Genomic DNA, 93,811 nt, shown 5'->3' on the forward strand with positions numbered 1-93,811 from the left:
GGGTCGATGCCCGCCACCCGGACCCGCCCGGCGCTGGGCGTCAGGATGCCGGTCAGCGTCTTGATCGTGGTGGACTTGCCGGCGCCGTTGGGTCCGATGTAGCCGACCATCTCACCGCTCTCCACCCGGAACGAGATCGAGTCGACCGCCCGCACCTGCCGCCGCTCCCGCTTCAGGAAACCGGTCTTCCGGCGCACCTCGAAGACCTTCTCGACCCCGTCGAGCTCGATGAACCCGCTGTCCGAACCGGTCAACTCAACTCCCTGTACTCCGGTACGAGCGAAGCCCCGTCCGCCACGCCAGCCCCGCCAGGACACCGCACGCCAGGGCGACCAGCGGCGAGGCGTACGCCGTCCACCCGGGCAGACCGATCGGGTACGGCCTGCCCAGCACGTGGGCCGCCGGCACCCAGTTGACGAAGGCGAGCGGCACCATGAAGGTCACCCCGCGCACCAGGTCCTTGCCGAACACGCCGGGCGGGTACTGCAGCAGCGTCGTCCCGCCGTAGGTGAAGGCGTTCTGCACCTCGGCGGCGTCCTGCGCGAAGATCTGGAAGGCCGCGCCCGCCACGAACACCGCCGAGAAGATCGCCGCGCCGCTGACCACCATCACCGGCACCAGCAGCACCTTCGCCACGGTCCAGTCGACGTCCACCGACACCAGCGCCCAGCCCAGCACCACCGCCCCCTGGGTGACCCGGCCCAGCCTGCGCAGCGCGAAACGGTCCGCGCCGACCTGGGCGAGCACCGGCGCGGGCCGCACCAGCAGCGTGTCGAAGGAACCGTCCCGCATCCGGGAGCCCACGGTCTCCGTCGAGCCGAGCAGCAGGTCGGCGATCCCGAACGCCGTCACCGACAGCCCGTACAACAGGGCCACCTCGGGCAGCGACCAGCCGCCCAGCGAGTCCACCTGCGAGAACATCAGCAGGATCGCCACGAAGTCCAGGCCGGTCACCGTCAGGTTGCCGATCACCGTGACGACGAAGGAGGTGCGGTAGGTCATGCTGGAGCGCACCCACATCCAGGCGATCAGCCGGTAGGCCCGCATCCCCTCGAACAGGGCACCACGCTCACCCACCCTGCACCACCACCCGCCGGGTCGCCGCCGACTGCGCCAGCCGCCCCGCCGCCAGCAGCGCCACCGCCCACGCCGCCTGGAACGCCAACGCCCGCAGCGGATCCGTCTCCCCCATCAGCACGTCGGCCGGCATCTGGATCTGCGCCGCCCACGGCAGCACCCGCACGACCTCGCCGAAGACGCCCGGGAAGGCGTTCAGCGGCAGCACCATGCCCGAGAAGAAGATCCCGGTGACCATCAGGGCCTGGTTGACGCCCATGCCGTCCATCAGCCAGAACACGCTCAGCGCCGCCAGGTAGCGGATCGCGAAACTGACCACCGCCGCCAGCAGCAGCGTCACCACGAACGCCGCCCACGGGACGACGTCCGCCGGCAGCGCCATCGGGAAGAACGCCGCGCCGAACAGGAAGGGGATCACGCCCCGCCCCAGCATCTGGAACAGCGCCCGCCCCAGGTCCCCGGCCAGCCACCACAGCTGCAGATCGACGGGCCGGTACAGGTCGACGGCGATCTCGCCGGTGCGGATGCGCTGCATCAGGTCCCTCTCCGCGCCGCCGCCCTGGATGGCGAGGGTCGCGTAGAGGCACTGCCCCAGCCACACGTAGGTCACGGCCTGCGTCTGGTCGTACCCGCCGAGGTGCGGCTTCTCGTCCCACAGCGCGAGATACGTGTAGACGAGGACGACGCCGAAGACCGTGTTGGTGAACACCCCGGCCGCCGTGGCCGCCCGATAGGTCGCGTACCGCCGGAAGCCCCCCGCCGCGACGGCCGCGTACAACCGCCCCGAGCCCACCTCCACCGCCCTCCTCGCCGACCGGCACCGAAGCGCAGGAGCCTAGTGCCCCCGGGGAGGGCCTGCCACGGAATATCCCGCGCCGACGGGGACGCCGCGGGGCGAGCCGGCACCGGCATTGACGGTACGATCCGTTGCGTCCGCGTGGGCCGAGGCGCCCGTGGCCAGGGCGAGCGGCGTGACGGCGGTGCCGGCCGGGGCGGAGCACCGAGCCGACGCGCATTCGGTCGGATCACCCTCGGGGATGCGTCCCTCGTGGGGCGGATCCCGCGCGAGCAGGATCTCGACGCGCACGGGCGGTCCAGGGTGCGGTCCGCCCACGGCCCGCCTGGGCGTTCGTCCGCGCGCCGCCCGCCTCGCCCCACGGCTCACGACACGGCCCTCGATCAGGGAACTGATCGCCGGATGGGACAGTCTTCATCACAGGGGCGCAAGAGCGAGCAGAGACATACGGGAACGACGTACGACGCGAAACAGGAGTCCGTGCACGACATGAGTGACGAGCCTCAGCCGCAGCAGCCGAACCAGGGCTGGGCACCGGGAGAGCCGCAACCGGACGGCGACTCCGGCACGCCCGGAGCGGCCGCGAAACCGAAGCGGACGGGCTGGCGCCGGATCATCCCGACCTGGCGCATGACGCTGGGCGCGTTCCTCGTCGCCGCGCTGCTGCTCGTCGGCGGCTTCTTCGTGGGCTACTCGCTGGTGAAGATCCCGCCGGCCAACGCGCTCGCCACCAAGCAGGCCAACGTGTACCTGTACGCCGACGGCTCCGTGATCGCCCGCGACGGCGAGGTCAACCGCGAGAACGTCACCCTCGCGCAGATCTCCAAGGACGCCCAGCACGCCATCCTGGCCGCCGAGGACCGCGACTTCTACACCGAGTCCGCCGTCGACCCCAAGGCCATGGTCCGCGCCGCCTGGAACACCGCCCTCGGCAAGGGCAAGCAGTCCGGCTCCACGATCACGCAGCAGTACGTGAAGAACTACTACCTGCGCCAGGAGCAGACCGTCACGCGCAAGGCCAAGGAGTTCTTCATCGCGATCAAGCTGGACCGCGAGGTGAGCAAGGACCACATCCTGGAGGGCTACCTCAACACCAGCTTCTTCGGCCGCAACGCCTACGGCATCCAGGCCGCCTCCCAGGCCTACTACGGCATGGACGCCAAGGACCTCGACGCCGGCCGCGCCGCCTACCTCGCCGCGCTGGTCAACGCGCCCAGCCAGTACGACGTCGTCGCCCACCCGGAGAACCGCGAGGCCGCCGAGTCCCGGTGGAACTACGTGCTGGACGGCATGGTCAAGAAGGGCTGGCTCAGCGAGTCGGAGCGGGCCGGCATGAAGTTCCCCATGCCGAAGGAGTCCACCCTCTCCACCGGCATGTCCGGGCAGCGCGGCTACATCGTCCGGATCGTGAGGGACTACCTCGTCCAGAACAAGATCGTCGACGAGGCCAGGCTCGACGCCGGCGGCTACCGCATCACCACCACCCTGCAGAAGCCCAAGCAGGACGCCTTCGTGAAGGCCGTCAACGACAAGCTGATGGACAAGCTCGACAAGAAGGACAACAAGGTCGACCGCTACGTCCGCGCGGGCGGCGCCGCCGTCGACCCGAAGACCGGCAAGGTCGTGGCGATGTACAACGGCATCGACTACGTCAAGCAGTACACCCCCAACGCCACCCGCAGGGACTTCCAGGTCGGCTCCACCTTCAAGCCCTTCGTCTTCACCGCGGCCGTCGAGAACCACAGCGAGACGCAGGACGGCCGCGTCATCACCCCGAACACGATCTACGACGGCACCAACCAGCGCCCCGTCCAGGGCTGGGCCGGCGACCCGTACGCCCCCGAGAACGAGGACCAGGTCTCCTACGGCGACATCACCGTCACCGAGGCCACCGACAAGTCCGTGAACTCGGTCTACGCGCAGATGGCCGCCGACGTCGGCCCGCAGAAGGTCAAGCAGACCGCCATCGACCTCGGCATCCCCGAAGCCACCCCCGACCTCGCCGACGGCCCCGCCATCGCGCTCGGCACGGCCACCGCCAGCGTCCTCGACATGGCCGAGGCCTACGCCACACTCGCCAACCACGGCCGCCACGGCGCCTACACCATGGTCGAGAAGGTCACCAGGGAAGGCACCCCGATCGACCTGCCCGAGAGGCGCACCCGGCAGGCCGTCAGCCGCGAGGCCGCCGACACCACCACCAAGGTCCTGCAGAGCGTCGTGCAGAACGGCACGGCCGCCGCCGCCCAGGCCGCCGGCCGCCCCGTCGCCGGCAAGACCGGCACCGCCGAGAAGGACAAGGCCGCCTGGTTCGCCGGCTACACGCCCGACCTCGCCGTGGTCGTCTCCGTCATGGGCCAGGACCCCGTCACCGCCGACCAGAAGCCGCTCTACGGCGCCCTCGGCCTGCCCCGCATCAACGGCGGTGGCCCGCCCGCCGAGATCTGGGCCCAGTTCACCCGCGACGCCCTCAAGGACAAGCCGGTCAAGGACTTCGACCTCAGGCTCCAGCCCGGCGCCGACGTCTCCCAGGCCCCCGGCACCGAGGCCCCGGCCGACCCCGCCACCGGCGCCACCGACGGCGGCTCCTCCACCGGCGGCCAGGACGACGGCACCGAGACGCCCAGCCAGACCCCGAGCGCGCCCGAGGGACAGAACCAGGGCCAGACCGACGGCGGCACCACCGACGGCGGCACGGGCGGCGAGTCCCCCACCGGCGGCGGCACGGCGGACGGCGGCACCACCGACGGCGGCGCCACCGGCGGTGACGGCGGCGAGGCCGACGGCGGCACCACAGGCGGCGACGGCGGGACGGCCGACGGCGGCACCACCGGCGGCACCACCGGCCCCGGCTGGGGCGTGGTCCCGCAGGGCGCGCGCCGAGAATGACTCAGTGACCGCTGGTCGCCTTCAGCCCCACCACGGCGACCAGCAGCAGGCACACGAAGAAGATCCGGGCGGCGGTCGCCGGCTCCCCCAGCACCGCCATGCCGAACACCGCCGCCCCGGCCGCGCCGATCCCCACCCACACGCCGTAGGCGGTACCGATGGGCAGGGTCCTCGCGGCCTGCGACAGCAGCAGCATGCTGGCGACGATGCCGGCGCCGGTGAGCACACTCGGGACCGGGCGCGTGAAGCCGTCGGTGTACTTCATGCCCACGGACCACCCCACCTCGAGCAGACCGGCGACGACGAGCAGAACCCAGGCCATGACGGGCACCTCCGGGAAACGGGCTGACGGTGTCGGTGCGTCGTCTTCGCCTTGATCCCGGTACGGCGCGTCTCGTCGGGGGTCCCTCCAACGTAGCAAAGCCGGACGGCACGCCGAAGGGGCCGGTGACGAGCGTCACCGGCCCCTTTCCCGCTGCTCCGCGGACCTACAGGTACAGGCCCGTCGAGTCCTCCGAACCCTCGAACCGGTCCGCGGCCACGGCGTGCAGGTCGCGCTCGCGCATGAGCACGTACGCGATGCCCCGCACCTCCACCTCGGCACGGTCCTCCGGGTCGAACAGAACCCGGTCGCCCGGCTCCACGGTCCGCACGTTCTGCCCCACCGCGACGACCTCGGCCCAGGCCAGCCGCCGGCCGACCGCCGCCGTGGCGGGGATCAGGATGCCGCCGCCGGAACGCCGCTCGCCCTCGCTGGTGTCCTGCCGCACGAGTACGCGGTCGTGCAGCATCCGGATGGGCAGCTTGTCGGGATGGGTGCTGTGCTCGTTTCTGTTGGCGCTCACGCCCTGAAACCTACCTGTCTTCCCGGGGAACGTCCGCAGTCGGGTCAGCCCTTGCGGCGCCGCGCGCTCACCGCGAGCAGCCCGACCACGCCCACCACGACGAGCGCGACGGGCACGACCCGCTCCAGCCGGGGCGCCCCGTCCTCGTCCACGAAGCGCGCGCGCACATCCGTGACGGCCTTGTTGACCCCCACGTAGGCCCGCCCCAGGGTGTGGTCGATGTTCGACGCGACCTTGGCCTTGGCATCCCCGGCGATCGTCTTCGGGTGCACCCGCACCCCGATCTCGTCGAGGGTCTCGGCCAGGGTCGCGCGGCGGCGCCTGATGTCCGCCTCGATCTGCGCCGGGGTCCTGGTGTCCGCCGTGTCCGCCACCGTGTCGCCTCCGAAGTCGGTGTGAGCCTGTGCCGGACAGTCTGTCAGCTCCACGGCTCACCGCATCGCGTCGACCCCCGGTTAGGCTGGCCGGATGAGCGAGCGACTCCAGCCGGGGGACGTGGCCCCCGCCTTCACCCTGCCCGACGCCGACGGAACCGAGGTGTCCCTGGCGGACCACAAGGGCCGCAAGGTCATCGTGTACTTCTACCCGGCCGCCCTCACGCCGGGCTGCACGAAGCAGGCCTGCGACTTCACGGACAACCTCCAGCTGCTGGCGGGCGCCGGCTACGACGTCATCGGCATCTCCCCCGACAAGCCAGAGAAGCTCGCGAAGTTCCGCGACAAGGAGTCCCTGAAGATCACCCTGCTCGCGGACCCGGACAAGAAGGTCCTGGAGTCCTACGGCGCCTTCGGCGAGAAGAAGCTGTACGGCAAGACGGTCGTCGGCGTCATCCGCTCCACGGTGATCGTGGACGAGGAGGGCAAGGTCGAACGGGCCCTGTACAACGTCAAGGCCACGGGCCATGTCGCCAAGATCTTCAAGGACCTGGGCATCTGAGACCCCTGCCCCTTCCGGGAGCGGCTCGCACCGGCGCACTCCGGTACGAGCCGCTCCGCTTTTCGGGCGTGACCGTCCGATAGTCGGTTCGTTACTCCGTACGAGATCGCGAACGCGTGGTCGAGGACGGAGTGAGCGGGAGGGGCTCGATGGGGGCGAGTGCGTACACCAGGGAGCGGCTGGAAGAGGCGGCCCGGGGGGCGCGGACGCTGTCGGAGGCGTTGGGGAGGCTGGGGGTTGATCCGGGGAGTTCGACGCGGCGGTACGTGTTCGAGCGGATGAAGAAGCTCGGTGTGGACGTGTCGCACTTCGAGCGGGAGGGCGTGAAGTGGACGAGGGAGGTCCTTGAGCAGGCGGTCGCCGCGTCGACGAACATGTGCGAGGTGCTGCGCCGGCTCGGGCTCGATGTCGTCGGCGGACATCACACGCACATCAGCCGCCGGATCAGGGCCTACGGCATCGACACCTCGCACTTCCGGGTGCCGACCCGGCGTGGGGAACCGCGGCGTCGGAGAACTCCCGAGGCCCTCCTCGTCGAGCAGCCGCCCGAGCGCGCCCGACGCGTGCCGGGCGACCGCCTCAAGTGGGCGATGACGACCCGGGGAGTGGAGGAGCGGTGCGCGCTGTGCGGCACTGAAGCGGTCTGGCGGGGCCGCCCGCTCCCCCTGGAGGTCGACCACATCAACGGCCGCTGGCAGGACAACCGGATCGACAACCTTCGCCTTCTGTGCCCCAACTGCCACGCCACCACGGACCAATACCGGGGACGCGGCAAGGGGCGCGCCTCGTGAGCGGCAGGCGGGCGCGGCCCGACCGTGAGGAGCTGCGTGCCGCGGTCGCCGAATCCGTTTCCATCGCCGAGGTACTGCGCCGCCTGGGCCGATCGGGCAGCGGCACCCAGCGCGCGCATCTGCGCCGCTGGATCGCCGAGGAGCAGCTGAGCACGGAGCACTTCCTGGGCCAGGCACACCAGCGCGGCAAGTCCCGTCCGGCCCTGGCGAGGCCACCCGAGGAGATCCTGGTCAAGCACGAAGGCGAGCGCCGGACCCGCACGGCCGTACTGCGCCGGGCGCTGCGGGAGGTGGGCGTACCGGAAGTCTGCGCGGAATGCGGCGTCGGTCCGGAGTGGCTGGGCAGGCCCATGACGCTGGAAGTGGATCACATCAACGGCGACTGGAGCGACGACCGGCCGGAGAATCTGCGCCTGCTCTGCCCCAACTGCCACGCAGTCACGAGTACCTGGTGCCGAGGAGGGCAGCGACGACATAATCTCGCCCAGTAGAGTAGGGATCTGTTGGGCGCCCGTACGCCAACGGCTGAGCGGCGATCTTTAGGTGGTCGTGTCTGTCGGTTCGAATCCGACCGGGCGTACCGAGACGCAGCCCCGCACCTCGTCCGGAGGTGCGGGGCTGTGTCGTTTCAGCCCACCAGCTCCCGCACCACCGGTACCAGCGCCCGGAACGCCTTCCCCCGGTGGCTGATCGCGTTCTTCTCCTGGGGGGTCAGTTCCGCGCAGGTGCAGGTCTCGCCCTCCGGCTGGAGGATCGGGTCGTAGCCGAAGCCGCCCGTGCCGGTGGGTTCGTGGCGCAGGACGCCGCGCAGTCGGCCCTCGACGACCCGTTCCGTGCCGTCCGGCAGGGCCAGGGCGGCCGCGCAGGCGAAGTGGGCCTGGCGGTGTTCGTCGGCGATGTCGGACAGCTGGGCGAGGAGCAGGTCCAGGTTGGCCTTGTCGTCGCCGTGGCGGCCGGACCAGCGGGCGGAGAAGATGCCGGGGGCGCCGTTGAGGACGTCGACGCAGAGGCCGGAGTCGTCGGCGACGGCCGGCAGGCCGGTGGCCTGGGCGAGGGCGTGGGCCTTGAGCAGGGCGTTCTCGGCGAAGGTGACGCCCGTTTCCTTGACGTCGGGGATGTCCGGGTAGGCGTCGGCGCCGACGAGTTCGTGGGGCAGTCCGGCTTCGGCGAGGATCGCGCGAAGTTCGGTGATCTTTCCGGCGTTGCGGGTGGCGAGGATCAGGCGACTCATGGGCCCCACAGTATTGCGCGCCCCGAAGGGGGCGCGGGGAACTGCGCGAGCACCACCGGCGGACCCGCGGCCGACACGTGCGGTCGGCCCGTGGCGTTACGGCGTGCAGACCTTGGTCAGTTCGCCCGCCGCGTCCGTGACGGGGCTGATGTCGGGTGTCTCGTCACCGTTCTTGATGGACGTGCGGACGTTGTCGACGGCCTTGTCGAGGTCGTTCACGGCCTTGTCGACGTCCGCGTTGTCCGTCTTGTCGCCGATCTCGCCGAGGTTCTTGTCGATGGAGTCGAGGGACTCGTCGAGCTGCGTGGGGTCGTTCGCGGCGTTGTCCACGGCCTGCTGGAGGTCCGTGACGCTGTCGGCGATGGCGTCGGCGGTCTGGACGCAGTCCAGCGCCTTGTCGACGGCGGCGCAGCCGGTGGTGAGTCCGGCGGTCAGCGCGACGGCCGCCAGGGTGGCGGCGACGGCTGCGGTGCGGCGTCGGCGGCTCGCGGCCATGGAGCGGTCCCTCTCGTTCGGGCGGGCCGGTCGGGCCCGTGTGGCTGGCCGGGCGCACAGGGATGAGCCGTGCGCCCGTACTCCTTCAGACGCGCCGGTGCTCGGCGCGGTTGCCCGTGCCGAGCACTTGCCTTGGTGGGGATTTTACTTTTCGAGGGTCGCGGCGAGGGCGGTGCGCTGGTGGGCGGCGAGTTCGGTGCAGCCGGCGACGGCGAGGTCGAGGAGGGCGTCGAGTTCGTCGCGGGCGAAGGGTTCGGCCTCGGCGGTGCCCTGGACTTCGACGAAGCGGCCGTCGCCGGTGCAGACGACGTTCATGTCGGTGTCGGCCTTGACGTCCTCCTCGTAGCAGAGGTCGAGGAGGGGGACGCCGCCGACGATGCCGACGGAGACGGCGGAGACGGTGCCGGTCAGGGGCTTGCGGCCGGCCTTGATCAGCTTCTTGCCCTGGGCCCAGGCGACGGCGTCGGCCAGGGCGACGTAGGCGCCGGTGATGGCGGCGGTGCGGGTGCCGCCGTCGGCCTGGAGGACGTCGCAGTCGAGGACGATGGTGTTCTCGCCGAGGGCCTTGTAGTCGATGACGGCGCGCAGGGAGCGGCCGATGAGGCGGCTGATCTCGTGGGTGCGGCCGCCGATGCGGCCCTTGACGGACTCGCGGTCGCCGCGGGTGTTGGTGGAGCGGGGCAGCATGGAGTACTCGGCGGTGACCCAGCCTTCGCCGCTGCCCTTGCGCCAGCGCGGGACGCCTTCGGTGACGGAGGCGGTGCAGAAGACCTTGGTGTCGCCGAAGGAGACGAGGACGGAGCCCTCGGCGTGCTTGCTCCAGCCGCGCTCGATGGTGATGGGGCGGAGCTGCTGGGGGGTGCGGCCGTCGATTCGAGACATGGCGCCGAGCCTATCCGTACCTGCGCAGCGGGCCCCTCCCGTGGTGTGGAGGGGCCCGCTGCGGTGGTGTCAGGGTCCGTCAGGGGTGAAGCCCGGGACGATCCCCGCGCTTCACATCATGTCTTCGATCTCCGCCGCGATGGGGTCGGCGTCGGTGCCGATGACGACCTGGATGGCGCTGCCCATCTTGACGACGCCGTGGGCGCCGGCGGCCTTCAGGGCGGCTTCGTCGACCTTGGCGGGGTCCACGACCTCGGTGCGGAGGCGGGTGATGCAGCCTTCGACTTCTTCGATGTTGTCGATGCCGCCGAGCCCGGCAACGATCTTCTCAGCCTTGGTGGCCATGTTCGTTCTCCCTGATCCGAACCGCTTTGTCGCAGTAACCCACAGTTGGCCCATCTTCGCGAGCGGTCTCGTGGTGTGTGCCGAAGGATGGCGTCACGTTCGCGCGACCGTCCGAACGACTGGTCTACACCACGAGTCCGTCTCTCGACAAAAGTCCCTCGCTTTCGAGCCCGCCGACGTAGGGGAGCGGAATGAGTGCCGACAGCCCCGCCGGCGCCGAGGCCGCCGCCGGTCCCGCGCGTGCCCGCTGGAACCGGCTGTTCCGAGGGCTGCAGAAGATGGGTCGCAGTCTGCAGCTGCCGATCGCGGTGCTGCCGGCGGCGGGGATCCTCAACCGGCTGGGGCAGCCGGACGTGTTCGGGGCGGACGGGCTGGGCTGGACGGACGTCTCGAAGGTGATGGTGGGCGCGGGCGGGGCGTTGCTGGACGGTTCGCTGGGGCTGCCGCTGTTGTTCTGTGTGGGCGTCGCGATCGGGATGGCGAAGAAGGCGGACGGTTCGACGGCGCTGGCGGCGGTGGCCGGTTTCCTCGTGTACTGGACGGTGCTGCGGCAGTTTCCGGAGGACTGTCCCGAGGGGTCGGTGGCGGTGCCGAACGTGGGGTGCCAGGTGACCGACGGGGGCCGGGAGGTGACGGCGTTCGCGTTCCAGAATCCGGGGGTGTTCGGCGGGATCGTGATGGGGCTGCTGGCGGCGTTCTTCTGGGCGCGGTTCCACCGGACGCGGCTGGTGGACTGGCTGGGGTTCTTCAACGGGCGGCGGCTGGTGCCGATCCTGATGGCGTTCGTGGCGATCGCCTTCGCGGCGGTGTGCCTGTGGGTGTGGCCGCCGGTCGGTGACGCGCTGGAGAGTTTCAGCGACTGGATGGACGGGCTGGACGCGTGGGGCGCGGGTGTGTTCGGGGTGGCGAACCGGGCGTTGCTGGTGGTGGGGCTGCACCAGTTCCTGAACGTGCCCATCTGGTTCCAGTTCGGTTCGTACACCAAGCCGGACGGGACGGTGGTGCACGGTGACATCAACATGTTCCTGGCGGGTGACCCGGACGCGGGGCAGTTCACCTCGGGGTTCTTCCCGATCATGATGTTCGCGCTGCCGGCGGCGGCGCTGGCGATCACGCACTGTGCGCGGCCCGGCCGGCGCAAGGAGGTCGGCGGTCTGATGCTGTCGGTGGCGCTGACGTCGTTCGTCACGGGCATCACGGAGCCGATCGAGTACTCGTTCCTGTTCGTGGCGCCGGTGCTGTACGCGGTGCACGCGTTGCTGACGGGGGTGTCGATGGCGGTGACGTGGGGGCTGGGGGTGCGCGACGGGTTCAGCTTCTCGGCGGGGCTGATCGACTACGTCATCAACTGGAATCTGGCGACCCGGCCGTGGCTGATCATCCCGATCGGGCTGGGTTTCGCGCTCGTCTACTACGTGATCTTCCGGTTCGCGATCACGAAGTTCGACCTGAGGACTCCGGGGCGGGAGCCCGAGGAGGACGTGGAGGACAGCGCCAAGGCGTGATCGTCCGGGGCGGGCGGAATTGGCGGGTTCCACTCGTTCGGCCTACCGTGCTACAACTGGTCTACACCACTCACCGGTGGAGGTCGCGCGGTGGATACCGCGTTCCCCTTTCTTTGAGACGCCGCCGTCCCCCGTCGAATTCTTCCTGGGCGGCGCCGTGCCCCATGGAGGAAGTTCATGTCCACAGACACCGCCGCGCCCGCGAGCCCGAGCAGAGGCTCGACCGTGATGGCCGTCCTGCAGCGGATCGGCCGCAGCCTGATGCTGCCGGTCGCCGTGCTGCCCGCCGCCGCCCTGCTGGTGCGGCTCGGCAACACCGACATGCTGGGGCGCGAGTCGTTCCCCGCCTTCATCACCAAGATCGCGGGCTTCATGGCGGCCGGCGGCAACGCGATCCTCGACAACATGGCCCTACTGTTCGCCGTGGGCATCGCCATCGGCTTCGCCAAGAAGTCCGACGGCTCCACCGCCCTGGCGGCCGTGGTCGGTTACCTGGTCTTCAAGAACGTGCTGGCCACGTTCACCGACGGCAGCCTGCCCAAGAAGGAAGCCATCGTCGACGGCAAGATCGTCATGGTCGAGCAGGCGGTGGACGCCAAGGTGCTCGGCGGCGTGGTGATGGGCCTCGTCGTCGCCCTGCTCTACCAGCGCTTCTACCGCACCAAGCTGCCCGACTGGGCCGGCTTCTTCGGCGGCCGCCGCCTGGTGCCGATCCTGTCCGCCTTCGCGGGTCTGGTCATCGGCATCGTGTTCGGTTACATCTGGCCGGTCCTCGGCACGGGCCTGCACAACTTCGGTGAGTGGCTGGTCGGCTCCGGCGCGGTCGGCGCGGGCATCTTCGGTGTGGCCAACCGCGCGCTGATCCCGATCGGCATGCACCACCTGCTGAACTCCTTCCCGTGGTTCCAGGCCGGCACCTACGAGGGCAAGAGCGGTGACATCGCCCGGTTCCTCGCGGGCGACCCGACCGCCGGGCAGTTCATGACCGGCTTCTTCCCGATCATGATGTTCGCCCTGCCGGCCGCGTGCCTGGCGATCGTGCACTGCGCCCGCCCCGAGCGCCGCAAGGTCGTCGGCGGCATGATGTTCTCCCTCGCGCTGACCTCGTTCGTCACCGGCGTCACCGAGCCGATCGAGTTCACCTTCATGTTCATCGCGCCGGTGCTGTACGCGATCCACGCGGTGCTGACCGGTGTCTCGATGGCGCTGACCTGGGCCCTGGGGATGAAGGACGGCTTCGGCTTCTCGGCCGGCGCGGTGGACTTCTTCCTCAACCTGGGCATCGCGACCAACCCGTGGGGTCTGGCCCTGGTCGGCCTGTGCTTCGCTGCGGTCTACTACGCGGTCTTCCGCTTCGCGATCACCAGGTTCAACCTGCCGACGCCCGGCCGGGAGTCCGACGAGGAACTCGCCGAGCTGCAGAAGGCGGAGGCGAAGTAGCTCCGCTGACCGCCGAAGGCCCCGGAACCGCTCGGTTCCGGGGCCTTCGCGCGGATGGACCGCTCAGATCTCGTACGTGTGCCGGGGTACGGCGAGCTCCACGGGACCGTCGTAGACCTCGCGGGCGTCGACGAGGTTGACCTGCGGGTCGGTCCACGGCGGGATGTGCGTGAGGACCAGGCGCCGGGCACCGGCCCGGGTGGCCGTCTCGCCCGCCTCGCGGCCGTTGAGGTGCAGGTCGGGGATGCTCTCCTTGCCGTGCGTGAACGCCGCCTCGCACAGGAACAGGTCGGCGTCCCGGGCGAGTTCGTCCAGGGCGGGGCTCACACCGGTGTCACCGGAGTACGTCAGGACCTTGCCCTCGTGTTCGAGGCGGATGCCGTACGCCTCCACGGGGTGGGCCACCCGCTCGGTGTGCACCGTGAACGGGCCGATGTCGAAGGTGGACGGCTTGACCGTGTGGAAGTCGAAGACCTCGCTCATGGAGGAGGCGGTCGGGGTGTCCGCGTAGGCGGTGGTCAGCCGGTGTTCCGTGCCTTCGGGGCCGAAGACGGGGAGCGGATCGCAGCGGCCGCCGTCGTGGCGGTAGTAGCGCGCGACGAAGTACGCGCACATGTCGATGCAGTGGTCGGCGTGCAGGTGGCTGAGGAAGATCGCGTCGAGGTCGTAGAGACCGCAGTGGCGCTGCAGCTCGCCCAGGGCGCCGTTGCCCATGTCGAGGAGCAGCCGGAAGCCGTCGGCCTCGACGAGGTAGCTCGAGCAGGCCGATTCCGCGGACGGGAACGACCCCGAGCAGCCGACGACGGTGAGCTTCATGAAGCAGAAACCTCCGCTGGCGGGATAAGTCTGGTAGGGGCGTCGGGGGTCGTGCGGTCCGTCGAGCGTAAGGCGCGAAACCTCCGGTAGCTCCTCCGCCAAGGCCCGTTGTGGGCGAACTCACCTGTGGTGTCACCGGTTCGGCTGGCAGGGCCGGGCGCGATCCTCACGAGGACGGGCGCGGGCAGGGAGTACGCCGGTACCGTCTCAGTATGGACACGTCCTGGTGGCTTGCGCTCGCCGCGGTGGTACTGCTCGCGCTCGTCGCCACGCTCGTCGACGGGTGGGGGCGCGGGCCGCGCACGCGGGAGCGGCGGGCCCGGGCGGCGACGGGCGCGGCGGAGGCGGGCCGGCCGCAGCCTGCGGAGATCTGGTGGGCGGACGTGCCCTACGAGGACGCGGCGGGGACCAGGGACCGGCCGTGCCTGGTGCTGGCGGTGCGCGGGGAGCGGGCGACCGTCGCGAAGATCACCACCCGGTTCCGGCACGAGCGCACCGGCGTGATCCCCCTGCCGCCCGGCTCGGTCGGCGACGCCCGGGGCCGCGCGAGCTTCCTGGAGACGGACGAGCTGCGGGAGGTCCCCGTGTGGGGCTTCCGGCGCCGCGTCGGAGTGGTGGATCCGGCCCTGTGGGACCAGGTGCGGTACCTGGCGGGGTGACCGGGAGAAGCGAAGGGGCCGGAGTCGCGGCTCCAGCCCCTCGGTTGTGTCCGTGCCGTCGGCTTACGCCCAGAGCTGTCCCTGCAGCGTCTCGATGGCCTCCTCGGTCGTGGCGGCCGTGTAGACGCCGGTCGAGAGGTACTTCCAGCCGCCGTCGGCGACGACGAAGACGATGTCGGCGGACTCCCCCGCCTTGACGGCCTTCCGGCCCACGCCGATCGCGGCGTGCAGCGCGGCTCCCGTGGAGACGCCGGCGAAAATGCCCTCCTGCTGGAGCAGCTCGCGGGTGCGGGTCACCGCGTCCGCCGAGCCGACCGAGAAGCGCGTGGTCAGCACCGACGCGTCGTACAGCTCGGGCACGAACCCCTCGTCGAGGTTGCGCAGGCCGTAGACCAGGTCGTCGTAGCGCGGTTCGGCCGCGACGATCCGGACGCCGGGCTTGTGCTCGCGCAGGTAGCGGCCGACGCCCATGAGCGTGCCGGTGGTGCCGAGGCCGGCCACGAAGTGCGTGACGGACGGCAGGTCGGCGAGGATCTCGGGGCCGGTCGTGGCGTAGTGGGCGCCCGCGTTGTCCGGGTTGCCGTACTGGTAGAGCATCACCCAGTCGGGGTGCTCGGCCGAGAGCTCCTTGGCGACGCGCACGGCGGTGTTGGAGCCGCCCGCGGCCGGGGAGGAGATGATCTCGGCGCCCCACATGGCCAGCAGGTCACGGCGTTCCTGCGAGGTGTTCTCGGGCATCACGCACACGATGCGGTAGCCCTTGAGCTTCGCGGCCATGGCCAGGGAGATGCCGGTGTTGCCCGAGGTCGGCTCCAGGATCGTGCAGCCGGGGGTGAGCCGGCCGTCCTTCTCCGCCTGCTCGATCATGTGCAGGGCGGGGCGGTCCTTGACCGAGCCGGTGGGGTTGCGGTCCTCCAGCTTCGCCCAGATGCGGACGTCGGCGGACGGCGACAGCCGCGGCAGGCGCACCAGGGGGGTGTTGCCGACCGCGGCCAGGGGTGAGTCGTAGCGCATCGGTGATCAGACCATGCCGCCGGCCACGGCCGGCAGGATCGTGACGTTGTCGCCGTCCGACAGCTTGGTGTTGATGCCGTCGAGGAAGCGCACGTCCTCGTCGTTCAGGTACACGTTGACGAAGCGGCGCAGCTGGTCGCCGTCCACGATGCGGGCCTGGATGCCCGCATGCCGGGTCTCGAGGTCGTTGAACAGCTCGGCGAGGGTGTCCCCGGTGCCCTGCACCGCCTTCTGGCCGTCGGTGTAGGTGCGGAGGATGGTCGGGATGCGGACCTCGATGGCCATGGCTCAGGGCTCCTGTCGGAAGGTGTCGTCGGGTGGTGGCGCGCGGCGACGCGGGAGTGCGTGGTCGTACGCAGGTGGGGCGTTTCGCCGCGGCTCACGGCCGTACGGCGGCAGGGTGCTGCGTCAACAGATGGCGCTGGCGAGCCTGCACAGGTCGACGTGCAGCCGCGCCACGAGCAGATCGCCCGGCGTCTTTTCGCTCACGTCGTGGAAAACCATGGGCTCATCGTATCGATTCCCGGACCGGCTTCCGGAGTGTGATCCCACACTTCGGACGTTATTCATCCGCATGTCGAGATTTCCGCGCTGCGTCCGAGTTCAGACCCGGCTCAGTACGCCTCGACGATCCGGACCTCTTCCTCCGTGACCTCGCCCTCGACGATCCGGAAGGAGCGGAACTGGAACTCGCCGGCCCCGTCGGTGTCGGCGGTGGAGACCAGGACGTAGTGCGCGCCGGGCTCGTTGGCGTAGGAGATGTCGGTGCGCGAGGGGTAGGCCTCGGTGGCCGTGTGGGAGTGGTAGATGACCACGGGCTCCTCGTCGCGGTCGTCCATCTCGCGGTAGAGCCTGAGCAGGTCGCCGGAGTCGAACTCGTAGAACGTGGGCGACATGGCGGCGTTCAGCATGGGGATGAAGCGCTCGGGGCGGTCCGAGCCGGCCGGTCCGGCGACGACGCCGCACGCCTCGTCGGGGTGGTCCTTGCGCGCGTGGGCGACGATCTGGTCGACGAGGGCCTGGGTGATGGTCAGCATGCTCGTCAGGATAAGCAGAAGGGCCGTTCCGTACCGATGGCTGGTACGGAACGGCCCACATGCCGGACGCCCTGAGCGGCAGCCGCAGGGAGTGCCACGAGTACTCCGTGCGGCGGGCGTCCCGCGGGTTGGTCAGCCGACCTTCTCGAACTCCGCGTCGCCGCGGCGCTCGGTGATCTGCGGGTTGCGGCTCTTGAGGACCCGCCAGCCGACGCCGAGGGCGACCGCCCAGCCGGCCGCGACGTACAGGCAGATCCGGGCGTCCTTGTCGTAGGCGATCATGCAGGTCACGCCGACGAGGAAGAGGAGCGCGACCCAGCTGAACAGGGCTCCGCCCGGGGCGGGGAAGGACGAGGCGCGCAGCCGGCCCGCGACGACGGCGGCGCGGTAGCGGATGTGGCTGACGAGGATCATCATCCAGGTCCAGATGCCGGCCGCGGTGGCGACGGAGGTGACGTAGAGGAACGCCTTCTCCGGGACGACGTAGTTCAGGATCACGCCGATGCCCATGAGGGCCACGGAGACGGTGATGCCGACCGCGGGCGTCTTGCGGGCGTTGAGCTTGCCGAAGGCCTGCGGCGCCTCGCTGTTGGCGGCCAGGTCGCGCAGCATGCGGCCGGTGGAGTACATGCCCGAGTTGCAGGACGACAGGGCGGCGGTGAGCACCACGAAGTTCACGATGCCCGCGGCGAGCGGGATGCCGATCTTGCCGAAGGCGTGCACGAAGGGACTCTCGCCGGCGGAGAACTCGGTCCACTTGACGACGGAGAGGATCACCAGCAGGGCGCCGACGTAGAAGACGATGATGCGCCAGGGCAGGGTGTTGATGGCCTTGGGCAGGGTCTTCTCGGGGTTCTCGGACTCGCCCGCGGTGACGCCGACGAGCTCGACGGCGAGGTAGGCGAACATGACGCCCTGGAGCGTCATCAGGCTGGAGCCGATGCCGTTGGGGAAGAAGCCGTCGTGGGACCAGAGGTTGGAGACGGCGGCGGTGTCACCGGCGTCGGAGAAGCCGAGGGTGAGCACGCCGAGGCCGATGACGATCATGCCGATGATGGCCGTGACCTTGATCATCGAGAACCAGAACTCGACCTCGCCGAAGATCTTGACGGAGATCAGGTTGACGCCGAAGAGCACCACCAGGAACACCAGGGCGCTGACCCACTGCGGGATCTCCGGGAACCAGAAGTGGATGTAGATCGCGGCGGCCGTGAGCTCGGCCATGCCGGTGACCACCCACATGAGCCAGTACGTCCAGCCCGTGACGAACCCGAAGAACGGGCCGAGGAACTCACGGGCGTACTCGGCGAAGGAGCCGGAGACGGGCCGGTAGAGGAGCAGCTCGCCCAGGGCCCGCATGATGAAGAAGATCACGACACCCGCGAGGGCGTACATGAGGATGATGCTGGGTCCCGCCTTGGCGATGTTCGCTCCGGCACCCATGAACAGGCCGACGCCGATGGCGCCGCCGATCGCGATCATCTGGACCTGGCGACTGCCGAGTCCCCGCTCGTAGCCCTCTTCGGGCACGTTTTCCGTGTCGACCTGCGCAGAGGTCATGTGTGGTGCGCCTTTCTCCATGCCGACCCGGGCCTCGCGTCGGCCTCGGATCGGGTCTCGATCCCCCCGGAATGATGGAGCTGAGCGGAGTTCGAAACCCGCTCGTGCCTGGCCGGCGGTCGCCGGCTCGGTGGCGCACCCGGCCGAACATTCGGGTGGTGCTCGCCGGGCGGTCGTGAAGATTTATCACGGCCGCAACACTGATCACAGGGACGCGATGTGACACACCACACGAAAAGAACCGGACAAAGCGCACCCGTTTTGGCCATAAAAGGCGGGCTCGGTGACGGGATCGTTATCCGGATTTGAGTGTCCCCTGAGCGAACACGACGTGGTCATGCGGTGGCCACAGGTCCGCACGGATCAGGGCATAAGCGTTCCGACCAGCGTCTCCTGCAGTCCGCCGAGCCAGAGGTAGGCCATGACCATCGGCTTGCGCGGGTCGTCGTCCGGGAGGCGGTAGAGGAGGTCGGTGTCCTCCTCGGCGGAGATCTCCAGCCGCGAGCCGATCGCGAGCCGCAGGTCGTTCAGCGCGCCCAGCCACCGCTGGGACTCCTCCACCGACAGCTTCAGCACCGCTCCGCCCTCACCGGCCGAGGCCGAGGCGAGCGCGTCCAGGGAGCGGACCACCGCGAGGGCGTTGTCCCGCTTGCCGGCGCGCAGGTCGTTCTCGGTGTAGCGGCGGAACTCGGCGGAGTAGGCCCGTCGCTCCTCGGCGTCCCGGGGCGAGGCGGGCTGCTCGGGGTCGCTGTAGGCGTCCGGGAACAGGCGCCTGAGCACCGGGTCGGCGGGCGGCTCGCTCGGGCCCTCGGCGAAAAGCTCGGCGAGCGGGTCGCCGGAGGCGTCCTCGGCGGGGCCGGGGCCGATGAGCTCCAGGAGTTGGACGGCCAGCGACCGGATGATGGAGATCTCGACGTCGTCGAGGGCGACGGCGGCGCCGCCGCCGGGGAGCGGTTCGAAGGTTCCGGGCATGAACGCCTTTTCACTGCTGGGCGGGGGTGCTGGCTACTTGCGGTCCTGCTGGAGGGTGGCCCACAGGCCGTAGCCGTGCATGGCCTGCACGTCGCGCTCCATCTCCTCGCGGGTGCCGCTGGAGACGACCGCCCGGCCCTTGTGGTGGACGTCGAGCATGAGCTTGGTGGCCTTGTCCTTGGAGTAGCCGAAGTACGTCTGGAAGACGTACGTCACGTAGCTCATGAGGTTGACCGGGTCGTTGTGCACGATGGTGACCCAGGGGACGTCCGGCTCGGGTATGGCGAAGACCTCCTCCGCCGACTCGGTGCGTTCGATCTCCAGGGGCGCGGGTGACGTCACACTGCCCATGCTGCCACCCGAGGGGGGTAGTCGCACAAACGGGCCTGGCCGTACGGCGATCGCGTCCCACGGGACCACAATCGTCAGATTGACGAAATGGGGGTACGCTCCTCTCCATGAACACAGCGGACCTTGGGCTGCCGGTGGATGTTCCCTCGACGGCACTCTTCACGGACCAGTACGAGCTGACGATGCTGCGGGCCGCCCTGACGTCGGGCACGGCCGATCGGCGGAGCGTGTTCGAGGTCTTCACCCGGAGGCTGCCGGACGGGCGCCGCTACGGCGTCGTGGCCGGCACCGGACGGGTGCTGGACGCGGTGGAGAACTTCCGGTTCGACCCGGGCGTCCTGGGCTTCCTGCGGGAGCGGGAGATCGTCGACGAGCGGACGCTCGAGTGGCTCGCCGGCTACCGCTTCGGCGGGGACATCTGGGGCTATCCGGAGGGCGAGGTGTACTTCCCGGGCTCGCCCATCATGCGGGTGGAGGGCACCTTCGCCGAGTGCGTGCTGCTGGAGACGGTGATCCTGTCGATCCTCAACCACGACTCGGCGATCGCCGCGGCCGCCTCGCGGATGTCGGCGGCGGCGGGCGGCAGGCCGCTGATCGAGATGGGCGCCCGGCGCACCCACGAACTGGCGGCGGTGGCGGCCTCCCGGGCCGCGTACGTCGGCGGTTTCTCCACCACCTCCGACCTGGCGGCCGGCTTCCGCTACGGCATCCCCACCGTCGGCACCTCCGCACACGCCTTCACGCTCCTGCACGACAGCGAGCGGGACGCCTTCCGGGCCCAGGTGGAGACGCTGGGCCGGGGCACCACGCTGCTGGTGGACACCTACGACGTCGCCGAGGCGGTCCGCACCGCCGTCGAGGTCGCCGGGACCGGGCTCGGGGCCGTGCGGATCGACTCCGGCGACCTGCTGCTGGTCGCGCACCGGGTGCGGCAGCAGCTGGACGAGCTGGGCGCGACCGACACGAAGATCGTCGTCACCTCCGACCTGGACGAGTACGCCATCGCCTCGCTGGCCGCGGCGCCCGTGGACGCCTACGGCGTCGGCACGCAGCTGGTGACCGGCTCCGGCCACCCCACCTCCTCGATGGTCTACAAGCTGGTCGCGCGGGCCGCGTCCGCCGACCCCGAGGCGCCGCTGGTGCCGGTGGCGAAGAAGTCCAGCGGCGGCAAGACGTCGGTGGGCGGGCGCAAGTGGGCCGCGCGGCGGCTGGACTCCCACGGGATCGCCGAGGCCGAGGTGATCGGCACCGGACGGGTGCCGGCCCCGCTCGCGGACCGGCAGCTGCTGGTGGAGCTGGTCAAGGGCGGCGAGGTGGTGGCGCGTGAACCGCTGGACGCGGCGCGCGACCGGCACGCGGCGGCGCGCGCTGGGCTTCCGATGTCGGCCACCCAGCTCTCCCGCGGGGAGCCGGTCATTCCGACGGAGTACCTGCACGAGGGCTCGGGTAGCTAATTGCGGTGTGCCGCGATGCGCCGACCCGCGCCCCTCCCGGCCCCGCTCCCCCGTCAATAGGCTCGGCAGTGCACCGGCCGGGCTCGCCGACCCCATAGCCGAAGGACACCGACCATGCGCCGCGCCTTGATCGTCGTAGACGTGCAGAACGACTTCTGCGAGGGGGGCAGCCTCGCCGTGGCCGGCGGTGCCGACGTGGCCGCCGCCGTCACCGAGCTGATCGGGCAGGCCGCCGGCTCCGGCTACCAGCACGTGGTGGCCACCCGCGACCACCACATCGCGCCCGGCGGCCACTTCTCCGCCAACCCCGACTACGTCCGCTCCTGGCCCGCGCACTGCGTCGCCGGCACGGAGGGCGTCGGCTTCCACCCGAACTTCGCACCGGCCGTCGCCTCCGGGTCGGTCGACGCGGTGCTCGACAAGGGGGCGTACGCGGCGGCGTACAGCGGCTTCGAGGGGACCGACGAGAACGGCACCCGTCTGGCGGAGTGGCTCCGCTCCCGCGACGTCACCGAGGTCGACGTGGTCGGCATCGCCACGGACCACTGCGTGCGCGCCACGGCCCTGGACGCCGCCAAGGAGGGCTTCCGCACGCACGTCCTGCTCGACCTCACCGCCGGAGTGGCCCCGCAGACCACCGAGCGGGCCCTGGGAGAGCTGCGGGAAGCGGGCGTGGAGCTCACCGGCAAGCCGGTCGTCCAGTAGCCCGGCGGGCCGCCGGGGTCAGGTCTGGGCGGTGGGGCGCCGCAGCAGGGACCTGATCGGGCGCCACAGCTCCTGGACCAGGTCCGGGCCGCCCACGACACCGTTGTCGGGGGCCGTGCGCCATATCAGCCCGTCGGGATGGTGGAGGACCGCCGTGATCTCGTCGGGGGTGGGCGGTGCGGCGTTGCCGCGCAGGTAGACCGACCGCATGCCGAGGTTGCGGAGCCTGGTCAGGGCCCGCGCCCGGTTCGCGGAGTGGACGAGCACCCGGACGGCGCCGGGGCCGTCGGCGGCGGGGCTGGGCAGGTTCAGTGCCACCACCACCGTGCCGTTCGGCAGTTTGCAGAAGCCTCCTGCGGCCATGCGGTCATTCCCCCGTGTCGGTCGGTGTCAATAAGAGAGCCACAGGACGCACCTAAACACGGATCGGCGGTGACCCGCCAGTGGGTCACCGCCGATCATGTGCTGACCTGCAAGGATGCGGATTACCTACCCGCGGGGCCGACCTCCAGCTCGATCGTCGAGCCGTCCTTGGCCTCCTTGAGGATCTTGATCTTCGTGTTGGTGTCAGTGATCTTGACACCCGCCGTCGGGTTCGACTCGTCGTAGTAGTCGTTCGTCCGGTCGTTGAAGACCGAGACACCCTTCGAGCCCGGGATGTACTTCGCCACGTCCGCCTTGTGCAGCGTCATGCCGTCGGTGCGGTAGAGGCTGAACGGCGAGTCGTAGGACTGGATGCGGTTGCGCATCAGCGTGCCGTCGGCCCACTTCAGCGCGGTCGGGTGGGAGTCGACCGGCAGGACCAGACCGGTGCCCTTGTGCTCGCTGGTGTTGTTGTCCGCCTGGGAGGTGTCCCACTTCCAGATCAGCAGGCCGTTCTGGTACGCGTAGTGCTCGACCCAGTCCGGGCGCTCGGTGAAGCCGAAGTTGTACGGGCCGGTCTTCAGCGTCTTGTCGTACGACACGTACTGCCGGTTCTCGGCGATGTAGTACTGCGCGTAGTCCTGGGTGAAGGACGCGCCCATGCGGGAGAAGCCGTTCGCCGTCCAGGCGGCGTCCGCCGACTCGGCGTCGTCGGAGAAGACGGGGGTGCCGTCGGCGGTCACCGCGATCCGGTCGGCCGCGAAGCCCTTCATCGCCAGGCCGCCGTCGGTCTGGTAGCGGAAGCGCAGGTCGAACTTCTTGCCCGCGTAGGCGTCCAGGGAGTACGCCAGCTTCTTGTAGCCGTCGACCGTGCCGTGCAGGGCCGGCTTGTCGCTGCCGTCACGCGGGATCGGCTTGCCGTCCACCGTGCCGTCCAGCGCGGTCCAGTTGGCGCCGCCGTCGGTCGACACCTCGGTGTAGAGGTAGTCGTAGTTGGCCTCGATCTCGTACCAGCCGTCGAGGGTCAGCGACGCCGACGTCCTGCCGGTGAGGTCGACGGAACGGGTCAGCGTGTTCTTCAGGTTGTTGCCGCTGCCGCTCCACCACTGCGTCTTGCCCTCGGCGGGGGTGACGAGCTCGGTGGTGACCGCCTTCTTGGGGAGCTCGACGACCAGCGCCTGCTTGTGCTTGGTGTTGTACTCCGCGACGCCCAGCTTGTGCCACGAGTCGACGCCGGCCTTGGCGCGGTCGTAGTTCAGCCAGCCCAGCTGGAGCTTGTCCCAGGCGGTCATGTCGCCGGGCAGGTCACCGATCTCGTTCCTGCCGGCGCCCAGCCAGGAACCGGACGACATCAGCGTCCAGAAACCGGTGGAGTTCTCGCCGCCCGCGGTGTCGTAGTGGTCGGGCAGGCCGAGGTCGTGCCCGTACTCGTGGGCGTAGACGCCGAGTCCGCCGTTCTCCGGCTGGACGGTGTAGTCGCCGACCCAGATGCCGGTGTCGCCGATCTTCGCGCCGCCGAGCTTGTTGTTCTCGGGGCCGGTGGCGCCGGCGTCGGTGCCGAAGGCGTACCAGCGGTGCGCCCAGATCGCGTCGGTGCCCTGGGCGCCGCCGCCGGCGGACTCGTCCTCACCCGCGTGCACGATCTGGAAGTGGTCGATGTAGCCGTCGGGCTCGTTGAAGTCGCCGTCGCCGTCGAAGTCGTAGCGGTCCCACTCGTCGAAGCGCGCGACGTCCGCCTTGATCTGCGCGTCGGTCCTCCCCGCTGCCTTCTGCTGGGAGACCCATGCGTCCAGACCGTCGCTGACGACGTTCCACACGCTCGGGCAGTTGGTGTCACCGCAGGCGTTGTTGCCGTAACGGGCCTCGTTGTACGGGACCTTGACCCAGTCGGAGACCTCGCCCTCGACCGAGTAGCGGCCCGAGGACTGCTTCTCGTAGTACGTCTTGACCGAGTCGACGCCCTTGCCGGAGCCGAAGTACAGGTCCTGGAAGTAGTCCCGGTCGTAGTCGGCCCGCCAGGCGGTGGAGTTGTCCTTCTTGCGGTCGGGCTTGGGTATCTGGTTGTGCAGCGGGCCCGGGGTGCCGCCGTAGCGCGGGTCGGTCTTGTCGCCGAACTCGACCAGGATCGTGAAGATCTTGTCGGTCTTCTCGCGGCCGAGCTCGACGTACTTGCTGTCGCCCTTCTTGCTCTTGAGCTGGACGACCTTCGAGCCCTCGCGGTCCTTGACCTTGGTCTCGCCGGATATGACCTGCTTCAGGGCCTCCTGGCGCTGCGCCTCCCGGGTCTTGCTCAGGGGGCCTTCGAGGTCGTGCTCGTCGTGGTGACGGTCCGCCGGGTCGTTCCGGTCCACGGTGGTGGACCGGGGAGCGGAGGTGTCGTCGGCCACCGCGTACGTCGAGGCGGTGGCTGTGGCCGCCGCGAGCGCCACACCGATGGCGGCGGCTCTGAACGTCCAGGGTCTACTGGTCACTTGAGTTCCTCCCCCGCGTCCGTGCGCGCGGAAGGAAGGGGTCCCCGGTCAGGTGCGGTCCGCGCGCGCGTGATCAACGCGTGTAGTCAAGTGACGACATTTGACTAGAGGTTTAGCGGAAAAGACAGACCTTGACTTGGACAGGTCAAGTGCACTATGCGGAGCCGACGTTCGTTTTACGGACAGCCGGATGGTTGTTCCCTCGGGATAGGGCGCGTGCATATGTCCACTCCGTGGACGTCATGACTCCGTGCGCCCCCTGTGCACCGCCCTTGTTGATTAGGTCACGCTTACCGCTCGTTCCCGTCGGGCAGCCTGCCGGTTAGAGTCGCTTGGCGGAACGCCCGGAAGCCGGCGGAATGCCAGGCCGACGCCCCCGTGGACCCCCACTTCGAGGACATGATGGCCATGCCCCGCCCGACCGCCGCACAGCTCGCCTACGGTTCGTGCACCGTGATCCTCTCGACCCTCGCCATGCTGCTGCTGTCACAGACGCGTTCGGGTGCGGGGATCGCGCTCATCGCCGTCGCGGCGCTCGCCCTCGGGCTCCTGGTCGCCATGACGGTGCCGCTGCCCGGCAGGCGCTCCGCGGCGGTGGAACAGCCCGCGCCCCGGGAGCCGGTACGGACCCCGGTCGCTGCGGCGGCCCCGGAACCGGTGCGGGAGCGGACGGCTTCCTGACCGCCGCCCTTCGCTTCTTTGCGGCAGTTGGCTCCGCCTTGCCTCAATTGGTGCTGACCACGACCGTTTTGGCCGCCTTGTCGTGCAGGCCCTGCTTGTAGGGGCGGTCGAAGAAACTCCAGCCGCCGGAGATCGCCGTCCAGACGCAGGCGCAGCAGAAGGCGAACGGGATCCACAGCACGGCCGCGCGGGCCAGCGCCGTCTGCACCGAGGGCGTGGCGCCGTTGTCGAGGTTGGCCACGCGCAGGTGCAGCAGTTTCTTGCCGAGCGTCTGACCGGTCCTGGCGGTGAGGACGGTGTCGTAGGCGATGTAGAGGACGGCGGCGACCGCCGACTGCCAGAAGGACCTGCCGACCTCGACGCGGTCGCTGTCGAGGTCGTACTCGTTGACGCCGAAGCCCCAGGTGAGCAGCCAGACGACGACACCCACCAGGATCATGTCGATGATGCGGGCTAGCGTGCGCTTGCCGCTGTCGGCGAGCGGGGGCATGCCGGCGAGCGGGTCGGAGGGCGCGGAGCCTCCGCCGTAGGGGTCACCGCCGTAGGGGCCGCCACCGGGAGGGCCTCCGCCGTACGGTCCACCTCCGTACGGGCCGCCGCCGTAGGGGCCGCCACCGGGTGGGCCACCGTCGTACGGGCCGCCGCCGTAGGGGCCGCCTCCCGGGTGCGGCGGGGGCTCGTTGCCGTACGGGGAGCCCGCGCCCTCGCCGGGCGGCTCGCCCGGGGGCCGCTTCCGGAACGGGTCGTCTTCCGGTGGCTGCTGACCGGGGCCGGGGGGCGGTTCACTGCTCATGGCCCGAGTCGACCGCGAACCCACGGGCTCCGCATCCGGCAGACGGCCGTCCGGGGGAGCTCAGCCCGCCACGAAGGTGTGAGCCGCCTTGTCGTGCCAGCACTGCCGCCACGGCTTGTCGAACAGGCACCAGGCGACGCCGACCACACCGACGACGAGGAGACCGGGCACGCTGTAGACCAGCCAGCGGCGCAGGGCCGCGCCGAACTCCGGGGTGTCGTGGCCCTCGATGTCCCGTACTTCGAGGCCCATCAGCCTCTTGCCGAGGGTGCGTCCCCACTTGGTGGTGGGCAGCACCTCACAGAGGAGCCCGGCGAGCAGCAGCACGGCCAGGATGATGCCGAGGTAGACCGAGGTGGTGCCGTCGAGCAGCCACACCGTGACGGTCTCGCCGGAGAGCCGGGCCGCCTCGATCTTCGCGTTGACGTGGTCGACGGCCTTGATGCCGAGCGGGACGGCGGCAGTGGCGGTCAGGCCCAGGAGCACGACGGTGTCCACGACACGGGCCGCCAGCCGCTTGCCGAGCCCCGCGGGCCGGGCCGAGGCCTGGCGCCGGGCGGCCGCCTGGAACACGTCCTCGACGGGCGGCTTCCAGGGGGCGACGGGCTGTTCCTCTCCCCCGCCGGCGAGCCGGTGCACCTGCTGCGCCCAGGAGGACTGGCCGCCGCCGGGGCCGGGGCTGAGGGGGCCGGCCGCGGAGGCGGCCTGGCCCGACGAGCCGCCGGGCTGCGGGGGAACGGTGGGGGCCGCCTGGGGTCCGGACGGCGCCGTCGAACCGGCGGCGGGGGCTTGGGCGGATACCGGGGCGCCCACGGGCCCGGCCGCTGCCTGCGCGGCGGCGGCCCGAGCGGCGGCGGCCTTGCCGGCCCCGAAGCCGGGCCGGTCCGCCCCGTCGGCGGATCCGGCACCGCCCTGTGCGCTGAAGGCGGGCCCGGCCGGGGCCTGTACGGGACCGGCCGCACCGGCCGCACCGGCGGGATTGCCGAAGGCCGGGCCGCTGGCCGCCCCGGAGGGACCGGCCGAGCCACCGAAGCCGGACCCCACGGCGCCGCTGCCCGGCGCGTCCGCCGCACCGGCGAAGGCGGTCCCCGCCGAGTCCCTGCCCGAAGCCGATCCCGGCGAACCGGCCGGTCCGGAAGCGCCAGGAGTCCCAGGAGTCCCGGCGACGCCGGAAGCCCCGGAAGTACCAGATGCCCCGGCAGCTCCGAAAGCCCCGGATGCCCCGGGAGCTCCGAACGCCCCGGCAGCCCCGGGAGCCCCGGGAGCCCCAGATGCCCCGGCAGTACCAGGAGCCCCGGTAGCCCCCGCAGCGCCGGGAGTGTCGGCAGCCCCCGGAGCCCCCGGAGCGCCGGGAACGCCGGAAGCCCCGGCAGCCCCGAAAGTCCCGGCAGCCCCCACAGCCCCCGCAGCGCCGGGAGTGTCGGCAGCCCCCGAAGCGCCGGGAACGCCGGAAGCGCCGGGAACGCCGGAAGCCCCGGCAGCCCCGAAAGCCCCCACAGCCCCCGCAGCGCCGGAAGTGTCGGCAGCCCCAGGAGCCCCCGGAGCGCCGGGAGCGCCCTGAGACCCCGGGGCATGCGCGGAACCCTGAGACGCCCGGGACCCCGCAGAACCCACAGCACCCGCCGAACCTGCCGAGCCCGCAGAACTCACGGCACCCGCCGAACCCGCCGCACCCGCCGAACCCGCAGCACCCACGGCACCCACGGCACCCGCCGAACCCGCAGCACCCACGGCACCCACGGCACCCACGGCACCCACGGCACCCACCGAACCGAAGCCCGGCGCCCCGGTGTTCCCGCCGACACCCGCCGCGCCGCCCTGCACGCCCGGGCCGTCGACGCCCTGCGCCGGCCTGGCGCCGCCGTGGGAGCCACCCGAGCGGGGCGCCACCGCGCGGAACGTCATCGTGCCCTCGTCGAGGGCCTCGGCGGTCTCTCCCCCGCGCTTGCCCGACGGGCGGCGGAAGACGAACGTGCTGCCGGAGGCCGCCGCGTCGGCCTCCTGGCCGGCCGGCGGGATCGGCGCCGTGCCGTCGGTGCGCGGGGAGTCGCCGGCCGGCCGGCGGTCGGCGCGCGGCACCCTCGGGTCGGCACCCTGCCGCTCCCCGGCCCGGGCGGCGCCCGCCTGCTGAGCCGCCCCCTGTGCCCCCTGCGGCGCGCCCCACGAGACACGGCGGTCCTGGTCGCCGCCGAAGCCGGACTGGCGGGAGCGGTCCGCGCCCCAGGCGGAGGCCGGTTCGGGACGGCTGCCGTGCTGGGCGTCGGCCGGAGCGGGCTCGTCGACCGGGTCCTCGTCGAAGAAGTGCGGGCCGGTCTCCTCGACCGAGGCGGCGGGCGCCGCCCCCGCACCGGGCGGCGGCGCGAGCGACTCGCCTTCCTTGGGCGCCGGACGGCTGGTGCCCGGCACCCAGGAGGCACCGTTCCAGTACCGGACGTATCCAGGAATGGACGGGTCCGGGTAATACCCTTCGCGGGGCCTGTCGTCACCGGGTGCCGGGGTTGGGGCGCTCATGTCCGTCGTCCCGTATCTGCTCGGGGGCCAAATGGGGGCCTCCACATCTATCAGACGAGCGCAAGCCCCACGGCCGCTCCCACCGGACCCACCCCTTTCGGGCACCGATGTGCTACGCACGGCGCCGTCCCGCGGTGTCCCCTGCGAAAAAACTTCCGGCAACGCGCGTAATGCCGCCGCGCCCGCCCGCTCTCTCCCCCTGACCGGCCCTCCCGGGCAGCCGTCAGGAGAAGGGAACACCGCCATGCAGACCGTGGTGGAGAGGGAACTGGAGCTGAACCTCGTCCTGTCGCCGGAGCGCAGGATCCCGGTGCCGGCCCGGCTCGGGTACGTCACCGACGACCCGTACGCCGTCCACGTCACCTTCCACGTCGACTCCGCGCACCCGGTGTACTGGACGTTCGCCCGGGACCTGCTGGTGGAGGGCGTGTTCCGGCCCTGCGGGCAGGGGGACGTGCGGGTGTGGCCGACGAAGACGGAGGGGCGCAGCGTGGTGCTGATGGCGCTGAGCTCGCCCGACGGGGACGCCCTGCTGGAGGCCCCGGCGGCGCAGGTGTCGGCCTGGCTGGAGCGCACGCTGCGGGTGGTGCCGCCGGGGACGGAGGGCGAACAGCTGGGACTCGACGACGCGTTGGACCAGTTGCTCGCCCAGTGACGGCACCGGCGTCAGAACAGCTTGCCCGGGTTGAGGATGTTCAGCGGGTCGAAGGCCTGCTTCACGGCCCGCTGCATCTCCATCCCGACGGGTCCGATCTCGCGCGCCAGCCACTCCTTCTTCAGCACGCCGACGCCGTGTTCGCCGGTGATGGTGCCGCCGAGTTCCAGGCCGAGGGCCATGATCTCGTCGAAGGACTCGCGGGCGCGGCGGGACTCGTCGGGATCGGCCGGGTCGAAGCAGACCGTCGGGTGGGTGTTGCCGTCGCCCGCGTGGGCGACGACGCCGATGGTGAGCCGGTACTTCTCGGCGATCCGGTCGACGCCGTCGAGCATCTCGGCGAGCCGGGAGCGCGGCACGCACACGTCGTCGATCATCGTGACGCCCTTGACCGCCTCCAGTGCGGTGAGCGACAACCTACGCGCCTGAAGGAGCAGTTCGGACTCGGCGGCGTCGTCGGCGGGGACGACCTGGGTGGCCCCCGCGGCCTCGCACAGCGCGCCGACGGCGGCGAGGTCGGCGGCCGGGGCGGTGGTGTCGAAGGCGGCCAGGAGCAGGGCCTCGGTGGCCTCGGGCAGGCCCATCTGCGCCAGGTCGTTGACGGCCTTGACCGTCGTCCGGTCCATGAGTTCGAGGAGTGAGGGGACGTGGCCGCCCTCCATGATGCGGCACACGGCGTCGCAGGCGGCGGCAGCGGAGGTGAACTCGGCGGCCAGGACGAGCTGCTGGGGCGGCTTGGGCCGCAGCCCGAGCACGGCCCGTACGACGATGCCGAGCGAGCCCTCGGAGCCGACGAACAGCCGGGTCAGGTCGTAGCCGGCGACGCCCTTGGCGGTGCGGCGGCCGGTGGACATCAGCCGCCCGTCGGCGAGCACCACGTCGAGGCCGAGGACGTACTCGGCGGTGACGCCGTACTTGACGCAGCACAGGCCGCCGGAGGCCGTGCCGATGTTGCCGCCGATGGTGCACATCTCCCAGCTGGAGGGGTCCGGCGGGTAGTACAGGCCGTGTTCGCCGACGGCTCTCGACAGGGCGGCGTTGACCACGCCGGGCTCGACGACGGCGATGCGGTCGACCGGGTTGATCTCCAGGATCCGGTCCATCCTGGTCAGGGAGAGCACGATGCAGCCGTCGGAGGCGTTGGCGGCGCCGGACAGGCCGGTGCGGGCTCCCTGCGGGACGACCGGGACGCGCAGCGCGCTGGCGGTGCGCATCACGTGCTGGACCTGTTCGGTCGTGCGGGGCAGCACGACGACGGCCGGGGTGCCGGCCGGGCAGAAGCCGGCCATGTCGTGGGCGTAGGAGGCCGTGATGTCGGGGTCGGTGAGCACCGTCTCGGCGGGGAGGCCGCCGAGCAGCAGGTCGACGAGGTTGCCGGTCCTGTCGTCGCGAGGCGCTTCGATACGGCTCATGATCACAGGTTCGCATCCGGGGCCACCGGTGTGAACCCCGTCGGCGGCGGCCTTCGCCTGTCCGGGTGCGAAAGGGGTCGTGCGGGTGTCCCGTGACACCCGCACGGCCTGGAGCGCGCCGTCGGGCTACAGGTTGCCGCGGCGGGCCTGCTCGCGCTCGATCGCCTCGAACAGGGCCTTGAAGTTGCCCTTGCCGAAGCCCATGGAGCCGTGGCGTTCGATGATCTCGAAGAAGACCGTCGGGCGGTCCTGGACCGGCTTGGTGAAGATCTGCAGCAGGTAGCCGTCCTCGTCGCGGTCGGCGAGGATCTTCAGCTCGCGCAGGGTGTCGATCGGCACGCGTGTCTCGCCGACCCACTCGCCGAGCGTGTCGTAGTAGGAGTCGGGCGTGTTGAGGAACTCCACGCCGGCCGCGCGCATCGTGCGGACCGTCTGCACGATGTCGTTGGTGTTGAGCGCGATGTGCTGCACGCCCGCGCCGCCGTAGAACTCCAGGTACTCGTCGATCTGGGACTTCTTCTTGGCGATGGCCGGCTCGTTGATCGGGAACTTGACCTTGAGCGTGCCGTCGGCGACGACCTTGGACATCAGCGCGCTGTACTCGGTGGCGATGTCGTCGCCCACGAACTCCTTCATGTTCGTGAAGCCCATGACCTTGTTGTAGAAGCCGACCCACTCGTTCATCCGGCCGAGCTCGACGTTGCCGACGCAGTGGTCGATCGCCTGGAAGGTGCGCTGCGCGGGCGGCTCGACGATCGGCTTGGCCGCGACGTAGCCGGGCAGGTAGGGGCCGTCGTAGCCGGAGCGTTCGACGAGGGTGTGGCGGGTCTCGCCGTAGGTGGCGATCGCGGCCAGGACGACCGTGCCGTGCTCGTCCTTCATCTCGTACGGCTCGGCGACCGAGCGGGCGCCGTGCTCCAGGGCGTAGGCGTACGCGGCCCGCGCGTCCGGCACCTCGATGGCGAGGTCGACCACGCCGTCGCCGTGCTCGGCGACGTGCCGGGCGAGGAAGTGGCCCCAGTCGGTGGCGGGCTTGATGACCGAGGTGAGGACGAAGCGGGCGGAGCCGTTCTCCAGCACGTAGCTCGCGGTCTCGCGGCTGCCGTTCTCCGGTCCGGAGTAGGCGACCAGCTTCATGCCGAAGGCGGTGGAGTAGTAGTGCGCCGCCTGCTTGGCGTTGCCCACGGCGAAGACGACCGCGTCCATTCCCTTGACCGGGAAGGGGTCGGCCTGCCGTGCGGTGTCGGGAGTGTGGTGTGTGGTCTGCGTCATAGCCGCAGGGTCTCCCCGCCTCGCAAGGTGCGCAATAGTTTGCGTTTCTGCTGGGCAATCTGCTCAGCAACACGGCCGAACGATCGGCCTTTCTGTACAGGATGACCACCTCGGGAGGCTGCTGTGGCGATCGATCATCTGGACGGCCGGATCATCCTGCTGCTCGCCCGGGAGCCGCGGATCGGGGTGCTGGAGATGTCCCGGCGGCTGGGCGTGGCGCGGGGCACGGTGCAGGCCCGGCTGGACCGGCTTCAGTCGAACGGAGTCATCCGCGGATTCGGCCCCGAGGTGGATCCGGCCGCGCTCGGCTATCCGGTCACGGCGTTCGCCACACTGCAGATCCGGCAGGGGCAAGGGGCCGACGTGCGGGCGCACTTGGCGACCGTGCCGGAGGTGCTGGAGCTGCACACCACGACCGGCAGCGGGGACATGCTGTGCCGGCTCGTGGCCCGGTCCAACGCCGATCTCCAACGTGTGATCGACCGGGTCGTCGGGTTTGATGGCATCGTCCGGGCCTCCACGGCGATCGTCATGGAGAACCCCGTTCCGCTGCGGATCATCCCGCTCGTGGAGCAGGCCGCGGAGGAGACCTGACGTCATGGGGTGAGCGCGTGTGAACTTCTGGGAGTACCTGGCAGGCCGGCACCAGCAGCTGCTCACCGACGCCTACCAGCACGCCGGCGCCGTCTTCCAGTGCATGGTCGTGGCGACCCTGCTCGGGGTGCTGATCGGTGTCGCCACCTACCGCAGCGAGTGGGCCGGGAACCTCGCGACCACGACCACCGCCACCGTCCTGACCGTGCCCGCCCTCGCGCTGATCGGTCTGCTCGTCCCGGTGGTGGGCCTGGGGGTGGCGCCCACGGTGATCGCGCTGACGCTGTACGGGCTGCTTCCGGTGGTCCGCAACGCGATCGTCGGGCTGCGCGGGGTCGACCCGGCGCTGGTGGACGCGGCCACCGGCATCGGCATGTCCCGCCGGGCCCGGCTGCTGCGGGTCGAGCTGCCGCTGGCCTGGCCGCCGATCCTGACCGGCATCCGGGTCTCCACGCAGATGCTGATGGGCATCGCCGCGATCGCCGCGTACGCCTCCGGGCCTGGGCTCGGCAACGTCATCTTCCGCGGGCTCGCCTCGCTGGGCAGCGCCAACGCGCTCAACCAGGTCCTCGCGGGCACGCTCGGCATCATCGTCCTCGCGCTGCTGTTCGACGCCGCGTATGTCCTGATCGGACGGCTGACCATTCCCAGGGGGATCCGTGCCTGAGACCGGCGACCACGGTGCCTCCATCGAGCTGGAGGACCTGAGCAAGCGGTTCCCCGGCAGTGCGCAGCCGGCCGTGGACAACGTGAGCATGGAGATCAAGGCGGGCGAGGTCGTCGTCCTGGTCGGCCCGTCGGGCTGCGGGAAGTCGACCACGCTGAAGATGATCAACCGGCTGATCGAGCCGTCCGGCGGCCGGATCCGCATGGGCGGAGAGGACGTCACCGACATCGACCCGGTGGGGCTGCGCCGCAAGGTCGGCTACGCGATCCAGTCCGCCGGGCTGTTCCCGCACATGACGGTCGCGCAGAACATCGGCCTGGTCCCGAAGATGATCGGCTGGCCGAAGGCCCGGATCAGGGAGCGGACCGAGCAGCTGCTCGACCTCGTCGGGCTGGACCCCGGCGAGTTCCACGGCCGCTATCCGCGCCAGCTCTCCGGCGGCCAGCAGCAGCGCGTGGGCGTGGCCCGGGCGCTCGCGGCCGATCCGCCGGTGCTGCTGATGGACGAGCCGTTCGGGGCGGTGGACCCGATCACCCGGGACCACCTCCAGGACGAGCTGATCCGGCTGCAGCACGAGCTGCGCAAGACGATCGTGTTCGTCACCCACGACTTCGACGAGGCGATCAAGCTCGGCGACCGGATCGCCGTGCTGCGCGAGCGCTCGCACATCGCCCAGTTCGACACCCCCGAGGCGATCCTGACCAACCCGGCGGACGACTTCGTCTCCGGGTTCGTGGGCGCCGGGGCGGCGCTGAAGCGGCTGAACCTGACCCGCGTACGGGACGTGGAGATCACCGATTACCCGACCGTCACGGTCGACGACCCGCTGCAGCAGATCTTCAACCGGCTGCGGGCCGGCGGCACCAACGAGGTCCTGCTGCTCGACCGCCGGGGCCGCCCCTACAAGTGGCTGCGGCGGGGCGACCTGATGCGGGCCAGGGGGTCTCTGGCCCGGGCCGGGCAGCTGGTGCACGACACGGTCACCCGGGACGCGACCCTGCGCGACGCGCTGGAGGCGGTGCTCACCGACAACGCGGGGCGTGTGGCGGTGACCGGGCGGCGCGGCGAGTACACGGGCGTGGTCGACATGGAGACGCTCATGAACTCGGTGCACGAGATGCTGGAGGCCGACCGGCTCGACGCGATGGAGCACCAGCACGAGCTGGAGTCGCTGCGCGCCGCGCAGACCGAGGTGGAGCGGGAGCGGGCCGGGGGTGTGACGGGCGTGGGCCCGGGAGGGGAGCGGTGAGGGCCGCGGCGGCCGAGGAGATTTCCGGGCGGCCCGGGCCGGACTCCGGGCCCGCCGGTGAGATCTCCGCGTCCGTTGCGGGACCGTCCCGGCCGGAGCGCCGGCCCGCCCGGATCGGCTGGCGGAAGCTGACCGTCCTGCCCGTCGGCCTGATCGCCGTGCTCCTCGCCACCTGGCTCTGGTTCGAGCAGGCCGACCTGGACGCGCTCACCCGGAACGCCCTGGCGGGCGGCCAGGTGTCCAAGGCGCTGTGGCAGCACATCCAGCTGACCGCGATCTCCACGTTCTTCGTGCTGGTCATCGCGATCCCGCTGGGCATCCTGCTGACCCGCGGGGCGTTCCGCAGGGCCACGCCGGTGGTGATGGCCTGTGCCAACACGGGCCAGGCGACCCCGGCGATCGGCCTGCTCGCCCTGCTGGTGATCTGGCTCGGCATCGGCCGCAGGGCCGCCCTGATCGGCATGATCCTCTACGCGGTCCTGCCGGTGCTGTCCAACACGATCGCGGGCCTGAAGGCGAACGAGCCGACCCTGCTGGAGGCGGGCCGCGGCATCGGCATGTCCCCGATGGGCGTGCTGACCCGGGTCGAACTCCCCCTGGCCGTGCCGCTGATCCTGGCGGGTGTGCGCACGGCCCTCGTCCTCAACGTCGGGACGGCGACGCTGGCGGTCTTCGGCGGGGGCGGCGGGCTGGGCGTGCTGATCACGACCGGGATCACCAACCAGCGCATGCCGGTACTGGTGCTGGGGTCGGTCCTCACGGTCGTCCTGGCGCTGCTGGTGGACTGGCTGGCCTCGCTCGCGGAAGTGCTCCTGCGGCCGCGGGGGTTGCGGGCATGAGGGGCCGGACGCTGCCGGCCGCGCTGCTGCTGACGGCGGCCTCCGGATGCGGCCTGACCAGCGGCTCCCCCATGGCCGACGACGTCCGGCCCGGGTCGGTCGGGCGGGGCGGGCCACTGAAGGGCGCGAGCCTGACGGTGACGTCCAAGTCGTTCACCGAGGGCCTGATCCTGGGCGCGATCATGGGCATCGCCCTGGAGGCGGCCGGGGCGGAGGTCCTCGACCGGACGGGGATCCAGGGCTCCGTCGGCAGCCGCGAGGCGGTGCGCAAGGGCGACGCGGACGCCGGGTACGAGTACACGGGCACGGCCTGGATGACCTACCTCGGGCACAGCGAGCCGATCACGGATCCGCGGCGGCAGTGGGAGGCGGTGAAGAAGGAGGACGCGGCGAACGGACTGGCCTGGCTGCGGCCGTCGTCCCTCGACAACACCTACGCGCTGGCGATGAACCGGCAGAACGCGGAGAAGTACGGCACGAGGACCATGTCGGACGTGGCGAAGCTGGCGAAGTCCGACCCCGGCGCCGTGCGGCTGTGCGTGGAAGTCGAGTTCGCGAACCGGGCGGACGGGCTGCCGGGCATGCAGAAGCGGTACGGGATGAGACTGCCGGCGCGGAACGTCACGCAGATGGACACGGGGATCATCTACACGCAGACGGCCAAGGGGAGTTGCCCGTACGGCGAGGTGTTCACGACGGACGGGCGGATCGAGTCGATGAACCTGGTCGTGATGGAGGACGACCGGAAGTTCTTCCCCAACTACAACGCCGCGCCGGTGATCAACGCGAAGACGCTGAAGGAGTGGCCGGCGATCGCGGACGTGCTGGATCCGGTGACGGCGCGGCTGGACAACGCGGTGGCGCGGGAGCTGAACGCGAAGGTGGACGTGGAGGGGGAGGACCCGCACGAGGTGGCGCTGGACTGGATGGTGACGGAGGGGTTCGTCCGGGAGGGCTAGGAGGAGTTGCAAAGAAAACCTTGCAAGGATTCCTTTGCAAGGATAGCTTTGCATGGTGACCGAATCCCAGAACCCACAGGTACGGCAGCTCGACGCCCGGTCCCTGCGGGGACTCGCGCACCCCCTGCGGATCCAGCTGCTCGACGCCCTGCGCTTCGGCGGCCCGGCCACCGCCTCGCAACTGGCGGCGAAGCTCGGCGAGTCCAGCGGCGCCACCAGCTACCACCTGCGCCAGCTCGCCGAGTACGGCTTCGTCGAGGACGCCCCCGAGCGGGGCAAGGGGCGCGAGCGGTGGTGGAAGGCGGCCCAGCTCGGCCTTCGCTTCGACGACGCCCTGCTCACCGACGCGGACCCGGCCGTGCGCGGCGCGGCCGACCTGTACGTGCACGAGGTCGCCACAGCGCAGACCCGGGCCGTGTCGACCTGGCTGGGCAACCGTGACGCATGGCCCGAGGAGTGGACCCGCGTCTGGGACCTGAGCAGCTGGACTCTGCGCCTGACGCCCGAGACGACCCAGGAGCTCGTCGGGAAGATGCACGCGCTGCTCGACAGCTACCGCGACCGCGCGGCCGACGAGGACACCCCCGGCGCCGAGCAGGTCCGCTTCCACACCCACGCCTTCCCGATCAGGACGGACTGAGATGCACCCCGACATCCACCTCGCCCTGCACCACGCCCGCGCCGCCGAGCTGCGGGCCGAAACCCGTCCCCGCCCGGCGCGCCGTCACGACCTGCGGATGCGCCTCGGCTGGACCCTCGTCGAGGTCGGTCTGAAGCTCGCCACCCGGCCCCGGCCGGCCGCCGCCGCCCACTAACAGCTCGGCACGGACCCCTTGCCCGTCTCCAGGGCCAGCAGCGCACTCACCGTGCCCTTCAGCGTCGTGACCGGGATCAGCCTGAGGCCCTTCGGCAGCTCGGCGCGGGCGTCCGCGCACTCCGCCTTGGGCACCAGGAACACCGTCGCGCCGTCCCGCCTCGCGGCCTGCGTCTTGAGGGCGACGCCCCCCACCGCACCGACCGTGCCGTCCGCTTCGATCGTGCCCGTACCGGCGATGACACGGCCGCCCGTGAGGTCACCGCCCGTGCCGTCGCCGTCGAGCTTGTCGACGATCCCGAGGGAGAAGAGCAGCCCCGCGCTGGGCCCGCCCACGTCGGCGAGTTTCAGGCTGACCTTGACGTCCTTGGCGTCGAGGCCGAGGTACCCGAGCGCGGCCCGGGTCGCCGCGTCCTGGGACTCCTTCATCTGCTTCTCGTTGTGCCGCTCGATCTCCCTGACCGTGTCTCCGCGCGGGTAGAGGGCGTCGCGCGGCATGACGGCCTCGTCGGTGCGGAACCAGCTGTCGAGGACGTCGGGGAGGGACACGCGGGTGTCCGGTGAGGTCGCGACGATGGTGGTCATCCGCAGCTCGCCCCGGGCCTCCCGGGTCGGCGCACCCGCAATGGTGATCACCGGCTCGCCCTTGTGCTCGCCGAGCACGTTCGCCGTCTCGCCCGGCTGCGCCACCGAGAACGGCAGCGGCGCGAACACGGCCGTGGCGATCAGGGCCACGGCGGGCAGGGCGCAGACGGCGATGGCCTGGGGGCGCGTGAGACGAGAGAACACGGGATCAATCTAACGCGGGTGCGGTGGACCACCGGGGCCAGGTCACGCGCCCCCTTCCGCCGACCGGTCCGGCCGTCCGCCCCGGACACCCCGGCCGGCGTCAGCGCAGCGCCTCCGCCACCTCACGGGCCGCCTCGACGACCCGCTCTCCGACCCGTTCCGGTACGACGTCGGCCAGCATCACCACGCCCACACTGCCCTCGACGCCCGTCACGCCCAGCAGCGGGGCCGCCGCCCCGCACGCTCCCGCCTCCAGCTCGCCGCGGGTGAGCGTGTAACCCGGGTCCGCCCTCGGGTGCTGCCGGGCGGCGAGGATGGCCTTGCCGGCGGCGCCCCGGTCCAGGGGGTGCCGGAACCCGGCCCGGTACGCGACGTGGTAGTCCGTCCAGGTCGGCTCGACCACGGCCACGGCGAGCGCGTCCGCCCCGTCGACCAGGGTCAGGTGCGCCGTCGCGCCGATGTCCTCGGCCAGCGATCGCAGCGCCGGCATCGCGGCTTCCCGCACCAGCGGATGGACCTGCCGTCCCAGACGCAGCACCCCGAGCCCGACCCGGGCACGTCCGCCCAGGTCACGGCGTATGAGTGCGTGCTGCTCCAGGGTGGCGAGCAACCGGTACACCACGGTCCGGTTCACGCCCAGCCGGACGGAGAGCTCGGTCACGGTCAGCCCGTGGTCCGTGTCGGCGAGCAGCTTGAGGACCCGCAGTCCCCGGTCGAGCGTCTGGGAGGTCTCCGCGGTCACGACGCCCACTCCTTAGTGGTGAGGTCGGCGGCCCCCTGGTCGGCGGATGCGTCGCCGAGTCCCGTCGGCGACGCGCTTCAGAGGCCGCCGATCGGCCGGCGGCCCGGTCTGTCCGGGCCGCGTCGCTTCACGGCTGCGCTCCGCGGCGGCGCTGCCACGGGGCGTGTGCGTAGCGGGACAGTAGCGAAGGGGGTTCGCTGAGCGGAAGGCTCCGTCCAGAATCCGGGCACGGTCCGCGGTGCAGTGCTTCGGTTTGGGACGGTATGCGCGCCCCCCAGGTTGTGGAGCCCTCCCCGGGGCGTCACTTCATGCGGGTGGCCCACTCCTGCACCTTGGCGATGCGCTGCCGCAGCTGCCCGGCCGTCGCCTCGGCCGCCGGCGGTCCCCCGCACACGCGCCGCAGCTCGGTGTGGATCACGCCGTGCGGCTTGCCGCTCTGGTGGACGTACGCGCCGACCATGGTGTTGAGCTGCCGGCGCAGCTCCATCATCTCCTTGTGGGAGACCACCGGCCGCCGCTCGGCGGGCAGTTCGAGCAGGTCGGCCTCCTCGTCCGGCTTCTTGCGGCTGTGCGCGATCTGCCGGGCCTGCCGCTTCTGCAGCAGCAGCTGCACCTGGTCGGGCTCCAGCAGTCCCGGGATGCCGAGGTAGTCCTGCTCCTCCTCGCTGCCGGGGTGGGCCTGCATGCCGAACTCGGCGCCGTTGTACATGACCCGGTCGAAGACGGCGTCGGACTCCAGCGCCTCGAAGGGCAGCATGTCCTGCTCGCCGGTGTCCTCGTCCTGCTCCCGGTTCGCCTCCTCCATCTCCTTCTCGGACTCGGCGTAGGGGTCCTCCTCGCCCTCCTTCTTGGGCTTGTCGAGGACGTGGTCGCGCTCGCGCTCCATCTCGTTGGCGAAGGAGAGCAGGTCGGGCACGGTCGGCAGGAACACGGAGGCCGTCTCGCCGCGCCGCCGGGACCGTACGAAACGGCCGACGGCCTGCGCGAAGAACAGCGGCGTCGAGATCGTGGTGGCGTACACGCCGACCGCGAGCCGGGGCACGTCGACGCCCTCGGACACCATCCGCACCGCGACCATCCACCGGTCGGTGTTGTTGCTGAACTCGTCGATCCGCTCGGAGGCGCCGGAGTCGTCGGACAGCACGAGCGTGGCCTTGCTGCCGGTGATCTCCCGGAGCAGCTTGGCGTACGCGCGCGCCGAGTCCTGGTCGGAGGCGATGACGAGCGCGCCTGCGTCCGGGATGGCCTTCCTGACCTCGGTCAGCCGCTGGTCGGCGGCGCGCAGCACGGCCGGCATCCACTCCCCGCGCGGGTCGAGCGCGGTCCGCCAGGCCTGGCTGATAGCGTCCTTGGTCATGGGCTCGCCCAGCCGGGCGGCGACCTCGTCACCGGCCTTGGTGCGCCAGCGCATGTTGCCGCTGTAGGAGAGGAAGATGACCGGCCGGACGACGTTGTCGGCGAGGGCGTTGCCGTAGCCGTAGGTGTAGTCGGCCGCGGAGCGCCGGATGCCGTCGTCGCCCTCCTCGTACGTGACGAAGGGGATGGGGTTGGTGTCGGACCGGAAGGGCGTACCGGTCAGCGCCAGCCGCCGTGTCGCCGGTTCGAACGCCTCCAGGCAGGCCTCGCCCCAGGACTTGCTGTCACCGGCGTGGTGGATCTCGTCGAGGATGACGAGCGTCTTGCGCTGCTCCACGCGGTTGCGGTGGAGCATGGGCCGCACCCCGACACCGGCGTACGTCACGGCGACGCCGTGGTACTCACGGCCGAGCGGTCCGGCGCTGTACTCCGGGTCGAGCTTGATGCCTATCCGCGCGGCGGCCTCGGCCCACTGCTTCTTCAGGTGCTCGGTCGGGGCGACCACCGTGACCTGCTGCACGACGTGGTGGTGCAGCAGCCACGAGGCCAGCGTCAGGGCGAAGGTCGTCTTGCCGGCGCCGGGGGTGGCGACCGCCAGGAAGTCCCGCGGCTGCTCCTGGATGTACTTCTCCATCGCGCCCTGCTGCCAGGCGCGGAGCTTGCCGGCGGTGCCCCAGGGGGCGCGCCCGGGGAACGCCGGGGAGAGGTGGTGCGAGGCGGTGCTGGTGCCGGCGGTGGTAGTCACGGTCTCCGTTGGGGGTCGGGCGGCTCGTGCGAGGAGCCTGACGGCTCGGCTACGTATGACAACCGGGCCACCCTACCGGCGCGCTCCACCGGCCAACGCGCGGACCGGGCCGGGTCACGCGCGGGTGGGACCGACGTCACAGCTCCCCCAGCCGCCCCGCGATCCTCCCGGCCTCCGCCTCCGCCCCGGACGCCACGTCGACGACCGGCGTGCACGCCACGTCCCGGTCCGCCCCGGCCGTCGTTCGCCGAGCCTCCTGACGCGCAGGGCCCGCAGCACCTCCTACGGCCCGGGGCGAGCGGAGGACGGCCGCTTCACGGCCGGTGCTCCCGCAGCCGGGTCGACACCCAGACGCCCAGCAGGGCCACCGCCGCCATGGGCAGGAACACCGCGGCGAACGCGGCGGGGTGGGAGCCGGAGGTGTGGGTGGTGGTGTGGGAGACCGTGCCGCCGCCCAGGGCCGCGAAGGCGGCGCCGCCTGCGGACAGGAGGACGACGTTGGACAGGCCGTCGGAGATCTGCAGCGCGGCGGAGTTGCTGCCGGCCTCCTCCGGGGCGGAGAGCTTCAGCAGGAGCACGCTGGTGGAGGAGATGACCAGCCCCATGCCGAAGCAGCCGACGCCCCAGGCGGCGGCCAGGGTCCAGACGGGCACCGAGTCGACCAGCACGCTCGGCGCCGTGGCGATGGCCGCGGCGACCAGGAGCATGCCGACGGTCGTCAACCGCTCCCGGTACGGTTCGAACCGCGACCGCGACTGCACCCAGGAGCCCAGCGCCCACGTCCCACCGCCCGCCGCGAGCGAGAAGCCGGCCAGGGTCGGGCTGAGCCCGCGCTGGGTGACCAGCATCAGCGGCACGAAGGACTCCGCGCCGATGAACGACCCCGCGGCGACGCCGCGCAGCAGCACGACGGACGGCAGCCCGCGGGCGGCCCGGTAGGTGCCGCGGGGCAGCAGGCCGAGCACGGCGGGCACGAGCAGGGCCACGCCGAGCGCCCCCGGCAGGAGCGAGAGGGGACGCAGGTCCTGCGCGGCGTACTGGAGGAGGCCGGCGCCGAGGGAGATGGCCAGGGCGAGCCGGATGCGGCGACGGTCGAAGGAGGCCCCGGGGCCGGGCTCGACCGCGCTCCCCGGTGCCCCGGGCGCGTCCGGACCGCCCGCCGGTTTGGACGCGCGCCGCCGGATCTGCGGCAGGGCGAAGGCGAGCGAAAGCAGGACCAGGACGGGGATCCCCACGAACACCCAGCGCCAGCCGAGCCGCTCGGTCACCGTGCCGGCGGCGAGCGGGCCGACGATCGACGGCACGATCCAGGCCGCCGCGAAAGCCGCCATGATCGCCGGCCGCAGCCGTTCCGGATAGGCCCGTCCGACCACCACGTACAGCGCGACGATCACCATCCCGCCGCCGAGCCCCTGCACGGCCCGTCCCAGGATGAACACCCACATCGCCCCGGCGGTCCCCGACAGCAGCAGCCCGGCGCCGAAGGAGGCGATGCCCGTCGTCAGCGGCGCGAGGGGCCCGTGCCGGTCCGACCACTGCCCGGCGAGCACCATCCCGAACAGGCTGGTCGTGAAGTACCCGGAGAAGGCGAACGCGTACAGCGAGATCCCGTCCAGCTCACGGGCCGCGACGGGCATCGCCGTGCCGACGGCGGTCGCCTCGAAGGCGATGAGCAGCACGACGGAGACGATGCCGACGCTCAGTGCCCGGTACCCCTGCCCCAGTACGCCCTCTCCTCCCCCCGCGAGAGGGGTCGGCGCACCGGCACCCACGACATCGGCGTCACGCGGCTTGGAGTCAGGCATGCCCGCCAGCGTAAGGTCCACGCGGCGCTTTGACCCCTGTCGCGAGACGGTCCCCACCTGAGACCTTGGTCGTACGCCCTTCGTGAACGGCGTGTGGCAGTCGCGTTGCACCGCACCGCATGCCCTTGAGCCCGGCATTCCCGGGGCCGTACGGTCGATTCACCGAGTTCCAGGCCGTGTGCCCGAGTGGTTCAGGGGCTCGCCTGCGCTGCGTCCATCAGCGAGCTCCGCTCGCGGGGAGTCACGCGGGTCAGAATCCCGCCACGACGGCGAGGTCGACCTCGGTCCCGGCCGTGTGCCCGAGTGGTTCAGGGGCTCGCCTGCAAAGCGAGTTACGTGGGTTCGAATCCCGCCACGGCCTCTTCTCTTCGCCGTCTCGGGCGTCTGCCGCGGGAGCTCGTCCGGGGACTTCAGCCCGCGTTCGGGAGGGTGTCCGAGGGCGCTCCCCCGGCGGGCTGCCGGCGGGCGCGGCGTGCGTTCTCCAGACGCGCCGCGTCCAGCCGGCGCCACGGGCCGGCCTCCTCAAGGCGCAGGCCGGGGCAGGCGATGCGGTGGGGTACGCGGCACACCGCCCCCGGCGCGGGCTCGTCGTCGCGGCTGTTCCAGGCGGTGCCGTCGGCGTCGACGTACCAGCGGTGCCACGCGGGCACCAGGTGCGCCGGCACCCGCAGGTCCGGTTCGAGGAGGACGTGCCAGCCGTAGTACGTGACGCACCGGTCGCCCATGAGCCCGCAGGTGGGACAGAGCGGCGGAGCGGGCGGCTCAGGGCCGGTGGCGCCTTCCAGTGCCGCCTGGGCACGGTCGGTCTTCTCCCACGGCTGCGGCGCGTCCGGCGGCCGCTGCCGGTGTCCGTCCGGGTGGTGCAACGGGATGATGCCCGACTCTCCTGTGTCCCCCATGGCCCGAGCATCCGCCCGGGCACAGAAAGGGGGAAGGGCGCGTTCGGGGCGCAACAGGGGCAAGCCGCCGGGGCGTCCCCGGCCGCCGCGCGGCCCGGGAGGCGCACGGCCGGTCCGCCGTCGCCCGGAGCGGGCACGAGACGGTTGCCGGGCGCACAACCCCGAGGGGCTCTCAGGTGTCCAGAACATGACCGGTAGCCGACGCTCCGGTCCGTCATGTCCACCGTTTCCACGAGGAGAACCCCCGTGCATCTGCGCCCCCCGGCAGCCGTCCTGGCCGCTGCCGTGATCGCCGTCACCGGACCAGCTGTCGCCGCGCCCGCGGCGTATGCCGAGGAGGGCGGGCCGGACCTGGCCGTGTCGACACTGCCGGCCGCGTCCCTGAAGCCGGGCGAGGTGTACGACCGGTCCGTCACGCTCACCAACAAGGGCACGGCGGCGGCGGACGGCGTCACCTTCCGGGTGCGTCTGACGCGCGGTCTCGACTTCCCCGAGCAGGTGAAGGGCTGCACCTACTCCACCGTGCGGGACCAGGTCAGGCAGGCACTGTGCGAACTCGACACGGTGGTCGAGCCGGGCGCCTCCGTCACCACGCCCGTCCGGTTCAAGGCGCTCGGCAAGGCCCTGATGGAGGCCGTCGAGTACGGCACGAGCGCGAGCGGGGACGCGCCCGGCGAGGGTTACGACGACAGTCACCGGCGGATGACCCTGACCGCGGACAACACCGCCGACCTCGTCGCGGTCGGTGAGGACACCGAGGCCCTGGCCGGCGAGCAGCAGTCCGTCACGGCGACCTTGCGCAACGACGGCCCGGGCTGGGTGCAGAACCAGGAGAGCGACGACCTCCCCGGTCTGCTGGTGCAGATACCGCCGGGCACCACCGCCGTCGAGGTGCCCAAGGACTGCGCGCCGTTCGGGATCGACGGCCCGAGCGGACCGCAGGGGACCCCGGGCAAGCCGAAGTACGTCTGCTGGCCCGAGGACGGGACCCTCGACGTCGGCCAGTCCCTGGCCTACACCTTCCTGCTGGACGTCAAGGAGTCCGCGCAGGACACCCAGGGCAAGGTCACGGCGTCCTCCGTCTACGACATCGCGCCCGCGTACGACAGGAACCGCGCCAACAACACCGCCCTGATCCGCATCGACCTGCCGAGCGACTACGAGCCCGGGCCGAGCCCTTCGGACGGTGCCGACGGTGGCGGCGACGGCGGCACCGGCGGCAACAAGCCGGGGGGCCAGGCCGCCGGCGGCACCGGCGGTACGGCCTCCCCCTCGGCCACCGCCTCGGCCGGCACCTCGGCCGGCACCTCCGCCGGCACCTCCGCCGGCTCCGGCGGCACCACGGCCGGCGGCTCCACCGGTGGCAACCTCGCCGCCACCGGCTCCGACGGCACCCCGCTGCTCGCCGGTGCCGCTGCGGCCGCCGCGGTGATCGGCGGCGGCCTGGTGTTCGCCGTGCGCCGCCGCGGCGCCTCCCGGTCCGCCTGACGGCGGGCCCGTCAGAGCACTCCGCCCGCCTCGTCCTGGCACGTGGTCGTCCAGTAGTGCCGGGACGGGGCCGGCGTCGCGATCCCCGTGGGGTCGACCGTCGACAGGACCTGGAGCATCGTCATGGCCAGCTGGTCGTAGGTGTCGGTCGTCAGCTCGTGGTCGGACCGCTCGTCGATCGCCCGCTCGCGGTGCAGGAGCCAGAGCGTGAAGGCGAGGGTCGAGACGTCCGTGTTGAGGGGGTGGAGCGTCGCCTCGGGTTCGCTCCAGTTGAGGACCGCGCCCGTGGCTCCGTCGACGACCAGGCTGATGTCCTCGATCAGGTGGCCGAGGCGGATCAGCCGGTCGGCGCCGGCGGGGAGCCGCGCCGGGGTGTCCGCGTCGGCGTGGAACTCGGCCAGGGTCGCCAGCGGGACGTCCGTGTCCAGGGAGAAGACGGGGGCGTCCTCCGGGAGGCCCACCTCGCGCAGGAAGCGGCGGGTCGGCTCGTGCGTGAGGGTCGCCGGGAAGTCCACGTCCTCGAAGCGCGCCACCTTGCCGGGGCCGAACTCCTGGTCCAGGAGGCGGTGCGGGAGGTCAAGGGAGAGGCCGGAGGCGCCCGAGCGGCCCGCGACCAGGGACAGGGGGCGGATCAGGGCCGCCATCTTCCAGAACGGGGCCGGTTCGCCGTCCGTGCCGTCCCGGAAGACGGACAGCAGGTGCTGGGAGGCCTCCGCCACCGCCTTGGGTCCGTAGCGGCCGGCGTAGGAGGCGAACTGGCCGCGCAGCCCGGCCAGTTCGTCCGTGGCCCCGGCGAAGCGGACCAGCGTCCGCAGCGAGGGCGCCAGGGGGCGGCGGTCCATCAGGCCGGGGCGGTCGTGCAGGAGGTACGTCGTCGAGATCTCGCCCGTCGCGCCGTCCAGCAGGACCGACTCCGTCTCCAGGCCCGCGGGGCCCAGGAGTCCGCCTGTCACCAGCTGTTCGCGCAGCTCCGCCGCGAGCCGGTCGGCCGGATCGCCCGTGGAGTCCGCCACCGTGCGCAGGCCGTCCCCGCGCAGCCCGTCGAAGCTCAGCATGCCGCTGCCGGCCGGCAGACCCGGCCCCGTCAGCCAGTGCCGCGTCGGCGCGTGCGTCACCCACGGGTCCAGCTCGGACTCGGCCAGGGTGATCACCGCGGCACCGGCGTCGGTCGTACTCATGGGCTCCCCCGCATGCGTTCGCTCGCTCCCGTCCCCTGGTGGAGCACGGCGGATCATCCGGCCAGGCCCGGCAGCCGTCCCCCACTGACCGGAACACTACGCCCCACCACTGACAACGCCCCGGAACAGCGACGCGTGCCCAGCGATCACAACGCGTCCATCCCTCATGACGCTCAGACGACCCTGGCGCGTTCCCTTCCCGCGAGAATCGCCTCGACCGTCTGTCCCACCGTCAGCTCCGAGGTGTCCAGCCACAGTCCGATCCGCGGGGTCCGCGTGCGCAGCACCTCGTCCAGCGCGCCGACGGTCCAGCCTGCGCCGTACCCGGTCTTCGGGCGCGCCGCCTCCCGCGCGGCCACCGTCCCGGGGCGCGGCGCGAGGACGACCACGTACAGCGGGCGGGTGCGCACCAGGGCGGTGTACGTCCCCAGGTCGTCGCCCAGCACCACGTCCTGGACGACCGCCGTGAAACCGGCCTCGGCGTACGCGTCGGCCGTCGCCGCCGACAGCCGGTGACGCAGGAGCAGTTGGGCCCGCGCCTCGCCGTCCGCGCCGGGGACGTACTCCGCGCGGCCGGTCACGATCATGCGCCGGAACGCGTCCCCGCGGACGTGCGCGGCCCTCGGCAGGGATTCCGCGAGCGCCTGCGCGACCGTCGACTTGCCGACCGCCATGACGCCGGTGACGAGGACGACGCCCGCGAGGGACATCAGGACCGCTCCGTCACCACCGCCGCCTGCGGGCGGATCGGCAGCCGGTTCACGGGCCGGCCGGTCGCGGCCCGTACGGCGGAGGCGACGGCCGCCGGGGAGGCCACCACCGGCACCGCGCTGACCGCCTTGGCCCCGAAGGGCGCGACCACGTCCCGCTCCTCGACCAGCCGCACGATGCGGATGTCGGGCGCGTCGAGGGCGGTCGGGAGGGCGTATCCGGTCAGGTCGGGGTGGCGGATCAGGCCGCGGGGCGTGCGCAGGTTCTCGGTGAGCGCGATGCCCACGCCCTGTGTGACGCCCGCCTCGATCCGCGCGGCGAGCTGGGCGGGGTTGAGGACCCGGCCCACGTCCTGGGCGACGGCCAGTTCCACGACCCGTACGGAGCCGATCTCGATGTCGACGTCGACCACCGCGCGGATCGCGCAGAAGGCCATGCCGACGAAGGCGTCGCCCTGGCCGGCCTCGTTCAGCGGCTCGGTGGGGTGCGGGCGGCACTGGGCGGTGGCCCACAGTTCCTTGCCGTCCAGCGCCTCGGTGACGGTCGTGGAGAGGACCCCGTCGTACGAGGTGATCTTGCCGTCGGTGATCTGCAGCAGCTCCGTGGACATGCCGAACTTGTGGGCGAGCGGCTGGAGGAGCTGGGTGCGGACCATCTTGGCCGCGCGCTCCACCGCCCCGCCCGACACCCAGGTGTGCCGGCCGCGGCAGCCCGGGCCCGCGGGGGGCTGGTCGGTGTCGACGGGCGCCACGTGCACCTCGTCGATGCCGAGGGTCTCCTGGACGATCTGCCGGGCCAGCGTCGTGAAGCCCTGGCCGGTCTCGACGGCCGCGCACAGCACCGTCGCGACGCCGTCGTGGACCTTCACGGTCGCCGTGGAGACCTCGTCCGCGCCCTCGGCGCCGAGCATGTGCACCATGCCCACGCCGTAGCCCACGCCCCGGCGCACGGCGCCCGGTTCCCCCGCGCCCTCGGGGCCGCCGGGCAGCAGCCACTCGTCCTCGGGGGTGTCCTTGGGCAGCGGCGGCAGCGGGAAGTCCCGGACGGCCTGGAGGAGTTCGGCGACCGGGGCCGGGCAGGTCACACTCTGGCCGGTCGGCAGGACGTCACCGGTCGCCATGGCGTTGCGCAGCCGCACCTCCGCCGGGTCGAGGCCGAGCTTCTTGGCGATCTTGTCCATCTGCGCCTCGTAGGCGGCGCAGACCTGCATGGCGCCCTCGCCGCGCACATGGCCGGACGGGGGGTTGTTGGTGCGCACGGCCCAGCCCTCGATGAAGGCGTTGGGGACGACGTACGGACCGCAGGCGAAGGCGACGGCGGCGGCCAGCGCGTCGCCGGAGGTGTCGGCGTAGGCGCCCGCGTCGAGCAGGATCTGCGCCTCGACCTTGACGAGTCTGCCCTCGCCGTCGGCGTGGTGCCGGTAGCGCAGGAGGGTGGGGTGCCGGTGGGCGTGGCCGAGGAAGGACTCCTCGCGCGTGGCGGTGAGCTTCACCGGGCAGCCGGTGCGCAGCGCCAGCAGGCCGAGGGGGAGCTGGAAGCCCTGGTCCTCGCGGTCGGCGGTGGCGCCGGGGACGCCGGTGACGACGACCTTGACGCGCTCGGGTTCCAGGCCGAGGGCGGAGGCGGCCGCGTCACGGTCGGCGTGCGGGTCGGTGGAGGCGAGGTACAGCTCCACGCCGCCGTCCGGGCGCGGGACGGCCAGGCCGGCCTCGGCGCCGATGGGCGCGGGGTCCTGGCGGCCGATGCGGTACAGGCCCTCGACGACGATCTCGCCGGCCGCCTCCGGGTCGCCGTGGTGCAGCGGGATGTGCCGGATCAGGTTGCCGTCGGGGTGCAGCGGCTCGGCCTCGAAGGCCTGCTCCGGGTCGGTCACCGCGTCGAGCACCTCGTACTCGACGATGACGGCGGCGGCCGCCATGCGCGCGGTGTCCGGGTGGTCGGCGGCGACGGCGGCGATGGGCTCGCCGTGGTGGCGCACGACCTCGGAGGCGAAGACCGGACGGTCGGCCTTGCCACGGCCGTGCAACGGGCTGCCGGGAACGTCCTCGTGGGTGACGACGGCGCGCACGCCGGGCATCTCGCGCGCGTGCGTGGTGTCGATGGAGACGATGCGCGCGTGCGGGTGCGGGGAGCGCAGCACGGCCGCCCACAGCAGGCCCTCGGCCCACAGGTCGGCGGCGTACGGGAAGGTGCCCTCCGTCTTGGCGCGGGCGTCGGCGGCCGGGAGTGAGGCGCCGAGGCCGTGCGGCAGGGGCTCCGGTGCGGGGGCGGCCTCCGCGGCCTGCGCGGTGGCTGCTTCGTTACTCACGCCTGGCCTCCGTCCTGGCCGTAGGGCTGGTCGTGCGGTTCAGGGGAGCGCGGTTCGGGCGCGCGCGGTTCCGGGGCCACCCCGAAGGCCGACGCGTTCACGCCACCCGCGCCCGGGCCCGCCTGGTGCGGGATCCGGGGCTCGTCGCCGTCGCCGTCACCCGGGGCGCCGTGCGCCTCGCGTTCGGCGACGACCTCCTTGACGGCGTCGACCACGCCCCGGTAGCCGGAGCACCGGCACAGGTTGCCGCACAGCGCCTGACGGGTCTCCAGCTCGGTGGGGGCCGGGTTGCCCTCCAGCAGGTCGTGGACGGTCATCGCCATGCCGGGGATGCAGAAACCGCACTGCACGGCGCCGCAGCGCGCGAGCGCCCGCTGCACGTCCGACGGCTGCCCGTCCTCGGCCAGCCCCTCGACGGTGCGGACCTCGCTGCCGGCGGCGGTCACGGCCGGGACCAGGCAGGACGCGACGAGCCGCCCGTCGACCTGGACGTTGCACGCCCCGCACTCGCCCTGCGAGCAGCCGTCCTTGGCACCGGCGAGCCCGAGCCGCTCGCGCAGCACGTACAGCAGGGACTCGCCGATCCACGCGTCGGCGACCGGGCGTTCGGCGCCGTTCACGCGCAGGACGTAGGAGGCGAGGGGGTGTTCCTCCTGAGGTGCGGCGGGGGCGGCGGCAGGGTCGGCGGCCGCGTCCTGGGGGGTGGCGGAGGGGTCCTCGCCGGGCGTCTCGCCGTCGGCGGCCGGGGCGTCCGCCGCCTCCGGTCCGCCCTCCGGTCCGGCTTCCCGTCCGGCCTCCTCGTCCACCGGGAGCGGCCCGGCGCCGGTCTCGGCGGGACCGTCGGCGCCGTCCACGCCTTCTGCGGCCTCTGGGACGTCGTCGGTGCCCTCGGCGCCCTCGGGTGGCTCACCCGGGCCGCCGGCGGGCTGTGGAGCCTCCTGAGCGGCCTGCGCGGCCCCTACGGCGTCGGCCTCCCGTTCGGCCGCCGGCCCGGGCCCCTCGGGGGCCTCTCCGGGAGCCTCCCCGGGGTGCTCGGCGTAGGGCTGGGCGGACTCCGGGCCGACGGAGGACCGGCCCGGGCCGTGAGCGGGTACGCCCGGCTGGTCCGGTCCGTGGCCGGACAGGCCCGACCGCTCCGGCTCGTGACCGGGCACGCCCACCGGCTCCGGTCCGTGAGCGGGTACGCCCGGCTGGTCCGGTCCGTGGCCGGACGGGTCCGACCGCTCCGGCTCGTGACCGTGTTCGCCGGTCCGCTCCGGGGCGTGGCCGGGGAAGCCCGGCGATGCCTCGTGGTCGGCGTAGCCGGAAGGGCCGGGCGCGGGGTCGGTGAAGCCCGCGGACTCCCGCGCGTGGCCGGCGAAGTCGGCGGACTCCGGCCCGTGACCGGCGAAGCCCGAGGGCCCCTCCGCGTGGCCGGCGAAGCCCGGGGACTCCGGCCCGTGACCGGTGAAGCTGGCGGACTCCGGCCTCTGGTCGGCCAAGCCTGAGCGCTCCGGCTGCCCGGGACCGGCGGTCTCCGCCCGCTCCGGCCCGTCGGCGGCGCCCGAGGGCTCTGAAGCGGCGTCCGTGAAGCCCCGGGAATCCGCCCCGGGAGCCGCGAAGCCGGACTGCTCCGGCGCGTGGCCGGGCGTCGACGGTTCGGCGGCGTGATGCGGTGCCGTGTGCTCAGCCGGGCCCGCGCCGTGCGGCAGGTGGGTCGCGTGCCCCGGGTCCGTCTCGTGCGGCAGGGGTCCGGCGGGCGGTTGCTCCGGGGCGTGCGCGCCCCGCGTGCCCGGCTCCGCCGGGTATCCGGAGGCGGCGGGCCCGGCGTCCTCCGGCCGGCCGTGGCCGTGGCCCTGCCCGGGCAGGAACCCGTGCCCCTGCTCGGCCCCGTGCGCCTGCGTCTGCTCGGCCCCGTGCGCCGGGTCGTGCCCGTGGGGCGCGTTGTCCGGGTGGCCCGGGTCGTGGCCGGCGCCCTGGCCGTATCCGTGCCCCGGCTCGCTCCCCTGCGGGTACGCCCCGTCCTGCCCCGGCGTGTCCTGCGGAGCCTGCTGTCCCCACGGCCGTCCGGCCGCCTGGGTCGCCCACGGGGCGGGCGCGCCGCCCGGGAGCGTGGCCGGCGGCGTGCCGCCCCACTGCTCGACCAGCGACGACGTCGTGAACTCGCCCGACTCGTCCGGCAGGTCGCCCCCGGCGACGGGGATGGACCACTGCCCGGTCACGTCGTGTCCGGGCGCGGTCTCCGCCGCCGCGGGCTCCTCGAAGGTCCACTGCCCGGTGAGGCCCGGGTCGTACGGGGTGAAGCGGTCGTCACCGCCGTGCTGCCCGGCGCCGGAGCCGTACGGCGTGCCGTAGGGCACGTCGGAGGTGCCGTACGGCTGCTCCCCGGCGTCCTGGCCCTGCTGCTGGTGCGTCGCGTGCGGGTCGTGCCACTGGGCGCCGTCGACGGGCGCGCCGGGCACCGGCCACGCGCCCGTGGCCGCCGGGTCGGTGCCCGCGGTCGTGGCGGGGGCGACCGTTATCTGCGGCGGTACGTAGCCGTGGCCCGGCGCGGCGAGCGGGCTGTCGGCGGCCAGCAGGGCGTCGACGCCCCCCTCGGGCAGTTCCACGAAGGCGGTGGCGCCGTCGTCGTACTCGCCCTGGGGCAGCGGGTCCCAGCGGCTCCCGCTGCGGGGCGTGCCCTCTCCGTGCTGGTCGTCGGTCACGACAGCGCCCTCCCCAGTGCTCGTCGGGCCAGCGCGGCGACGGTGCGCCGCAAGTGCATTACGGCGGGCGGGAGCTGCGGTACGGAGCCGTCCTCGCCCGGGGCCGCGTCGGGGATGCAGGCCGCGGCGACGTACTCCCCGAAGGCGTTCAGGGCCTCGGGGACGAGCGTGCGGCTGTTGTCCCAGTCGATGAGCCGGCCGACCCACTGCTCGGCCTCCAGGGGCCGCAGCGGCATCGGCGCTATGGCGCCCACCGCGCAGCGCACGCCCCGGCGCGCGGGGTCCAGGACCAGCGCCACGGAGGCGACCGCGCGGCCCGGGCCGGTGCGGCCGGTCGCCTTGAGGAAGACCTGCGGGGCGTGCAGCAGCGGCACGCGCACGTAGCCGATGAGTTCACCGGCGCGCAGCATGTCCATCCCGGCCAGCAGGTGCGACACCGGGATCTCCCGGCGGGCTCCGCCCGGGCCCGCGATGATCAGGGTCGCCTCCAGGGCGGCCAGCACCGGCAGCGCGTCCCCGGTGGGGGCGGCCGAGGCGATGTTGCCGCCGAGGGTGCCCGCGTTGCGGATGTGCGGCGGGCCCGCGGCGCGCGCGGCGGCGGCGAGCGCCGGGATGAGCGCCGCGAAGTCGGGGCGTCCCATGCGCGCGTGCGTGAGGCCCGCCCCCAGCAGCGCGTGACCGTCCTGGTACTGCCAGCCGCGGATCTCGCTGATCCGGCCGAGACCCACCAGCGCGGCGGGCCTGAGCTGCCCGGAGTTGACGGCGGCCATCAGGTCGGTGCCGCCCGCGACGGGCACGGCGGCGGGCACGGCGGTGAGTGCCGCGACGGCCTCGTCCAGCGTCGTGGGCAGCGTGACGGCCTGCGCCGCCTGCGGTGCGTGCGTGGTCAAACCGGCTGCCCCTTCCCGCTGCCCCACCTGGTCCCACCTGTGCTGCCGTACGGTACGTGCTGACAGGGCGGACGTGGCAACTCTGGCACATCTTGGCGAGAGCCGAAGACACGGGTCCGCTAGGAGGCATTCGCCCACCTCATCGGGGAGATGGTCCGTTTTCGCACAGGTTCACCAGTGCATGCCGATTGGCACTTTCGGTGACCCTTGTGCGCTTTTTCCGTGGCCTGTTCGAGCTGTTCGGTCGTGGCGGCCGGTGTTACCGGCGGGGCGGCGGGCCGTCGATCGGGCGGCCCAGCACCCCGGGGCGCCGCTGCCAGGGCAACGGGCCGGCGGGTGGCCGGTAAGCGACGCCCAGGGCGTCGAGCCGCCGGTAGTGGGCGGCCATACGGCGCTCGAACCCGGCGAAGTCCCGTTCCGCCGGGGCGGGCAGGGCGCTCCAGGCGACCTCGGAGAAGGCGGCGAGCCGGGGGAACGCCTGGTAGTCCACGCGCGCGTGGTCCTCCATCACCTCCGTCCACAGGTTGGCCTGGGTGCCCAGCACATGCCGAGCCTCCTCGGGCGTCAGCTCCGGGGGAACGGGCTCGAACCGGTAGACATCCTCCAGGGTGCGCACCCACCCGATCGGTACCGGCTCGTCGGGGCCCGGCGCCTGACGGTGGTCCAGGTACACCTGCTGCTCGGGGCACATGACGACGTCGTGGCCGGCCCGGGCGGCGGCGATGCCCCCGGCGTAGCCACGCCAGGACGACACGGCCGCGCCCTCGGCCAGACCGCCCTCCAGGATCTCGTCCCAGCCGATCAGCCGGCGCCCGCGCGCGGCGAGCCAGGTGTCGAAGTGCCGGACGAACCAGGACTGGAGCCCGTCCTCGTCCGCGAGCCCGAGTTCCCGGATGCGCGCCTGGGCCGTCTCCGACCGCCGCCACTGCTCCTTGGGGCATTCGTCGCCGCCGATGTGGACGAACTCCGAGGGGAACAGCGCCAGGACCTCTTCGAGGACGCCCTCGTAGAAGCGCAGGGTGTTGTCAATGGGGGCGAGTACGTTCGGGTTGATTCCCCAGGTGTCCCAGACGGAGAGCGCGGAGGTGTCGATGACGTCGGTGTTGCCGAGTTCCGGGTACGCGGCGATGGCGGCCTGCGAGTGTCCGGGTACGTCGATTTCGGGGACGACGGTGATATACCGCTCGGCGGCGTAGGCGACGATCTCCCGGATGTCGTCCTGGGTGTAGTAGCCGCCGTGCGGCTTCTCCTCCCACAAGGGGGAGGCGCGGTGGCCTGTTTTGGTCCGGGCGCGCCAGGAGCCGACCTCGGTCAGCCGCGGGTGCCGCTCGATCTCGATGCGCCAGCCCTGGTCGTCCGTCAGGTGGAAGTGGAAGACGTTGAGTTTGTGCGCCGCCATCAGATCGAGGTAACGCAGGACGCCTTCCTTGGGCATGAAGTGCCGGGCGACGTCGAGCATCAGGCCGCGCCAGCGGAACCGCGGGGCGTCCTCGACGGTGACGGCGGGCAGGTCCCACGCCCGCTTCCCGGACACCGGCGCGCGGCGGAAGGCCTCGGGGCCGAGAAGCTGACGGAAGGTCTGGGCACCCCAGAACAGGCCGGTCCCACTGGCCCCTTCGATGAGGACCCGCCCGGCGCCCACCGTGAGGCGGTACGCCTCGGGCCCGCCGAGATCGGGCCGGACCCGCAGGTGGAGACCGCCCGCGCCGCCGGTGCCCGGGTCCAGCGGCAGGCCGGTCGCGGCGCCCACGGTCGCCCGCAGCCACCGCGCGGCCCGCTCGGCGCCGGGGCCCGCATCCACGCCGGTGTCCGCGTCGAGCACGAACCCCGGCCCGTTCCCGGTCTCGATGCGCAGGGGCGCCGGAATCAGGCCCGCCCCAGGAGGAGTCACGTCCCCAGTGGTCACGTCGGGAGGAGTCACGTCAGTCCTTCACCGCTCCGCCCAGTCCGGAGACCAGGCGCCGCTGTACGAGTACGAAGAAGACCAGGACCGGAATCGTCATCACCGTGGAAGCGGCCATGACACCGCCCCAGTCCGGGTCGTCGGGCTTGTAGAAGACCAGCAGGGCCATCGGCAGCGTCGACTGCGAGGTGTCGCTGATGATGAACGACTTGGCGAACAGGAAGTCGTTCCATGCGGAGATGAAGGAGAACACGCTGGTGGCCACGAGACCCGGCAGGACGAGGGGGAAAAGGATCTGCCACAGGAATCGCGCCCGGCTCGCCCCGTCGATGTACGCGGCCTCCTCCAGCGCCTCCGGAACGGCTTTCACGAACCCCCGCAGCATCCAGATCGCGAAGGGCAGCGAGAAGGCGATGTGGGGCAGGATCAGCGAACCCAGCGTGTTCAGCTGACCGGCGTCCCGCATGAGGAAGAACAGGGGGATCGTGAGGGCTTCCACGGGCACCATCTGGGCCACCAGAAACATGATCAGCAGGGTGGTCCTCATGCGGAAGCGGAATCGCGTCACGGCGGTCGCGGCGAGAAACGCGATCAGCGCGGAGGCGATGACGACACTGCCCGCGACGATGAGGCTGTTGAGGAAGTAACGGCCGAATTCCTGTTGCCCGAAGACGCGTTGGAAGGAATCCAGGGAGGGTGCGAGCGTCCACGGCCTGGGCTCGCTCGACTCGATCTCCCCGGCCGGTTTGAAGGCGCTGAGCACCATCCAGTAGAGGGGGAAGGCGACGACGACCGCGATCAGCAGGGCGGAGGCCTCGGCGGCCAGCCGGCCCGGGCGGCGCACACGGACGCGAAGAAGATTCACAGTTCCTCCCCCTGCCGGCGCAGCAGCCGCAGGTACACCAGGGTGACGGCGAGCAGGATCAGCAGCATCACGACGCCGATCGCGGAGCCGAGGCCGTACTGCGAGGACGCGAAGGCCTGTTGGTAGGCGTAGACGTTCAGGACCAGGTTCTGGCCGGCGATGCCGCCGCCGTTCGTCATGACGTAGATCTGCGTGAAGACCTTGAAGTCCCAGATGACCGACTGGATCGTGACGACGACCAGGATCGGCCGGAGCATCGGGGCGAGGACGGAGCGCCAGATCCGCCACTGGGAGGCGCCGTCGAGGGAGGCGGCCTCCAGCACCTCCGTGGGCACGGCGCGGATGCCGGCGTACACGGTCACCATGACGAACGGGAAGGAGCACCAGACCACTTCGAGCAGGACGAGGAAGAAGGCGCTGATCCGGCCGTACGTCCAGGAGTGGTCGCCGAGGCCCAGCATCCGGTTGACCGGGCCGAAGTCCGGGTCGAAGAGGAACAGCCACACCGTGGACCCGGTCACGGCCGGGGTCGCCCACGCGCCGAGCGCGGCGAGCATCAGCGCGAGGCGCGGTACGGCCCGCACGCGGGTGAGCAGCACGGCCAGGGCGCATCCGGCCGCGAGGGTGGAGACGACGCAGGCCGCCGCGAACAGCACGGTGGCGAGCAGCACCTGCCAGAACTGGGGGTCCCCGAACAGTTCGGCGTAGTTCCCGAACCCCTCGAAGGTGGCCGGCTCCCCGCCGCTCACCTGCGCCTGCGTGTACTGGAAGAACGAGATAAGCCCGAGCTGGTAGACCGGGTAGACGAGCAGCCCGCCGAGCACGACGAGGGCGGGCGCGAGGTACAGCCAGGGCGTCCACCCACCGGACACGAGCGGCGAGGCCCCGGCCACACCCCGGCGCGCCCGGCGGCCCCGACGGGCCTTTGCGCCCGACGCCCGCACCATGCGCGGCCCACCGGCGTCCGCGACGGTGGCGGGGGTGGGCCCCGAGGGCGGCCCGGCCGACGTCAAGAGCGGCTCGGCGACGGCCGCCGCAGGCGCGGCAGACCGACTGGACGCCGGGCCACGTTCGCCTCCCGGCTCCCCACCACCCACCGCGCCGCAACCGGCCGACCCAGCTGCCATGGCGGACGCGCTCCCGGCCGAACCGGCCTCCACGACGGGCGCGCTCCCAGCCGAGCCGTTTTCCACGACGGGCGCGCTCCCGGCCGAAGCCCCCGCGGCAGGCCCACCACCGGCCGAAGCCCCCGGGGCGGACCCACCACCGGCCGAGCCGACATCCACCGCGGACCCACTGGCGGACGAACCAGCCACCGCGGCGGGCCCGCCGCCTACCGAACCGGCTTCCACCGCGGGCCCGCTCTCAGACGAATAAGCCGCCTCGCTTCCAGCCGGCCCGCTCCCGTCCGGCCCACCGCCGCCCACGGCGGCTCCGGCCGTCTCGCTCGCGGTGGTGTCGGCCCCCGCCGGTTCGACCCCGGCCCCCGCCGGCCCCGCCCCAGGGGAGCCGCTCCGCGCCTGCTCCGTGCGGTCGTTCATGCCGTTCACCCCGCGGAGCCGAACGCGGTGTTCATCTTCTTCGCGGCGTCCTCGGAGGCCCGCGCGACGTCCTTCTTGCCGCTGATGACCTCCTGGAACATGGTCGGCAGGACGAGCTGGGAGTCGATCTGGGCCCAGGCCGGGGACGCGGGGACGAACCTGGTGCCGGCCGAGAGGGTCTGGACGAAGGGCTTCACGAAGGGCTCCTCCCGGGCGACCTGCTGGCGCACGTCCGTGAAGGTCGGCAGGAAGCCCATCGCGCCGAAGAGCTCGGTCTGGGTCTTCTTGGAGGCCAGCCGCCGCATCAGGTCGACGGCGAGCGTCCGGTGCGAGGTGCTCTTCAGGACGCCGATGTTGTTGCCGCCGGCGAAGGCGGGCGCGATCGAGCCGGGCTTCACCCCCGGCAGCGGGGCGACGGCGTACTTGCCCTTGACCTTCCCGGCCTCGACGGCGGTGTGGCTGAAGTCGCCGCCGATGGCCATGCCGGCCTTGCCCGCGGCGAACGCGGAGATCGTGTCGTTGCCGCCCATGCCCGCGCACTTGGCGGCCGGGCAGTTGTCGTCGCCGAAGAGGGAGGTGTACGCCTTGATGCCCTTGCGGGCCTGCGGGCTGTCGATGCCGGAGGCGTACGAGCCGCCCTCGCCGCTCGCGAGCTCACCGCCGTTGGCCCACACGAACGGCATCGCGCCGTAGGTGTAGGCGCCGCCGACGACCAGGCCGTACAGCTCCGGCTTGGCCGCGCGTATCTCGCGGGCGGTGGAGGCGAGTTCGGCCATCGTCCTCGGGACGGACAGGCCGAGTTCCTTGAAGACGTCCGTGCGGTAGTACAGGGCGCGTACACCGACGTAGAAAGGCGCGCCGTAGACCTTGCCGTCCACGGTGACCGACTGCTTCGCGGTCGGGTCGGTGTCCTTCGCCTCGCCCCAGTCGCCGAACTCCTCCGTGACGTCGAGGAGTCCGCCGTCCTTCACGTAGCCGGCCGTGTCGGTGTTGCCGTACTCCATGACGTCCGGAGCGGAGGCGGGGTCGTTGAAGGCGGCCTTGACACGCTGGGCGCGGGTGTCGATGGGGATGTACTCGACGTCGACCTCGGTGCCCTCGTGGGCCTTCTCGAAGTCGGCGACGACGGAGTCGACGACCTTCTCCTTGGGCGCGTTGCCGACCTCCTGGAAGAGCCACACGCGCAGCGTGCCGGTCTTCTCGTCCTTGTCGGAGGAGGTGTTGCCGGAGGTCTGGGGGGCGCAGGCGGTGGCCAGGAGGGCGGCGAGCGCACCGAGGCCGACGAGACGGGCGGACAGCTTCATGGAGTGCTCCTCCGAAGGAGTGTTGCAACATGCGCAATGAAGGTTTCGCTGTGCACAACACTTCGGAGGCTAGGGACTGCATGAACACGCCCACAAGAGGTCTCAACCACTCTGTGACCGGCAGACGCACCCCGTGCAACGCCCGGACAGCACAAAAGCCTCCAGGGCGCGCAAAACGCACCCTGGAGGCTTTACGCCGCGCGGACCGGGCCTACTTGTCGCCCTTGCCCTTGTCGTCGCCGCCGGAGCCCATGGACTCGTAGATCTCCTTGCACATGGGACACACGGGGTACTTCTTCGGGTCGCGGCCCGGAACCCAGACCTTGCCGCACAGCGCCACGACGGGGGTGCCGTCGAGGGCGCTCGCCATGATCTTGTCCTTCTGGACGTAATGGGCGAAGCGCTCGTGGTCACCGTCACCGTGAGAGGTCTGCGGCGTCGGCTCTACGAGGGTCCCCGTACCAGTCCCGCGCTCGGGCTCGAGAGTGCTCATAGGCCCAAGGGTACTGAAGCTCACACGCATCAGTTGAGCGAAGGGTCGTCGGGGTACGTCGCCACCATCGCCAGCTCGTTGCGCTGGCGGCGCAGCACCTCGCGCCAGAGCCGCTCCGGGGACGGGGAGGACACGTCGCCGGGCTCGGACTCGACGACGTACCAGGCGCCGTCGACCAGCTCGTCCTCCAGCTGGCCCGGGCCCCAGCCGGCGTACCCGGCGAAGATCCGCAAGGAGCCGAGGGCGGAGGCCAGCAGCTCGGGCGGCGCCTCCAGGTCGACCAGCCCGATCGCGCCGTGCACCCGGCGCCAGCCCAGCGGAGCGGCCTCCCCGGTCGCGCCGCCGGGGACGACGGCGACCCCGAGGGCCGAGTCCAGCGACACCGGGCCGCCCTGGAAGACCACGCCGGGCTCGACGGCGAGATCCCCCCAGCCCTCCAGGATGTCGGCCACGTCCACCGGGGTGGGGCGGTTGAGGACGACACCGAGGGAACCCTCCTCGTCGTGGTCGAGGAGCAGCACCACCGCGCGGTCGAAGTTCGGGTCCGCCAGGGCGGGCGTGGCCACGAGCAACCGCCCTGTGAGCGAGGACACCTCGGTCATGCCAGACATGATCCCGCATCTTCCCCTCCCGTGGGGAGCAATGCGGGCGTCCGGAGTGCGCGCAGCTCAGGGCGCGCCGATGAGTCCGCCGCGCACGAATGTGATCGTGACCCCACGTGCCCGGCACGGAACGGTTCGTGTTGTGACAGAGCTATGACGTGGCTGGGTCCGCCTCAGGCTTACAGAAGGGGGGTGGAGGGCGATTACCCTTTCCCTCCTGGCCCCTGCCCGACTCCACGGAACGCGAGATTCATGACCGTCAACGACGATGTCCTGCTTGTCCACGGCGGAACCCCGCTGGAGGGCGAGATCCGTGTCCGCGGTGCGAAGAACCTCGTACCGAAGGCCATGGTGGCGGCGCTGCTCGGCAGCGCTCCGAGCCGGCTGCGCAATGTTCCGGACATCCGCGACGTGCGAGTCGTACGGGGTCTGCTGCAGCTGCACGGTGTGACGGTCCGTCCGGGTGACGAGCCCGGCGAACTGGTGATGGACCCGACGCGCGTGGAGAGCGCGAACGTCGCCGACATCGACGCCCACGCCGGTTCCAGCCGTATCCCGATCCTGTTCTGCGGCCCGCTGCTGCACCGCCTGGGCCACGCCTTCATCCCCGGCCTCGGCGGCTGCGACATCGGCGGCCGGCCCATCGACTTCCACTTCGAGGTGCTGCGGCAGTTCGGCGCGAAGATCGAGAAGCGGGCGGACGGCCAGTACCTGGAGGCGCCGCGGCGGCTGCGCGGCACGAAGATCCGGCTGCCGTACCCGTCCGTGGGCGCGACCGAGCAGGTGCTGCTGACGGCCGTCCTCGCCGAGGGCGTCACGGAGTTGTCCAACGCGGCCGTCGAGCCGGAGATCGAGGACCTCATCTGCGTGCTGCAGAAGATGGGCGCGATCATCGCGATGGACACCGACCGGACGATCCGCATCACGGGTGTGGACCAGCTCGGCGGCTACAACCACCGCGCCCTGCCGGACCGCCTGGAGGCCGCGTCCTGGGCGTCGGCGGCGCTGGCCACCGAGGGCAACATCTACGTCCGCGGGGCGCAGCAGCGCTCGATGATGACGTTCCTGAACACCTACCGGAAGGTGGGCGGTGCCTTCGAGATCGACGACGAGGGCATCCGCTTCTGGCACCCCGGCGGTCAGCTGAAGTCCATCGCGCTGGAGACGGACGTCCACCCGGGCTTCCAGACCGACTGGCAGCAGCCGCTGGTGGTCGCCCTGACGCAGGCCACGGGTCTGTCCATCATCCACGAGACGGTCTACGAGTCCCGCCTGGGCTTCACGTCCGCGCTGAACCAGATGGGCGCCCACATCCAGCTCTACCGCGAGTGCCTGGGCGGCTCCCACTGCCGCTTCGGCCAGCGCAACTTCCTGCACTCCGCGGTCGTCTCCGGCCCCACCCGGCTCCAGGGCGCCGACCTGGTCATCCCGGACCTGCGCGGCGGCTTCTCGTACCTCATCGCGGCCCTGGCGGCCCAGGGCACGTCCCGGGTCCACGGCATCGGCCTGATCAACCGCGGCTACGAGAACTTCATGGAGAAGCTCGTGGAGCTGGGCGCGAAGGTGGAGCTGCCCGGCAAGGCGCTCGGGTAAGCGCCCGCAGTCACGCCAAAGGGGCGGCCACCCGGAACCGGGTGGCCGCCCCTTTGATGTCACTCACTGTGGCCCGTACACCGCCGGCGTACGGACGACAGGGTCACTTGCCCTTGGCGGCTTCCTTGAGCTTCGAGCCCGCGGAGACCTTCACGCTGTAGCCGGCCGGGATCTGGATGGGCTCGCCGGTCTGCGGGTTGCGGGCGGTGCGAGCGGCACGGTGGGTGCGCTCGAAGGTCAGGAAGCCGGGGATGGTGACCTTCTCGTCCCCCTTGGAGACGATGTCGCCGACGACGTCGGCGAACGCGGCCAGCACGGCGTCGGCGTCCTTGCGGGTCACCTCGGCGCGGTCGGCCAGCGCGGCCACCAGCTCACTGCGGTTCATGTTGTTACTCCCGTGTTCATCTTGCCGTTGAGGCGTCAGATCGAAGCCGATGCTGCCAGGGTCCTCGTTGAGTCCCCGGACCCGGGTCCGTCGTCAGACCCTCGCGCCCAGGGACGCATCCTGCCCCTACCTGCGGCGGGAAAGCCAATCCGGCACCCGCAGGAGTCGTGAGAACACCCTTGGGGAGTCACACGAAAAGAGGGCCTGAGCCTGGCCGCCACGATAGCTCCGCTGCTGACGGGGGTCGTGCGACGCGCCGGTCCCCCGGCTGCCGTGGGGTTGCTCACAGTCCGGGGACGGCCGTCCCGAAGGCCCTGGAACGCCTCGTCCTCAGACCGCGGACGGGCTGTTCGCCGTCGCGCCGGCCGCCTTGGCCGCCTCCCGCACCGCACCGGCCACCGCGCCCGCGACCTTGTCGTTGAAGACGCTCGGAATGATGTAGTTCGGGTTCAGCTCGTCCTCGGTCACCACGTTCGCCAGGGCGGTCGCGGCGGCCAGCATCATCTCCGTGTTGACCGTGCGGGACTGCGCGTCCAGCAGGCCGCGGAAGACGCCCGGGAAGACCAGCACGTTGTTGATCTGGTTCGGGAAGTCGGAGCGGCCCGTGGCCACAACGGCCGCGGTCTGACGGGCGATTGCCGGGTCGACCTCGGGGTCGGGGTTCGCGAGCGCGAACACGATGGCGTCCTCGGCCATGGCGGCCACGTCGTCGCCGTCCAGAACGTTCGGCGCGGAGACGCCGATGAAGACGTCCGCGCCGTGCACGGCCTCCTTGAGCGTGCCGGTGAGGCCCTCGGGGTTGGTGTTGTCGGCGATCCAGCGCAGCGCCGAGTCGGGGGCGGCGTCCACCAGGTCCTCGCGGCCGGCGTGCACCACGCCGTGGATGTCGGCGACGACGGCGTTCTTGACGCCCGCGGCGAGCAGCAGCTTGAGGATGGCCGTACCGGCGGCGCCGGCGCCGGACATCACGACGCGGATGTTCTCGATCGCCTTGCCCGCGACGCGCAGTGCGTTGGTGAGCGCGGCCAGGACGACGATCGCGGTGCCGTGCTGGTCGTCGTGGAAGACGGGGATGTCCAGCGCCTCGCGCAGCCGGGCCTCGATCTCGAAGCAGCGCGGGGCGGAGATGTCCTCCAGGTTGATGCCCGCGAAGCCCGGGGCGATCGCCTTGACGATCTCGACGATCGCGTCGGTGTCCTGGGTGTCGAGGCAGATCGGCCATGCGTCGATGCCCGCGAACCGCTTGAAGAGCGCGGCCTTGCCCTCCATGACGGGCAGCGCGGCCTTGGGGCCGATGTTGCCCAGGCCCAGCACGGCGGAGCCGTCCGTCACGACCGCAACGGAGTTGCGCTTGATGGTGAGGCGGCGGGCGTCCTCGGGGTTCTCGGCGATGGCCATGCAGACGCGGGCGACACCGGGCGTGTAGACCATGGAGAGGTCGTCGCGGTTGCGGATGGGGTGCTTCGACGCCATCTCGATCTTGCCGCCGAGGTGCATGAGGAAGGTACGGTCCGAGACCTTGCCCAGGGTGACGCCCTCGATGCCGCGGAGCTCCTCGACGATCTCGTCCGCGTGCGCGGTGGAGGTCGCCGCGATCGTGACGTCGATGCGGAGCTTCTCGTGACCGGACGCGGTGACGTCGAGGCCGGTCACCGAGCCTCCGGAGGACTCCACGGCGGTGGTGAGCTGCGAGACGGCGGTTCCGCTCGCGGGCACCTCCAGCCGGACCGTCATCGAGTAGGAGACGCTGGGCGCCGTTGCCATGGCCGACTTCCTCTGCTTTCACCTGACGCTGTTTTGTGCCGTCCGATCGTCGCACCTACCGCTCGGTAGCGGGTAGCCGCCCTCTATTGCGAACGTTTTGTTCGCGGAACCGGCAGACGAAAAGAGACCCACGTCACGCTGACGTGGGTCTCTTCCCCGATGAGGTGGCACCGACCCGCCATGCTCGCCTCGCGGCAAGTGGTCGCTCGTAGCGACGAAGGTTGGGCCCGGGGGCTTGGATCGGGCCGGTGCCACACCCAGGCTAACAAACGGATCCCGTAAGGCCATTCCCGTACCGGGAGTTCATTTCGCCGGCAAGTGGGTAACGGGCCGCCCGGGCCGGGATCCGCCGTCGCGTCAGTCCCTGAGCAGGTCGGGGACGCCCGCCGCGTCGGGCTCGTCCCGTTCGGCGGAGACGACCGTGAGCTGCTGGGTGGCCCGGGTCAGCGCGACGTAGAGCACCCGTAGTCCGGCCGGGGACTCGTCGGCGATCTCCGCCGGGGAGACCACCACCGTCGCGTCGTACTCCAGGCCCTTGGCCTCCAGGCTGCCGAGTGCCACGACCCGGTCGCCGAGCCCGGCGAGCCAGCGGCGGGCCTCCTCGCGGCGCTGCATGGCGACGACCACGCCGACCGTGCCGTCGACGCGCGCCAGCAGCCGGGCGGCCTCCTCGCGGACGGTGGTGCCCAGGGTGTCCTCGACGACCGTGAAACGCGGTTCGACACCGGTGGAGCGGACCGCCTTCGGGGAGACGGAGCCGGGCATCGCGAGGGCCAGGACCTTCGCGGCGAGCTCGGCGATCTCGGCCGGGTTGCGGTAGTTCACGGTGAGCTCGAAGCGGCGGCGCGGGCGGGTGCCGAGCGCCTCGTCGCGGGCCTCGGCGGCCTCGTCCGGGTCGGACCAGGAGGACTGCGCCGGGTCGCCGACGACCGTCCAGGTGGCGTGCCGGCCGCGGCGGCCGACCATGCGCCACTGCATCGGGGTGAGGTCCTGCGCCTCGTCGACGATGACGTGGGCGTACTCGACGCGCTCCTGGGCGAGCCGCTCGGCCCGCTCCCGCTGGGTCTCCTCACGCACCGGCATCAGCTCCTCCAGGCCGGTGAGCTGGTCCAGCGGGTCGAGCTCGCGCTTCCTGCGGGGGCGGGCCGGGGCGCCGAGGATCGCCTGGAGCTCGTCGAGCAGCGCGATGTCGTGCACGGAGTACCCGTCGCGCCTGAGGGAGCGGGCGACCTTGCGGACCTCGCCGGGGTTGAGCAGGCGCCGGGCCCAGCGGCCCAGGCGGCGCTCGTCGGCCATGGCGTCCAGGACGGCGGCCGGGGTCAGCTCCGGCCACCAGGCGTCGAGGAAGGCGAGGAAGTCGTCCTCGGAGGTGATGTCCTCGTCGAAGGAGGAGCGCAACTCGGCGGCGAGCTCCGGGTCGGTGTGCCGGCCGGCCGCGCCGGAGCGCTCCCACAGGGCGTCCAGCAGGAGCTTGCGGGCGCGCGGGCGCAGCAGGTTGACGGGGGCGGTGCCGCCGAGGGCGGCGCGGCGGATGGCCGCGAGCTCCTCGGCCTCCAGCTCCAGGCGGCGGCCGAAGGCGACCACGCGCAGCCGGGCCGGTGAGTCGTTCAGCTCCAGGGCGCCGCGTGCGGCCTTGCGCAGCACCTTCGGCATGCGCGAGGAGCCCTTGGCGCGGGCCACGGCCGGGGAGTCGTACAGGGTGGCCTCGGCGCCCTCGACCAGGGAGCCGATGGCGCGGATGGCGACCTGGCCCTCCTCGCCGAGGGAGGGCAGCACGCCCTCGGTGTAGGCGACGAGCAGCGGGGTCGGCGAGACGATCAGGATGCCGCCCGCGTACCGGCGCCGGTCCTGGTAGAGGAGGTAGGCCGCGCGGTGCAGGGCGACGGCGGTCTTGCCGGTGCCCGGGCCGCCCTCGACGTACGTCACGGAGGCGGCGGGGGCGCGGATGACCAGGTCCTGCTCGGCCTGGATGGAGGCGACGATGTCGCGCATGGTGTGGCTGCGGGCCTGGCCGAGCGCGGCCATCAGGGCGCCGTCGCCGATGGCGGGCAGTTCGCGGCCGTCGAGGAAGGCCGTGAGCTCGGGGCGCATCAGGTCGTCCTCGACGCCGAGGACCTTGCGGCCCTTGGAGCGGATGACCCGGCGGCGCACGACGCGGCCGGGGTCCACGGGCGTCGACCGGTAGAACGGCGCCGCGGCCGGGGCCCGCCAGTCGATGACCAGCGGGGCGTAGTCCTGGTCGAGCACGCCGATGCGGCCGATGTGCAGGGTCTCGGCGATGTCGGCGGTGTTGTCCGGGCGCACCGCGCCCTCGGCCGGCTCGACGGCGGTGTACGCGCCGTCCGGCCCCTTCTTGCCGTCCTTGCCGAGCAGCAGGTCGATCCGGCCGAAGAGGAAGTCCTCGAACTCGTTGTTGAGCCGGTTGAGGTGGATGCCCGCGCGGAAGACCTGGGCGTCCCGCTCGGCCAGGGCGCCGGGCGTGCCGACCTGGCCGCGCTGGGCCGCGTCGTTCATCAGGAACTCCGCCTCGTGGATCTTCTCCTCGAGGCGCCGGTACACCCGGTCCAGGTGTTCCTGTTCGACACCGATCTCGTGGGCTCTCAAGGAGTCTTCGAGCGCGGCTTCCTGTTGAGCCTGAGCGGCCACCGGGCCCCCTTCTGACGTGCTGGGCAGCCGTCCACCGTACGCGAAGGGGACCCGGTAAGGCTACGCGTCGACCTCGACCAGCCGCTTGCCGTCGAAGGTCACGACCTCGAAGTGGTCGATCTCGTTCGGCTCGAAGGCGGCGCCGCCCTGGACGTACAGCGGCTGCTTGGCCTTCTCCGTCGTGGCGTCGGGGAGGCCGTAGCCCCACTCCGGGACGGACCAGGAGGACAGGGTCTCCCGCTCGCCGTTCTTGCCGACCGCGACGAGGGCGCACTTGAGCGGGCCCTTGACGTTCTTGAGCTCGGTGACCACGCCCGTCCCCCAGTCCTTCTTCTGCAGGGCGACCGTCGCGGTGACCTTGGTGGCCGGGTCGGTGGCGGAGATCTTGTCGGAGATGCCGTCGAAGGCCTCCTTGGCGGGGCTCGCCGCGAGCGGGCGCTGCTGCGTGCCGCCGCTGTCACCGCCGCCGCCGTTCGTCGCGACCGCGACGAAGGGGCCGCCGATGATCAGCGCGCCGGCCGCGGCCACCATGTAGAAACTGCGGCGGCGCTTCTGGGCTCGGCGGTCGGCGACCTCGTCGACCAGCTTCTCCACCAGGCGCGGCCGGGGCTTCGCGGACAGCGACTCGCCGATCGCGGGCGTGCTGCCGGAGCCGGGCAGGTCGGCCAGAGCGGCGAGCATGGGCTCCATGCCGGCCAGCTCGTCGAGCTGCTGGGCGCACCATTCGCAGGTGGCGAGGTGGGCCTCGAAGGCGGTCGCTTCGGCGTCGTCGAGGATGCCGAGGGCGTAGGCGCCCACGGTCTCGTGCTCGTTCGGCACCGGAGATTCCTGCATGGGGCCAGACATACCCATGCCTCCCGTACCGAACCCTTGGTTACCCCCGTAAACACTCATCACGCCGTCACCCCCCGCTCCTCCAGTGCCAGCTTCATCGAACGCAGGGCGTAGAACACCCTGGAGCGGACCGTTCCGCTGGGTATGCCCAGGGTCTCGGCCGCCTCATTGACGGTACGCCCCTTGAAGTACGTCTCGACGAGCACCTCCCGGTGAGCGGGGGTCAGGTCGTCGAGTGCGTCCGAGAGGGTCATCAGCCACAGCGCCTTGTCGATCTCGTCCTCCGCGGGGATGACCTCCAGCGGCGACGGGTCGACCTCCTGCGGCCGGGCCTGCCGGCTGCGGTGGCCGTCGATGACGATGCGCCGGGCGACCGTCACCAGCCAGGGGCGTACCGATCCGGTCGCCCGATTGAGCTGACCGGCGTTCTTCCAGGCACGGATGAGCGTCTCCTGCACGACGTCCTCGGCGCGCTGCCGGTCTCCGGCGACCAGGCGCAGGACGTATGCCAGCAGGGGTCCGGCGTGTTCGCGGTAGAGCGCACGCATTAGCTCCTCGTCGGGTTCCGAGGGCTGGGACATGCGATGTCGGGCCCTCGGTGCTCGTTCATTGGCCACGACGGAATCCTTGCGCACGCCCACCTCCGATGTCCGGGGGTTCCCCCAGTCGGTCGCTCCACAAGCCGTACGGAAGCGAGCCGTTGGGTGTTCAAAGGAAGGCGACAGATTTCTTCGAACCGACGTGACGAGGGGGACATGGGGTCACATTCCCACCCCGCGTTCTTTACATTTCCGCCACACCGGCAAGATCAAGTCGGGTCTTCCCTACGGAGCCGTAGGCAAATGGCGTGTAATCGAAATCACTTCGGCTGCGGGGTCACAGAAGTCGCATTCAGGACACGGAATTTCAGTGCACGGACCACTCAATTCCGTTTCACGCGCGGGCGAGTGCGGCACGGCGGCGGTGCCGGGCGACGCGTTCGCGGTTCCCGCAGACCTCGCTGGAGCACCAGCGCCTGCGGCGTCCCCGGGAGGTGTCGAGATAGACGATGCGGCAGTTGTCGCCCTCGCACTGGCGCAGGGCCGCACGCGCGACGGGGTCGGTGAGCAGGTCGACGGCGTCCCGGGCCACACAGGCGAGCAGGGCGGCGCAGTCGGGCGGGCCGTCCAACTGCCGTACGAGCCGGCCGCCTTCGCCACGGACCGCGCGGGGCGCCGGGGGCGCGGTGCGGGCCAGGTCGTTGACGCGCGCGAGCGCGAAGTCGTACGTCGTCACGCCGGAGCCCGGCCGGCCGCGCACCAACCGGTCGATCTGGGTGCGAAGTTCGCGGAAGGCGGCCGGCCAGGTGGCGTCGGCGTGGGCCAGGGCGGTGTCCGCCGGGACCAGCCCGGAGCCGGTGATCCAGGCGCGCAGCACGGGCAGGGAGTCGAGCCGCTCCTGCGGGTGCGTGGTGGAGAGCAGATCCAGGCAGATCCGCCCGGCATCGAACCGCAGCTCGTGGGGGGCCGTGGCTGTACCCAGTGCCATGTGCCTGTCACCGCCTAGGTCGGTGAGACGCCGGAGGGGGGCTCCAGAACCGTTCCCCTCTTACAGTGCCTGCCCCGGGCTGCCCCGGAAAGACCTCACGCGGAGGCAGGCCGGAGGGCGGGCCCGGACGGAACCCCGGGCGGGGGCGGCCCGGCCGCTGCGGGTGAACTCCAAAGGGCTTGGGGAGCTCAGCAACTTCTGCGGCAGCGGGGCAGGACGCGGCGGTCCGGCGACGCCTCGGGGATACCTGGCGCCTGGTGAAACGGCCGCACGCCGAGGCCGCTCGGCAGCCCGGTCACACGCGACGGCGGCCAGACGAACCTGCCACATCCCGAGGCCGCCGCGGGGCCCGGACGTATGACGTGGCCGCCGGGCGAACCGGTCGCACTGCGCGATCGCCCGACAACCCGGCCGAAACCGCAAGGCCGCGCGACGGCCCGGCCGTGGCCTGCAGCCGCCAGACGAACCGATCGCACCCCCAAGGCCACCCATCAGCCCGGCCGTACCCCATGGCCGCCGCCAGCCCGGCCGAACCGCAAGGCCGTGCGCCAGCCCGGCCGAACCGCAAGGCCTCGCGACGGCCCGGCCGAACCGCAAAGCCTCGCGACGGCCCGGCCGAACCGCAAGGCCTCGCGACGGCCCGGCCAAACCGCAAGGCCTCGCGACGGCCCGGCCAAACCCCATATGGCCACCGCCAGCCCGGCCAAACCCCATGGCCGCCGCCAGCCCGGCCGAACCGCAAGGCCGCGCGACGGCCCGGCCGTATCACGTGACCACCGGGCGCACCGGTCACACTGCAAGATCGCCCGACAGCCCGGCCGCACTGCCATACCGCCGGACAGCCCGGCCGATCCGCAGCGCCGCGCGACGGCCCTGGCCCGCGCTCCCGTCCGTCCAGCCATGCGGCCACGCCACCGACCGCCCGACCACCCGACCACCCGTCGTGGCACCGGTCACTCACCTCGGCGGATTTTCGCTCAACCCCCGGCGCGCCTCACGCGTCCGCGTACTTCGTCTCCGTCGCCGGGTCCAGGGCCAGGCGGTAACCGCGTTTGACCACCGTCTGGATCAGCTTGGGCGTGCCCAGAGCCGTGCGCAGGCGGGCCATGGCCGTTTCGACGGCGTGTTCGTCGCGGCCGGAGCCGGGCAGGGCGCGCAGCAGCTCGGCGCGGGCGACGACCCAGCCGGGGCGCCGGGACAGGGCGCGCAGCAGGGACATGCCGGCCGGCGGCACGGGCTTGAGCTCGCCGTCGACCAGCACGGCGTGACCGCGGATCTCCACCCGGTGCCCGGCGACCGGCAGCGCACGCGCCCGCGCGGGCAGCTCCTGGCAGAGCAGCTGCACGAGCGGCCCGAGCCGGAAGCGCTCGGGCTGGATCGTGTCAATGCCGCGGGACTGCAGCGGCAGGGCCGTGACCGGGCCCACACAGGCCGGCAGCACGTCGTGGCTCAGGGCGCCCAGCACCTCGGGCAGCAGCCCGCGTTCCTCCGCCCGGGACAGCAGCGAGGCCGCCGCGGGTGCACTGGTGAAGGTGATCGCGTCCAGGCCCCGGGAGACCGTCGCGTCGAGGAGCCGGTCCACCGGGCCGAGATCCTCCGGCGGCATCCACCGGTACACCGGCACCCCGACCACCTCGGCCCCGCCCGCCCGCAGCGCCTCCACGAACCCCGGCAGCGGCTCGCCGTGCAGCTGGATCGCGACGCGCTGTCCCTCCACGCCCTCCTCCAGCAGCCGGTCGAGGACCTCCGCCATGGATTCCGAGGACGGCGACCAATCCTCCGTCAGCCCGGCGGCCCGGACCGCTCCCTTCACCTTCGGTCCGCGCGCCAGGATCCGTACGCCGCCCAGCCGGGAGAGCAGGTCCTCGCCCAGTCCCCAGCCGTCGGCGGCCTCGACCCAGCCCCGGAAGCCGATCGCGGTCGTGGCGACCACGATGTCGGGTGCCTGCTGGATGATGTCCTTCGTCGCGGCCAGCAGTTCGCTGTCGTCGGCGAGCGGCACGATCCGCAGGGCGGGGGCGTGCAGGACGGCGGCGCCGCGCCGCTGCAGCAGCGCCCCGAGCTCATCGGCCCGGCGCGCGGCCGTCACACCGACGGTGAAACCCGCCAGCGGTCCGTGGTCCGGTCGTCGTTCTTCCTCGTACATGGCTCTCGTCCCGCACTCGAGTCGTCGTACTGCGTGGTACGGCGTACCTGCATGCCGATCGAGCCTGTCAACGGCTCGTGACAGGCCCGGATCGGCGTGATGTCGCTGGTGTTACGTCACACCTCGGCGTAGCTGAGCTGCGGCTTCGCCTCCGAGGCCGCCGAGGTGGCGGGTACCCGGGGGGCCGTGCGCCGAAGGTATACGGCCCACGTGACCGCGAAGCACACCGCGTAGAAGGCGAGGAAGGCGACGAACGCGCCGGTGCCGGAGCCGTAGGAGAGGAAGGACTGGCGGAAGGCGAGGTTGATGCCGACACCGCCGAGCGCGCCCACCGCGCCGATCAGGCCCATCGAGGCACCCGACAGCCGCCTCCCGTACGCCGCTGCCGCCTCACCCTCCAGCCCCCTGGCGATCGCCTTGTTCTGGAAGATGCCCGGGATCATCTTGAACGTCGAGCCGTTGCCGAGCCCGCTGAGCACGAACAGCACCACGAACGCCCCGGTGAACAGGGCCAGCGACTTCTCCATGGAGGCACCGATCAGGACCGCCGTCGCGACGCCCATCGCCACGTAGTTCCACAGGCTGATCTTCGCGCCGCCGTAGCGGTCGGCGAGCCAGCCGCCGAGCGGACGGATCAGCGAGCCGAGCAGCGGGCCGATGAAGGTGACGTACGCGGCCTCCAGCGGCGTGCGGCCGAACTGGTTCTGCAGCACCTGGCCGAAGGCGAAGCTGTAGCCGATGAACGAACCGAAGGTGCCGATGTAGAGGACGGACATGATCCACGTGTGGGCGTCCCGGGCGGCGTCCTTGGCGGCACCGGTGTCGTTCTTGACGTTCTCCAGGTTGTCCATGAACAGCGCGGCCAGCACGGCGGCCACGACGATCAGCGGGATGTAGACGCCGAGCAGCACGCGCGGGCCGCCGCCGGCGCCGATGATCGCGAGCGCGGCCAGCTGGATGACGGGGACGCCGATGTTGCCGCCGCCCGCGTTGAGGCCGAGCGCCCAGCCCTTCTTCCGCAGCGGGAAGAAGGCGTTGATGTTGGTCATGGAGGAGGCGAAGTTGCCGCCGCCGACGCCGGCGAGCAGGCCGACCAGCAGGAAGGTGGAGAAGGAGGTGCCCGGCTCCATCACGGTGAACGCGGCGACCGTCGGGATCAGCAGCATGCCGGCCGAGATGATCGTCCAGTTGCGTCCGCCGAAGACGGCGACGGCGAAGGTGTAGGGGACGCGCACGGCGGCGCCGACCAGCGTGACCATCGAGGTCAGCAGGAACTTGTCGGCGGGGGTCAGCCCGTACTCGGGGCCCATGAACAGCACCAGCACGGACCACATCGTCCAGACGGAGAAGCCGATGTGCTCGGACAGCACGGAGAAGTAGAGGTTCCGGCGGGCCACCTTCTCGCCGGTCTCCTTCCAGAACGTCTCGTCCTCGGGATCCCAGTGCTGGATCCAGCGGCCGCCCCTGCTCGGGGGTGCGGGTGCCGTGCCGGGGCCTGTCATGACGCCTCCACTGTGCTCCGGGACTCGGTGGTACTTCGAGTGACTGGTCCCGAAGGTAGGGAGGGCGCGTTTCCTGCCTGTGCCGGTGAGTGACCGCGAGGGAACTTTGCTCTCACCCCGCGCCCGGGCGGGATGAGAGGTTCCGCCGCTTTTCCGGGATCAGCGCCGCGGAGGCTGCCCGTACGGATTCGGCCTCGCCTGCCCCGGCGGCCGCGCGCCCGGGGACACATACCGCGTCCGCCCGTTCTCGCCCGCCACGGGCGCGAAACCGGCCGCCCGCAGCCGGGCGGCGAACTTGGCGTTGCGCTTACGGGTGCCCGGGAGGCCGACGCCGAGGACCGCCATGAATCTCCGCTCGGGTCGGGCAGGAGCCGTATGGATTTCCGCTCGGGTCGGGCAGGAGCCGTCGTGACCGGCGTGGCGGGCTCCGCGTCCTTGATCCGGTTCAGCCGCCGGTCGCCGTTCTCCTCCGCTCCCCGTGCCGCCCCCCTCGCCGTCCCTCGCCCCGAGGCTCACCACTCGGCCACAACCGGGGCTTCTGCTTCGCCGCCAGGTCCTCCGCCCAGCCGAAGGCCAGGATGCAGGCGCCGATGAGGAGCCAGGTCAGGGCCAGGACCGGCCAGGGGCTTTCCAGGAGGCCGGGGACGTTCTGTTCCAGGAGGGGGAAGGCCCACAGGTGGTCCCAGAGGGTCGCCGCGATCAGGATGCAGACGTTGTGCCAGAGGTAGATCGTGACGGCCCGGGAGTTGAGCAGGGTGATCGTGCCGGCGAACGGGCGCAGCCGGCGCGGCCAGTCGGACCAGGACGGGCTGACGTGCAGCAGCAGCGCCACCGTGGCGAAGGACCACAGGGCCTGGGCCAGCGGCATGCTGTCCAGGTCGTTGCCGGTGCCGAAGTCGTGGTGCAGGGCGTACCAGAGGCCGGCCAGGGCGATGACAGGTGCCACGGACGGGACGATGTAGCGCGGCAGGCGCCGCAGGATGCCCTCCTGGTGGGCCATGCCGAGGATCCAGCAGGCGCCGAACGTGGAGAAGTCGGTGAGCGCCGAGGGGATCCGCTCGCCGGGCAGCGTGAGCCAGCCCTGCTCGAAGGCGACGGCCAGGACGATCGGCGCGGACAGGGTGAGGACCGGCAGGGCGCGCAGGGCCTTCAGCAGCAGCGGGGACAGCAGGACGTACCAGAGGTAGGCCCGGATGTACCACAGCGGGCCCGCGAGGTCCGCCGCCCAGTTCTCGCCGATGACGCCGGGCACGCCGGGCAGGCCCTCGGCGTACGGCGGGTCGCTGAACGGCACGATCCAGAAGGCGAGGTGGAGCCACCACCAGCCGGGGTGCCCGTCCGCGTCCGGCCCCCAGCCCTGCAGGACCATGCCGGTGACGCCGACGACGCCCAGCAGCCACAGCGGGGGCAGCAGCCGCCGCATGCGGCCGCGGATCACCTGGACCGGCGGGCGCTTCAGCGAACGGGCCATGAGGTTGCCGGCGAGCGCGAACATCACGCCCATGGACGGGAACACCAGCGGCAGCCAGGCCCAGCCGGTCAGGTGGTAGAGCACGACACGGAACAGCGCGAGGGCGCGCAGCAGGTCGAAGTAGCGGTCACGTCCGGGCTTCGGCGAAGGGGCCTGTCCCTTCGGCGTGTTGGGCGGTGCCTCGGCGGCGGGAGCCGTGGTCATGCGACCGGCCTCCCGTCCATCTGCTGCTGGGATGTGGCGCTCGTGCCCCCGGGCAGCCCCACCGCACCCGTGCGTCGCAGCTTCTGCCAGCGCAGCCGGCCGCCGGTGAGGGCGGTGATCCAGGACTGCAGCAGGACGACGTACATGAGCTGCCGGTACAGGAGCTGCTGCAGCGGCAGGGAGATGAGGTGGGTCATGCGTTCCTTGTCGAGGTGGAACGCGTAGGCCGCGCACACCCCTTGTACGGCGAGGACGCCCAGCCAGGCGCCGATGGTCTTCTCGGTCGGGCCGAACACCAGCCCGTACAGCAGGAACACGTCGATCAGCGGGGCGAGCAGCGGTGCCAAGACCATGAACATCGACACCAGCGGCAGGCCGACCCGGCCGAAGCGGCCCGAGGGTCCGCGGTCGACCAGGGCCCGGCGGTGCTTCCAGATCGCCTGCATCGTGCCGTAGGACCAGCGGTAGCGCTGGGACCACAGCTGCTGCACGGACTCGGGGGCCTCGGTCCAGGCGATGGCCTTCTCCGCGTAGACGACGTGCCAGCCGTCGCGGTGCAGGGCCATGGTGATGTCGGTGTCCTCGGCGAGCGTGTCGTCGCTCATGCCGCCGACCCGTTCCAGTGCGCTGCGCCGGAACGCGCCGACCGCGCCGGGGATGGTGGGCATGCAGCGCAGCACGTCGTACATGCGGCGGTCGAGGTTGAAGCCCATCACGTACTCGATGTGCTGCCAGGCGCCGATGAGCGAGTCGCGGTTGCCGACCTTGGCGTTGCCGGCGACGGCGCCGACGCGCGGGTCGCCGAAGGGCTGCACGAGTTCGCGCACGGTGGTCGGCTCGAAGACGGTGTCGCCGTCCATCATCACGATGATGTCGTGGCGGGCGTTGGCGATGCCCCGGTTGAGGGCGGCCGGCTTGCCCGCGTTGAGCTGGCGGACGACCCGTACGCCGGGCAGGCCGAGGTTCTCGACGATGCGGGCGGTGCCGTCGGTGGAACCGTCGTCGATGACCAGCACCTCGATGGGGTGGTCGCTGGCCACCAGGGAACGGACCGTCTGCTCGATGCACTTGGCCTCGTTGTAGGCGGGCACGAGCACGGACACCGGTTCGGTGACGGGCTCTCCCCAGCGGAAGCCCGTGCGCCGGACCCGGCGGGCGTGCGCGACGGAGAGGATCAGCATCAGCCCGAGACGCCCGAAGACCAGTACGCCGACGACGGCCAGGCCGGCGACGAGCACCCCGGTCGTCTTCTCCGAGGCCTGCACCAGGAAGACCCAGGCGTCGCCCTTCAGCGCCTCCAGACCGGCGACCGGACTGTGCGCGCTCGGGGCGTCCAGGGCACCGGTGAGCGTGTGGAAGCGGTAGCCCTTGTCCTGCAGTCCGGAGATGTACCGGTCGAGCGCGGCCACGGTCTGGGAGCGGTCGCCGCCGGAGTCGTGCATCAGCACGATGGCGCCCTTGCCGCCCTTCGGCATGGCGTTGCTGATGATCTTCTCGACCCCGGGCCGGCGCCAGTCCTCGCTGTCGGTGTCGTTGACGATGGTGATGTAGCCCTTGCTGCCGATGTACTCGGTGACCGGCCAGGAGTTGTTGTCCATGTTCCGGGCGTACGACGAGTAGGGCGGGCGGAACAGCGAGGTGCGGATTCCGGCCGCCCCGGCGAGGGCGAGCTGGTTCTGGGACAGTTCCCAGTCGACGCGGCTCCTGCTCTGCAGGGACAGGTCGGGGTGGTTGAAGGTGTGCAGGCCGATCTCGTGGCCCTCGTCGACCATGCGCTGGACGAGGTCCGGGTAGCGGGAGGCCATGGTGCCGGTGATGAAGAAGACGGCCCGGGCGTCGTGCTTCTTCAGCACGTCGAGCACCCTGGGCGTCCATTCGGGGTCGGGACCGTCGTCGAAGGTCAGGACCAGCTCGCGGTCCGGCAGTTTCAGGCTGGTGGGCTTCCCGTCCCGGGTGTCGATGACGGGACCGCCCTTGAGGATGTCCTTCGGGACACGGTCGTTGGCGGCGGGCGGGCCGACGCGGTGGTCGGCGAGGATCTCGCTGTGCACGTAGCCGCGCAGCATGAGCATCGCCATCAGCGCGACGAGCACGAGCAGGGGCAACAGCAGGCGCATGGGCAGGCGACGGCGCCTGGAGCCCCCACGGGCTCGTGACGCTGGCCCGGAACGGCGGACAGGGGATGCCATGGGTGGTGGTACCTCGGGTGGTGCGAGTCGGGTACTGCGGGGACGGGTGATGCGGGGACGGGTGATGCGGGGACGGGTGATGCGGCGGGGGTCCGGTCGGGGCCGGGGTGACGGCCCTTGGGTACGGGCCTCAACGGCGGCGGCCCTCGGGTGACGGACCTCGGGTGACGGCCCCGGGGTGATGGGTCGTTGTCACCGAACGGGTGTGACGGAACGGAACGACGGGACGACACCGGCGGAGCGGGGCGGCGCCTCCCCGCAGGGGCGTCCGGCCGGGGCGATGCACCGGAACAGTCCCGCCGCAGCCGCCACGCCCGCCGCCACAGCCGGCACCGCGGCCGGCGGCCGGGCTAGACCGCCGGTGTCCCGGCGACAGGCTGCGGCTCCGCCGGGCCCTCGGCCACCGTGCCGGTGTCGCCGCCGTCACCGGTGCCCGTGGTCGTGGTCGGCTCCGGCGTGGAACCGCCCGTGGGTGTCGGGTCGGTGGCCGGCGTGGTCGGCGGGTCCGCGGGTTCGCTCGGGGCCGGTTCGCTCGCGCCGGTGCCCGGGGCCGGTGCGGTCCGGGTCGCCTTCGGCGTGGGCTCGGCCGACGTGTCGGGACGGCCGGTGCCGGCGGTGGCCTCCGGCCGGAACGCGCTGGGGCCGGACGAGGGCACCGTCGTCCCGCCGGCGGTCGGCGTGCCGCTCGGGGCGGTGGCGCCGGGGTGCGAGGCCGGGGCCGACTCCGCCGGCAGCGGCGGGCTGTCGACCTGCCCGGCCGGCGGGTTCTCCTTCTGGCCCGGCACGGGGAGCCAGGGCGCGTTGGAGTTGCCCGACATCAGCGTGGCGACGATGACGACGGCGTAGATACCGCAGGCCAGGGCGACGGCCATGCCTATGCGCCGGAAGCGGCGGCTGCGGCGGCCGGACTCGTCGACGAAGACGGGCCGGTCGGCGGCGGGGGCGACGCCGGGACCTTCCTTCACCTGCCGGACGAAGCCGTCCCCGAGCTGTACGGCGTCGAGCTGGACCGTGACCTCGTGCGGGTCGTGGGTGTGCTCGGCGGACTCGGGAGCAGAACCGGCGGAACCGGGTTCGGACCCGTCCGGGTCGGCCTCCTCCGGCTCCTGCCAGGGATCACGGACCGCCGGCCGGGACCCCTGGAGCGTCGAGGACGCCTGGGCCTTCGGGGACGCCTGGGCCTTCGGGGACGCCGGGGCCGAGGAGAGCGAGTCGGCCTCGCCCTCGCTCTGCCGGGGAATGCCGCGCAGTATCTCCGTCCCGGCGGGCAGGCGCGCGCCGGTCACCCGGACGTCGCCCGCGGAGAAGACCTGCGTGGCTCTGCCGTCCCGGGCTCTGCTGTCCGCGGTGAGTTCACCGGTCGTGGTAGCGGCCTCGGGCCATTCGGGTTGGGCGTCTTCTCGCCACTTTGTCACGCGCACGCACTTCCCCCCACGGGATGGTTCAGGTGCGCTTCCGACCTGAGCACCCGTCGTCGGACCGGGCCCCCACCCGTCCGAGCGCCCCCTCTTACCACACCGTGCTCAGGCGTCGAATGTAGCGCACGCGCAGGTTTCGTGTGAGCGCCGTGTCGAATCGTGTCAATCGTGAGACGCCATGAGGACATGATCGGCGGCCGGAATCCATCCCCCCGGAGGCCGTCGCAACCACCCTTCCTCCGCGGCCAGCCGGGCCGCCGCCACGCGCAGCGCGTCGAACGCGGGGTGGGTCAGGCCCCTGCGCCACACCAGCGACACGGGCGACAGCGGCACGGGATCGACCAGCGGCCGCAGCACGGTCGACGGCAGGGCCGGGAACCCCACGACGGCCAGGATCGGGTGGCGCGTCCTGGCCATGATCCGCTGGAACTCCTCCTCCCCGACGGCCAGCGGCGCGGGTGGCGCGAGCTCGATCCCCCGCCCCTCGAAGAGCAGCCGCGCGAGGCCCGTCCACTCGGGCGTGCGCGGATTTCCGGCACCGGCGTAGACGGTCTCGCCGGCCAGCTCGGCGAGCGGTACCCGCTCCGCCCCGGCGAGCCGGTGGTCCTCGCGCAGCACCACCGCCATCGGCTCGTAGCGCACCGGCTGGTGGTCGAGCCCGCTGCGCAGTGCCGGGTCCAGTCCGGCGAACCGTCCGAACGACGCGTCGAGCCGGCCCGCGAGCAGCTCTCCGGCGGCCCAGGTCAGGCCGCTCTCGTAGCGGGCCATCAGCTCGTGCCCGGGGGCGAGTTCACGCGCGCGGTGCAGCACGCGGCGCGGTGTGACCAGGCCCGGGGAGTTGAGGTCGACGAGCAGGGGCCGGGCCTGGTCGAAGGCGGCGAGCAGGTCGTCCTGCGCCCGCAGCACGCGCCGGGCGTACGGCAGCAGCCGCTCCCCGTCGGGCGTGAGCGTCACCTGCCGGGTGGTCCGCACGAACAGCTCGGCGCCCAGTTCCCGCTCCAGCCGCCGCACGTCCCGGCTGAGCGCCTGCTGCGCCAGGTGGAGCCGGAGCGCGGCTCGGGTGAAGTGCAGCTCCTCGGCGACGGTGACGAAGGCGCGCAGCAGACGCGGGTCGAGGTGGGCGGGCATGCCGTGAACCTACAGCGGGCGGCGGCCCGGGGTTCAGGGGCCGGTGGGCTTGCCCGGGGCCTCGGTCTCGCCCTTCGGTGCGTCCGCGCCGACGGGCGACGGGACCTGGCCCACCCGGTGCCGGGGCGCCGACCGTACGGGCGGACGCGTCAGGGTGATCTGCCGGACGACCTGCTGGAAGCAGGCCAGCGCCGCGATTCCGGGCAGGGCCGCCGCCGCGGTGCCGAGCACCGTCCTGGGCGCCTGGGCGACACAGAGCAGCACGGCGACGCAGGAGAAGACCAGCACGACGCACCAGGAGTGCGCGGCACGACGCTGGTGCAGCGCGGCCCGCAGGACGGACAGCGACGCCACCAGCCACGGCCCGTACACCAGCAGGGGCCACCAGGTACGCAGGCCCCGTCCGGCGGGGGCCGCGCCGACCAGGCGCAGCGGGTCGTAGGCGACCATGCCGCTGAGCACGCTCACGCCGGTGGCGATCACGGCCGCCAGGGCGGCGACCAGGAAGCTGGTGGTGCGCAGCAGGCGCGGGGCCGTTCGAGTCCGGACCTTGCGGTGGCGCCGGGGGACGTCACGGACGGGCGGGAGTTCCTCGGTGATGTCCTGCAGCCGTCTCATCCGCTCGCCGCCGGGTGCGGGACCCGGTTCCGCCGCCGCGGCCGGTGGCTCGTCGCGGGGGGTGGGGATCCGCGTCGCCTCGTGCTGGAGGGCTTCCTGGAGGATGAACGCCAGTTCCTCGGCCGGGTCCCAGGTGGGGTCCGGCGGAGTCAGCGGGGTGACGAAGTCCCGGGTCGGGGCCCGGTGTCGTCCATTGCCTTCGATTCCGTTGTCGTACATGACGCGGCCCGCTATTCCGCGAGCGCGAGAGCAGGCCATTCCGTCGCACTGATCCACCGTCGGGCGAGATCCTTCTCCAGGTCGCTCATGGCGTCGATGAACGCGCGCAGCACCGGTTCGGTCACCTGCAGCGTGACCGGGCAACCGCCCCTGGTGAGCGTGCCGTTGACGGTGGCGGACGAGTGCGCCGGTGCCGGAATGTAGGTGTACGGGCCGAGCGTTACCGCCCAGCCGTCTTTCCTGGTCGCCTCGGTCATGTACCGACTAACCGTCGGTCCACTTCGGCGGATGCGCGGCAAACGAGTGAAGGATTTTCCCGAATGAGCATCTTTTCCACGCGCTACGAGAACCATTAGTAATCTCCATATCGCTGTATGAAGAACAAGGAGCGAATGTTTTTCGCCACGGCCTTTTCGGCCTGCCGGGGAGGCCCGCGGACCGGACGCCGGATCCACAACCCGGGTGCGTGAGTCCGCGCGGAACAGGTGTTGGACGGCTTGATCACCGCCGGGCGACGGTGGGCGCATGCCGCATCTCGCCCCCTACCGCCGCCTGTTCCGCCTGCCCGGCACCCGTGCCTTCACCGCCGGGAACCTGATCGCCCGGCTGCCGATGGGCATGTTCAGCGTCAGCGCGGTCGTCATGATCGCCGGGACGCGGGGCTCGTACGCCCTCGCCGGTGCCGTCACGGCGACGGGGCTCGCGGCGACCGCGGTGGTCGCGCCGTGGACCGCGCGGCTCGTGGACCGCCACGGCCAGGCCCGGGTTGCCCTGCCCGCCACGGCGATCGCCGTCCTCGGCTCCCTCGCCCTGCTCCTCTGCGTCCGCCACGACGCCCCGGACTGGACCCTGTTCGCCTCCTACGCCGCCACCGCCACCACCCCCAACACCGGCGGCATGTCCCGGGCCCGCTGGGCCCATCTGCTGGCCGGCGACACCAAGGGCCTGCACACCGCCAACTCCTTCGAGCAGGCCGCGGACGAACTGTGCTTCATGCTGGGCCCGGTGCTCGCGGCCTTCCTGTGCGGGGCGCTGTTCCCGGAGGCGGGCACGCTCGTCGGCGCGGTGCTGCTGCTGACCGGCATGCTGCTGTTCACGAGCCGGCGCGCGACGGAACCGCCGGTCCGGCGGCACATACCCGGCAAGGCCCCGCTGCGCGCCCCCGGCATGCCCCCGCTGATCGCGGTCTGCCTGGCGACGGGCGGGATCTTCGGCGCGACCGAGGTCGTCACGCTCGCCTTCGCCGACGCCGCGGGACATCGGACGGCGGCCGGTGCCGTGCTGGCCCTGCAGGCGGCGGGCTCCTGCGCGGCGGGCCTGCTCTACGGCGCCGTGCGACCGGCCGGGCCGGCCGCGAGGCGGCTCGCGTGGTGCGTGGCGGCGATGGCCGCGCTGCTGATCCTGCCCCTGCTCGCCGCCCTCACCGGGTCGCTCGCGCTCCTGGCGGCGGCCCTGCTGGTGGCCGGGATGGCGACTGCCCCGACGATGGTCACGACCATGACGCTGGTCCAGCGGCGCACCCCCGAGGGCCGGCTCAACGAGGGCATGACCCTCGCGGTGACCGGCCTGCTCGGCGGGATCGCCGGCGGCAGCGCGCTCGGCGGCTGGACCGTGGAGCACGTGTCCGCGACGGCCGGGTACGTGGTTCCGGTGGCGGCCGGCGCCCTGGCGCTCGCGCTTGCCCTGGTCGGCGTGTCGAATCGCTTCACCGATCACCGCCCACCCCATTGACGCTTCCCCGCACCCCGCATACGTTCGACCGTCGAAGCGCTTCGACGTCGGGCACCGGGACAGTGAGGGACCCCCATGAAGTTCACCGACGGCCGCTGGCCGCTGTGTGCGCCGGAGCAGGCCTGATGGTCAGGATCACGGACGTGGCGCGCCGGGCCGGGGTCTCCCCGAGCACCGTGAGCTACGCGCTGAGCGGCAAGCGCCCCATCTCGGCGGAGACCCGGCGGCGCGTCGAGGAGGCCGCCCGGGAGCTGGGCTACCGCCCGCAGCCGGGCCTGCCGGCGCACGGCGCGCCGAACGTCCTGGCCGTGGCGGCCCCGCTGCGCCGGGGCGTCCACCTCCCGGCGATGATGCGGCTGACGCAGTCGGTGGTGACGGCGGCCCGCGGGTACGACCACGACGTGCTGCTCCTCACCCACGAGGAGGGCCTGAACCGCCCCGGGGGGCCGGCCCCGGCGCACGCGGTACTGGTCGTGGACGTCGGCCTGCACGACCCGCGCCTGCCCGTACTGCGCTCCCTGCACCGCCCGGCCGTGCTGATCGGCCTGCCCGCCGAGCCGCCCGGTCTGCCCTGCGTCGACCTGGACTACCGCGCGGCGGGCGAGGCGTGCGTGCACCACCTGGCCCGTCTCGGCCACCGCGCCGTGGCCCTGGCCGGCCCGCCGCCGGAGGTCTACTTGCGCCAGACCGCCTCGGCCCGCCGCCTGGTCGAGGGGTTCACGGCCGCCGCCGACCGGCACCGGCTGGCGTCGTCGGTGCACCCGGCCGAGCAGTCCGGGGCCGAGGCCCTCGCGGACCGGCTGCTGCGCGCCCACCCCGCCCCGACGGCCGTGGTCGTCCAGAACGACGCCCTCCTGGTCCCGCTGCTCACCGCCTTCCGGCAACGTGGCCGGCGCATACCGCAGGACCTGTCGGTCCTGGCCGTCGGCACCGACGTCCCCGAGACGGTCTCGGCCGTCACCGTGCCGTCGGCGCAGCTGGGCGCCCTCGGGGTGGAGCTGCTGCTGCGCGAGCGCACCGGCCCGGCCGTACCGGGGACGACGCTGCTGCCGCCGCGGCTGACGGAGCGGGGCAGTACGGGCCACGCATGACGGCGGGGCATGACGAAGGCCCCGCCGCTCGGAAGCGACGGGGCCTTCGCCCACATGGGATGAGTGGAGATGGCGGGAATCGAACCCGCGTCCAACGGTGCAGAACCAGGGCTTCTCCGTGTGCAGTTCGCTGCGCTTTTCTCGGCCCCGGCGATCACGCGAACAAGTCGCCGACGGGCCCAGTCACTGTTTGATTTCCCACCGAACCCCGTGACCGGGCTCGATGGTTTAGTTCCCTAGCTTATGCCAGGATCCGGGTCGGGAACACTCCCGGGCTGACACCCATTTAGGGTCCTTCAGTCACTGCTTATCAGGCAGCGAGGGCGAAGGACTGGGAATCGCGCTTGGTGTTGGCGATTATTTTTTGCGACATATGGTTTACGAGATCATTGCCGCTTCCTCGACACGCTTCCCCTGCTTCGACAGCCGCTGTCGAAACCGATCATCCCCATGTTGTGTTGACAATGCCCTCCGGAGAGGGCGCGTACCCGCTGTGGGGTGCAGGCACCATCGTACGTGACCAACGCAGGTCCGTGCCAGCGTATTCCCTACGCCCCGCGCTGCCTCCGCTTCACCGCCGCGATCGCGCGGTCGGTCTCCCGGCGGTCCTGCTTCTCCCGCAGCGCCTGCCGCTTGTCGTATTCCTTCTTGCCCTTGGCCAGCGCGATCTCGACCTTGGCCCGGCCGTCCTTGAAGTACAGCGAGAGCGGCACGATCGTGTGGCCCGTCTCGCCCGACTTGGACTGAAGCTTGTCGATCTCGGCGCGGTGCAGCAGCAGCTTCCGCTTGCGGCGGGCGCTGTGGTTGGTCCACGTGCCCTGGGTGTACTCCGGCACGTGCACGTTGTACAGCCACGCCTCGTTCCCGTCGAGCTGCACGAAGCCGTCGACCAGCGACGCCCGGCCCTGGCGCAGGGACTTCACCTCGGTCCCGGTGAGGACCAGCCCGGCCTCGTAGGTGTCGATGACGAGGTAGTCGTGCCGCGCCTTCTTGTTCTGCGCGATCAGCTTGCGCCCTTTTTCCTTAGCCATAGTGCCGCCCATTTTCGCACTACGCAGGGGGGTCGCGGGAAGTCGATTACGAGGGGGGCGCCAGGCCGCGCAGTACGCTCTCGGCCCGCTGCAGGGCCCCCTCGTCTTCGGCCTCCAGGTCGGGCGTGATGCCCCGGCCGTCGACCCCGCGGCCCGAGGGGGTGCGGTAGTGCCCCACGGTCAGTTCCGCGACGGAGCCGTCGGGCAGCCGGCTCGGCATCTGGACCGAGCCCTTGCCGAAGGTGCGGGAGCCCACGACCAGCGCGCGTCCGCGGTCCTGCAGGGCGCCGGTGAGCAGCTCGGCCGCGCTCATCGTCCCGCCGTCGACGAGCACGACCAGGGGTCTGGTGGTGTCGCCGCCGGGTGCGGCGTGCAGGGCGCGCTGGGCGCCGTCGACGTCGTAGGTGGCGACCAGGCCGCCGTCGAGGAAGGCGGAGGCGGTGGTGACGGCCTCGCCGACCAGTCCGCCGGAGTTGCCGCGCAGGTCCAGGACGATGCCGCCGGGCGGGGCATGCCGGACGGCCGCGCGGACCTGCGCGCCGGAGTCCTTGGTGAAGGTGGCGACCTTGATGACGGTGACCGGTCCCGCGGTCTCCCGGACGGTGACCGAGTCGGTGGAGAGCTGGGCCCGGCGCAGCGTCTTCGTCCAGGCGCGCGTGCCGCGCTCCAGGCCGAGGCGGACGGTGGTGCCGGCGGGGGCGTCGGTGGCGTCCCCGCGCAGTAAGGAGACCACCTCGGTGACCGGCAGTCCGTCGGTCTCTCGGCCGTCGACGCTGCGCAGCAGATCGCCGGGGCGGATCCCGGCGGTGGCGGCGGGCGAGCCGGCGCGCACCTTCGTCACCTCGATGCGGCCGTCGCGTTCGCTGCGGGCCCACAGGCCCACGCCGGTGTACTGACCGTCGAGGGCCTCCTCGAACTCCTCGTACTCGCCCTCGGAGTAGACGGCGCCCCAGCGGTCGCCGCTGCGGCTGACGGCGCGCTGCGCGGCCTCCACGGGGGACTTGCCGTCGGCCATGGCTTCCTCGGCCGCCCTGGCGACCTCCGCGTGGTGCCCGGCCGGGCGGGCCGAACGGGCCTCGTCGGGGGCCGACTTCCGGTCGGCCTGCGGCAGCACGCCGGTGGCGGCACCGGCGGCGAGCACGCTCGCGAAGACCAATGTCAGGGCGGCCCCGCGGCGGATGCGACGGGGCTGACAGAACGGGTCACGACCTGACATGCCGGTGAGTCTAGGACAAGGGAAAGGGCCGTACGGTCCGTTGACCGCACGGCCCCTCTTGGCATGCGTCACACCTTCAAGTACTTGCGCAGCGCGAAGAACGCGGCCAGCGCGGGCATCAGCAGACTCGTGGCGAGGATGAGCGGCAGCTTGGTGAGCACTGCGTCCCAGCCGATGAAGTTGATCAGTGTGAGCTGATCGGCCAGGGCCAGTCCGTGGTCGATGATGAAGTACCGCGCGACGAGCAGGAAGGCGCACGCGAGGGTGCCGCCGATGAGTCCGGCGACCGCGGCCTCCATGATGAACGGCGCCTGGATGTAGAAGCCCGAGGCTCCGACCAGGCGCATGATGCCGGTCTCGCGCCGCCGGCTGAACGCCGAGACACGCACGGTGTTGACGATCAGCATCAGCGCGACGACCAGCATCAGCGCCATCACCGCGCGCGCGGCCCAGTTCATGCCCTCCAGCAGTTTGAAGAGGTTGTCCAGGGTCTCCTTCTGGTCCTGCACGGACTGCACGCCGTCCCGCCCGTTGAAGGCGGTGGCGACCACCTGGTACTTCTCCGGGTCCTTCAACTTGATGCGGTACGACTCCTGCATCTGGTCCGGCGTGAGGGAGGCGGCCAGCGGGGAGTCGCCGAACTGCTCCTTGTAGTGCTTGTACGCCTGGTCCTGCGACTCGTACGTGACCGTCTGGACGACGTCCATCTTGTCGAGGTCGCTCTTGATCTGCTTCTTCTGGTCCTCGGTCACCGCGCCCTTGGCGCAGTTGGGGTCGGACTCGGCGTCGGACTTGTTGCAGAGGAAGATCGAGACGTTGACCTTGTCGTACCAGTAGCCCTTCATGGTGTTGACCTGGTCGCTCATCAGGAGCGACCCGCCGAACAGGGCCAGCGACAGGGCGACGGAGACGATGACGGCGAAGGTCATCGTCAGGTTGCGGCGGAGACCGACGCCGATCTCCGACAGGACGAACTGGGCGCGCATGGCGGCTGGTTATGCCTTTCCGTGGATCTCGGGAAGCGGTCTCAGTGCTGGTAGCCGTAGACGCCGCGGGCCTGGTCGCGGACGAGGCGGCCCTTCTCCAGCTCGATGACGCGCTTGCGCATCTGGTCCACGATGTTCTGGTCGTGCGTGGCCATCACCACGGTCGTGCCCGTCCGGTTGATGCGGTCGAGCAGCTTCATGATGCCGACCGAGGTCTGCGGGTCGAGGTTGCCGGTGGGCTCGTCGGCGATGAGCAGCTTCGGGCGGTTGACGAACGCCCGCGCGATGGCGACGCGCTGCTGCTCACCACCGGACAGCTCGCCGGGCATCCGGTCCTCCTTGCCGCCGAGCCCGACGAGGTCCAGTACCTGCGGCACTGACTTGCGGATCTCGCCGCGCGACTTGCCGATGACCTCCTGCGCGAAGGCGACGTTCTCGCCGACCGTCTTGTTCGGCAGCAGCCGGAAGTCCTGGAAGACCGTCCCCAGCTGGCGCCGCATCTGCGGCACCTTCCAGTTGGAGAGGCGGGCGAGGTCCTTGCCCAGGACGTGCACCTGGCCGTGGCTGCACCGCTCCTCGCGGAGGATCAGCCGCAGGAAGGTGGACTTTCCGGAGCCGGAGGACCCCACGAGGAAGACGAACTCGCCCTTCTCGACCTCCAGGGAGACATCCCTGAGGGCGGGGCGGGTCTGCTTGGGGTAGACCTTGGAGACATTGTCGAATCGGATCACGGATGCACCACGGGTCGCCGGGGGTAGATGAGCGTGACCTTACGCGACCCGGGCACGGCACCGCAGTCACCGGTCGCCGTTGCGCATCGGATGTGCCGTTTTGTACGTCCCCCGGCGGGGCGGGGAACCGTGCGAGCGGCGCGCACCCTCCGGAGGAACCTGGCAGAGTGGAGGGGGAACATTCCCACCCCCACGAACGTTGGACACGTGGAACCGTCGCAAGGAGGGCAAGCGCATGACGTACGACCGGCTGGTGTGCGCGAACTGTGCGGCCCCCGTGAGCGAGGGCCGCTGCCCCGTGTGCCGCGCGAACCGTGAGCGCCTGCAGCAGGACAACTTCCTCGCGGGCCTGAGCCCGATGGCGCTGATCGCCCTGCTGACGGTGCTGATCGCGGCCGTGGCGCTGCTGGCGCACCAGACCGCGTGACGGCGTAGCTCTCCGAGCGAGCCCTCTGTCGGCGCGCATGGCGAAGGGCCCGGAGCATGCTCCGGGCCCTTCGCTGTGCGCACGGTCCGTGCGGACGCGGCTACCGTCAGGCGGCGGCGCCGCCCCGGCCGCCCATCAGGCGCGGCAGGACGCGGAAGCCGACACCGCCGGCGATCATCGTGGCGGCGCCGAGCACCAGGAAGGTGGTCTGCGCGGCACCCGTCTCGGCGAGCTCGGGGCCGCCGGCCTGGGCCTGCGGGGCCGGGGTGTTGTCCGAGCCGGTGTCGGTGAGGGCCGAGGAGCCCTGCTCCTGGGTGGAGGCGCCACCGTCGGGGTCGGCGTTGTTGCCGCCGCCGTTGCCGCCGCCGTTGGCGTTGCCGTTCCCGCCACCGTTGCCGTTGCCGTTCCCGCCACCGTTGCCCGGGTTGCTCGGCTCGTCCGTCGGGTCCTCGGTCGGCTCGGTGGGCTCCTCCGTGGGCTCGGCCGGGGGCTCCTCGGTCGACGGCGGGTCGGTCGGGAGGTTCGTGGGGATGCCGGTCGGCTCCTCCGTCGGCGTGGGCGTGGGCGTCGGCGTCGGGACCGGAGACTCCTCGGCGCACAGGATGCCGAGCAGGCAGTCCTCGGCCTCGGCGGCGGATGCGGCACCGGCGGCGGTCAGCGAGGCACCGGCGGCGATCACGGCGCCGGCCGCTATCCGCGCGACACGGATCCGCGTCTTCTTCGTCATGTGGTTGCTACCCCCAGTAGCTCATCGTCATTAGGCAGCGTTCGGGGCTGTGCTCGACGGGGACAGCCGCGGTGAAAGGCCCCCCGGTTCACATGCGCCCCAGAGACACGCATGCCGCGCTTCACCCTTCCCACTTTTCACAGACACGTCAAGGCCGTTTGCGGACGCCATGTCCAACTAAGGGGTCTATGCCGGGAGTCTGAGCCTGTGAGTGTGATGTAAAACCCAGACATGAGGGCACACAAAAGGCAACTGCCGCCCCGGGGGCGGCAGTTGCCTTGTCGACAAACTTACTTCTCCTGCTGCTTGCGCCAGCGAATTCCGGCTTCGAGGAAACCGTCGATCTCGCCGTTGAACACGGCCTCGGGGTTGCCGACCTCGAACTCGGTGCGCAAATCCTTCACCATCTGGTACGGGTGCAGGACGTAGGAACGCATCTGGTTCCCCCAGGAGTTGCCGCCGTCGCCCTTGAGGGCGTCCATCTTGGCCTGCTCCTCCTGACGGCGCCGCTCCAGCAGCTTGGCCTGGAGGACGTTCATCGCCGTGGCCTTGTTCTGGATCTGCGAGCGCTCGTTCTGGCAGGAGACGACGATGCCGGTGGGGAGGTGGGTGATGCGCACCGCGGAGTCCGTGGTGTTCACGCCCTGACCGCCGGGACCCGAGGAGCGGTACACGTCGATCCGCAGCTCGCTCTCGTCGATGTCGACGTGGTCGGACTGCTCGACCACGGGCAGGATCTCGACACCCGCGAAGGACGTCTGCCGCCGGCCCTGGTTGTCGAAGGGCGAGATGCGCACGAGCCGGTGCGTGCCCTGCTCGACGGAGAGGGTGCCGTAGGCGTAGGGCGCCTGGACGGCGAAGGTGGTCGACTTGATGCCGGCCTCTTCCGCGTACGAGGTCTCGATCAGCTCGGTCTTGTAGCCGCGCTGCTCGGCCCAGCGCAGGTACATCCGCTGGAGCTTCTCGGCGAAGTCGGCGGCGTCGACGCCACCGGCCTCGGCACGGATGTTGACCAGGGCCTCGCGGGAGTCGTACTCGCCGGACAGGAGCGTACGGACCTCCATCTCGTCCAGCGCCTTCTTCACGGCCACGAGCTCGGACTCGGCCTCGGCGCGGGTGTCCGGGTCGTCCTCCTCCTCGGCCATCTCGAAGAGGACGCTCAGGTCGTCGATGCGACCGCGCAGGGTCTCGGCCTTGCGCACCTCCGCCTGGAGGTGGGACAGCTTGCTGGTGATCTTCTGCGCCTCATCGGGGTTGTCCCACAGGGACGGCGCGGCCGCCTGCTCCTCGAGCACGGCGATGTCTGCCCTCATCTTCTCGAGGTCCAGAACGGCCTCGATCGACTCCATGGTCGAGGAGAGGGACTTGAGCTCTTCGGATACGTCGACGACTGCCACGCCCTCCAGCGTAACGGCTCCGCCCGCCGGCCATGCCCGGACGCCCACCGCGGGGGCCCAGGCCATGGGGCCCGGGGCTGGGCACGACCGACGCGGGCGGCACCCCGGTGGCGCGCGGCCCGGCCGTGGACGCCCGCGGCCGGAACCCCCGACGGTTCGCGTCCGACCGCGCGGACCTCGCCGGTCTGACCGGCCTGACCGGCCTGACCGGCGGAAGCCGAGCGGCTGAGCCGGCCTCTGCATCGGCAGGCGCGACGCGTCCGACGACGCCGGGCCCCGGGACGGAACACTCCGGCTCGCTGCGACGACCGCGCGGACCTCGCCGGCCCTGCCGACGGGTGTCGGGCGGCGCGGGCCAGGCCGCCGGATCGACCGGTACGAAGGGGCCGACCGCGCCGGGAGCGAGGCGTGGGCGGCACCGGCGCCTGCCGGAGAACCGGGCCAGGTCACCCGGCCCGGCCGGGGACCCGGGGTGCTTCCCCCGGATGGCCCGAGCGCCGTGCTTCCCCCCGCCCAGCCGGTCCGGTCCGACCGGTACGAAGGGGCCGACCGCGCCGGTACGAGGCGTGGGCGGCACCGGCGCCTGCCGGAGAACCGGGCCAGGTCACCCGGCCCGGCCGGGGACCCGGGGTGCTTCCCCCGGATGGCCCGAGCGCCGTGGTTCCCCCCGCCCAGCCGGTCCGGTCGCAGAGCCGCTGCCCGGCACCCGTCGGCAGGGGCGGGCGAGGTCCGCCGGACTGCCGCAGCGAGCCCGGGTGCGTCGGAGATCGCGGTCAGGGCGTCTGGGGGGCCGAGTTCTTCGTGTCCTGGGGCGGGGGGTCCGTGTCGTCGCCCGAGGAGGACAGCCAGGCGCCCACGCCGACCGCCGCCGCCAGGACCACCGCGCCCGCGCCCAGGGCCACCCTGCGGCGGCGGGCCACGGCGCGGTTGCGGGCCGAGCCCGGGCGGGGGGCGCCGGGGGCGCGGGGGGCCCGGGCCGTGCCGTGGGCGCCGCCGGCCAGCTCGTCGGGGGCCGGGACGCGCATGGAGGTGTGGGTGTCCCGGTTGGAGTCGGCCGGTTTCGCACCCGGCACCAGCGGGACGGCGCCCCGCCGCCGGACCTGCCGGCCGGCCGGGGCCGGTCCGGAAGCGGGCTGTTCCTCGCGGCCGGTCTCCTCGGTCTGCTCGGTGTCCGGCTCGTCCACCTCCAGCGGCGGCATGCCCGCCAGCATCGGCAGCAGCTCCCGCAGCCGCGCCCCGAGCTCGGAGGCGCGCAGCCGGGAGGCCGGGGCCTTGGCCAGGCACTGCACGAGCAGCTGCCACAGCTCGTCGGGGATGCCGGGCAGCGGGACGACCGTCTCCGTGACGTGCCGGCGCAGGACCGCGCCCGGGTGGCCGCCACCGAACGGGGTGAAGCCCGCGAGCAGCTCGTACAGGACGGTGGCGAGCGCGTAGATGTCGACGGACGCGCGCGGGGGCAGGCCCTCGACGATCTCCGGGGCGAGGTAGTCCGGCGTGCCGATGATCTTCGTGGCCTTGGTGCGGCGCGGGGTGTCGATGAGCTTCGCGACGCCGAAGTCGGTGAGCAGCGCCCGGTGGGAGCCGCCGGGGCCGAGCGGGCCCTGCATGTCCAGGAGGACGTTCTCCGGCTTGACGTCCCGGTGCACGACCCCGGCGGCGTGGGCGGCCGCGAGTCCGTCGGCGATGTCGGCGGCGATCGCGACGGCCGCCTCGGGGGCGAGGCGGCGGTCCCGGTCCAGGCGGGTGCGCAGGTCCGTGCCGCGGACGAGGTCCATGACGAGGGCCAGGTCGTTGCCGTCGACGACCAGGTCGCGCACGGACACCACGTGCGGGTGCTCCAGACCGAGCAGGGCCGTGCGCTCCTGCACGAAGCGCCCGACGAGTTCCTGGTCGGACGCGAGGTCCTCACGCAGCAGCTTGATGGCGACGGGGCCTTCCGGTCCCTCACCCAGCCACACCGTGCCGGCGCTGCCCCGCCCGAGGATCTGGTGGGCGGTGTACCGGCTGCCGATCTTCCGTGCCAAGGCTGCTCCTACCGACGCGTGTTGTCGCTAAAACTACGCGTCCGAGGAGCCAACCTTCACCGCGGAGGCCGAAATCACCCGCCAGGTGTCGACAAATCACCAACCCCGCAGGGTGGTTCGGGTCAGTTCGTGCCCGAACCGCTCCCGCCGAGCTTCTCGAGCCAGCCGGTCACCGTGGAGAACCAGTCGGTGAGCTGGTCCCAGTAGCCCTTGGTGGTGCCGATCCAGTCCTGGAGCGGGCTCAGCTCCCAGATCAGCCAGCCGGCGACGAACAGGATGACGATCGTGAACAGGCAGCCCTTGAGGCAGCCCAGGCCGGGGATGCGCATCCGGTTGGCGCTGCGCTGCCGAGGCTGCCGGGGCTCGCGCTGGGGTCGCTGCGGCTGCTGGGGCTGCTGCGGCTGGGCCGGGGGCGCCGGCGGGGCGTAGCGCTGCGGCGGCTGGGGCCGCTGGGGCCGCTGGGGCTGTGGGGCGTACTGCTGCGGCTGCTGCTGTTGCTGCGGGTGGCCGTAGCCGGGGCCGGGCGGGGGCGCCTGGCGGCGCGGGGGCTGCTGCTGCGGCCGGGCGACCTGGCGCTGCGGGCGGCGGCGCAGCGGGTCCTCGTTCGGGTCGAGGTACTGGACCTGAGTCTGCTCGTTGCGGTCGCGGGCCGCGCGCAGCTGGTTCTGCCAGGGGTGCGGGTCCTCGGGGCCGCCCTGCTGGTTCTGCTGCCCGGGGCTGCCGGGCGCGCCCGGCGGGACCGGCGGCATGACGGCCGTCGGGTCGGCCGCGCCCCGGTGGGGCAGGACGGCGGTGGGATCGGCGGCGCCAGCCGGGCCGCCGGTGTGCGGCAGGACGCTGGTCGCGGCGTTCGGGTCGTAGGCGCCCGCGCCGTGCGGCAGGACCTGCGTGGGGTCGGCCGCGCCGGGCGTGTCCGGCACCGGAGCGGGGGCCGGGTCGGGCACCAGGAGCGCGCCCACGCCCTCGGCGGCGGCGATCTGCGCGGAGTTCGCGTGCACGCCGATGCCCTCGGCGACGACGCGCAGGCCGCGGGCGAGGTTGACGGCGCTGGGCCGCTCGTCCGGGTTCTTGCGCAGGCAGCGCTCGATGACCGTCCACAGCGGGTCGGGGACCGTGGAGGGGCGGCGCGGCGCGGCGCTCAGGTGCTGGTGCAGCACTTCGAGGGCGGAGCCGCCGGAGAACGGCGGGCGACCGGTGACCAGCTCGTACAGCAGGATGCCGGCGCCGTAGATGTCCACGGCGGAGGTCTGCGGGCGGCCCTCGGCCGACTCGGGGGCGACGTACGCGGGCGTGCCGACGAACTCCTGGGTGCGGGTCAGGCCCGGGGAGTCGGCGAGGCGGGCGATGCCGAAGTCGGTCAGCAGCGGGTGCATCCGCCCGTCGTACTGCTTCAGCAGCACGTTGGCCGGCTTCAGGTCGCGGTGGACGACGCCGTCGGCGTGGCTGGCGGCGAGCGCGTCGGCGATCTGGGCGGTGAGCAACGCCGCCGCGACGGGCGTGAAGGGCCCGTTCTCGCGCAGGTAGCGGTGCAGGTCGGGACCGTCGACGAGGTCCATGACCAGTGCCAGCAGCTCGCCCTCGACGACCAGGTCGCGGACCCGGACGATGTTCGGGTGGGTCAGCCGGAGCAGGACGGAGCGCTCCCGGAGGAACCGCATGACGATGTCCGGGTCGCCGGCCAGCTCCTCCTTGAGGACCTTGATCGCGACGGTCTCGCCGGGCTGTCCCGGCACGGCCGCCTCGGCGCCCGCCGTCTCGCGCTGGCGGGCTCGCCAGACGGTGCCCGTGGCGCCGCGTCCGAGCGGCTCCTCGAGCAGGTACTTGCTGCCTACCGGCCGCACGTCATGCGCTCCCTGGTGCTTGCCTTGCCTGCTGGCCTGTCCGACCCACTGTAGTGCCGGGTCGCCGAGGACCGGAGTGTCGTCTTTCTCGCGTCTTACGGATCCGCGCTCACACGCGTTCGAACGAAAGACGCTCACCTCGGTCTTGTGGTTGCCGGGAACGAACGTGACCGATCTCAAGACGACGCCCGCGGGTCATTTCTCAGGCACTTTTACGGGCAGAGCCGACCAATCAAGATCGCCTTTTCCCGAGCGAGGGGCGCGGTGTCAGTGGCAGGTGCGAGGATGCCTGCAGTACTGGCCGACGTGCCGGGGCGGGGCGGGGGGCTCCGTGCCCGGGCAGAAGGGACCGCTGACGGCGATGCAGATCCGGCTGACCGTCGTAGATCCGCTGGGCGCATCGGCTCCGGGGCGGGACCGCGCCCCACGCAGCGACGTCCTGGTCACGGCACCGGCCGGTACGGCGCTCGCGGCGGTGGCCTCGGCGCTCGCCCAGGTGGTCTCCGGCGGCGACGGTTCGGGCACGCCGGTGCTGTACGCCGGGGAGCAGCGGCTCGACGCGCAGCGCTGCACGCTCGGCGAGCCCCCGCTGACCGACGGTGCCGTGCTGTCCGTGGGCGCGCCCGGGGAGCCTGAGCCGCATCCCGAGTGGGACGACGCCCCGGCCCAGCTCCAGGTGGTCGCGGGCCCCGACGCCGGCGGTGTCCATCTGCTGCACGGCGGTGAGATCCGCATCGGCCGCTCCGCCGACGCCGACGTGCCCCTCGACGACCCGGACGTCTCCCGGCTGCACTGCGCGGTCACGGTGGCCGCGGACGGCCGCGTCTCGGTCGCCGACCTGGACTCCACGAACGGCACGACGCTGGACGGGGCGCGGGTGGGCGGCCGGGCGGTCCCTCTGGCGCCCGGGGCGCTGCTGCGGATCGGCGAGTCGGCACTGCGGCTGGCTCCCGCCGGGGGGCCGGGGGGCCGGGTGCGGACGACGCCGGACGGGGAGGGGCACGTGCGCGTGCCCGGGCCCGCCGGCGATGACGTGACCTCCCCCGCGCCAGGGACGGCTTCGCGCGCGGCAGGGCCTTCCGGCCCCACGCACCACGCCTACGGCGCGGCGGCCTGGGGCACGCCGGGGGCCTCCGGACAGGGTTCCGGTGAGGCCGTGGTGCCCGGGCACGGCGACGCGCCGCGGATCGAGAGCGGGGACCGGACGGCCGGGGAGGGAGCGCGGCCGGGGGTCTCCGGGCTTCTCCCCCCGGAAGGCAGCCTCCGGGCGCCCCGGCAGCGGGGTGCGGCGCCGTCGGTGGGCGGTGAGACGGACACGCCTGCGGGGCGTTCCGGGATCGGGACGTTCGGCCAAACGCCCTCGGACGGCACCGGTGCGCAGGCCGGGGCGGCGTACGGGGCAGAGCGTGGCCCGGCTGGGGCCGCGGACAGGGCCGGGCAGCCGGGCGCCGGGGCGGCGTACACGGCAGAGCGTGGGCCGGCTGAGGCCGCGGACAGGGCCGGGCAGCCGGGCGCCGGGGCGGCGTACACGGCAGAGCGTGGGCCGGCTGAGGCCGCGGACAGGGCCGGGCAGCCGGGCGCC

General features: G+C 72.1%; 86 protein-coding genes, 2 tRNA genes, 1 other RNA gene, 1 pseudogene and 1 riboswitch (1 of these 91 running past the window's edge). Of the genes and pseudogenes, 26 read left to right on the forward strand and 64 right to left on the reverse strand.

Translation table 11 applies throughout. The features are described 5' to 3' along the window. The 3 genes in view from ABTZ58_RS05770 to ABTZ58_RS05780 are tightly spaced (at most 1 nt apart) and all read right to left on the reverse strand, a layout consistent with a single transcriptional unit that may run on beyond the window. Positions 1–254, reverse strand: partial view of an ABC transporter ATP-binding protein gene (locus ABTZ58_RS05770; protein ID WP_351350768.1) — the 5' portion only. The gene continues 724 nt to the left of window position 1, outside the view; only the first 254 of its 978 coding nucleotides appear in the window; its start codon is at positions 252–254; its stop codon lies beyond the left edge, outside the window. A 1-nt stretch (position 255) separates the two neighbouring features. Then, positions 256–1,077: an ABC transporter permease gene (locus ABTZ58_RS05775; RefSeq protein WP_351350770.1), complete on the reverse strand. Its 822-nt coding sequence runs from the start codon at positions 1,075–1,077 to the stop codon at positions 256–258. Beyond that, positions 1,070–1,870 carry an ABC transporter permease gene (locus tag ABTZ58_RS05780; RefSeq protein ID WP_351350985.1) on the reverse strand — a complete coding sequence of 267 codons (801 nt, stop codon included), beginning with the start codon at positions 1,868–1,870 and terminating at the stop codon, positions 1,070–1,072. Before ABTZ58_RS05780 ends, ABTZ58_RS05775 begins: the two co-directional genes overlap by 8 nt. Positions 1,871–2,362: 492 nt before the next feature. On the opposite strand from ABTZ58_RS05780, the gene ABTZ58_RS05785 reads away from it, so the two are divergent. Next, positions 2,363–4,762, forward strand: coding sequence for a transglycosylase domain-containing protein (locus ABTZ58_RS05785; protein ID WP_351350772.1), 2,400 nt, complete (start codon positions 2,363–2,365; stop codon positions 4,760–4,762). Position 4,763: 1 nt separating this feature from the next. Here the strand turns inward: ABTZ58_RS05785 and ABTZ58_RS05790 are convergent, their stop codons facing one another. The 3 genes from ABTZ58_RS05790 to ABTZ58_RS05800 form a co-directional block, all read right to left on the reverse strand. Next, complete coding sequence (locus tag ABTZ58_RS05790) at positions 4,764–5,084, reverse strand: DMT family transporter (RefSeq protein WP_351350774.1); 321 nt, start codon at positions 5,082–5,084, stop codon at positions 4,764–4,766. Between the two features lie 34 nt (positions 5,085–5,118). Next, positions 5,119–5,186, reverse strand: a riboswitch (guanidine-III (ykkC-III) riboswitch). A gap of 64 nt (positions 5,187–5,250) precedes the next feature. Next, complete coding sequence (locus ABTZ58_RS05795) at positions 5,251–5,607, reverse strand: GroES family chaperonin (protein ID WP_094052261.1); 357 nt, start codon at positions 5,605–5,607, stop codon at positions 5,251–5,253. A 44-nt stretch (positions 5,608–5,651) separates the two neighbouring features. Next, on the reverse strand, positions 5,652–5,981 hold the full coding sequence (locus ABTZ58_RS05800) for a DUF3618 domain-containing protein (protein ID WP_351350777.1): 330 nt from the start codon (positions 5,979–5,981) through the stop codon (positions 5,652–5,654). Between the two features lie 94 nt (positions 5,982–6,075). On the opposite strand from ABTZ58_RS05800, the gene bcp reads away from it, so the two are divergent. The 4 genes from bcp to ABTZ58_RS05820 all read left to right on the forward strand — a co-directional run bounded on the left by bcp (position 6,076) and on the right by ABTZ58_RS05820 (position 7,914). Then, a complete protein-coding gene (gene bcp, locus ABTZ58_RS05805) occupies positions 6,076–6,543 on the forward strand; it encodes a thioredoxin-dependent thiol peroxidase (RefSeq protein WP_351350779.1) in 468 nt (155 codons plus the stop codon). A 149-nt stretch (positions 6,544–6,692) separates the two neighbouring features. Next, positions 6,693–7,334 carry an HNH endonuclease gene (locus ABTZ58_RS05810; RefSeq protein WP_351350781.1) on the forward strand — a complete coding sequence of 214 codons (642 nt, stop codon included), beginning with the start codon at positions 6,693–6,695 and terminating at the stop codon, positions 7,332–7,334. After that, entirely contained in the window at positions 7,301–7,825 is a 525-nt protein-coding gene (locus ABTZ58_RS05815; RefSeq protein ID WP_502996019.1) for an HNH endonuclease signature motif containing protein, read from the forward strand. Before ABTZ58_RS05810 ends, ABTZ58_RS05815 begins: the two co-directional genes overlap by 34 nt. A 16-nt stretch (positions 7,826–7,841) precedes the next feature. Then, a tRNA-Leu gene (locus tag ABTZ58_RS05820) sits at positions 7,842–7,914 on the forward strand. A gap of 48 nt (positions 7,915–7,962) precedes the next feature. Here ABTZ58_RS05820 and rdgB read toward each other — a convergent pair. The 4 genes from rdgB to ABTZ58_RS05840 all read right to left on the reverse strand — a co-directional run bounded on the left by rdgB (position 7,963) and on the right by ABTZ58_RS05840 (position 10,287). Continuing rightward, positions 7,963–8,565 carry an RdgB/HAM1 family non-canonical purine NTP pyrophosphatase gene (rdgB, locus tag ABTZ58_RS05825; RefSeq protein WP_351350785.1) on the reverse strand — a complete coding sequence of 201 codons (603 nt, stop codon included), beginning with the start codon at positions 8,563–8,565 and terminating at the stop codon, positions 7,963–7,965. Positions 8,566–8,661: 96 nt separating this feature from the next. Next, the gene (locus tag ABTZ58_RS05830) at positions 8,662–9,060 is read right to left on the reverse strand and encodes a hypothetical protein (protein WP_351350787.1); all 399 of its coding nucleotides are present in this window, start codon (positions 9,058–9,060) and stop codon (positions 8,662–8,664) included. Positions 9,061–9,204: 144 nt separating this feature from the next. Further along, on the reverse strand, positions 9,205–9,942 hold the full coding sequence (gene rph / locus ABTZ58_RS05835) for a ribonuclease PH (RefSeq protein WP_351350789.1): 738 nt from the start codon (positions 9,940–9,942) through the stop codon (positions 9,205–9,207). A 111-nt stretch (positions 9,943–10,053) separates the two neighbouring features. After that, positions 10,054–10,287 carry a PTS sugar transporter subunit IIB gene (locus tag ABTZ58_RS05840; protein ID WP_030868674.1) on the reverse strand — a complete coding sequence of 78 codons (234 nt, stop codon included), beginning with the start codon at positions 10,285–10,287 and terminating at the stop codon, positions 10,054–10,056. A 191-nt stretch (positions 10,288–10,478) separates the two neighbouring features. Here ABTZ58_RS05840 and ABTZ58_RS05845 point away from each other — a divergent pair, with 191 nt between their 5' ends. After that, complete coding sequence (locus ABTZ58_RS05845; protein WP_351350792.1) at positions 10,479–11,792, forward strand: PTS transporter subunit EIIC; 1,314 nt, start codon at positions 10,479–10,481, stop codon at positions 11,790–11,792. Positions 11,793–11,969: 177 nt separating this feature from the next. Then, on the forward strand, positions 11,970–13,232 hold the full coding sequence (locus tag ABTZ58_RS05850) for a PTS transporter subunit EIIC (RefSeq protein ID WP_309096732.1): 1,263 nt from the start codon (positions 11,970–11,972) through the stop codon (positions 13,230–13,232). Between the two features lie 63 nt (positions 13,233–13,295). Here ABTZ58_RS05850 and ABTZ58_RS05855 read toward each other — a convergent pair whose 3' ends face one another. Then, entirely contained in the window at positions 13,296–14,048 is a 753-nt protein-coding gene (locus ABTZ58_RS05855) for an MBL fold metallo-hydrolase (RefSeq protein WP_309096731.1), read from the reverse strand. 212 nt (positions 14,049–14,260) lie between these two features. Here ABTZ58_RS05855 and ABTZ58_RS05860 point away from each other — a divergent pair, with 212 nt between their 5' ends. Next, the gene (locus tag ABTZ58_RS05860) at positions 14,261–14,707 is read left to right on the forward strand and encodes a type II toxin-antitoxin system PemK/MazF family toxin (RefSeq protein ID WP_351350795.1); all 447 of its coding nucleotides are present in this window, start codon (positions 14,261–14,263) and stop codon (positions 14,705–14,707) included. A gap of 63 nt (positions 14,708–14,770) precedes the next feature. Here ABTZ58_RS05860 and ABTZ58_RS05865 read toward each other — a convergent pair whose 3' ends face one another. From ABTZ58_RS05865 to clpS, 7 genes are all read right to left on the reverse strand, one after another. Beyond that, positions 14,771–15,721 (reverse strand): PLP-dependent cysteine synthase family protein, encoded by a 951-nt coding sequence (locus tag ABTZ58_RS05865; RefSeq protein ID WP_309096729.1) that lies wholly within the window; start codon positions 15,719–15,721, stop codon positions 14,771–14,773. 6 nt (positions 15,722–15,727) lie between these two features. Then, positions 15,728–16,006 (reverse strand): MoaD/ThiS family protein, encoded by a 279-nt coding sequence (locus ABTZ58_RS05870; RefSeq protein ID WP_351350798.1) that lies wholly within the window; start codon positions 16,004–16,006, stop codon positions 15,728–15,730. Positions 16,007–16,129: 123 nt separating this feature from the next. Then, positions 16,130–16,225 carry a putative leader peptide gene (locus ABTZ58_RS05875; RefSeq protein WP_311688247.1) on the reverse strand — a complete coding sequence of 32 codons (96 nt, stop codon included), beginning with the start codon at positions 16,223–16,225 and terminating at the stop codon, positions 16,130–16,132. A 110-nt stretch (positions 16,226–16,335) separates the two neighbouring features. Next, positions 16,336–16,758: a M67 family metallopeptidase gene (locus tag ABTZ58_RS05880; RefSeq protein ID WP_309096727.1), complete on the reverse strand. Its 423-nt coding sequence runs from the start codon at positions 16,756–16,758 to the stop codon at positions 16,336–16,338. 132 nt (positions 16,759–16,890) lie between these two features. Next, entirely contained in the window at positions 16,891–18,318 is a 1,428-nt protein-coding gene (locus tag ABTZ58_RS05885; protein ID WP_351350801.1) for an amino acid permease, read from the reverse strand. A 363-nt stretch (positions 18,319–18,681) separates the two neighbouring features. Further along, positions 18,682–19,290, reverse strand: coding sequence for a DUF2017 domain-containing protein (locus ABTZ58_RS05890; protein ID WP_351350803.1), 609 nt, complete (start codon positions 19,288–19,290; stop codon positions 18,682–18,684). A gap of 33 nt (positions 19,291–19,323) precedes the next feature. Continuing rightward, entirely contained in the window at positions 19,324–19,641 is a 318-nt protein-coding gene (clpS, locus tag ABTZ58_RS05895; RefSeq protein WP_351350805.1) for an ATP-dependent Clp protease adapter ClpS, read from the reverse strand. Positions 19,642–19,748: 107 nt separating this feature from the next. Here clpS and ABTZ58_RS05900 point away from each other — a divergent pair, with 107 nt between their 5' ends. Together ABTZ58_RS05900 and ABTZ58_RS05905 are read left to right on the forward strand one after the other, a co-directional pair. Then, entirely contained in the window at positions 19,749–21,095 is a 1,347-nt protein-coding gene (locus ABTZ58_RS05900; protein WP_351350807.1) for a nicotinate phosphoribosyltransferase, read from the forward strand. A 114-nt stretch (positions 21,096–21,209) separates the two neighbouring features. Continuing rightward, positions 21,210–21,800, forward strand: coding sequence for an isochorismatase family protein (locus tag ABTZ58_RS05905; protein ID WP_351350809.1), 591 nt, complete (start codon positions 21,210–21,212; stop codon positions 21,798–21,800). 18 nt (positions 21,801–21,818) lie between these two features. Here ABTZ58_RS05905 and ABTZ58_RS05910 read toward each other — a convergent pair whose 3' ends face one another. After that, positions 21,819–22,163, reverse strand: coding sequence for a hypothetical protein (locus ABTZ58_RS05910; protein ID WP_351350811.1), 345 nt, complete (start codon positions 22,161–22,163; stop codon positions 21,819–21,821). A gap of 122 nt (positions 22,164–22,285) precedes the next feature. After that, on the reverse strand, positions 22,286–24,634 hold the full coding sequence (locus tag ABTZ58_RS05915; protein WP_351350813.1) for an immune inhibitor A domain-containing protein: 2,349 nt from the start codon (positions 24,632–24,634) through the stop codon (positions 22,286–22,288). Between the two features lie 402 nt (positions 24,635–25,036). On the opposite strand from ABTZ58_RS05915, the gene ABTZ58_RS05920 reads away from it, so the two are divergent. Continuing rightward, a complete protein-coding gene (locus ABTZ58_RS05920) occupies positions 25,037–25,315 on the forward strand; it encodes a hypothetical protein (RefSeq protein WP_351350987.1) in 279 nt (92 codons plus the stop codon). Between the two features lie 43 nt (positions 25,316–25,358). On the opposite strand, the gene ABTZ58_RS05925 is transcribed toward ABTZ58_RS05920, so the two are convergent. The 3 genes and pseudogenes from ABTZ58_RS05925 to ABTZ58_RS05935 all read right to left on the reverse strand — a co-directional run. Continuing rightward, positions 25,359–26,108, reverse strand: coding sequence for an RDD family protein (locus ABTZ58_RS05925; RefSeq protein ID WP_351350815.1), 750 nt, complete (start codon positions 26,106–26,108; stop codon positions 25,359–25,361). A gap of 60 nt (positions 26,109–26,168) precedes the next feature. Beyond that, positions 26,169–27,506 (reverse strand): RDD family protein, encoded by a 1,338-nt coding sequence (locus tag ABTZ58_RS05930; protein ID WP_351350989.1) that lies wholly within the window; start codon positions 27,504–27,506, stop codon positions 26,169–26,171. A 312-nt stretch (positions 27,507–27,818) separates the two neighbouring features. Beyond that, positions 27,819–28,619: pseudogene (locus ABTZ58_RS05935) on the reverse strand (DUF2510 domain-containing protein); the annotation flags it as partial. 244 nt (positions 28,620–28,863) lie between these two features. On the opposite strand from ABTZ58_RS05935, the gene ABTZ58_RS05940 reads away from it, so the two are divergent. Beyond that, a complete protein-coding gene (locus ABTZ58_RS05940) occupies positions 28,864–29,274 on the forward strand; it encodes an SsgA family sporulation/cell division regulator (RefSeq protein WP_351350817.1) in 411 nt (136 codons plus the stop codon). A gap of 11 nt (positions 29,275–29,285) precedes the next feature. On the opposite strand, the gene ABTZ58_RS05945 is transcribed toward ABTZ58_RS05940, so the two are convergent. Further along, positions 29,286–30,692, reverse strand: a complete 1,407-nt coding sequence (locus ABTZ58_RS05945; protein ID WP_351350819.1) for an FAD-binding oxidoreductase — start codon at positions 30,690–30,692, stop codon at positions 29,286–29,288. Positions 30,693–30,812: 120 nt separating this feature from the next. Continuing rightward, the gene (gene hppD, locus ABTZ58_RS05950) at positions 30,813–31,958 is read right to left on the reverse strand and encodes a 4-hydroxyphenylpyruvate dioxygenase (protein ID WP_351350821.1); all 1,146 of its coding nucleotides are present in this window, start codon (positions 31,956–31,958) and stop codon (positions 30,813–30,815) included. A gap of 123 nt (positions 31,959–32,081) precedes the next feature. Between hppD and ABTZ58_RS05955 the strand changes: the two genes are divergently transcribed. The 7 genes from ABTZ58_RS05955 to ABTZ58_RS05985 are packed head-to-tail and all read left to right on the forward strand — an operon-like array spanning position 32,082 to position 37,081. Then, positions 32,082–32,552, forward strand: coding sequence for an Lrp/AsnC family transcriptional regulator (locus ABTZ58_RS05955; protein WP_020277695.1), 471 nt, complete (start codon positions 32,082–32,084; stop codon positions 32,550–32,552). A gap of 19 nt (positions 32,553–32,571) precedes the next feature. Continuing rightward, positions 32,572–33,219: an ABC transporter permease gene (locus ABTZ58_RS05960; protein WP_351350824.1), complete on the forward strand. Its 648-nt coding sequence runs from the start codon at positions 32,572–32,574 to the stop codon at positions 33,217–33,219. Beyond that, on the forward strand, positions 33,212–34,468 hold the full coding sequence (locus tag ABTZ58_RS05965) for a betaine/proline/choline family ABC transporter ATP-binding protein (protein ID WP_351350826.1): 1,257 nt from the start codon (positions 33,212–33,214) through the stop codon (positions 34,466–34,468). Before ABTZ58_RS05960 ends, ABTZ58_RS05965 begins: the two co-directional genes overlap by 8 nt. Further along, positions 34,465–35,307 (forward strand): ABC transporter permease, encoded by an 843-nt coding sequence (locus ABTZ58_RS05970; protein WP_502996014.1) that lies wholly within the window; start codon positions 34,465–34,467, stop codon positions 35,305–35,307. The genes ABTZ58_RS05965 and ABTZ58_RS05970 overlap by 4 nt, the downstream gene beginning before the upstream one ends. After that, positions 35,304–36,266, forward strand: a complete 963-nt coding sequence (locus tag ABTZ58_RS05975) for a glycine betaine ABC transporter substrate-binding protein (protein WP_351350828.1) — start codon at positions 35,304–35,306, stop codon at positions 36,264–36,266. The genes ABTZ58_RS05970 and ABTZ58_RS05975 overlap by 4 nt, the downstream gene beginning before the upstream one ends. A gap of 52 nt (positions 36,267–36,318) precedes the next feature. Next, complete coding sequence (locus tag ABTZ58_RS05980) at positions 36,319–36,906, forward strand: helix-turn-helix domain-containing protein (RefSeq protein WP_309097820.1); 588 nt, start codon at positions 36,319–36,321, stop codon at positions 36,904–36,906. Between the two features lies 1 nt (position 36,907). After that, positions 36,908–37,081, forward strand: a complete 174-nt coding sequence (locus tag ABTZ58_RS05985; RefSeq protein ID WP_351350831.1) for a hypothetical protein — start codon at positions 36,908–36,910, stop codon at positions 37,079–37,081. Here the strand turns inward: ABTZ58_RS05985 and ABTZ58_RS05990 are convergent. From ABTZ58_RS05990 to ABTZ58_RS06005, 4 genes are all read right to left on the reverse strand, one after another. Next, entirely contained in the window at positions 37,078–37,869 is a 792-nt protein-coding gene (locus ABTZ58_RS05990; RefSeq protein WP_351350833.1) for a S16 family serine protease, read from the reverse strand. The two genes, ABTZ58_RS05985 and ABTZ58_RS05990, sit on opposite strands and share 4 nt — an antisense overlap. A gap of 100 nt (positions 37,870–37,969) precedes the next feature. Continuing rightward, on the reverse strand, positions 37,970–38,611 hold the full coding sequence (locus tag ABTZ58_RS05995; RefSeq protein WP_351350835.1) for an IclR family transcriptional regulator: 642 nt from the start codon (positions 38,609–38,611) through the stop codon (positions 37,970–37,972). A 301-nt stretch (positions 38,612–38,912) separates the two neighbouring features. Next, complete coding sequence (locus ABTZ58_RS06000; RefSeq protein ID WP_351350837.1) at positions 38,913–40,712, reverse strand: DEAD/DEAH box helicase; 1,800 nt, start codon at positions 40,710–40,712, stop codon at positions 38,913–38,915. Between the two features lie 314 nt (positions 40,713–41,026). Further along, a complete protein-coding gene (locus ABTZ58_RS06005; RefSeq protein ID WP_351350838.1) occupies positions 41,027–42,517 on the reverse strand; it encodes an MFS transporter in 1,491 nt (496 codons plus the stop codon). A 289-nt stretch (positions 42,518–42,806) separates the two neighbouring features. Here ABTZ58_RS06005 and ABTZ58_RS06010 point away from each other — a divergent pair. After that, positions 42,807–42,878 (forward strand) — tRNA-Cys (locus tag ABTZ58_RS06010). A 49-nt stretch (positions 42,879–42,927) separates the two neighbouring features. On the opposite strand, the gene ABTZ58_RS06015 is transcribed toward ABTZ58_RS06010, so the two are convergent. Continuing rightward, on the reverse strand, positions 42,928–43,416 hold the full coding sequence (locus tag ABTZ58_RS06015) for a DUF6083 domain-containing protein (RefSeq protein WP_351350840.1): 489 nt from the start codon (positions 43,414–43,416) through the stop codon (positions 42,928–42,930). Between the two features lie 246 nt (positions 43,417–43,662). On the opposite strand from ABTZ58_RS06015, the gene ABTZ58_RS06020 reads away from it, so the two are divergent. Then, positions 43,663–44,904, forward strand: a complete 1,242-nt coding sequence (locus ABTZ58_RS06020) for an LAETG motif-containing sortase-dependent surface protein (RefSeq protein WP_351350842.1) — start codon at positions 43,663–43,665, stop codon at positions 44,902–44,904. 11 nt (positions 44,905–44,915) lie between these two features. On the opposite strand, the gene ABTZ58_RS06025 is transcribed toward ABTZ58_RS06020, so the two are convergent. The 11 genes from ABTZ58_RS06025 to ABTZ58_RS06075 form a co-directional block, all read right to left on the reverse strand. Continuing rightward, positions 44,916–46,082 (reverse strand): SUKH-4 family immunity protein, encoded by a 1,167-nt coding sequence (locus ABTZ58_RS06025; RefSeq protein ID WP_351350844.1) that lies wholly within the window; start codon positions 46,080–46,082, stop codon positions 44,916–44,918. Positions 46,083–46,255: 173 nt separating this feature from the next. After that, positions 46,256–46,792 (reverse strand): AAA family ATPase, encoded by a 537-nt coding sequence (locus tag ABTZ58_RS06030; RefSeq protein WP_351350846.1) that lies wholly within the window; start codon positions 46,790–46,792, stop codon positions 46,256–46,258. Next, positions 46,792–49,101, reverse strand: a complete 2,310-nt coding sequence (locus ABTZ58_RS06035) for a xanthine dehydrogenase family protein molybdopterin-binding subunit (protein WP_351350848.1) — start codon at positions 49,099–49,101, stop codon at positions 46,792–46,794. Before ABTZ58_RS06035 ends, ABTZ58_RS06030 begins: the two co-directional genes overlap by 1 nt. Next, the gene (locus ABTZ58_RS06040; RefSeq protein WP_351350850.1) at positions 49,098–51,785 is read right to left on the reverse strand and encodes a 2Fe-2S iron-sulfur cluster-binding protein; all 2,688 of its coding nucleotides are present in this window, start codon (positions 51,783–51,785) and stop codon (positions 49,098–49,100) included. The genes ABTZ58_RS06035 and ABTZ58_RS06040 overlap by 4 nt, the downstream gene beginning before the upstream one ends. Then, positions 51,782–52,675: an FAD binding domain-containing protein gene (locus tag ABTZ58_RS06045; protein WP_351350852.1), complete on the reverse strand. Its 894-nt coding sequence runs from the start codon at positions 52,673–52,675 to the stop codon at positions 51,782–51,784. Before ABTZ58_RS06045 ends, ABTZ58_RS06040 begins: the two co-directional genes overlap by 4 nt. Positions 52,676–52,934: 259 nt before the next feature. Next, positions 52,935–54,566, reverse strand: coding sequence for a beta-N-acetylhexosaminidase (locus tag ABTZ58_RS06050; protein WP_351350854.1), 1,632 nt, complete (start codon positions 54,564–54,566; stop codon positions 52,935–52,937). Between the two features lie 31 nt (positions 54,567–54,597). Then, on the reverse strand, positions 54,598–55,443 hold the full coding sequence (locus ABTZ58_RS06055; protein ID WP_351350856.1) for a carbohydrate ABC transporter permease: 846 nt from the start codon (positions 55,441–55,443) through the stop codon (positions 54,598–54,600). Continuing rightward, positions 55,440–56,390 carry a carbohydrate ABC transporter permease gene (locus tag ABTZ58_RS06060; RefSeq protein ID WP_351350858.1) on the reverse strand — a complete coding sequence of 317 codons (951 nt, stop codon included), beginning with the start codon at positions 56,388–56,390 and terminating at the stop codon, positions 55,440–55,442. The genes ABTZ58_RS06055 and ABTZ58_RS06060 overlap by 4 nt, the downstream gene beginning before the upstream one ends. A gap of 599 nt (positions 56,391–56,989) precedes the next feature. Further along, complete coding sequence (locus tag ABTZ58_RS06065; protein WP_351350860.1) at positions 56,990–58,288, reverse strand: extracellular solute-binding protein; 1,299 nt, start codon at positions 58,286–58,288, stop codon at positions 56,990–56,992. A 211-nt stretch (positions 58,289–58,499) separates the two neighbouring features. Then, on the reverse strand, positions 58,500–58,781 hold the full coding sequence (locus ABTZ58_RS06070) for a DUF3039 domain-containing protein (protein ID WP_031113140.1): 282 nt from the start codon (positions 58,779–58,781) through the stop codon (positions 58,500–58,502). A 29-nt stretch (positions 58,782–58,810) separates the two neighbouring features. Continuing rightward, positions 58,811–59,383: a YqgE/AlgH family protein gene (locus ABTZ58_RS06075; protein WP_351350862.1), complete on the reverse strand. Its 573-nt coding sequence runs from the start codon at positions 59,381–59,383 to the stop codon at positions 58,811–58,813. A gap of 252 nt (positions 59,384–59,635) precedes the next feature. Between ABTZ58_RS06075 and murA the strand changes: the two genes are divergently transcribed. Then, positions 59,636–60,976, forward strand: coding sequence for a UDP-N-acetylglucosamine 1-carboxyvinyltransferase (murA, locus tag ABTZ58_RS06080; RefSeq protein WP_309094145.1), 1,341 nt, complete (start codon positions 59,636–59,638; stop codon positions 60,974–60,976). Positions 60,977–61,079: 103 nt separating this feature from the next. Here the strand turns inward: murA and ABTZ58_RS06085 are convergent, their stop codons facing one another. The 14 genes from ABTZ58_RS06085 to ABTZ58_RS06150 all read right to left on the reverse strand — a co-directional run bounded on the left by ABTZ58_RS06085 (position 61,080) and on the right by ABTZ58_RS06150 (position 79,284). Beyond that, positions 61,080–61,361: an HU family DNA-binding protein gene (locus ABTZ58_RS06085; RefSeq protein WP_003990598.1), complete on the reverse strand. Its 282-nt coding sequence runs from the start codon at positions 61,359–61,361 to the stop codon at positions 61,080–61,082. 330 nt (positions 61,362–61,691) lie between these two features. Beyond that, positions 61,692–63,125 (reverse strand): NAD-dependent malic enzyme, encoded by a 1,434-nt coding sequence (locus ABTZ58_RS06090; RefSeq protein WP_351350865.1) that lies wholly within the window; start codon positions 63,123–63,125, stop codon positions 61,692–61,694. Positions 63,126–63,482: 357 nt separating this feature from the next. After that, positions 63,483–65,771, reverse strand: a complete 2,289-nt coding sequence (locus ABTZ58_RS06095; RefSeq protein WP_351350867.1) for a HelD family protein — start codon at positions 65,769–65,771, stop codon at positions 63,483–63,485. Between the two features lie 60 nt (positions 65,772–65,831). Then, positions 65,832–66,665, reverse strand: a complete 834-nt coding sequence (locus ABTZ58_RS06100) for an anti-sigma factor family protein (protein ID WP_351350869.1) — start codon at positions 66,663–66,665, stop codon at positions 65,832–65,834. Further along, positions 66,665–67,186, reverse strand: coding sequence for a sigma-70 family RNA polymerase sigma factor (locus ABTZ58_RS06105; RefSeq protein ID WP_010039908.1), 522 nt, complete (start codon positions 67,184–67,186; stop codon positions 66,665–66,667). Before ABTZ58_RS06105 ends, ABTZ58_RS06100 begins: the two co-directional genes overlap by 1 nt. Before the next feature lie 352 nt (positions 67,187–67,538). Next, on the reverse strand, positions 67,539–68,132 hold the full coding sequence (locus ABTZ58_RS06110; RefSeq protein ID WP_351350871.1) for a CGNR zinc finger domain-containing protein: 594 nt from the start codon (positions 68,130–68,132) through the stop codon (positions 67,539–67,541). Positions 68,133–69,126: 994 nt separating this feature from the next. Continuing rightward, positions 69,127–70,278 carry a uroporphyrinogen-III synthase gene (locus ABTZ58_RS06115; RefSeq protein ID WP_351350873.1) on the reverse strand — a complete coding sequence of 384 codons (1,152 nt, stop codon included), beginning with the start codon at positions 70,276–70,278 and terminating at the stop codon, positions 69,127–69,129. Between the two features lie 116 nt (positions 70,279–70,394). Beyond that, positions 70,395–71,780 (reverse strand): nitrate/nitrite transporter, encoded by a 1,386-nt coding sequence (locus tag ABTZ58_RS06120; protein ID WP_351350875.1) that lies wholly within the window; start codon positions 71,778–71,780, stop codon positions 70,395–70,397. A 445-nt stretch (positions 71,781–72,225) separates the two neighbouring features. After that, the gene (locus ABTZ58_RS06125; protein ID WP_351350877.1) at positions 72,226–73,455 is read right to left on the reverse strand and encodes an acyltransferase family protein; all 1,230 of its coding nucleotides are present in this window, start codon (positions 73,453–73,455) and stop codon (positions 72,226–72,228) included. Further along, entirely contained in the window at positions 73,452–75,644 is a 2,193-nt protein-coding gene (locus ABTZ58_RS06130; RefSeq protein ID WP_351350879.1) for a bifunctional polysaccharide deacetylase/glycosyltransferase family 2 protein, read from the reverse strand. The genes ABTZ58_RS06125 and ABTZ58_RS06130 overlap by 4 nt, the downstream gene beginning before the upstream one ends. 350 nt (positions 75,645–75,994) lie before the next feature. Next, the gene (locus ABTZ58_RS06135; RefSeq protein WP_351350881.1) at positions 75,995–77,059 is read right to left on the reverse strand and encodes a hypothetical protein; all 1,065 of its coding nucleotides are present in this window, start codon (positions 77,057–77,059) and stop codon (positions 75,995–75,997) included. Between the two features lie 165 nt (positions 77,060–77,224). Then, positions 77,225–78,190, reverse strand: coding sequence for a LysR family transcriptional regulator (locus tag ABTZ58_RS06140; protein WP_351350883.1), 966 nt, complete (start codon positions 78,188–78,190; stop codon positions 77,225–77,227). Between the two features lie 33 nt (positions 78,191–78,223). Then, a complete protein-coding gene (locus ABTZ58_RS06145; RefSeq protein ID WP_351350885.1) occupies positions 78,224–79,027 on the reverse strand; it encodes a hypothetical protein in 804 nt (267 codons plus the stop codon). Between the two features lie 11 nt (positions 79,028–79,038). Further along, a complete protein-coding gene (locus tag ABTZ58_RS06150) occupies positions 79,039–79,284 on the reverse strand; it encodes a hypothetical protein (RefSeq protein ID WP_351350887.1) in 246 nt (81 codons plus the stop codon). 268 nt (positions 79,285–79,552) lie between these two features. Here ABTZ58_RS06150 and ABTZ58_RS06155 point away from each other — a divergent pair, with 268 nt between their 5' ends. Both ABTZ58_RS06155 and ABTZ58_RS06160 read left to right on the forward strand, forming a co-directional pair. Beyond that, positions 79,553–80,758 (forward strand): MFS transporter, encoded by a 1,206-nt coding sequence (locus ABTZ58_RS06155; RefSeq protein WP_351350889.1) that lies wholly within the window; start codon positions 79,553–79,555, stop codon positions 80,756–80,758. A gap of 125 nt (positions 80,759–80,883) precedes the next feature. Continuing rightward, positions 80,884–81,849, forward strand: a complete 966-nt coding sequence (locus tag ABTZ58_RS06160; RefSeq protein ID WP_351350891.1) for a LacI family DNA-binding transcriptional regulator — start codon at positions 80,884–80,886, stop codon at positions 81,847–81,849. 61 nt (positions 81,850–81,910) lie between these two features. Here ABTZ58_RS06160 and ssrA read toward each other — a convergent pair. From ssrA to ftsE, 5 genes are all read right to left on the reverse strand, one after another. Continuing rightward, positions 81,911–82,299: a transfer-messenger RNA gene (gene ssrA / locus ABTZ58_RS06165) on the reverse strand. A 98-nt stretch (positions 82,300–82,397) separates the two neighbouring features. Continuing rightward, a complete protein-coding gene (smpB, locus tag ABTZ58_RS06170) occupies positions 82,398–82,880 on the reverse strand; it encodes an SsrA-binding protein SmpB (protein ID WP_351350893.1) in 483 nt (160 codons plus the stop codon). Positions 82,881–82,926: 46 nt separating this feature from the next. After that, positions 82,927–84,096: a S41 family peptidase gene (locus tag ABTZ58_RS06175; RefSeq protein ID WP_351350895.1), complete on the reverse strand. Its 1,170-nt coding sequence runs from the start codon at positions 84,094–84,096 to the stop codon at positions 82,927–82,929. A gap of 68 nt (positions 84,097–84,164) precedes the next feature. Further along, positions 84,165–85,082 (reverse strand): permease-like cell division protein FtsX, encoded by a 918-nt coding sequence (gene ftsX, locus ABTZ58_RS06180; RefSeq protein WP_309094128.1) that lies wholly within the window; start codon positions 85,080–85,082, stop codon positions 84,165–84,167. Positions 85,083–85,123: 41 nt separating this feature from the next. After that, positions 85,124–85,813 (reverse strand): cell division ATP-binding protein FtsE, encoded by a 690-nt coding sequence (ftsE, locus tag ABTZ58_RS06185; protein ID WP_003990615.1) that lies wholly within the window; start codon positions 85,811–85,813, stop codon positions 85,124–85,126. Positions 85,814–86,048: 235 nt separating this feature from the next. Here ftsE and ABTZ58_RS06190 point away from each other — a divergent pair, with 235 nt between their 5' ends. After that, positions 86,049–86,240 carry a hypothetical protein gene (locus ABTZ58_RS06190; RefSeq protein WP_309094127.1) on the forward strand — a complete coding sequence of 64 codons (192 nt, stop codon included), beginning with the start codon at positions 86,049–86,051 and terminating at the stop codon, positions 86,238–86,240. 106 nt (positions 86,241–86,346) lie between these two features. Here ABTZ58_RS06190 and ABTZ58_RS06195 read toward each other — a convergent pair whose 3' ends face one another. From ABTZ58_RS06195 to ABTZ58_RS06210, 4 genes are all read right to left on the reverse strand, one after another. Beyond that, entirely contained in the window at positions 86,347–86,967 is a 621-nt protein-coding gene (locus tag ABTZ58_RS06195) for a hypothetical protein (RefSeq protein ID WP_351350898.1), read from the reverse strand. Positions 86,968–87,257: 290 nt separating this feature from the next. Further along, the gene (gene prfB / locus ABTZ58_RS06200; RefSeq protein WP_351350900.1) at positions 87,258–88,364 is read right to left on the reverse strand and encodes a peptide chain release factor 2; all 1,107 of its coding nucleotides are present in this window, start codon (positions 88,362–88,364) and stop codon (positions 87,258–87,260) included. A 773-nt stretch (positions 88,365–89,137) separates the two neighbouring features. Then, positions 89,138–90,388, reverse strand: a complete 1,251-nt coding sequence (locus ABTZ58_RS06205; protein ID WP_351350902.1) for a serine/threonine-protein kinase — start codon at positions 90,386–90,388, stop codon at positions 89,138–89,140. Positions 90,389–90,510: 122 nt separating this feature from the next. After that, complete coding sequence (locus ABTZ58_RS06210) at positions 90,511–92,229, reverse strand: serine/threonine-protein kinase (RefSeq protein WP_351350904.1); 1,719 nt, start codon at positions 92,227–92,229, stop codon at positions 90,511–90,513. Between the two features lie 361 nt (positions 92,230–92,590). On the opposite strand from ABTZ58_RS06210, the gene ABTZ58_RS06215 reads away from it, so the two are divergent. Further along, the coding region (locus ABTZ58_RS06215; protein ID WP_351350993.1) for an FHA domain-containing protein at positions 92,591–93,811 on the forward strand (1,221 nt) is incomplete at its 3' end.

Origin of the sequence: Streptomyces sp. NPDC094143 (genome assembly GCF_040303825.1) — a bacterium.
GTDB lineage: Bacteria > Actinomycetota > Actinomycetes > Streptomycetales > Streptomycetaceae > Streptomyces.

Excerpts from the sequence above, each read along its gene's own strand:
- ABTZ58_RS05785 (WP_351350772.1), top strand. The coding sequence starts at position 2,363 with ATGAGTGACGAGCCTCAGCCGCAGCAGCCGAACCAGGGCTGGGCACCG.
- ABTZ58_RS05790 (WP_351350774.1), bottom strand. The coding sequence starts at position 5,084 with ATGGCCTGGGTTCTGCTCGTCGTCGCCGGTCTGCTCGAGGTGGGGTGG.
- bcp (WP_351350779.1), top strand. The coding sequence starts at position 6,076 with ATGAGCGAGCGACTCCAGCCGGGGGACGTGGCCCCCGCCTTCACCCTG.
- ABTZ58_RS05810 (WP_351350781.1), top strand. The coding sequence starts at position 6,693 with ATGGGGGCGAGTGCGTACACCAGGGAGCGGCTGGAAGAGGCGGCCCGG.
- rdgB (WP_351350785.1), bottom strand. The coding sequence starts at position 8,565 with ATGAGTCGCCTGATCCTCGCCACCCGCAACGCCGGAAAGATCACCGAA.
- ABTZ58_RS05830 (WP_351350787.1), bottom strand. The coding sequence starts at position 9,060 with ATGGCCGCGAGCCGCCGACGCCGCACCGCAGCCGTCGCCGCCACCCTG.
- rph (WP_351350789.1), bottom strand. The coding sequence starts at position 9,942 with ATGTCTCGAATCGACGGCCGCACCCCCCAGCAGCTCCGCCCCATCACC.
- ABTZ58_RS05840 (WP_030868674.1), bottom strand. The coding sequence starts at position 10,287 with ATGGCCACCAAGGCTGAGAAGATCGTTGCCGGGCTCGGCGGCATCGAC.
- ABTZ58_RS05845 (WP_351350792.1), top strand. The coding sequence starts at position 10,479 with ATGAGTGCCGACAGCCCCGCCGGCGCCGAGGCCGCCGCCGGTCCCGCG.
- ABTZ58_RS05850 (WP_309096732.1), top strand. The coding sequence starts at position 11,970 with ATGTCCACAGACACCGCCGCGCCCGCGAGCCCGAGCAGAGGCTCGACC.
- ABTZ58_RS05855 (WP_309096731.1), bottom strand. The coding sequence starts at position 14,048 with ATGAAGCTCACCGTCGTCGGCTGCTCGGGGTCGTTCCCGTCCGCGGAA.
- ABTZ58_RS05860 (WP_351350795.1), top strand. The coding sequence starts at position 14,261 with ATGGACACGTCCTGGTGGCTTGCGCTCGCCGCGGTGGTACTGCTCGCG.
- ABTZ58_RS05865 (WP_309096729.1), bottom strand. The coding sequence starts at position 15,721 with ATGCGCTACGACTCACCCCTGGCCGCGGTCGGCAACACCCCCCTGGTG.
- ABTZ58_RS05870 (WP_351350798.1), bottom strand. The coding sequence starts at position 16,006 with ATGGCCATCGAGGTCCGCATCCCGACCATCCTCCGCACCTACACCGAC.
- ABTZ58_RS05875 (WP_311688247.1), bottom strand. The coding sequence starts at position 16,225 with ATGGTTTTCCACGACGTGAGCGAAAAGACGCCGGGCGATCTGCTCGTG.
- ABTZ58_RS05880 (WP_309096727.1), bottom strand. The coding sequence starts at position 16,758 with ATGCTGACCATCACCCAGGCCCTCGTCGACCAGATCGTCGCCCACGCG.
- ABTZ58_RS05885 (WP_351350801.1), bottom strand. The coding sequence starts at position 18,318 with ATGACCTCTGCGCAGGTCGACACGGAAAACGTGCCCGAAGAGGGCTAC.
- ABTZ58_RS05890 (WP_351350803.1), bottom strand. The coding sequence starts at position 19,290 with ATGCCCGGAACCTTCGAACCGCTCCCCGGCGGCGGCGCCGCCGTCGCC.
- clpS (WP_351350805.1), bottom strand. The coding sequence starts at position 19,641 with ATGGGCAGTGTGACGTCACCCGCGCCCCTGGAGATCGAACGCACCGAG.
- ABTZ58_RS05900 (WP_351350807.1), top strand. The coding sequence starts at position 19,749 with ATGAACACAGCGGACCTTGGGCTGCCGGTGGATGTTCCCTCGACGGCA.
- ABTZ58_RS05905 (WP_351350809.1), top strand. The coding sequence starts at position 21,210 with ATGCGCCGCGCCTTGATCGTCGTAGACGTGCAGAACGACTTCTGCGAG.
- ABTZ58_RS05910 (WP_351350811.1), bottom strand. The coding sequence starts at position 22,163 with ATGGCCGCAGGAGGCTTCTGCAAACTGCCGAACGGCACGGTGGTGGTG.
- ABTZ58_RS05920 (WP_351350987.1), top strand. The coding sequence starts at position 25,037 with ATGGCCATGCCCCGCCCGACCGCCGCACAGCTCGCCTACGGTTCGTGC.
- ABTZ58_RS05925 (WP_351350815.1), bottom strand. The coding sequence starts at position 26,108 with ATGAGCAGTGAACCGCCCCCCGGCCCCGGTCAGCAGCCACCGGAAGAC.
- ABTZ58_RS05940 (WP_351350817.1), top strand. The coding sequence starts at position 28,864 with ATGCAGACCGTGGTGGAGAGGGAACTGGAGCTGAACCTCGTCCTGTCG.
- hppD (WP_351350821.1), bottom strand. The coding sequence starts at position 31,958 with ATGACGCAGACCACACACCACACTCCCGACACCGCACGGCAGGCCGAC.
- ABTZ58_RS05975 (WP_351350828.1), top strand. The coding sequence starts at position 35,304 with ATGAGGGGCCGGACGCTGCCGGCCGCGCTGCTGCTGACGGCGGCCTCC.
- ABTZ58_RS05980 (WP_309097820.1), top strand. The coding sequence starts at position 36,319 with ATGGTGACCGAATCCCAGAACCCACAGGTACGGCAGCTCGACGCCCGG.
- ABTZ58_RS05985 (WP_351350831.1), top strand. The coding sequence starts at position 36,908 with ATGCACCCCGACATCCACCTCGCCCTGCACCACGCCCGCGCCGCCGAG.
- ABTZ58_RS06005 (WP_351350838.1), bottom strand. The coding sequence starts at position 42,517 with ATGCCTGACTCCAAGCCGCGTGACGCCGATGTCGTGGGTGCCGGTGCG.
- ABTZ58_RS06015 (WP_351350840.1), bottom strand. The coding sequence starts at position 43,416 with ATGGGGGACACAGGAGAGTCGGGCATCATCCCGTTGCACCACCCGGAC.
- ABTZ58_RS06025 (WP_351350844.1), bottom strand. The coding sequence starts at position 46,082 with ATGAGTACGACCGACGCCGGTGCCGCGGTGATCACCCTGGCCGAGTCC.
- ABTZ58_RS06030 (WP_351350846.1), bottom strand. The coding sequence starts at position 46,792 with ATGTCCCTCGCGGGCGTCGTCCTCGTCACCGGCGTCATGGCGGTCGGC.
- ABTZ58_RS06060 (WP_351350858.1), bottom strand. The coding sequence starts at position 56,390 with ATGGTGCGGGCGTCGGGCGCAAAGGCCCGTCGGGGCCGCCGGGCGCGC.
- ABTZ58_RS06065 (WP_351350860.1), bottom strand. The coding sequence starts at position 58,288 with ATGAAGCTGTCCGCCCGTCTCGTCGGCCTCGGTGCGCTCGCCGCCCTC.
- ABTZ58_RS06070 (WP_031113140.1), bottom strand. The coding sequence starts at position 58,781 with ATGAGCACTCTCGAGCCCGAGCGCGGGACTGGTACGGGGACCCTCGTA.
- ABTZ58_RS06075 (WP_351350862.1), bottom strand. The coding sequence starts at position 59,383 with ATGACCGAGGTGTCCTCGCTCACAGGGCGGTTGCTCGTGGCCACGCCC.
- murA (WP_309094145.1), top strand. The coding sequence starts at position 59,636 with ATGACCGTCAACGACGATGTCCTGCTTGTCCACGGCGGAACCCCGCTG.
- ABTZ58_RS06085 (WP_003990598.1), bottom strand. The coding sequence starts at position 61,361 with ATGAACCGCAGTGAGCTGGTGGCCGCGCTGGCCGACCGCGCCGAGGTG.
- ABTZ58_RS06090 (WP_351350865.1), bottom strand. The coding sequence starts at position 63,125 with ATGGCAACGGCGCCCAGCGTCTCCTACTCGATGACGGTCCGGCTGGAG.
- ABTZ58_RS06100 (WP_351350869.1), bottom strand. The coding sequence starts at position 66,665 with ATGAGTGTTTACGGGGGTAACCAAGGGTTCGGTACGGGAGGCATGGGT.
- ABTZ58_RS06105 (WP_010039908.1), bottom strand. The coding sequence starts at position 67,186 with ATGTCCCAGCCCTCGGAACCCGACGAGGAGCTAATGCGTGCGCTCTAC.
- ABTZ58_RS06110 (WP_351350871.1), bottom strand. The coding sequence starts at position 68,132 with ATGGCACTGGGTACAGCCACGGCCCCCCACGAGCTGCGGTTCGATGCC.
- ABTZ58_RS06115 (WP_351350873.1), bottom strand. The coding sequence starts at position 70,278 with ATGTACGAGGAAGAACGACGACCGGACCACGGACCGCTGGCGGGTTTC.
- ABTZ58_RS06120 (WP_351350875.1), bottom strand. The coding sequence starts at position 71,780 with ATGACAGGCCCCGGCACGGCACCCGCACCCCCGAGCAGGGGCGGCCGC.
- ABTZ58_RS06125 (WP_351350877.1), bottom strand. The coding sequence starts at position 73,455 with ATGACCACGGCTCCCGCCGCCGAGGCACCGCCCAACACGCCGAAGGGA.
- ABTZ58_RS06130 (WP_351350879.1), bottom strand. The coding sequence starts at position 75,644 with ATGGCATCCCCTGTCCGCCGTTCCGGGCCAGCGTCACGAGCCCGTGGG.
- ABTZ58_RS06140 (WP_351350883.1), bottom strand. The coding sequence starts at position 78,190 with ATGCCCGCCCACCTCGACCCGCGTCTGCTGCGCGCCTTCGTCACCGTC.
- ABTZ58_RS06145 (WP_351350885.1), bottom strand. The coding sequence starts at position 79,027 with ATGTACGACAACGGAATCGAAGGCAATGGACGACACCGGGCCCCGACC.
- ABTZ58_RS06150 (WP_351350887.1), bottom strand. The coding sequence starts at position 79,284 with ATGACCGAGGCGACCAGGAAAGACGGCTGGGCGGTAACGCTCGGCCCG.
- ABTZ58_RS06155 (WP_351350889.1), top strand. The coding sequence starts at position 79,553 with ATGCCGCATCTCGCCCCCTACCGCCGCCTGTTCCGCCTGCCCGGCACC.
- ABTZ58_RS06160 (WP_351350891.1), top strand. The coding sequence starts at position 80,884 with ATGGTCAGGATCACGGACGTGGCGCGCCGGGCCGGGGTCTCCCCGAGC.
- smpB (WP_351350893.1), bottom strand. The coding sequence starts at position 82,880 with ATGGCTAAGGAAAAAGGGCGCAAGCTGATCGCGCAGAACAAGAAGGCG.
- ABTZ58_RS06175 (WP_351350895.1), bottom strand. The coding sequence starts at position 84,096 with ATGTCAGGTCGTGACCCGTTCTGTCAGCCCCGTCGCATCCGCCGCGGG.
- ftsX (WP_309094128.1), bottom strand. The coding sequence starts at position 85,082 with ATGCGCGCCCAGTTCGTCCTGTCGGAGATCGGCGTCGGTCTCCGCCGC.
- ABTZ58_RS06190 (WP_309094127.1), top strand. The coding sequence starts at position 86,049 with ATGACGTACGACCGGCTGGTGTGCGCGAACTGTGCGGCCCCCGTGAGC.
- ABTZ58_RS06195 (WP_351350898.1), bottom strand. The coding sequence starts at position 86,967 with ATGACGAAGAAGACGCGGATCCGTGTCGCGCGGATAGCGGCCGGCGCC.